Below are 102777 nucleotides of genomic sequence, written 5' to 3'. Positions count from 1 at the left end.
CCAATCTAATCACAAGTAACTGTTTTTCAACAAGTTTCTATCTGCATCACCGCCGATGGATGTGCATTATAGACCATTAATAACCCTTTGCAAGCGAAAATTAAAATTTAATGACTCGAGCGTTTATTTTTAAATCAACACCAATATTAAGCCTTTGTTTTATATCAATAATTATTTTAATTTTTTATTTTTGACTTAAATAAGCCAGTATCATGCTCGATAATTCTCGCTTAAGTTGTTGTTCTGAGATAAGAAAATTGTTTTGGCTTACATAACGCATCATCGTAAAAAGAGTACTATTAATAATTACAAAGGACTTATGCTTCACCTGTTCGAAGTCCCATTGATGAGGATTTCTACTGAATGTATATAACCCTACTTCAAAAAAATGCTTTTCTAAAATCTGAGCAGCTTGCGAATGACTATAGTCATGCCAATGTTTCAACACTTCTATAAAAAATCCATGATCGGCTTTTAATGCATTAAATCCCAACTCTATTGCTAAAGGAATGAGCAGCTCTAAAGGAATGTTTCCTTGCTGTATAACTAATTCTTTAAGTTGTTGCCCCAACAATTCGCTTTTACGGCGCAATAGTTCTTCTATGATTTGATCTTTATTCTCAAAGTATTGATAAATCGAGCCAACACTTACTCCAGATTTCTCTGCAATTTTAGGCGTCGTCGTATGTAGTAATCCATACTGGGCGATACACTGCTGTGTCGCCTCTAAAATATGGTCAACAATAATTTTTGAACGCTGTTGCTGTGGGGATTTTCTCATCGTTTTTTTATTCGTTAAATGCGAATTGAATGCGAATAATTATTCATATTAGCCTATTTATTATTCAGTTCAATAAGTAAGTAACGATATGCAAATGATTAGCCCGACTCGACTTGCTTCTTTTAATGATATGCAAGACAGTAATTTCTTTACTCATTTTTTAAATATCTGTTGTGGAAAACCTGTACAACCAAACTATAAAGAATATGTGTCTTTACAACATGCTCTTTATGAAGGGGATATTGAAATGGATAAGGTGATTGATTGGGTTATGCAAAGTCCCAAAGATCACCGAATAATTTTTGAGAAGATATTATTTCAAGGCCGTGATGAACTCTCTGAGCTTATACCTACTGAGTTAGAAAATTTCTTTAATTACATTGAACAAAAACCTGATTGGTTAGACCAACAACAAATTGATGAGGCTGTTAAATTTACCCATCGTTTAGGAATAAATAATGGTTTTATTCTTAGAGACTTATCCTTAATGGCGGGATATTTATATCCGGGATTTAATCAACCGCTAATTTTAACGGGTGCATTAAAGAAAGAAGCGGGAACACGTTTAGCAGAAACCACAAAATGGTGGGTGGATATTACTGAACCTCAAGGGCTTTCTCGTTTGAGTGCAGGTTTTACGTCAACGATTTATGTTCGCTTTATTCATGCACTCGTTCGACGGCAATTAAAAAAGTCTGACCGTTGGGATAGTGAGGTTTGGGGAGTTCCTCTTAATCAATTTGATTTAGCAATGACTAATTTGGCTTTTAGCAGTGTCGTTTTACTCGGTATTAGAGCTTTAGGTATATGGCCAACAAAACAAGAGGCAAAGAGTTTTTTACATTTCTGGCGTTATGTTGGTTGGTTAATGGGTATTGATGAAAAATGGCTTATTCAGTCTGAACCTGAGGGTTGGAGGTTACTTTACTGGATGCAGTTTGCTCATCCTCGCTCCGATCACAGCAGTATTGAATTAGGATTGAGCTTGTCGAAAGAACCTTTTGAGAGAAAATATCTGCATTTACGCTCTTTACAGCAGAAACTTGCTTATCGACAACATTTAGAACTTACCCAATTTTTTATTGGTAAGAAAAGAATGAAACTACTCGGATTGCCTCAGCAATCTGCCTCATGGTTTGCTTATTATTTAATTGTGCGTAATTTACTACTTTATAATGGCGCAAAGCTTTCACCAAAAGTTGAAAAGTTTTTATCTAAATCAGGCCGTAATATACAAAAACTTGGCTTAACACTTTATCAGAATCAAGGTAAGGCAAAAACCTTAGCAAGTATGCATCAATAATTCTGGAATCTAAAAAAGCAAAAAATGGAAGCCCGTTATCCAGACTTCCATTTTCAACTATTAAGAATCTTATTGAGCTGATGAACTATGCATTTCAGCGTGATTCATTTGCTCATGTGACTCCATCATCTGCTTCTTTTTTTGACTTGGCATGTAGTCAGGCTCATTGTTGATGGCCAAGTAAAAAATAATCATAAACAATACACTCAAGATAGAAGCCACAATAAGTAACTTCCATCCCCACCAAGACTGTTCAGGCGATAATTTATTAGTCATTTCATTTCTCTCATTAAATTAATAATTTCAGTTCTTTAATTCGCTAAAGCTTATTAAAACTTCATGCTCATACGAACCCAGTAATTTCTTCCGATATTGTTAAACTGCTCTTCGCTCGCAAATCCAAAGCCTGCACTACCCGCTTTATTTAAGTGTTCGGTATAGGTCTTATCTAATACGTTATCAATGCCAACAGAGACATCAATATCTTTACGAAGGTTGTAACTTCCGTTTAAAGAAAGTGTTGAGAAACCTTTACTTGGTTTTAGGTCATATCCCACGATATTACCTTGATGCAGACTCACACGGTTTTGCTCAGCAACAGCTCGCCATAACAGACCTAAGTTATATTTGTCAGCCACATAGCGAATATTTAAACGACCTTCTAAAGGTGAAATTTGAGGTAGAGGTTTGTCATCTGTGGTGTTTTTGCCCCACGCATACATCGCACTCAAATCTGCCTGAATACGGTCAGTGAATTGGTACCCAATACCCGCTTCTGCACCAGCGATGGTTGCATCGACATTTTTGGCTCCCGCAGTAATATCATGGCTCATATCATGTCCATCCATTCCCATACTTGGGTGATGGTGGTAACTCATTAATATGTAGTCATCTACTAAACCTGCATAGGCAGAAGCCCATGTGTTTAAAGCACCATGTTGTTGCTGAAAACCCAGGTCCAACTGTAGTGTTTTCTCAGGATTCACACCGTTAAAAGTATTGGTTGAACCCGCATTACCATGTTTAGGCGAGAAAAGTTCCCAATAATCAGGCATACGCTCTACATAACCTAAACCAATATAACTTTTTAGGTCATGCTCAGGATGTTGATTTTCCCAGCGAACAAATGCGCTTGGCAAAGTCTTTTCAAGCTTCGTGTTAAAGCCTTTTGCTTGAGAATCGGTACGTTCATCTTCAACTGTGACTCGATCTAAACGTGCACCTGTAACCAGCTTATTTTGATCGTTCCATTGATAGCCAAGTTCACCAAAAGCGCCGTATGATTGAAACCGCATATCTTGACGATATGGAACATTCATAGAAGGCATTGTTGGCGATGACATGCTGCCACCATGTTTATTAAATTGAGAGTCAACGCCTGTGATCAAACTCCATTTGTTCCATTCAGAAATCATTGCCAAACGTGAGTTTAATGTACGGCGTGTCACTTGCATGGCCATTGCATTTGGCATCAGCATGGTCATACCACCATGATTCATTTCAACTAATGGTGGTGTACGCAAGCTAAAGTTATCCATAATATGGTCGTTATAGCTATAGTTCACCTGCCCTTCAATTTTCTTGATCACATCAGTGATATTTTTCTTTTCAAAACGAAGCCCTAAACTTTCACGCGCAAATTGAGATCCGTCCATTGAACGTCCAGCATAAAGCGATTCACCATCAGATTTCCCACCTGTGATTTCGACCCACGTGTTTTCATCTGGAGTAAAGCCAAGCGCTACATCAGCATTCCACTTTTTCCATGCTGATGGAACTGTATTGCCATCACCATCTTGATAACTATTCGATTCTGAACGGTTGGCATTTAAACGGATATATTTTTTCTCATCGCCAACAGCCGCTTCAACATTATGGTCAATACGCCCATATGAACCTAGCAAGACACTCGCTTGACCGCGATAGGGTTTTTCAGAGGTAAGCTTTTCAGGCTGACGTTCAAATAGAACTGTTGCAGCTGAACCAGTATTGGCATATTGAACCGTTTGTGGTCCCTTAATCACAGAAATCCGGTCATAACTTTCTGGTGAAATATAAGAAGTTGGAGCATCCATTCGGTTTGGGCAGGCACCCAAGTTCTCTGTGCCATCCGTTAGAATTTTAATACGTGAACCAAACATACCTCGGAATGTCACATCACCATTTGTTCCACCGCTTTGAATTGAATTAAAACCCATAATACTTTGCAGATAGTCTGCGCCATCTGTGGCAGGGACTGGCTGAATAGGTTGCTTTGGATCTGCGTGTACGATCAGACCATTTGCATCATTGCCTTGCTGTGCTGTAACAACAATAGGTGCTAATGAGTGAAGTGTGTTGGTATCGGCATCATTTTTTTCTGATTCGGCAAACACTAAACCCGAATGAGAGACAGCAAGCATCGCAACCCATAAAGGTTGTAGTAAAAATTTAGAATGTGGCATTTTTTATACGCTCTAAAACATAAATAAAGTGATATCGAAGTCAGTTAAGACCCCAACAAAAATTGCTTTTATTTATGCAAATAGAGGCGGCGCACGTCCTTGCGGGAGTAGGAAAAGTCGCTGTAGCGCAAAGTAAACATGCCGGAAAGCTTGTTGATACGCGACTAAGCGAACTTGTATACGAACAAGCACCTCTTTTACGCCAAATTCAGGTGGTAAAACCAAATTGGCATAAACGGTACAATATTGACACTGATGGTTCGCATCATGGTGATCATGATGGTCAGGTACTTGCGCCTGTTCGATATGATGCTGGTGATGTGAATGGTGCATGGCATGTGACATGGCTTCCGTCTGTGCTTTTGGTTTAAGCAAAGCACGGGTAATAGTTTCACAGACCGGAGCAATTTGATATTGCTTCGGTAATAGCGGCTGTAGAAATACCGCAATCTGTAAAAATACTGCTGCACAGGCAAGCAGCAAACCACTACGAAAAACCAAAAATCACATCCACACTATATTGGTGTTTGAAAAATATTAACGTTTTACCGCAACTTTTTCACGTTCGCGTTGGCGAACAATTTTTTCGACTTTTTCACGCGCACGCTGACGCTTAAGTGGTGACAAATAATCCACAAACAATTTGCCATTTAAGTGATCCATTTCATGTTGGATACAAACAGCGAGAAGTCCGTCAGCTTCTATCTCAAATGCTTGACCTTCAAGGTTAATTGCCTCAATTTTCACGCGTGACGGGCGATCAACTTTGTCGTATATTTGTGGCACTGATAGACAGCCTTCTTCGTACGGCTGCGTCTCTTCAGTCAGCGGAGTTACTTTGGGGTTAATGAAAACCATAGGTTCATCTTTAGATTCAGACAAATCCATGACGATAAGCTGAATATGACGATCGACCTGAGAAGCTGCTAAACCGATACCTGGTGCCGCATACATGGTTTCAAACATATCTGCTGCAAGTTGACGAATTTCATCAGTAACTTCTTCAACGGGCTTAGCAATGGTACGAAGACGGGGATCAGGAAAACTTAAAATAGGTAATAAGGCCATACTGTCGTCCTCACTTATGCCATTGATTGAAAAACCAAATGAAGGAAATACTTCATCGAAAAATTGTGTGTAAGCCGCCCATTATAACGCAACTGCACACATAATTTTTAGGAATTATCATAATGAAAAAGGTTTTTGACGGCATGGTTAATTTTCATGCCTTGGGGATAAAGAAGCATTTACTTGCTTTGGCGCTCTGTACAGGTGTCGTAATCGGTACGATAGCAGAGGTTCATGCAACCAGTCCGAACCATAATCCACCCTCACTTAAAAGTAATGCACCCAATGTATATGTTGTGAAACGTGGGGATACTTTATGGGATATTTCAGGACATTTTCTAAATAAACCATGGCGTTGGCCTGAAATCTGGGCGAGCAACCAACATGTTAAAAATCCACACTGGATCTATCCGGGTGACCGATTACTATTATGTAGCCTAGATGGGCGTCGTTTAGTCGGTAAAGATGAGGGGGATGGCTGTGTCGGTATTATCCGTCGCTATACAGGTCAAACCACAAACCTACAACCACAAGTTCGCGTCGAAGCATTAAATAATAGCGTTCCGGTTATTCCACTTGAACATATTAAACAGTGGTTAGAGAACAGTACTATTTTACCAGCCGACTCAATTACCAACACACCTTATATTGTTGGTACAGCCGATCAACGTGTACTTGCAGGAAAAGGCCAGACTATTTATGCACGAGGACAAGGCTTAATTAATGGGCAGCGTTATGCAGTCTACCGAGAAGGTGAACCTTACTATTTCACAGACAATAAAGGTAAAAAGCATAGTTTAGGGATTGAGTTACTACAAGTTGCTTCAGGTGTTGCGGTATCTTCTGAAAAAGATATTACTACATTAGAACTAACAGATAGTTATAACGCTGAAGTACGTCGTGGCGATCGTGTTATGCCTGAAGAGCAAGCTACTTTGCCAACATTATTTTACCCAGTAGATGCGAAGCAAGTGACGGATGGTGGCAAGATTATTCGTGTCATGGGCTCAATTGGTAGAGCTGCAAAAAATAGTGTAGTGACTTTGGATCGCGGTACAACCCAAGGCATTCAAGTAGGTCAAGTTTTTGATATTACTCAACAAGGTGAATCAATTCGCGACCCTAAAACCAAAGAAGTGATTCAACTTCCTGGCCAACAAATTGGCAGTCTAATGGTTTTTAGAACTTTTGATCAGCTAAGTTATGCTTTTGTTTTAGAGAGCGATTTACCAATTAAGGTTGGTTCAAGCATTCAGCCACCTCAATTTAATGATTAATGCTGGATGTACCTTTTACAATGCTCACTCAACTTTCTTCACACCACTACCACACACTTAAAGTGTGGTATTTGGTGCAGCATTCTTTAGTCAGCTTTAAAAAAATTATTGATTATTTTGGAAATTGTGAAAAAGCCACTCAACCTGATGGTTTAGCAAAGTGGTCCTCTCTGGGGCTACATGCTAATCACTTAAAGCGTGTAAACGAATTTCAAACGCCCCAAGGTCAGGCGCAGTTTGAACAACTTGTACAACAAGTTCGTCAGCATACGGATTTTATTTTAACGGCAGATGACTCAGGCTACCCCTCTCAATTACTTCCTTATACAGATTATCCACCTATTATTTTTGGGAAAGGTCAAGCACAAGCTTTATTGCAACCTCAGATTGCGATTGTCGGTAGCCGAAAACCAAGCCCACATGGACGACAGGTCGCTTATGATTTTGCTTACTACTTAAGTGAAAAGGGCTTTTTCATTAGTAGTGGTCTGGCGTATGGCATTGATGAAGCCGCTCATCAAGGTGCATCTACTCATCAACGTACCATTGCAGTGACGGGTACGGGCTTAGACACTACTTATCCAGCTCAAAATAAAAAACTTGCAGAACATATTTTGGCTCAAAACGGCGCCATTATTACTGAGTTTTTACCGGGTACACCGCCATTACAACAGCATTTTCCACGTAGAAACCGAATTGTCAGCGGTTTGAGTTTAGGCGTTTTGGTGGTAGAAGCGACATTAAAAAGTGGCTCACTCATCACGGCCAATAAAGCTGCTGAACAAGGTAAAACCGTATTCGCGATTCCGGGCCATATTTATAGCGAGTTTCATCAAGGATGCCATCAACTTATCCGTGAAGGTGCAATTTTAATCGACCATCCTGAACAGATTATTGAGGATCTTGCTTTACCAACCCAATGGCAAAGTCAGCAACAAAATCAAACTGAAGAAGCTAATACGAATACTCCAGAAATTCCTGAGCATTTGATTGACCTTTATCAGTCTTTAGACTGGGTGGGACAAAATATTGACCAACTTGTAGTTCACCATAATATTCCAGTTTCTGAACTGACCTCTTCACTAATGGAACTAGAACTACTCGGTTTATGTATGCAACAATCAGGGCTGTATTTACGTTGTCGTTCTTAGTATTAGAGCGCACAATAGCGATTCTGTTTGATTGAAAGGAAAGTATTACCATGATTACGACCTCAGTGACCGAAGCAGCCGAATGTTTACAACAAGGTCAAGTTTTGGCATATCCAACTGAGGCAGTCTGGGGACTAGGCTGTGATCCATTTAATGAACAAGCTTTTCAAAAAATTCTTGAATTGAAACAGCGCCCTATTGAAAAGGGCGTCATTTTATTGGCTGGCCATATTAGTCAAGTAGAACATCTACTAACTTCCTTACCGCAAACTACTCAGCAAGAAATTATTGATTGCTGGACAAACCATCAACCATCAGAAAGAGCCACAACTTGGCTATTACCTGCTGATCAACACATCCCCTCATGGATTAAAGGCGAGCATCCTCTTGTTGCAGTACGTGTAACGACACATCCTTTATGTGTCGCTTTATGCAATGCTTTTCATGGTTTTATTGTATCGACGAGTGCCAACCCTAGTGGACAAGAACCTGCACATTCTTTACAAGATGCCTGCCAATACTTTGGTTCACAATTAAACTATCTCAATGGTGATTTAGGCCAAAGCCAACAGCCAAGCCGCATCATTAACGCCTTAACTGGTGAAGTGATACGTCCTTAATTCCAGACAAAAAAAAGCTCAGTTATATAGGGATAACTGAGCATAAAAAAGGATGGGTATATACCACATCCAGAGGGTTTGGATATCTCTGGAACGAAAGAAAAATTGCTTAAAAGAGCATCTTTCGTAGTGGTCGCTATTATGTGGCAAGAGACTTAATGTGAGAAATATATTATTTCTCTAAAAAAAGCATGAAAAGTGTAGGGAATTTGGCGTTTTTAGCAGTTGAATTAAAATTATATTAATATTTTTATTGGCCTTTTTTAATATTTATGTTACACAATCTTTTCATAAATATATTTATAAATCATATAGAAAAGCTTAGATTGATAAAAAACTGGCATATTTTCATCACTTTTTTTAAAAATATGCCATAGTTTTTTTATGATTCTTAATTTTGCTCTGGCAAAAGATCTGATTTTTTAGAATTAACCTTCTTTTGTGCCATGATAATGCCCACCAGAATCATAATTCCGCCGAAGGTGTGATATATGGTCCATTGTTCAGATAACCAGATACTTGCAATAATGGCTGTGAACACTGGCACAAGATTCATAAAGATACTGGTTCTATTTGGCCCAAGTTGTTGTACGGCTAACATCCAAACTAACGGCGCAATGAGTGAAGCAAATACTCCTGCATAAATTGCACTTGGTGCATTTTGTGAATTTAAAGCATCCAGACCAAACCAGAAAATTAAAGGAAGATGGAACAGCACGGAAAACCCAATCTGAACGTATAAGCTTGCCATAATTGGAAGTGGGAGCTGCCATTTCTTTAAGAAAACTCCATAAAATGCATAGAAGAATACGGCAATAATCATCAATGCATCGCCAAGGTGCCCGCCACCACTTAAAAGCTTATTAATATTTCCTTGGGACATAACGTATAGCAGACCAGCAAAAGACAAAATACTGCCAAAAACTGCAAAGCGATTAGGCACATCTTTTAAAATGACAAGCGAAACAAAGATCGTAAAGATGGGAATAAATGCATTCACAATCCCCATATTGGTTGCACTAGTATAATGGGCAGCCGTATAAGCCAAGCCTTGATAAAGCACCATCCCAAATGCACTTAACACAGCAAGCTTAGGTAAATAGGGTATTACTAGTCGTCTTTGTCTCCAAACAGACAAAAACATAAATGGAGTCAAAATAATAAAAGCGATTAACCACCGATAAAAGCTGATACTTACCGGAGAAATATAGTCCGAGACATAGCGGGTGACTACAATATTTAAAGACCAAATCAGTACTGCCAGAATGGGAAAAATAAATGCCCATTTGTGATATTTCATGACCTGACTCATAGTAATACACCAACTACAAAAGAGACTTTATTTTGAAGAATGTCTTAATAAATTGAAATATCGTATTTCCGACATTGATATTGAACTTAAGACATCATTTATTTTTTAAAATAATGTCCAAGCTTTCATGGCATGTTCTACCACTTTATGTAATTGTTCGGTACTTGCACCATCTCTGGCCTGAATGGTAAGCCCCTGAATAACAGTCGCATAAAAATCAGTCATTTCTTGTAGAGGGGCATTAGTAGGCAAATCGCCCTGCTCTACACCTTGTTCAAGACGTTTTAATAACTTTTCTTTGGTCTTTATTCGCTTATCTAAAAGATTTTGCTGTACCTCTTGTGTGGCATCAGAACAGTTCATAGCAGCGACTACCAACATACAGCCAGCTGGCTTATTGGGTTGAACCAATCGTTTTACATTGTCATAAAGATATAACTCAAAAGCGATTTTTGCAGTTTTTGCTTCTAAAAATATCGTTTCAATAGGACATGCTTCATGAGCGAGATAATAGTCAATACTTTTGTAAAACAAACCTGCCTTATCGCCAAAAGCACTATATAGGCTCGGCGCTGTAATTTCTAAAGCATGTGTTAAGTCACTAATAGAGGTGGCTTCATAGCCATGTTCCCAAAAAAGTAACATAGCTTTCTCTAACACTTGCTGCTCATCAAAGCATTTAGGGCGTCCACGCTTCTTTTTTAACGTGTCCTCATTAACAAGATCTGTTTCATGCCTATTTGTCATAAAGATCACATCTATTTTTATAACAATCGTTATTAAATTAATTGACGTTCAAATTTTTATCAACTATTTTATTTTCATAATGATCGTTAGTTAATTATAAATTTGCCTTTCTTCACTTCGAATTTAGCAAAGTAAGGATTTCTTTATGGACCAATCTACTACCTCTAAAGCACGACCCATGACTTCCACACAAGGGAGCTGGTTTGCTATTTTGGCTGTTGCCATCGCAGCCTTTGCCTTGGTAACGAGTGAATTTTTACCTGTTGGTGTCTTAAATAGCGTTGCAGCCGATTTACACATTTCTGTAGGTACAGCAGGTCTTATTATTACAGTACCCGGCATTATGGCAGCAATTGCGGCCCCTCTATTACCCGTTTCAGTAAAGCAACTCGACCGCCGTTATGTGCTTATTTTACTGACTGCTATTATGGTGATTGCCAATACCATTACGGCTTTTGCAGAAAACTTTCATATTCTATTGTTGAGCCGTTTGATTTTAGGGATTTCAATTGGTGGATTCTGGGCAACAGCAATTGCCTTAAGCGGTAAGCTCGCACCTGCAAATTTACCTATTGCCAAAGCAACTGCTGTAGTAATGGCTGGTGTAACTTTCGCCACTGTATTAGGTGTACCGATTGGAACATGGTTAAGTGAGTTTTATGGGTGGCGCAGTGCCTTTGGAATTACAGCTGCTATCGGTCTTGTTGTATTAGTGCTTCAGCTTATTTTCTTACCAAAACTTTTACCAGAGTCAGCAATACATATTCGTGATTTACCTGCATTATTACGCACACCTAAAGCACGTAGCGGCATGCTTATTGTTTTATTAATTGGACTTGCTCACTTCTGTGCATATAGTTATTTAGCCCCTTTCTTTAAAAATGTAGCCGGGTTTAATGGCACAACTATTAGCTCATTATTATTGCTTTATGGAATAGCCGGTATTTTTGGAAATGCATTTGCAGGGTACAGTGGTAATTTAAATGTTCGGTATACCTTAGCTTTCGTTGGAACATGTTTTGCCATTGTATTCTTTGGCTTCCCAATCTTTGCTATCCATGAGTTTGGTGCCATTGTCCTTACTGCATTATGGGGCTTCGCATTTGGCGCCTTCCCTACCTCTGCCAATATTTGGATGTTTGTACATGCACCTCATGCTGTAGAAAAAGGTATGCCACTTTTTGTTGGTATGTTCCAAGTCATGATTGCTACAGGTTCATTATTAGGTGGTTATGTAGTTGATCATTTCAATGAAAATACTTTAATTTATGGGGTATTAAGCTTCGTTGCCTTAGCTTTAATTAGTACATTTACCTTAGCCAAAGGTTTAAACAATCCCAAAGCAACATGTGAAAATTAGAATATTACTTAGAGTAGACCCATGAAAAATGAGGACCAACAATTTTCTTTATTAGAGAGTATAGAAGTTCATGAATTTCTATACGAAAAAGAAGATATTGTTCGTCCTCATGCTTCACTATGGGGAGATTTTAATTTTAGTTTAAATGGTATTTTAGAAATACAGGTAGAAGAGCAAATATACTTGTCTCCTCCAAGTTATGGGCTTTGGATTCCCCCTCAAACGGTTCATCAATCTACCCATATCGATCATGAAATTCATTATATCTGCATTCGTTTACACCCTCGGCTTTGCTCTATTTTAGGAGATATTTGCCGATGCTTTAGTATTCAGCCCTTCTTTCGGACCTTAGTTTTACAAATATTGGAACAGCAAAAACAAACGGAAAAGCCTGAATATTTAGAACATCTTTTACAGGTTTTATTCGATCAATTACAACAAGCACCCGCCTATTCTCATTATTTACCACAAACACGGCATCCTGTTTTACTGCCAATTTTAGAAAAGCTTTCAGATCCATTACTTTTTAATCTCTCTTTACAGCAGTTACTTCAGAACTTTTCTGTCAGTGATCGTCATCTATTACGCTTAAGCCAACAAGAACTACAACTTTCACTATCCGAATGGCGCAATCGAGCCAAAATTGTTTACGCCATTCATCAGATCCGTCAAGGAACACCGATTAAACGCCTAGCATACGATTTAGGATATCAACACAGCTCAAGTTTTATCGAATTTTTTAAAAGATATACAGGCCAAACACCTGTTCAAATTAGAAATAATTAGATATTAAAACTGCTTTTGTATATCTTTTTATTTTTTGAACACGAATATTATTGCACTACTCAAGAATAGCAGTTAAAACAAATGCGTTACTTGATATCAATTACAATCTTCAGGAAAGACTCATGACTCAATCTGTATATCATATTCCAGTAAAAGCTATTTCAGGCGAAACGGTTGACCTTGACCAATATAAAGGGAAAGTTTTATTAATCGTAAACACAGCGTCTAAATGTGGTTTAACTCCACAATACGAAGGTTTAGAAAAGCTGTATCAAGCAAAGAAAGATCAAGGTCTTGAAATCTTAGGCTTCCCTGCAAACAACTTTAAAGAACAAGAGCCTGGTTCGGATGAAGAAATTCAACAGTTCTGCTCATTAAACTACGATGTTCATTTCCCACTTTTCTCTAAAATCTCTGTAGCTGGCGAAGATAAACATCCACTTTATCAAGCGCTAACAACAGCTCAACCAGAACGCATTGGAGAAGGTCCTTTCCGTGAGCGCTTAGAAGGTTTAGGTATTCCTACTAACCCTGCCCCTGAAGTGTTATGGAACTTCGAGAAATTCCTAGTAAATAAAAACGGTGAAGTTGTTGCGCGTTTTGCACCTAACTTAACAGCAGACGATGAACAAATTGTAAAGGCAGTTGAAGCAGAATTAGCTAAATAATTTTTGCATCAAACTAATAAAGGAGTGCTATAGCACTCCTTTTTTATTGTCTACTCAAAATGTTGTTCATTTGCAACAATACCTTATTTCTACATATTTTATGCATATAGTACCTACTTGCTTCAGTTAGTATTGTTTGTAGTTATGAAAAAAGTTTTACAAGGTGCATTTTTCCCATTTGTGATTTTTGCTTCAGGTATGTTGTTACTTGGATGTGATCAGGCACAAGACCATGCAAAGGAACAAGAATCCGTTCAGACTAACGATCAAATATCAGAACAAGCTGATGACTCTCAACAAGAAATCACAGCTACACAAAATAAAACTGAATTAAAAAATGGTAATGTTTTTTATATCGTTCGTGATGCCGCTAACTTACAGTTAAAGGCTGGCGACTATATCGAAAAGCTCAAGGACACTCAACTTGACGTTGAACAAGCCATTCAAGATAAAGATCAGCATGAGCTAAAAACAACTGTGACGACTTTGAAAGCACAGTTAGAAGGTTTAAACCAAGCTTTGCTTGGTTTAGATATCAGAAGTCAGGAAGTTGAAAATATCCGTCAAAGCCTACTACAGGCAAACCAGCAAGCTTTAAGCATGCCTTTATTAAATGGGAAATTAGAGCAAATTAATTTCGACCAAATTGAAAAGCAACTTAATACCATCCAAATGGATATGGTCAAACTCGCTGCTATGATTATGGCAGGAGATGAAAAATCAGATTCAAAAACTGATTCTTAATTTTCTTTTTAGCAATAAAAAAAGCCACCGAAAGGTGGCTTTTTCAATCTCGAACCGCGTCTTATTGAGCGCGGTTTTTGATTTTACGGATAGTTTCAAGCTGTGCAGCGGTTTCTGCCAAGGCAGCCAACGCAGCAGCTGAGTCCAAATCGCTCTTTTGGTTTGCAAGCAATTGTTCAGCATTTTTACGTGCTTCTAAAATTGCAGCTTCATCCAAATTGTCAGCGCGGATTGCAGTATCTGCAAGAACCGTCACAACATGAGGTTGAACTTCTAAAACACCGCCAGATACATAGACGATTTCTTCTGTACCATTTTCCAACAGAACACGAATCGGGCCCGGTTGAAGCAAGGTTACAAATGGAGCATGCCCTGGCAAAATACCAAGTTCACCACCTGCACCTTTCGCGATTAACATCGTCACTGCGCCAGAGTAAATTGACTCTTTAACACTTACGACATCACATTGCATAGTCGCCATGAGATGATCTCCTTAAATTAGAGTTTCTCAGCTTTAGCAATCACTTCGTCAATACCACCAACCATATAGAACGCTTGTTCTGGGATGTGATCGTATTCACCAGCTAATAGACCTTTAAAGCCACGAATCGTTTCTTTAAGTGGTACTAATTTACCAGGAGCACCAGTAAATACTTCAGCTACGTGGAATGGTTGAGAGAAGAAACGTTGGATTTTACGCGCACGGTAAACAACCAATTTATCTTCTTCTGCCAATTCATCCATACCCAAGATTGCGATGATGTCTTTAAGCTCTTTATAGCGTTGCAATACGTTTTGTACTGCGCGCGCAATTTCATAGTGCTCTTGACCAACAACTAATGGGTCTAACTGACGTGAAGTTGAGTCAAGTGGATCGATCGCTGGATAGATACCAGAAGATGCGATGTCACGGCTCAATACTACTGTTGCGTCTAAGTGAGCAAATGTAGTTGCAGGCGATGGGTCTGTTAAGTCATCGGCAGGTACATATACTGCTTGGATCGAAGTGATCGAACCAGACTTAGTAGATGTAATACGCTCTTGAAGAACACCCATTTCTTCTGCAAGTGTAGGTTGGTAACCTACCGCAGATGGCATACGACCTAACAATGCTGATACTTCAGTACCTGCAAGTGTATAACGGTAGATGTTGTCGACGAATAATAATACGTCACGACCTTTACCGTTTTCGTCTTTTTCATCACGGAAGTATTCAGCCATAGTCAAACCAGTTAACGCTACGCGTAAACGGTTACCTGGTGGCTCGTTCATCTGACCGTAGACCATTGCTACTTTGTCAAGAACGTTAGAATCTTTCATTTCGTGATAGAAGTCGTTACCTTCACGAGTACGCTCACCAACACCAGCAAACACAGATAAACCTGAGTGTGCTTTCGCGATGTTGTTGATCAATTCCATCATGTTAACGGTTTTACCAACACCAGCACCACCGAATAAACCAACTTTACCACCTTTCGCAAACGGGCAAAGTAAGTCAATTACTTTAATACCAGTTTCTAAAAGGTCAGTAGAAGCTGCTTGTTCAGCATAAGAAGGTGCTTGACGGTGAATCGGCAAACGTTCTTCAGTCGCAACAGGACCTGCTTCATCGATAGGACGACCTAAAACGTCCATGATACGGCCAAGAGTGGCTGTACCAACTGGAACAGAGATCGGTGCATTTGTGCTAGTTACAGTAAGACCACGTTTAAGACCTTCTGTAGAACCCATTGCGATGGTACGAACAACACCATCACCAAGTTGTTGCTGAACTTCTAAAGTAGTTTCAGTACCGTCAACTTGGAGAGCGTCATAGATCTTTGGAACGCTTGTGCGCTCAAACTCGACGTCGATAACCGCGCCGATGATCTGAATGATACGACCGCTACTCATTGCTGTCTCCTCAATTCAAACTTAATAATGTTAAACGGCAGCGGCACCACCAACGATCTCAGAGATTTCCTGAGTAATCGCGGCTTGACGCAGCTTGTTATAGATGAGTTGTAAGTCTTTGATAAGCTGACCTGCGTTATCTGTCGCTGCTTTCATTGCGACCATACGTGCAGATTGCTCACATGCGACGTTTTCAATCACACCTTGATAAACCATAGACTCGATATAGCGAACTAATAAACCATTTAGCAATTCTTCTGCTTCTGGTTCATAGATGTAATCCCAACCATAAGTACGGTTGAGGTCATCGCTTTCTTCTGCTGGTGCTAAAGGAACAAGTTGCTCAACTTTAGGCTTTTGTGTCATTGCATTGACGAAACCATTCGATACGAGATAGATACGATCTAATTCGCCTTTATCAAATGCATCAAGCATAACTTGCACTGAGCCAGTTAACTGTTCCAAACTAGGGGCATCACCAATTTGAGTGGTTGCACCCAGCACTTTACCGCCGTAATTCTTAAAAAACGAAACCGCTTTTTGACCAATCAAAGCAAATTGAACTTCAATTGACTGCTCTTGTTGTGCTTTGACATGCTGCACAACTTTCTTGAACAAGTTAATGTTCAAACCACCTGCCAAACCGCGATCTGAAGATACAATGATGTAACCAACACGCTTAACTGGGCGGTCCACCATATAACGGTGTTTGTATTCAGGGTTTGCTTGTACCAAGTGAGCAATTACACGGCGCATATTATCGGCATACGGACGGCCCTGAGCCATGCGCTCTTGCGCACGACGCATTTTTGAAGCAGCTACCATTTGCATCGCGCGAGTAATCTTTTGCGTGCTCTTGATACTAGCTACTTTGGCGCGAATTTCTTTTAAATTTGCCATACGCTTAACCTAGTATTCGAAAGCCCTTTCGAGCTTCCGAAGGTTGATCCGTGAACCAAACTTAACTAAAACTGAACTTAGTAAGTTTGAGTCGCTTTAAAGCTTTCAATACCAGCTTTGATTGCTGCTTCGATGTCTTTGTTGTAGTCACCAGTTTCATCGATTTGTTTCATCAACGGAGCATATTCTGAACGGAAGTAAGCAATTAACGCAGCATCAAAGTCTACGATTTTCTTAACTTCTACGTCAGCCATATAGCCTTCGTTAGATGCATAAACAGAAACAGCTTGGTCAGCAATTGAGTAAGGAGCATATTGTTTTTGCTTCATTAACTCAGTTACACGTTGACCATGTTCAAGTTGTTTACGAGTTGCTTCATCAAGGTCAGAAGCAAACTGAGCAAACGCAGCCAATTCACGGTATTGCGCTAAAGCGGTACGAATACCACCAGACAATTTTTTGATGATCTTAGTTTGAGCAGAACCACCAACACGAGATACAGAGATACCCGCGTTCACAGCAGGACGGATACCTGCGTTGAATAATGATGTTTCTAAGAAGATCTGACCGTCAGTAATCGAAATTACGTTTGTTGGTACGAATGCAGATACGTCACCTGCTTGAGTTTCAATAATTGGCAATGCAGTTAAAGAACCAGTTTTACCAGTTACTGCGCCATTAGTGAATTTCTCAACGTATTCAGCAGATACACGTGAAGCACGTTCAAGAAGACGTGAGTGAAGATAGAATACGTCACCTGGATACGCTTCACGACCTGGTGGACGACGTAAAAGCAATGAAATTTGACGGTAAGCAACAGCTTGCTTAGACAAATCATCATAAATGATAAGAGCATCTTCACCGCGGTCACGGAAGTATTCACCCATTGTACAGCCAGAGTACGGAGCTAAATACTGCATTGCAGCAGGATCAGCAGCCGCAGCAGCGACAACAGTTGTATACGCCATAGCGCCAGTTTCTTCTAGCTTACGTACAACGTTTGCAATTGTTGATTGTTTTTGACCAATCGCAACGTATACACATTTAATGCCAGAGTTTTTCTGAGCGATAATCGCATCGAGCGCCATTGCTGTTTTACCAGTTTGACGGTCACCAATAATCAACTCACGCTGACCACGACCCACAGGAATCATGGTATCAACTGATTTATAACCAGTTTGAACAGGTTGGTCTACAGATTGACGCCAAATTACACCTGGTGCTACTTTTTCAACAGCATCAGTTAATTTTGCATCAATTGGGCCTTTACCATCAATTGGGTTACCCAAAGCATCTACGACACGGCCGAGAAGTTCAGGACCAACTGGAACTTCTAAAACACGACCTGTACAACGAGCTTTTTGACCTTCTTGAAGGCTTAGGTAGTTACCTAAAACAACGGCACCCACTGAATCCTGTTCTAGGTTCAGTGCCATACCAAATAAGCCGCCGTCGAATTCGATCATTTCACCGTACATTGCATCAGCAAGACCGTGAATACGCACGATACCGTCGGATACCATAACAATGGTACCTTCGTTTTTAGCGGTCGCGCTGGTGTCCAGATCTCCGATACGCTGTTTAATGAGCGCACTGATCTCGGATGGATTCAGTTGTTGCATTGCGCTATTCCTCAATCTTTTATTAGTTCAGTCTTCATCATTTGCATTATGCAAGAAGACGAGTACGCATTTTTTCAAGCTTGTTAAGCGCAGAATCATCTATCACTTGATCGCCTGCACGAATTACAACACCTGCAATAAGCTCAGGTTTAACTTCAACTGAAACAGTTACTGTGCTGTTAAAACGCTTTTCTAAAGCAGATTTCAACAGTTGCTCTTGTTCAGCAGTTAACGGGAAAGCCGATTCAATCACGACATCCACATTGTTGTTATTCTGTGATTTAAGCTGTTCATATTCTGCTGCAATTTCAGGTAACAACACTAATCGATCATTATCTGCAAGAAGTGTCAAAAAGTTAGACACTGCTTGAGACTGATCTTCACCTAAAACTTTAGCAAAAAGCTTCACTTGCTCCGCAGGAGTAAGTTCAGGGCGATTTAAATAAGCGGAAAATGCTTCGTCTTGCACCGCAGCACTGAGCACTTGTAACGCATTCGACCAATTGTCTGTTGCACCTTGCTCAGAAGCATAAGCAAATGCTGCTTTGGCATACGGACGTGCCAACGTCAAGAGTTCAGCCATAATTCGCCTCGCTTAAAGTTTAGCAGCCAGCTGAGACAGCATGGCGTTATGAGCTTCTGCATCAACTTGTTGGTTCAGGATCTTTTCTGCACCAGTTACTGCCAAGGCAGCTACTTGTTGACGTAATTCTTCGCGAGCAGAATTGATTTCTTGATCAACAGCTTCTTTAGCCTGTTGACGAATACGCTCACCTTCAGCCGCAGCTTGAGTACGAGCTTCTTCGATCAATTGCGCTGCACGACGGTTCGCTTGTTCGATCAATTGAGCCGCTTGTGCTTTAGCCGCATCAAGCTCTTGCTTTACTTGCGCTTGTGCATCGGCAAGGTCAGCTTTCGCTTTTTCTGCTGCATTTAAGCCATCAGCGATTTTGCGCTGACGCTCACTAATCGCATTGATTAGTGGTGGCCAAACAAACTTCATGCAGAATGCGACAAAAAACGCAAACGCAATCGCTTGACCAATCAATGTGAGGTTGATATTCATTGCAATTCCTCAAATAGTGGATTTAGGAATTAAGCTGATTAACCTACAAATGGATTAGCGAAGATGAAGAACAAGCCAATACCAACACCGATCATAGGCACAGCATCAAGAAGACCCGCGATTAAGAACATACGAGTTTGAAGTTGTGGAGCTAATTCTGGTTGACGAGCAACAGCTTCTAAAAAGCGACCACCCAAAAGACCAAAACCAATCGCAGTACCCAAAGCACCGAAAGCGATCAAGATAGCAGATGCAATTGCAACTAGACCTAAAGTGAGTTCCATGAAAAATTCCTCAGAGGTTAGGTTATTACCAAATTAAATTAAAAAAATTCAGCCCAACCATCGTTTGACAGTTAGGCAATACCATTAATGTTTTTCGCTTGCCATGCTCAAGTAAACGATGGTAAGCATCATAAAGATGAATGCCTGCAACGTGATTACAAGAATGTGGAAGATCGCCCAAGGCACAGATAACGCCCATTGAATCCAGAACGGCAATAATGCGATCAGGATAAAGATCAACTCACCGGCATACATGTTACCGAATAGTCGGAGAGCCAATGAAATAGGACGAGCAAGGAATGTTACCAATTCCAAAATCAAGTTCACTGGAATAAGCAACGCTTTTGCAACTGGATTACTTGGGTTAAATGGGTTAAGTGCCAACTCGCCTACGAAACCGCCAACACCCTTTTCGCGGATGCTGTAGAACAAGATAAGTACAAACACAGATAAAGACATACCAAGGGTAATGTTTGGATCTGTAGATGGAACGATCTTGAAGTAAACGTGGTGAGGGTCCATACCAAATACGTTAGCACCCACAAATGCAGCAACTTGAGGAATCCAGTCAACTGGGATCAAGTCCATTAAGTTCATGAGGAAAATCCACACGAAAATAGTGAGTGCAAGTGGAGCGATTAAACGTGATTTGCCATGAAAAGTATCACGGACACTTGAGTCAACAAACTCAATGATCATTTCAATTGCAGATTGGAATTTTGTTGGAACGCCAGCATTTGCAGCTCTCGCAACTATCCAAAATAACAAACAGAAAATCACACCAAGGCCAATTGACCAACCCATTGAATCCAAGTGAATTGCAGTGAACCCCATCGAATGAGCTTCTTCAGCAGTCTCAGCCAATTTCCATGTACCATCTGGCATTTTGCCATAGGTCATATTGGTCAAGTGATGCTTGATATACTCTGTCGAAGTGAGGGCATGTTCTTCAGCAGCCATAAATCACACCTGGTCAATGTCAATTACTAAAAAGAAGGGAAACGAACATCGGCGTACTGTCGATATCTCGCCACCCTCCAAAAAATCTTCAATTCTTCTTGTTTCTATACCCGTTTTTGTAGACGTGACACCCAAAAAGGAGCAACCCACGACATCGCTTGAACGAGAATAAAACCAAACAGCAATGCTAACGGTGATAAAGGTTTAACATTGCTCAAAATCAAAATAAATCCAACGATCATGATTGCAAATTTGCCTAACATGCCCCTATACATGTTAGACAGCACTTGTTTAGATGCTCTCGCACCTGCCGTTCTGAAGGATTGCCACGCAAAATAGCTCGTAGCAAGCCAGCAGACCAATGCACCAAGTGCCGCACTTAATGCTGCTGTCATGTCTTTTATGCTCCACGCCACAAGTGCGGAAACAGGGATCATGCATGCTTGTAAGAAGACCAAAGCTTTTGCTAATCGTCGGTCAATCAAGCGACTAGTTTGGCTCATTTTTATCCACTCACAGCATAAATGCTTGACAAGTTTAGCTGATGATCGCTTTTAATCGCAGGCATTATAGAGTTACACCCCTGAACATGCAATCTTTTCCCGACTTTAGTCGGGGTTTTTCGTGACAGGTGGTGCTGACGCTACAGTCAGCCTTTGTTTACTTTTTATCTCACTTTTGCGTATTTAATACACATTTATCAGTTTTTATCGCCAGTTTCTTCCATGCTGTTACAAAATTATCTTCATTATTCATACTTTCATCAACGGGTTGGAAGGTAATACTACCCAGTTTTTGATATTGCCCTTTTGTTGTAAAACTTTCTGCAAGTAAACACATCTGAGCTTTTGGTCGACTATCATTAAGGTACTTTATTTGTGCCGCTGTAGGAGCTACATGCGGATCATCCGTTAAAGCACCCGCAAACTTTAAGTTTAGCGAACGCTCCAAATATTGATAAGCATCATGATAAGACCAATACGGTTTACCGTTGCTTGAGCTATCGTAAGCTTGAGCCGCCTGCAACATATTTCGTGCAAATGTATTTGCATTATTCCAATACTTCGCTTTGTTTTCAGGATGCTGTTGTGAACGTAAAGCTGCAATAAAAAAGCCAATACGTACTGCATTGTTTGGTTCTAGCCAGACATGCGTATCCACAGTATTTGGTAACGCAGCCCCACGTGTATTGCGCTGCGGCAAAATAGAAAGAATACCGCTATCTAACAAAGCAATTGCTTTCTTATTGTTACTTAGCAATTTGTTGAGCGGAGCTTCATGAGCTTTTCCTAACCAGATCACTAAAGAAGCATCGTTAATTGCTTTACGATGTGCCGGTGTTAACTGTACATCATGCCCACTTTGCCCTTGAAGCAATAACTGGGGTTCTTCAACTCCTTTGGTAATTTCTTTTGCAATCAAATAGATTGGGTGCGTAGAGACAACCAAACCCTGACTCCAACCTAACGTACTCATAAGAGAGAACATACTGAAAACAAAAACGCGGAACATGACAGACCATCAATTAGTAATAGCTCGAAGCATGTTATAATATAACAAAGTTACAAAAATACCTAAGATTAATCGAATGAAGCACCGCTTCATGCTAATATTCCATTAAAAATTTGAGGTTATGTCTATGAGTTCTTGCATGCATGAACATCATGATTCTTTGCATGGTGTACATGATCACCATAATGTCGCAAGTCGTTTAGCTGAAGCAGAAACTTTATGTACTGCGGTCGGTGCACGCCTTACGCCTTTGCGTAAAGAAGTTCTTGAACTCATTTTAAATGCTTCAGGTCCTATGGGTGCCTATGACTTATTAGCACGTATTAAAAGTCAAACAGATCGCCCTGCCGCCCCTCCTACTGTTTATAGAACTTTAGACTTTTTATTAGAAAAGGGTCTTATTCATCGCTTAACATCTATTAATGCTTATATACCATGCTGTCACCCACGTGAAGGTCATCAGGCTGCATTCCTGATTTGTACCGAATGTCACACGGTTAAAGAAGCATCTTCACAAGGTCTAACCCAACAACTTGACCAACTTGCAGCTTTAGATGATTTCGCAGCACAACACAGCATTATAGAAATTTCGGGGAAATGCCAGCAGTGCCGCACAGCTCGCTAAATCCTGTTTTGATTCAACTTGAACAGGTCTCTGTTCATCGTGATCAGCGGGATATATTAAAAAAAGTTGATTTTGCTCTGCATGAAAATGAAATTGTGACCTTAATTGGTCCTAATGGCGCAGGTAAATCAACTTTAATTAAAGTTCTACTTGGTATTTTAAAGCCAAGTAGTGGACGCGTCATAAGCAATAAAAAACTAAAAATGGCTTATGTGCCTCAGAAATTTAATCCATCTCATAGTCTTCCTTTACGGGTACAAGATTTATTAGATCTGGAAAAGTGTAGCCCTGCCCTTCGTCAGGAAATTATTCAAGACACCGGTATTGCCAAACTACAACAATCAAAAGTTCAGCAACTTTCTGGTGGAGAGCGCCAACGTGTACTGCTCGCACGTGCTTTACTTAGAAAGCCAGATATCCTCGTTCTTGATGAGCCCATGCAAGGCTTAGATATTCAATCAGAAGCTGAGCTTTATGAATATGTACGTAGTCTGCCAGAGCGTTATGGTTGTGCCATTTTAATTGTTTCCCATGATTTACAGTGGGTCATGCAGGGAACTCAACGCGTTGTCTGTTTAAACAAGCATATATGCTGTAGCGGCTTACCAGAAAGTATTCAGCAACATCCTGAATACCAAGCAATATTCGGTACTCAGCGAGTTTTCTATCAACATCATCATGATCACTGTGCGCATGGTGACGCTGCACACCCCTGCCCTCACAATAGCAGACCTCACATTCACCCGGAACCGGAAGCTTAAGCCATGATGGAATGGTTACAATTATTGTTACCCGCATGGATTATGGGAACCTTATTAGTCTTTTTGACTGCACCACTTGGTTGTCTCATGCTATGGAGACGTATGTCTTTTTTTGCAGACACCATGGCACATGGAACCTTACTTGGGGTAGCAATTGCTGGTGCTTTAAGCCTTCCCCTCTGGCTTGGCGTGGCAGGTACAGCTATTTTATTAGTCGCTATTTTGTGGGCCTTACATGACAATCGTTTACCAAACGATGCTTTGCTTGCCCTATGCTCAGCAACATTACTATGTAGTGGCCTCCTGTTTATTCAACATGTTCCAAGTTTAAGACCGGAGCTTTTAAGTTATTTGTTTGGTGACTTACTAAGTATTGATTGGCCAGACCTACCTGTTTTCACATTAATTATTGCAGTATCACTGGCAATTCTTTATCGCTTTTGGCAGCCTCAAATTCAAATTGCCATTGATCCGGATATTGCAATTAGTGAAGGTGTGAATGCGAAATGGCAACGTCTCATTTTTATGTTATTGCTAGCCTTATTTACAGTACTAGCTTTACGTGCAGTAGGTTCACTTTTAATGGGGGCACTACTGGTTATTCCAGCATTGAGCGCTCGATTACTCGCTCACTCACCAAAGCAGATGGTTATTTGGGCCTTTGTTTTAGCTCAACTCGGTGTCAGTGTTGGCCTATGGTCAAGCGCAGCACTTAATATCTCGACTGGCCTCAGTATTGTTTTATGTATGGCGTTGAGTTTTGCACTTATCTTTATGGTTCAAAAAATCAAAAATCAAACTCAAGCGGCCTAAATCAGGCTGCTTGATGGACCGTACTTAGCAATAACGCTGCACAACTAAACATGACAGCAAAACCACGGTTCAAATATTTTTGTTGCTTAGGAGAACGTAGCAATCTTAAAACTTTTGAAGCTAGCCCTGTATAACCAGCCATTACAATCAAATCAATCGTAACCATAGTAGCTGCCATAATCAGGTATTGTATCCATTGAGGTTTGCTTAAATCTAAGAACTGAGGCAAAACTGCCAATAGAAATACGATGGCTTTAGGATTACTGATATTGACCACAAATCCATTTAACAGCAGAGCAGAAACAGATTTATCCTTTTTTTCGTGTTGAATTTCTATGTCTTTTACAGGTGCTGTCCACTGTAAATAAGCTAAATACAATAAATAGGCTACACCGAACCACTTAACGGCTTGAAAAGCCAACGGGGTCGTTGCGAATAGAACACCTACACCCGCAGCTACAATCATGATTTGAATTAACAAGGCGATTTGCAAACCGATCGCATTCCAATAGCCATGTCTAAAGCCATAATTTAAGCCGCTCGACATAGAAGCAATTGCCCCTGCTCCCGGAGAAATACTAATGACCCAACAGGCCAACATATAAGCAAACCAAACTTGCAAAGACATAGCGAAATAGATAATAAAAGTGGAATTATACCGTTTTATAAAACTATCGTGGCGATAATTCAAACAATAAAATCAATAAATAGACTACTAACGGCTCTTCGCATCAGGCACAATAATTGAAGCTTATACTAAATTATAATTGAGGAGAGATCTTCTAATGACTGCTCAATCTGTCATTTTGCCATTACCATCTGATCATGCCCGTTTTATTGTTCTTCGTTTAAAAGATTTAACAATTGCTGAATTAAAAAAACAACTCGAAGCTTTATTCGAAACACGTGACCGTCTCATTACTCAACATTCAGACGCACAAATTAAGACAGCAGTCGCTTTTGGTCCAGAACTTTGGAAGCAACTTTACAGTCAATCTCCTGCTGGTTTTAAACAACTTGAACCAGAAAATGGCGCATTCAATATGCCAGTCGTACCAGCTGATGTGCTTATTCACATTGCCAGTATGCGTTCTGATATCTGTTTTGCATTAAGCCAAGCATTTTTTGAAGGGATTAAAGATAAAGTTGAGGTTCTGGATGAGCGTGTTTGCTTCCGTTATTTCGATGGTCGCGATATTACTGGCTTTATAGATGGTACTGAAAACCCTCAATTTCCAGATGATCGCGCAGAAACCGCTCTCCTCCCAGAAAGTGCTGGAGTATTTGCAGATGGTAGTTTCATATTTGCGCAGCGCTATGCACACGACTTGGAAAAATGGAAAAAACTTAAAGTCGATGCACAAGAAAATGTCATGGGCCGTACCAAGCTTGAATCTATTGAATTAGATGATGATGTTAAACCGGAAAATGCCCATGTCGCTCGTACTGTCGTTGAAGATGAGGAAGGCGAAGAAATGGAAATCCTACGTCACAGCTTACCTTATGGTGACGGTCGAGGTGATCAAGGTTTATTCTTCATTGCTTACACTAAAGACCTGAGCATTATTGATGCGATGTTAAAGCGCATGTTTGGTACAAGTGGGGATGGCATCCATGACCGCTTATTGCACTTCGTGACACCACTTGACGGGGCATATTACTTTGCACCAAGTGAAGAACTATTAGAAGAAATTTTAGTGGCTTAAAAGAAAAAAAGAGGAGCTTAAGCTCCTCTTTTCACATTCTCATTCTTAGAAAGGAATACGTTTATATTTACGGTATTCTGGTTTCCAGAACGATTGATCAATCTTCTGCTTAAGCAAATCATCACTAATAGTTACAGCCACACCATCTGCCATTGCAGCTTTTGCCACTTCAAATGCAATTACTTTAGACACTTGTTGAATTTCGCCTAAAGGTGGCAATAAGTCAGCTTGTGGATCTTTCAGCAACGGTGAACAGTCTGCCAAAGCACTACTTGATGCCATAAGCATGTTTTCTGTAACGCGTTTAGCGCCTGATGCTACTACACCTAAACCAATACCAGGGAAGATGTATGAGTTGTTGCACTGAGAAATATTATAAAGCTTGCCGTGATGATTTACAGGTGCAAATGGGCTACCCGTTGCAATTAATGCTTTACCTTCAGTCCATTCCACAATATCCGCCGGTACTGCTTCTACACGCGAAGTCGGGTTAGATAACGGCATCACAATTGGTCGTTCACAATTGGCAGCCATTGTTTTAATAATTTCTTCGGTGAATAGGCCCGGCTGACCAGAAACACCGATTAATACTGTAGGCTTGGCATTTTTAACAACATCAAGCAGTGAAATCACTTCTTCAATATTGCCCCATTGGTCTACTACTTCAGCTTTTTGAGCTAACTTACGTTGGAAGTCTAATAAGTTCGGCTGATTTTCAGTGATCAAACCAAAGCGATCTACCATGTAAACACGAGCACGTGCCTCAGCATCGGTTAGACCTTCTGAAACCATTTGTGCAACGATTTGCTCTGCAATACCACACCCTGCCGAACCTGCACCTAAGAAAGTAATTGTTTGGTCTTTTAATTGTTTACCTGCTGCACGGCTTGCAGCAATTAAACTACCAACAGAAACCGCTGCTGTTCCTTGAATATCATCATTGAAACAACAAATTTTATCGCGATATTTTTCTAAAAGTGGCATCGCATTTTTTTGTGCGAAATCTTCAAACTGGATGAGTGCTTTTGGCCAACGACGTTTTACAGCTTCAATCACCATATCTACAAAGTCATAATACTCATCACCACTAATACGTGGTTGACGCCATCCCATGTAGATCGGGTCATTTAATAATTGAGGGTTATTCGTCCCTACATCGATTGTGATTGGCAATGTGTAAGCAGGGCTAATACCACCACATGCGGTATACAGCGAAAGTTTCCCAATTGGAATACCCATGCCGCCAATGCCTTGGTCACCAAGACCTAAAATACGTTCACCATCCGTAATCACGATGACTTTGACATTATTTTTATTAACGTTTTGCAAAATATCATCAATCACATCACGATCTGGATATGAAATGAAAACACCACGATGACGGCGATAGATATCAGAGAAACGTTGACATGCCTCACCCACAGTTGGCGTGTAAATAATTGGCATCATCTCTTCAAGATGATTTTCAATTAAGTGGTAGAACAGAGTTTCGTTGGTATCTTGGATATTACGTAAATAGATGTGCTTATTAATATCATCATTGAAAGCACAATATTGCTGATAAGAGCGTTGGCTTTGCTCTTCGATAGTTTCAATAATATGTGGAAGTAACCCGTGTAAGTTAAAGTTACTTCTTTCCTCTTGAGTGAAAGCGGATCCTTTATTCAAAAGGGGTAACTCTAAAAGTGTATAGCCTGCATAAGGGATATAAAGGGGATGTTTACTTGGGTGACCTGATATCATTGCCTATCTCATTTTCCAGCTTAGAACTCAGAAAAGTACAGTTTCAGCACTCTCTAAAGCTCGTTGTATGCGTAAGCTTAAGACTATTTAATACAAAATAGGTATTTTAAACTGTGATATTGAAATTGAATACTATTTAGAAAAAACATATAACAAAATTAATATTAAAAATTAATTATTTACATTTTTCATCTTTTTAAAACTATTCTTTCTTAACTCCATATATGACTTAAAATCTTATATTTTTGCCCTATACTACATTTCCATAAAAAATACCAAGTGTTTTACTATCTTATAATTTCAAAAATATTACCTAAAAAGCCTGTATTTACGTATTTTTAGAATTTTACTAATTTTATTTTTTAATATTTACGAAAGAAATAGTTCTCGGAAACTTCATGAAAGAAATTAAATGAAAGCGTTAAATGCACTCCCCTAACTCATAGGAAATTTGCTATATTTGACGTTTTTCTGCGACATCTATTTTCGATTGATATGAATACGGCAATACAAGCAGCTCTCGACCATGCAGTGCAAACCCTTCAGCAAGAAGGTGTGCTTCCTTCGGATTGGAATAATTCAAGCAATTTAACGCGCACCAAAGACCGAAGCCATGGCGACTTTGCTTCTAATATTGCCATGATCGGCTCTAAAGCCGCTGGTATGAAACCACGCGATTTAGCTGAGAAAATTCTCGCAGCGCTACCAGAAGTTGCAGACATCAGCAAAGCTGAAATCGCAGGTCCTGGTTTTATCAATTTCTTTTTAAATGCAGATCAACGTTTTGCAATTCTTGACCAGATTCAGGCTCAAAAAGAAAGCTTTGGTCGTAGCCAATCAAATGCAGCTAAAAAGATTCAAGTTGAATTTGTTTCTGCAAACCCTACGTCTAGCCTACACGTAGGTCATGGCCGCGGGGCTGCTTATGGTATGACTGTTGCAAACTTGCTTGAAGCAACAGGTGCTAAAGTTGATCGCGAATATTATGTAAATGATGCTGGCCGTCAAATGGATATTTTGGCGACTTCTACTTATTTACGTTATTTGGAATTACTTGGACAAAACCTTGTATTCCCTAAAAATGCGTATCAAGGCGATTACGTTAAAGAAATCGCACAAGGCATCATTGATAAAGATGGCGATGCTTACGTTCGTGAAGTTGCGAATGTTTATAAAGATGTACCAGAAGACGTGCAATATGCTGAAGAGCTAGATAGCGAAGGCAACAAAGTCGTATTATCTGGCGACAAAGAAAAGCATATTGATGGCCTAATTGCCAATTCACAACAATTATTAGGTGAAGGCTACCGCGTATTCCATCAAGCCGCACTCCATGCCATTTTAGATGATATTAAAGATGACCTTGCTGACTTCGGCGTAACCTTTAACCAATGGTTTAGTGAAGCATCTCTTAGCGCAAAAATTGACGAAGCGTTAGAAACACTGAATCAACGCGGCTTCTTATATGAAAAAGATGGCAACATCTGGTTTAAATCGACTGAATTTGGTGATGAAAAAGACCGTGTTGTGAAGCGCCGTAATGGTCAAACAACTTACTTTGCATCTGACATTGCATATCACTTAAACAAACTACAACGTGGTTATACTGACCTTGTTGATATTTGGGGTTCTGACCACCACGGTTATATCTCTCGCGTAAAAGCTGCGATTGATGCAATGGGTTATGACTCGAAAAAATTAACTGTTCTTTTAGTTCAGTTCGTAAGCTTATGGCGTGGTGGTGAGATGGTTCAAATGTCATCTCGTTCAGGTCAGTTCGTGACTTTACGTGACTTGCGTAAAGAAGTCGGCAATGATGCAGCTCGTTTCTACTACGTGATGCGTAAAAGTGAACAACACATTGACTTTGACCTTGACCTTGCTGTTTCACAAAGTAAAGACAATGCGGTGTATTATATTCAATACGCTCATGCACGTATTTGCCGTATGCTAGAAAAAGCAGCAAGCACTGGCTTACAATTTGAAGTAAGTGCTGCTCGTTCACATGCTGCACGTTTATCACTTGATGCAGAAACTGAAATTCTTGCTAAACTGGCTGCATATCCAGACGTTGTGTTACGTGCTGCTAATGCATATGAACCACACCAAGTAGGTAACTACTTAAAAGAATTAGCTGCGCTATTCCACGGTTGGTACAATGAACACAAAGTTTTAAGTGATGATGCTGAACTTACACAAGCACGCTTATTACTTTCAATCAATGTACAGCAAGTATTGCGCAATGGCTTAGAATTACTCGGTGTTTCTGCACCTGAAGCCATGTAAGTTAGTGTTGGGGTGTTTGGTCAAAGCCATATACCCCTTCATGTTGTAAGAAATAACGCTTTGCAAGGAAATCTATCTATGCGAAGCGATGTTTTAAAGTAAACGAGAACTAAACTCGAAATAAAACAATCAAAATACAGAGGAATAATCCACGTGTTTGGCAAAACGCAACGCGGTGTATCTGAAAGACCTAACAAGCCTAAAAAGCCTTTAATTCCTAAATGGTTAGGGACACTTGTCGCTATTTTAGCGGTCTTATGTATCGCAGTAATGCTCATGCTTTGGAAACCGTGGCAACCTGTTTCTTCAAAAAACCAGATTACTTCTGAGCACTATAAAGAAGAAGAAACCAATAAAGATTACCGCTTTTATGATCTATTGCCTCAACAGCAGGTCACTCCTATTCCGGAACAGGCAATTCCGGAAAGTAAAAATCAGGGTACTGCCATGATTGTAGAAGCTCCTAGTACAGCTCAACCTGCCGCTTCTGAACCTGCAAGTGTAAGCACTGACGACACTACTGACTCAACAGCTGCTATACCTCAACAACCAAATTATATTTTACAAGTTCGAAGCTATACTGACCCCGATCAAGCAGATGCTCGACGTGCAGAAATCATTTTAAATGGCTTATCGGCTGATGTAATTAAAAGCTCTGAGAATGGAAAAACTTGGTATCGTGTTATTTCTGGTCCATATGACACTCAAGAAGCTGCTCTCGCTGCTCAACAAACATTGCAGCATAGCGGTATTGACTCTATTGTGATTAAACGCAGATAAAGATTAAGCAATAAAAAAGGAACAAATATTTGTTCCTTTTCTTTTATATATCAGCACAATTTCTTTCGTTTGACCCTAAACCTTTCTGTCTCGCTTTTTGAAAAGCTGGTCTTTGCTGAATCCGATGTAAGAATGCTTGAATGTGCGGATATTTACCTTGAAGACGTGACTGTAGAGCCTCTAGTGGAAAACTCATTTGAATATCTGCAAATGAAAAATCCCCCGCAAAATATTCATGCTCAGCCAAATAATTTTCTAAAAAACTAATATGGTCTTTCATACGTGGACGAACAAAATTTGCTTTAACCCCTTCTGTAATTTTCTTTGCCACAGGCTGAATTAGCCAAGGTACATGTTTATTGACGTTGTTCATGACCAAAGTCATCACTAATAACGGCATAAGTGAGCCTTCGGCATAGTGCATCCAGTAAATATACTGCTGTAAATCCTGAGCTTGCTTAGGTTTAAACTGCTGCTTTTGATCATATCGCTGCTGCAAATACTCTAAAATAACAGCCGATTCCGCGATAACTTGCTCATCATCTGTCAAAATAGGTGCCTTGCCAAGCGGATGAATACATTTCAATGTTTCTGGTGCTGAATAGTTCGGAAGACGTTGATAAAAATGAATATCATAATCCAAGCCTAACTCTTCTAAAGCCCATAAAATCCGAAACGATCGCGAACATTCCAGGTGGTGTACACTAATCATGGTATTGCCTACTTTTATTTTTCTTTTTTACATAAAAAACAGCATGTGAACATGCTGTTTTATTCCATTTGTGGGATGGATATAAATCATCCACCGCAACAAAATAGCATTTTTATGCTGTAACAAGCACAGTATGAATGTCTAAACTACGTAACAAAGTTTTAGTGACTGGAGTTTTACTGCATATGGTTAAGATTTTTTGCTGAAGTTCTTCGTTTGGAAGTTCTTTAAAAACAATACGACGCTCGATATGTTCTTCATGCTCTCGGTTGGTATGAAAATCAATTTCAACCGAGTACTCACCAAAATCATAACCCTTATGTTTTGCATACATTCTTAAAGTAATAAGTGTACATGCTGCTAGACTTCCGGTAAGCAAATCATAAGGTGCAGGCCCTTGGTCATGCCCTTCTAGCTTTTCAGGCTCATCACAAAAGTATTGATGACGGCCGCTGGTAATTTCACCTTTCCATTGTTCTGCAAGAGGCTTTGCTTTACTGCTCGCAATTACTGCTGTCATTTTGATGCTCTCATTTGATCTGGAAGAACTGGTGCTTCTAAGCGGGCACCCACATAATCTGGAATTTCACCAAAACGCACGTCATGATTAACCCATTGCTCACGTGCTTCTTTTAAATCGTCCATCGTACGTGCAACGAAATTCCACCATAATAAGATCGGAGTTTCAAAAGGTTCACCACCGATTAATAGCACACGGTTCCCTTTCTTTACTTCAATCTCAATTTCGTTCAAACCTGTATCTAATACAACCATATTGTCAGCAGTAAGTTCATGGCCATTCACATGAGCTACGCCATCTAATGCCATAAAACCATATTCAAATTCAGGATTTAGTGGAATACGTGTCTTAGTATCTTGGGTAGCAATGAGATCAACCCCTACTAACGGTGTATGAACCACAACTGGAGAAGTCGTCTCTAAATATTCACCCACCAGTACAGTAAATTCCAGACCGTCTTTTTCAACAACAGGAAGATCGGGATAATGTTCAAATTTCGGATCCATGTTGCGCTTATGGTCCGGTAATGCGATCCAGAGCTGCGCAGCATGCATTTGAGTTTCAGTATCAGGTGCAACCTCGGTATGAGAAATACCATGTCCTGCTGTCATCAAATTTACCTGTTTAGGGCGAATTAATTGCTTTGACCCTAAACTATCGGTATGCATCATGGTCCCTTCAATCATCCAAGTGAAGGTTTGCAAACCAATATGTGGATGAGGTCCTACATCTAAACCATTGCCGGCAGGAAATGTTACTGGTCCTGCATGATCTAAAAAGCACCATGCCCCAATCATTCTTTTTTGTCGACTAGGTAAAGCCCGCTTAATCACCGTCCCCTGTCCAATTTCGGCAGAGCGAATTGGAAATTCCTGAATAAATTGATTGGCAAATTTTTCGCAATCCTTTGAATCCGAAATATCGTAATCGTTATTATTGCTCATGATATTACTCTCTTTTACCTATGCTTGTGCAATGAGTCGTTATACTGATCTTAACAATACACTCATTATTCAATATAGTCTTTTAGTAATACACAGGGTGCTATGAATGAGACAATCAATTTTTAACAATCGAAAATTTAAAGGTATCTGACCAACTTAAGGTGATTGAGTCTTAACTTGTTGTTTTAAATTCTTCATAAATTGCCCAAACTGTGGCAAGAATTCTTGAAACAATGGATGGTCTCGATTCTCTAACATGACTTCACTAAATAACTTTAGACCGACTGCAAAAGACTTTGTGGTTTGATCATCAAAAAATTCTGCGTTCTTTAACTTTTCAACAATCTCAAAAATATCGTCATGATTACCAGTATAGAACTCGAGCCTTTCCGTATAGGTAGAAACTTCCCCTTTGGCATCTTTTAAATGTTGTACCGTAACGTGATATTGATGCTGTTTCATACATAAACTCTCTATTAAAGTTGATAGTTTTTAGATAATTTCAACCTGTTTAAGGCCCACTTATAGGCGCCCAATCGCAACAGCAGCCTGATCAATTTTTTCAGCAATTTGATAGATCTGCTCTTGCTTCAAGTCAGTGGTATTCAATTTCAAACGTAAAGCCGTCTTTAAGTTTTCCATGGCACGGTGAATTTCGATTAATTGATCATTACTGTGAATTTCACGTCTCAAACGCAATTTCTCTAACAACCCACTTAGCTTGTCTTGGTGTTCATTTAAATAAGCTTCCCCAAATTCCGTAATTTGATATTGTTTACGCTCTACATCTAGCAAGTTAATGAGGTTCATTTCTTCCAGGCTGGTTAAAGTCGGATAGATTGTTCCTGCACTTGGCGTATAGCCATCGCCTACCAAATCACTTATTTCTTTAATAATTTCATAACCATGCTTAGGACTTTGCTGAATAAGATGAAGGACTAAAAGTTTCATACGTCCAGCTTCAAAAAGTCTCCCACGACGCCCCGAACGGTAATGGCCGTGATGATGGTCATTATGTTCAGCATGATGATGTTCTGATTGTTGTCTCATCTTTGGAGGTTCTCTAATACGCATAATTTATAACTATTAAGATATATCTTAATATATCTTTTATCAAGTATAAGCAATAATAATAGATTTATCATTTTGATATTTATTAAAATTATTTTTAAGCTTTAAAAATTAAGTAATAAAAAAGAGTGCTTAAGCACTCTTATATAGTCGTATGTTTAGTAAAATCGGTAAAAAAGCCAGAATCTAAAAAATTATTATGTGATTAAATTTCTTTTCTGCTCAAACTGCTCTTCAATTTTTGAACTCAGAAAATTAACAATAGGCTGCAAAGCATAATGTTCCTCTTGCCAATTTTGCTTGCCGATTTCCCCTCTATATTCCTGTATAAGCCGCTGCAATACGAATTTCTGCTCAGGAGGAAGCTGAGGCATAACCCATCGAGCTGCATTGTCTTTTGAAGCAATATCCTTCATGACTAAACTAAAATAGATCCGGCATAAAGCTAAAATCTGGTTTCTTTCATCTGCATCCTCATCCCAATGAGCTACAATTTCGGGATAAGTATCAGACATTGCTTGCCATAGTTCTTGATCAGAAATTTCAGGTGCCCATTGGTCCAAAGCTGGACCAAATAAAACTGTATGATGAAATCTCGCTTTTCTAAGCAATATACTAATATCTGGGTCTTTCTGCGAACTTAATGTTCCACCTTCTTTAAGTTCTTCACGTAGCCATTCACCAAACTGCATTTCATAACTTAAAGGATAATTTCCAGCCTGAATCTCATCTTTTAATAAAATAGTAACTTCTAATGGTCTTTGTAATTCCCCAACAGGCTGTGAAATTTTTAGTAATTCTTGTGCAAGCTGCTCGCGTAAAGCAGATGTTAATGGATGAGTAACCACGACCAGAACATCAAGGTCACTTTCTGGCCCTAAGCCACCATCAACAGCTGAACCATAAAGATAGATTGCAAATAATGATTCCGCTAAAAGTTGCTGTAATTTTTCTTGTAGATATTCTAACTGAATGAAATCAGACATCTCTCACCTCCTTCGGAAGAAACAGATATAAAAAAGGCAGGATTTAATCCTGCCTTTTCATTTGATTATTCCCACTCAATCGTTGCTGGTGGTTTAGATGACACGTCGTATACCACACGTGATACATCTTTAATTTCGTTCATAATGCGTGTTGAGATTTTATCAACCAATTCGTATGGTAAATGTGCAAAACGAGCTGTCATAAAGTCAACTGTTTCAACTGCACGAAGCGCAATCACCCATGCATAGCGACGGCCATCACCGACTACACCTACTGATTTAACAGGTTGGAATACAGCAAATGCTTGAGCTGTTTTGTCATACCAGCCGCTGTCACGAAGCTCTTGCATAAAGATATCATCAGCAAGACGAAGAATATCTGCATATTCTTTTTTCACTTCACCCAAAATACGAACGCCTAAACCTGGGCCCGGGAATGGATGACGGTAGATCATGCTATGTGGCAAGCCAAGTGTAGTACCTAATTTACGTACTTCATCTTTAAACAAATCACGTAAAGGCTCAACCAATTCAAATGCTAAATCTTCTGGTAAACCACCCACATTGTGGTGAGATTTAATAACGTGTGCTTTACCTTGTTTGCTTGCAGCAGATTCAATTACGTCTGGGTAAATTGTACCTTGCGCCAAGAATTTCACGCCATCAAGTTTACGTGCTTCTTCAGCAAATACTTCAATGAACTCACGACCAATAATTTTACGCTTCGCTTCAGGATCGGTAACGCCAGCTAGAGCATTTAAAAAACGCGCTTCTGCATCTGCACGAATAACACGAATACCCATATTTTCAGCAAACATTTGCATCACTTGGTCACCTTCGTTTAAACGAAGCAAACCATTATCAACAAATACACATGTTAATTGATCACCAATCGCTTTGTGTAAAAGTGCAGCAACAACAGATGAATCAACACCACCAGAAAGGCCTAAAAGTACTTTCTCGTTACCAATTTGCTCACGTAACTGCTCTACACGCAAATCGATGATGTGTTCAGGTGTCCAAAGGCCACCACATCCACAAATTTTGTGAACGAAATTAGAAAGTAGCTCTTCACCTTTTGCCGTGTGTGTTACTTCTGGGTGGAACTGAACACCGTAAAAACGGCGTGTTTCATCACTTACAGCAGCAACTGGACAGCTTGGTGTGCTTGCAGTAATCGTAAAACCTTCTGGAATCTGGCTCACTTTGTCGCCGTGGCTCATCCAAACGTGTAGTTGGTTTTCGCGGTCTTGTAAGTTGCCAATGAGTTGGTCACGTTTAACGATATCAACTTCGGCATAACCAAACTCATGTACAGTACCCGGCTCAACTTTACCGCCTAACTGTTCAGACATGGTTTGTAAACCATAGCAAATACCCAATACTGGAACGCCTAATTCAAACACCACTTGCGGTGCGCGAGGGCTGCCCTCTTCATGCACACTCTCAGGTCCACCTGATAAAATGATACCGTTTGGCTTAAAAGCACGGATGTCTTCTTCAGACATATCAAAGGCATACATTTCAGAGTAAACACCAGCTTCACGTACACGACGTGCAATGAGCTGACTATATTGAGAGCCGAAATCCAGGATCAGGATACGATCTTCAGTAATTTGAGTATTGGTAGTCATGACAAACCACTAAATGGCAAAAGAATTAAGCGCGCCATTTTAACATTTTTCACGCTTCGACGCACCGCAAATCATCATATATCTTATTTTTTTCATATTAGAATCATTTTAATAGTTAGAATAATCGATATAAAATATTATTTATTTATATTTATCAACACGCTAAAAGTTACTTTAGAACTTCATGCACATTGATAAATTCATCACATTCTATGCAACATCATAATGAATTTGATGTTAAGATGACCCGATAAAACAGGCATTACCATGGAAAGGTAAATACCATTAAGCGATATTTGTCTGACCTTAAACAGTTATCCGTTTTTTATGGCTTGTTGCCCCATATCAAAATCAATAGAAATCTAAGGAACAACAATGCTTCAAACTATGATTGCAGATTTCCAGCAACATTTTTGGTTGTATGTCTCTATTCCTTTCATGAGTGGTTTAATTGGCTATGTCACTAAAGTGATTGCCATTCAAATGATGTTTTCACCACTTGAATTTAAAGGTATTAAACCGTTTTTTGGCTGGCAAGGTATTGTGCCTCGTAAAGCCGAAAAAATGGCAACGACTGCTGTAGAGCTTATGACGGCTAAGCTCATTAAGCCCGAAGAAATTTTTGCTCGCCTTGACCCAAAGCGTATTGCTAAAGAAATTGAAAAACCATTAATGGCAGCAGCAGAAGATATTACCCGTGAGGTTGCTCAAGAATATCAACCAGGCTTATGGGAAGGCATGCCTGAGTTTGCCCGCCAAAGACTGATCCGCAGAGTGCAATCAAAAGCCCCGGAAATTGTCGAGCACATCATGAGTGAAGTGCAACGTGACGTAAATCGATATTTTGATATTAAACATTTGGTCATTAGTAATTTACTTAAAGACAAACGCCTACTGAACAATATTTTTAAACGTGTAGGCAAACAAGAGTTTAAGTTTTTCAGTAACGTTGGTTTTGTATTTGGTTTTGGTATTGGTGTAATCCAGATGCTCTGCTGGATTGTCACACAAGGAAAATATCCTTGGATGCTACCTCTGTTTGGCGGATTTGTAGGTTTTTTTAGTGACTGGATTGCCCTACAAATGATGTTTAGACCCCTCTATCCGAAAAAAATATTGGGCTATACATGGCAAGGTCTATTTATTAAACGTCAAAATGAAGTGGCAGCTGACTATGCAGCTTTAATTTCCAAACAACTTTTGACTTCACGCCATATGATGGAAGAGTTGTTTTCAGGGACTCACTCTGCACGTGTTATTGAGCTGGTTAACCGTCATGTCAAACAGGAAATTGACATGCAAGCAGGTGTAATCCGCCCACTCGTTGTTTATGCAATTGGTGGAGAAAAATACCAGAATATGAAAACTCAGGTTGCGGAACGTATCATGCAGCAACTTCCAGAGACCATGAAATATGTTGAGTCTTATGCAGAAGACGCCATGAATATTCGCAATACCCTGATTGAGCGTATGCAGAAATTAACGCCTTCGGAATTTGAAGGTATGCTACGTCCAGCCTTTAAAGAAGATGAGTGGGCACTCATTGCAGTAGGCGCAGTACTTGGTTTTGTTGTTGGTGAGCTACAAATCCAGTTTATGCTTTAATTTTTAAATATAAAAAAACCGGATGAATGAATCATCCGGTTTTTATTTTGCTTTAGATATTATTTTTCAATTGCATGGTCGAGGCTAATACGTCCAGCACCGTGAAGCATCAAGAAGAATAAACCACCTGCCATTGCAAGATTTTTCATAAAGTGGATGCCATTGTTATATTGTGCTGCTGCATCAGCCCCACCTTGGTGAAATAAGAACGCAGTTAAGATGCTAAAGATCCCAAGACCAAAAGCTGCGAAACGTGCTTGGAAACCAAATAACAACGCTAAACCACCACCGAACTCAACCAGAATAACTAATGGTAGAAGTCCACCTGGAACACCCATTGCTTCCATATATCCTGCAGTTGCTGTATAACCGGTAATTTTCCCCCAACCAGCAGCAAGAAAGATATAAGCGATAAGAAGACGAGCAACAAGGCTAATAAAACTGTCTGCGCCTGGTTGCGTCACGATATTTTTGACCACCACATTTGGATTAAACATATTGCCACCTTTATTTAATGCTTATTTGTTGATGAACTCATTCTAGGTTTGGGACATTGATAATTAAATACTCAAAATCCATATATATCGTTGCACAAATAGGATGATCAATTTGTATATTTTTGATGTTTTATACTGACTTTCTATAGGCTCGCTGCTAGGATTTGAGCACGGTTTACCACTTAATCATCTCATGGAACTTCTTGATTTTATTCTACACGTTGATCAACATCTCGCCGAATTTATCACAAATTACGGGACGTGGATTTATGGCATTTTATTTTTAATTATTTTTGTCGAAACCGGTTTAGTGGTTATGCCGTTCTTACCGGGTGACAGCTTACTGTTCGCAGCAGGTGCTTTAGCGGCTTCTACAGGCACAATAGACCCTTGGTTACTGGGCATTCTACTCTTCATTGCCGCGGTTTTAGGCGATACAGTGAACTATCATATTGGGCGTTTTATCGGTCCACGCGTATTTGAGATGAATTCACGCTTTATTAATAAGCAACATTTAATTAAGACTCATGAATTCTTCGCCCGTCATGGTGGCAAGACTATTATTTTTGCACGTTTCATTCCATTTGCTCGTACCTTTGCACCTTTCGTTGCTGGCGCTGGCAGCATGAATTATAAGTTTTTCTTAACTTATAACATAATTGGCGCATTCTGTTGGGTAGCTTCTTTTGTCACTTTAGGCTATCTCTTCGGTGGACATCCACTTGTAAAAGATAACTTTACCCACCTTATTTTTGGCATCATTATTATTAGTATTTTACCGGGTGTGATCGGCTTCATACGTCAAAAGCTAAAAAACCGAAAAGCTAACGTTTAAAGAGCAATTAGAAAAAACGGAATACCACTGGAAGCATACATAAAATAAGTAACATGGCCGATCCTTTATATAGATGATCGGCCTTTATTTTTTTCATTGATCCTGTCAATAAAGCACGTCCGAAAAACATCCAGAAACTTGCTGCTGGAATAAGAATCAAAGTAAAAGCAGCCAGAACCATGAGAAAATTTTCAGGCGAATTCCATGTTTCAGCGGGGAAAATACCTGCGGCGAAAAGTAAAGACTTAGGATTTTTTAAAGTTGAGAAGAATAATTGACGTGGGCGAATATTACGATGATTTTGGCTAAATTGTTGTAAATGCGTGGTTTTCCATAAGCGGAATGCCATCCAGAATACATATAATACGCTAGTGATGTGCAAAATAAGCAGTAGTGCAGGCCAAACCGGATCTGCCAAATGAATGAACACTGCCCAAAAACTAATGCCATAAGCGTAGCCCAACCATTCCATTGGGATAAGCCAGAATGTTTTAGATAAACCTTGTGAGTGAGCGGCGGTTGCAAGTAATGCGTTTGTCGGGCCCGGAATAAGTAAAACAGCCAACATAGCTAATACAAAAAACCAGCTCTCAATCATATAATTTCCACATTAGTAAAGATGCGGCAACATTAAACGAAATGGGCAAAATATAGCAAGTTTAGAGCGTATTCTGATTAGAAAGAATACAAGTTATTCTAAGGCTTATCTTTAAAAAATTATTGATTTATAATAATTTTATTATGAAACATTTTGCTAAACTTTATTCATCACAATATGCAATTAGTTAGCATATTATGATGCAAAACCGATGATTAATTCGTCTTTTTCCGAACAATAATTGGACAATTCTTAAACTGAGCAGCCTGAACAATGGCTTCTTGTTGACCTAATACACGTGAAAGTTCGGTGTTTTTGGTTGAAGAAGATTGTCCCATATTGACAGAGATGGATGGGCCGAATCCCCAACCGCCTCGTCCCCAGCCACCGCCAAGCCCAAGTCCAACACCCATACCTGTACTTTTTGGTGTCTGTACACCATTGTCGATATATTGTTGAATACGGTTATATTCACTTTGTAGCTGCTGGCAACTCAAAGATTGATACTGCGTCGGAGACACATAAGTCGGTTTTACCGTTGTAGCACAAGCGCTCAATAGTAAAGTGGCCGCTGCCAAAGGCACAATATATAAGCCTTTCATCATTTTTCTCTTATCGTTTTGGTTCAATTTCGCTGAACAATGCCTCATAAGACTGAGTCAATTTGTGTTCTGGCGCTAAGTGAGCCAAAGGTAAATTTTTCTGATGTGATTCTTTCATCAAAATCGAAGGCGGTAACATGCTATTGAGCACTGGTAACCCTTCATCTTTTAACTGTTGAACCACTTCCCGAGGTAGTTTTGCTTGGGACTGGAACTGATTCACCACAATTCCTTCAATTTCCAAGCGATCATTATGATCATCTTGCGTTTCGAGAACATTTTCAATCAATGTTTGTAAAGCACGCTTTGAAAAGACATCACAGTCGAAAGGAATCAGGACCTTATCTGCTGCAATTAATGCAGACAATGTGAAAAAGTTAAAGGCTGGAGGTGTGTCAATATAAATGCGGTCATAGCGCCCAACTAAGCTTTGAATAGAGTCACGCAATTTATAAATTTTATGTTTGCTTTCAAGTGCATGTTCAAGAGCACCAAGCGTAGGGCTAGCGGGAAGCACATCTAATTTTGCAAAGGATGTAGAGTGTACAAAACTGTCGAGATCTTTGTTGCGTGGAGCTTTTAGAATTGAGCCCAGTGCGTTCCCAATTAAACCTTTTTGTTGATTATTTCCCAACACATCTTCAAAGAAGTTTTCAATATTTGGTTCTAAAATTGCTTTATCAGCAGCGTATGTTGCTTCTTCGCCTAAAAGGTATTGGCTTGAGTTGGCTTGAGGATCAAGATCGATAACCAAGGTCCTTAAGCCATGTTTGGCACTAATGGCAGCCAAATTTACAGTAATACTTGATTTCCCTACACCGCCTTTTTGGTTAAACACCACACGAGTTAGCATGTTTCCCTCTACATATTTTTTTACTGTATGCAGTTTAACCTAGAGCTTACGCAAAAAGGCAAAGAATGTAGAACAATTAAGCAAAAACAGGTTTCACTATCACCAGAATAATAATGGCAACAAATGCGATTGCACTAATGACCAAACCCGCACGGCGCTGAGCTAGCAAAATAGTGTCATCCTTTTTAAAGGCTTTCATTAAAGATGATAAGAGCACTAAAAATAAGATAATTTTAGCGTAGAACCATGGCTGTACCTGAAAGTTCTTCATCACCAGTAAAATTGCTCCGGTAATGAAAACCACGGTAAATGTCAAATGCTGTAAAGCAACTAAAACTTTACGCCCTGCTGGGTTAGGTTGTTCACCTTGTACACCAATAAATAGTGTAGAAGCGCGTAATACAAAAACCATAAGTGCGGCTGCTACCGCAGTCATATGGATAATTTTAGTGAGTAAATGTGCATCCATAAACTAAGCCCTTAGTTTTTAGGTGCATGTGCACATTCTGGACTTGCTGGCGCTTGACCTTGCCACTCACTTGGTAAATAAGCGTGGATTGCTAAAGCATGAATTTGTCCTGGATTCATTAAATCAGAAGCCAAGGCATAAACTTTTTGATGACGCTGAACCAAACGCAAGCCGTTAAATTCTTCACTCACCACAATCACTTTAAAGTGGGATTCTTTACCAGGAAAATAACCACCATGGCCAGCAGACTCATTAATGACTTCTAAATGGCTAGGTGCAAGGGTCTGTAACCGTTCAATCAACTGTTGTTCAAGGCTCATAGCTTTTCCTTTTACGATTATTCGTATATTTAGACCTAGTATACCCTGTCTACACACAAACAAAAGTTGCTCTTGTATGCTTTGACTTCAAACAAAATGTCTATTTATTCGGCAACTTATCAATAAAAATAACTCTAAATGCTCATTTCTGTTTTTATTTTATGCAATCAGCATAATTATTTGCATAAAGTTGTTGACCCTTGTTTTGCTTAATGTATTATAAGCGGCACGCGGGAATAGCTCAGTTGGTAGAGCATAACCTTGCCAAGGTTGGGGTCGCGAGTTCGAGTCTCGTTTCCCGCTCCAGATTGGTTTTTTTGAGAAAGTTTTAGTAAAAACTGCTCATACATGCGGGAATAGCTCAGTTGGTAGAGCATAACCTTGCCAAGGTTGGGGTCGCGAGTTCGAGTCTCGTTTCCCGCTCCAAATTCAAAAGGCACTTATCGGAAGGTAAGTGCCTTTTTCTTTTGATCTGTTTATATATTTAGAATTTCAAAATCACTCATTGCCTTGATTTAAGTTAGTTATGTTCGCAAGGTTCTAGAGTTATTCGATGTGTAGATATATAAGGTAATAATTGAAAACAATCTATATTAAAGCTTTCTAGGCAATGACTCTGCTGTAAACATAGGGAGAAGATAAAACTATAATTATAGATATAACTTTTAAAATGATACTGCTCGGTTCTTTGAACATCATTATTGGTTAAATCGCAAAATTGTATATGTTCAGGAGATACATGAAAGTTGAGCTTCTTTAAATGACGGCTCATTCCTTCACCAGTACATTTAATATAGGATTCTTTTAAGGTCCATATTTGAAAAAAACGTTGATATACACTAGTTGGATTAGTCCATTCATTTTGCTGAATCCATTCAATTTCACTTGGCGCTAACACGCTATCGACACGCCTCCATTCGAACTCATGGTCCATTCTTTCAACATCGGCCCCTATTTCTCCTTTTTCTGTCACAGCAAAAACAATAAGTTCCGCGGAGTGACTAAGATTAAAATAAATAGCCTTATTGCCTCGTACAAAAGGTTTGCCGTTAGGTTGTAATTGAATGATGACCTCATGGGGCAAGATACCCAACTTATCTGATAAAACGGACTTCATTAACACACGAGAAATTAAGAAAAGTCGCGCTGCATGAGAATGATATTGATCATATCTCAGCTTTTCTGCCGCATTGAGAAAGCTGAGATAATGACTCAATATGAGATGGTTGTCTGGTACCCGTAAAATTGGGCAAACATAAACCTGTACGTTCGCTACATCAGACATCACTAAGCTGTGCTGTAGTGCTGATGTACTTTGTCAGAACCGGTGTAAGGTAATCATAAACCGCTTCTACATGGGTAACGTGTGGATTATGACCTGCGCCAGCGATGATATGTACCGGGATATCTGGACTGATTGGGGTAACAATTGGATCTTTCTCTCCCACAATAATCTCGATTTTAGATCGAAGCTCAGAAAGCAAAGCTGTCTGTGCTGCGCGCTGCTGCGGCAAATTAATGTGGTGCATATACTCACTAATATGCTTAGATACTGACAAACGTCGTAATGAATCCATCGCATATCTCACTGACAGATTTTGTTGCCCCTCTGGATGTAAATCTTTAGCAATCACATCTTTCGGCACAAAACGGAAAATGAGTTTAGATATCGCTTGTATCTGAAACATTCTTGCAGCCTGTGCCTGAATAAAATAAGGCGATATAAGGATAAGGCGTGCAACTTTATCTGGATATTTCTTTGCAAGATTTAATGCAAAAAGACATCCTAATGAGTGGGCAATCACCACACTATTTGGTGCCAAAAGCTCTGCCGCAGTATCAATAAATTGATGGTTATTATCTTCCATCATTTCATAACTACCTGAACGCCCAAGTCCCGGTAAGTCCATCATAGCGACCTGATCATAAGTAATTTTATTGATGATTGGAGACCAACATGCACTATCAAATGGAATGCCGTGTAAAAATAATGCAGAAACTTTTTCTGAACCAACTGGCTGTTTAGTATAAATTTCTATCCAATAGCGGTTCTGATAGCTAAAAGAATTAGGTGTTGGTACTTGCATACGACCAAAACGTGTAAACACCAAGCGATCAATCCAGCGAGAAAAATAAGGCATGATACTGATCAGGTCTGCGATGCCCATCTTCGCCGCCATCGCCTCTGCCCCAGCAACATGGTAGTGCTCGGTAGAAATGAAAGAAAGTTGCTCTTTAGAACCGTCAAGTAATACCTCTGGTAATTTCTCGAGCAAAACTTTAGGTATTTGTAAGTGTGGTGAGCTAACTCCCAAATGCTCAGCAGCTAGGTGAACTAGGCGATGAAATTTGGGTGTCGCAGGATCAAGCAGCATATACTCCTGAGCAATGGTCTCAGGATAAGATATCGTTCGGATCAGAAAGCTCACGATATACTGCATATTGCATAGAGGTAGGAATGTGTCACGACCACCAGGTAATGCCAGTAAACGTCCCTGATAGAGCTTATCAATCATGTCAGCAATACCGATATATTGCATATCGCCATAATTATAAAAACCATCAATGACTGTCGCCGGATTTATTGCAGTCCATGGCACATTTAAACGCTTACAGGCCTCAATGAAAGCTTGATGCCCTAGAATTTTTGAAGCCTCATAACCACCATGTTTGCAATACAATTCATCAGCCGATTCTTGCGGCGGCGCAGCCACACGATACCCGCCAATCCAGATAAATCGCTCAAGCTGCTTCAATGTTGCAGCCCATTCAATCAACGCCAGCCCTGACTTAATATTGGTACGCTCAGCTTCAGCTTTGCTAATGCCCCAATTAAATGATGCTGCGAGATGATAAATTACATGGATTTTTGTCTGGGCGTCCGATAATAGAGAGTCCAGCTTAAAATCGCGGCTTAAATCATATTCGACAAACGAAATAGACGGATCGACCAGTCCTTCTGTTGCAATGAAACCTAATAGCTTATCTTTCTTGGTTGCGGCATTACGCAGCGCAGCAATCACCTGATGACCTTCACGCAGAAGTTCAACGATCAATCTGCTGCCAATAAAACCTGCTGCACCTGTTACTAATATGGTCTTCCGTGAAAAATTATCTTTTTTTGCGTTATTTAAATTATCCATAAATCACCTTATTAGGTGCTGGGCACTCCAGCATTGTTTTGAAGCGAGTTATCTTAAAAGTTATATCGAACCTGGGCATACACCAGACTGTTATCTCTAAATTGTCCTAGTACCGTATCATTTCTGCCCCAGAAGCGATCTCCACCTGCATTTAACTGCCAGTGATCATTGAGGTTGTAGTTAATACGTACTCTCAACAATTCATTAGGCTCTGGCGCAAAATAGAATCCTGTAAACTCTAACTTTAAATTGTCATTCAATAGGTTAAGCGCATAACGCAGCATAGCTCCATACTGATCTTGCTCATATTGATCACTAATCGTTTGCTGATAACGGTAGACTTCTCTCACTAATGGATTTGTTAGGCTATCGGCAGATTTAAAGTCTTCTGTATGCTTGTACACGCCTACTAAACTCAGCGTAGAATTTTTTAATGACCATTCCGGTCCCATAACTACAGTTAAATTATTTTTCTTATGGATAAGATCTTCGCTGCCATTTGAGTCAGTCTTTGTATATGCAGCTTCACCGCGCCACACAAGATCGTTATGGTTATAACTAAAATCTACTCCATAGACGGACATAGGGTTATTTTTCAGTTGCAATGTGGCCTCCCCTGTTGGAGACGCTGAAAGAACTGACAGATCAGGCATATGATCTAAACCTGAGAAATACGATGCCCCTACATCTAGACCATCTACGGAATAATCCCAACGCATTGCAAATGCAGGACGGCTCTTACGGTCTATGTCATACTGAACACCAGCAATCTGACGCAATGGAATCACATCTGAACGACTACGCGGATACCACAATGCCGTCCATTTATTGGTTCCAGATTCAGGAATATACGTCAATTTGATTGCATCATTTCCTAGACGTTGATCTGTCTCGTCTGGTACTAGACGCGTATAGTCACGGGGCGATAGGTTATCCGTTGGGTTAATTCCATCCGCTCTCCCCCAGACGACAATCTGACGACCAACATCGACATAGACGGTCTGGTCCCAATTATATGACGCATACAACTCACGTAAGTTACGATTTACCTTACTCACCTGATCTGGGTTTACAGTGTGGTCCGTTTCGTCTGAAACCACTATGTCGTAATGCAGCTTAAATGCAGGGTTAAATTTGAGTGTACCATTGGACCAGAAACTTGCTTGCCCAATGTTTTTTAACGAACTTAAATCACGATCTGATGACCAAACGTCGAGTCTGGCTGAGTTCTGGCTCACAAAACTAATTTCGCTGTCATCTGCATAAGCATGCTGCAGTAGCATAAAGCTACTGCAGCATGCAAATACCCAATAGGCACCTTGCGTCATTTTTCAAGACTCTGTGGTGAAAAAAGCTTATCGGATAAGGTTTTTTCTGCCGCAAAATCATTGACGATTACTTGTGTCATATGTTGAGTTTGCAGATTTTTCGCCATAGATTTCATGGCTTGCCATCTTGGTTTCACTTTACCGTAAGGACGGATATCCGTGAACTCAATGTGTTTTAATGGCTTGCCTGCTGTATCCCAAATGTCGATGGTTGCTGTAACAAAGTTGTCTTTGAGTATGCACATACGACGTTTGCTATAACCAAAGTCACTCTTCACCGTATTATTGATTGGTGTTGCTTCAATCATGTAGCAATCTTTGCCATTAAATTTGCCATCTGCAAGTTTCGTGTATTTCCAGTCACTGAGCTTATAGCCAAGGACATCACCATAACTAAAGTCCGTACCAATAAAAGCATCACCTTTATTCGCTGAGGCAAGACGGCGTACTTTTTTCAATGCAGGTAAATAGACGAACATGCTATCGCTGCCTTTTGCATTTTCAATTAACAGTGTCGTGGTTCCTTGGACATCTGCTGGCGAGATAAACTCAGTCAAACGCATGTTGTTCTGCGTATTTCCAGCAAGCTTAGTCATATTTTTAGTTAAACGTACACGTTGCTCGCCATTTTTAGAGGTCAAAATAAATTTGGCACTAGCCGTTGAAGACAAGAACTTAGAGGCATCATCACTACGATTAACAATATCTTGAACTTCATCTGCATGAGATGTTTTAGGCATCGACATTGTGAGCGCTGTACCCAACAAAAGGCTTGTCACCACAGTTTGTGCAACAGGTATGCTCTTCTTCTTTGAAGAAAAGATAAAACGAGGTTTTAATATTAGAATCATTGTAGGTACCATAATTAAGGTTGCAAATACACTGAAAAGCATCGCAATCACAATAAACATCGCGAGCCATTGATGGACGTGAAAGCCTTGTGATAAGGACAATACGCCATACCCACCAGCAACCGCAGTCGCGACAAAAAGAGATGCCTTACCAGCAGTACTTAAAGTTTTACGAATAGCGTCTTTGATATCGCCGCCTTCTTCGCGCAAGATTTCACGCAAGCGGTAGAGGAAGTAAATGGCATAATCCGCACCAATACCTACAGCCATGGCCGAGATGAGAGAGTTCGGAATATTGAGCGGAATATCGAGCCAGCCCATCACGCCAAAGATGGCAAGAATTGAGAACAGAAGTGGAGTCAGAACAATCAGTCCAGCTGAAATCGAACGGAAAACCAATGCTGAAATAAAGAATACGGCAAATGAAATTTGTAGAATGTTCATGAGCTTGCCGTGAACCATCGTTTCAGTCAAAGCAATGGTTTGCGTCACATCACCACCAAAACTCACTACAGCCTTGTCGCCCAATTGACCCGCCATATACGTTTTTAGCGACTCAAGGATTTCTTTAATGCGATGATTACTGCCAGTTTTCAGAAGAATCGTGATCTTGGCATAGCGCTGAGTGGTATCAATGTATGAATCAAAATCAGTCGGCTCACCAGACATTGAATACAACAGCAGATACTGAGCAACGACATCTTTGGTTGCCGGAACCTGAAATGCCTGTGGTTGATCGGCATTCATTGCCTGATTCATTCGTTTGATATAGTCCACGATAGAGATGGTTTTACCGACCTCTGGAATTGAGTTCGCGAACTTTTCAGTATTATCAATCGCTTTTAAGATTTCAGGATTTTCAATACCATCACGAACCTTCGTATCAACCATAATATAAAGGCTGTTTGTGCCACCGAGAGACTGATTCAAGAATCTGTCATCTTGTTGCATTGGTAAGTCGCGAGAGAAGAAATTACGGCTATCGTTATCCACCACAATACGGCTCGTGCCAATAGCAAGGAAGATGCCCATTGCCGCAATCGCAGTCATTAACATCATTCGCGGACGAACTGACAAAATGACATCACCAATACGGTTTGGAATCCAATCCCAAATTGGCAAGCCTTTGCGTTTGACCTTCACAACCGAAGGTGGTGGCAACATTGAGCGGAGTGCCGGAATAAAAGTCATCTCGATCACCAGCGTACTGATGATCCCAATTCCTGTAAAAATACCGAATGAACGAATCGTTGGAATGTTGAAAGTCAACAGAGAGAAGAATCCAGCTGCTGCAATACCACCAGCCAACACCATAACCGGACCAACACGAACCAAAGACTGCACTACAGCTTCGCTATTGGCAGCTTTAGGCTCCATCCCTTGAGCAATCAGGCGATCAAAATCTTCATAGTAGCGCTTGAGCAACTGCACGGCATGTCCTGCCGCGATGGCCAGAATCAGAATTGGCGTAGGCGAGTTAAAGATATCCATTGGCTGTTTGAACAAGCCCATCATGCCCATACCCCATGCCACAGCCAACAAAGCTGTAACGAGTGGCAGAATCAAACCTTGCTTGCTGCGGAATGCTTCAAAGTGCAATAAACCAATCACCAATACGGCAATCGGGAACAAGATATTGATACGCTTAGAGTAGTCTTCAGCTTTATCCAGATACACAGGATTACCACCGACACTGATGGTCATATCTTTAGATTGTTCGCTTTCTACGATTTTATTAATCGGGCCCATCATTTTCTGGAAGCCCTCTGGACTTTCCTCAAGCTCAAGCAAAATCGCAGCAGTTCGTTGATCTTTAGATACCACTGAATTCATATAGGTTGGATTCAGTGCCAGTAGTTTTTTCAGGTGATCAATATCCTCCTGAGTGACTGAACTACTCGGCAATAGTTTCTTGGCATCGAACCCTTCTGCATTCGCCTCGATACCTTTCGCCTGACGTGCAGCCAGACTCATCATAGTGGAACGGACTACGCCCGGTGCATTATCAACTTCTTCGGTAATGCGTTTGACTTTCTCCAACACCTGCGGCTGATAAATATCCCCCTGCTTCGGTGTAATACCGATCACGACCATATATTTGGAGCCGAATTTCTTTTCAATCAGCTTGGTCGAGGTGATATAAGGATGCCCTTTAGGCGCAAGTGCATCTGGGTCAATAATAATTTTTACACCAGATGCCAGATACGCTAGAGCAAGTGTTAAGAGCATCACCACAGTCAAGACAATACGACGATGGCTAAGAATCCAACGCGCGTATTTCTCCATCATTTGTTGAGTCTTACGAGGTGGTTTGTTGGTTTCGAGAGTTGGTTTATTTTCATTGTCAACCGACTCATAGGCTTCACCCTTCTGAGCCAATGCTTGAAGATTATCAACATCTTTCTTGAACTGAGCGAGCACCATCTTTTTTAGCAGCGCTGGCGGCAATACACCAAAAAAGCTACCTGGTTCTGCCTCAAACACCCATTCAATCCACGTACCTTCCGGATGTGGCTTGAAACGGTAAGTACCGGTGTAGTGAAAGGGTCCTTCCACTACTTTAAACGCATATAATTCGTTCGGTACCAGATGTGTAATTTCACCTTTAAAGGACATTTCACGCCCAATAAAGCTAAAACCAATTTCGTAATTACTACCCACACGCGGAGTACTGTCTAGCAGCTCAGAATGCTTACACGACAATTGCCAACCTGCATCATTGGCCGGGTTTGCAAGGTAGTTGAAAACCTTGTCAATCTTGGCCGGTATGAGGAAAGCATGTTCTATGGTCACCATAGTGGTTCTACCTTCTTATATTTCTTATGCAGGAATTGGGTACATCTGATCAATTGTCTGGGCTACAGCCACGACATTCTCAGCGTACATAATTGATGAGTGGTCACCAGGCAAATCCACCTGTGTAAATGTGTCTTTGACTAGTTGATCCCAACCTAGACTTTCTCCAAAGTCTTCCTGCTCATCTTTGGCCTTGACCAAAAGGATTGGAAAATCTTCAGGTTCTGGGAAATAGGTCTGGAGTGCGATGCCATTCGCCAAATAGGTATCAAAGTAAAGTCGGAAATCTGATGGATCTGCATCGAGAGGCAGAACATTAATGGCTTTAGCTTCTTTAAGTACATGATCAAACATTTGATCTGGACTCAAATCACGCAAATATTGCGCTGGGATCGTCAACTTTTTGCCATAAGGTGCAGCCAAATCACGGGCGAACCAAGACAAAAGCATGGCATCGTCGGCATCTTCAGGCACATTCTCTGGAATTGGAGCACGGGTATCGATCATGACAATACCTGTGACCTGTTGCCCCATTTGACACAACTGACGACTGATCTCATATGCAATCGCACCACCGAAACACCAGCCACCAAGGAAATAAGGTCCTTGAGGCTGCATCTTTTGCATTTCAGCAATATAGAGCGTCGCCATTTCTTCAATCGCCACTTCCGCAGCATCTGCTTCAATCAGTCCGGGAGACTGAATAGCACGTAGGGTACGGTTCGGATTAAGATGACGCGAAAGCTCCATATAACAGAAGGTACTGCCACCAATCGGATGGAACAGCCACAGCGGTTGTTCATAGGTTCCACGGCGCAGCTCAATTACGATGGATGGTTTAATTTCTTTATTTTCACGAATGATCTCACCCAGACGCTCCACAGTGGAGTACTGTGCCAACAAAGCAACTGACAGTTCAGTACCAAAAGCCTTTTTGAGATGGTTGACAAGCTTCACAGCTAATAGTGAATGCCCACCTAATTCAAAGAAATCATCATGTATACCAACTCGCTTGACCGACAAGATCTGCTCAAAGGTAGTACACAGTTCGATTTCAATCGGATCACGCGGTGCAACATAATCATTGCTCTGCTCAAAGATCGGCTCAGGAAATGCCTTACGATCCAACTTATTGTTGGCCGTCATTGGAAACTCATCCAATCGGATAAACGCACTTGGCACCATATAAGCTGGGAGGTGGATTTGTAGGGTCTTTTTTAAACCAGCAATATCAAGCTCTTGTCCAGTTACATATGCCACCAGTTTCTGGTCGTTGTCAGCTGTGGTCTTAACCAACACTACTGCATCTGTGATACCGTCGATCTGTTTGAGGACATTCTCGATTTCACCTAATTCGATACGGAATCCGCGGATCTTGACCTGAAAGTCCAAACGTCCATGATGAGTCAAACGTCCATCTGTACGCAGGCAGACTTTATCCCCTGTACGGTAGAGTCGACCGGCATTTGGTAGAGATGGCAATGTTCTAAATTGGGCATCTGTCAGTTCAGGGCGATGCCAGTAATCAACTGCCAGACCATCACCACCAATCCAAAGCTCACCCATAACGCCTGGTGGGACTAAACGCTGCTGTTCATCAAGGACATAAAGCTGAGTGTTCGCCAGTGGTTCACCTAAATCAATATACTTTGCATCAGTGATACGAGCCGCACTAGACCACACTGTAGTTTCGGTCGGACCATAGACATTCCATAGACAACCGACTTTACCGAGCAGTTTTTCTGCCAGAATAGTATCTAACGCTTCGCCTCCACAGAGTGCTGTCAATCCCGCATTGCCGCTCCACTCGCTGTCTAAGAGCATTTTCCAAGTAGCCGGTGTTGCCTGCAGGACATTGATAGACTTAGCATTTAGATAATCCACCAATTGATTGCCATCTTGTGATACTTCACGTGGGCAAACATGGACCACACCGCCGTACATCAGCGGAATGAGTAATTCAAGAATTGAAATATCAAAGGCATACGTGGTAATTGCTAATAGCTGAGTTTCAGTCGTTACTTGCAATCTATCATTCATAGATAGCAAGAAATTGATAATTGAAGGATGCCCAATACGGACACCTTTAGGCTTACCTGTCGAGCCTGATGTGTACATCACATAAGCTATGTCATCAAAGGCAAGCGTCTCGCGCACTTGTTCAAGTGCCACAACACCAGCTTGATTGATATCTAAGCGAGGCACAGAAACGTTAAGACCATCCATTAACTCGGTTTGAGTCAAGATGACTTTAGGTTCAGCGTCTTCAATAATGTTCTGTAGACGTTCAGTTGGGAAATTAGGATCTAGCGGTACATAAGCTGCACCTGCCGCCCAGATTCCAAGGATTGCTGCTGGCAATAACGCTGTGCGGTCTAACATTAGACCTACACGATCGCCCTGAGTAATACCGTGTATACGTAAATATTCAGCAATACCAGCAATATGTTGACCTAACTCACGATAGCTAACCGTATGATCGTTTGAGGTTAAAGCATGATTTTCACCACGCTCCTCTATCTGCTTGAGAATCATTGCGAATAGATCATGCTGAGTATAATCAGTCGCCTTTCCACGGAGGGCCTCGAACTGGATACCATCTTTATAATCAGGTGCGATATCTAACTCAACGATCTTACGTTCAGGGTGAGCCACCATCTCTGATAGTACAGCTTGCAGCAGTTGCACCATATTCTCGGCAGACTGCGCAGAAAATAGATCAGTGTTGTATTTCAATACACCAACGAGTTCACCTTGATATTCACCGCCCATTTCCAGCGTAATATCCAACTGTCCTTCTTGCTGGCGAACCGGAAAACTTCCTAACGTCAAATCTTGTCCAACCAAAGTGGCCGGAGTCTGGATTGGTAGGAGTAGTTCTTTAAACTCATCCATACCACCCAGACGTTCCCAGAACATTCCTATCTGAGCCAATGGATTAATACTGCCATCACGCTTTGGTGAGACAGCTTCAACTACTCTAGAAAAGGCAATTTTTTGATGTTTAAGGCTTTGTCTTAATTGTTCCTGAACCTGCTGGGTAAATTGACGTAAAGTCTGGTCAGCATCGATGTCCATGTGAATAGCAATCGTGTTGACAAACTGACCCAATGCATTACGTAAAGAACGTTCAAGTCGACCTGCCACGGGCGTAGCAATGACTAGATTATTTTCATTAGATAGTTTGTGTAGCAGAACATAAAAGCCAGAGAGCACAAGTCCGAATAATGTGATCTCATAATCTTTTGCCAAGTTTACAAGGCCAGATGACACTGACTCAGGCACACGGAAAACCAGTGAACTGCCTTTATGTTGCTGTACGGCTGGACGAGGATAGTCAAGCGGAATGCTATGCACATGTGGTGCATGCTTCAGTGCATTTTTCCAGAAAATTAAGCTCTCATCAGTATCATCAATCACGCTGCTCTGCTGCTTATCGGCATACTGTGCAAACTCGATTCCGTTCACTGCATCCGACTCTGCAACGAGTCCAAAACGTTTGCTAACGTCTCGCAGCAATAGACCAATTGACCAAAAATCCATGAGCGCATGATGAATCACAAATGCGATCACATAATGATTTTGACCGCGTTCATAACAATGAATACGCCATAACGGTGGCTGAGTCAGGTCAAACGGCTGCTTGGTGTCTTGCTCAACCAATTGCGTCAAATCAGAAGCTTCAATATGACGAGCATCAGAAAAGATGATATTCGGATACACGCGATCCCAGATCAGTTGCTCAATTCCCTGATCATTGGCTGGCATACTTACACGTAGTAGCGGATAATCATGCATTACCGCTTCTAGTATCTCTATTGGCTTGTTACCCAACGACTGGTTGACCTTCACATCAAAGGCCACCACCATATTGTAAGCACTGCAAGTTGGCTCAAGACGCTGGATATACCAAATACCAAGCTGCTCCGCAGAAATCGCATGACGAGACAGAACTTCCGGTTCTAGTCGTGCAAAGTTGTTCATGAAGCAACTCCCTGCTGCAACTCAGAAACAAGATATTCAGCCAACGCATTGATTGTTGGGTAATCCCATAATAGTGTTGGCTCAAGTTCTAATTTCGTCAGATCTTCTAAATCCCCAGACACAGACAAAGCAACAATCGAATCAAGACCATAACTGGTAAATTTTTGATCTGGATCAATCGTCTCAGGCTCTACGCGCATCTCTTTAGCGACTAGCGTACGAATGATTGCGCTCCAGTAAGCTTTATCTTTATTCATGGGGTAATCTCCTTTTTAACCGGTTTGGCATCACGCGGTGCCAGTGCAAAATCGATGACAGATAACATGTGATTGGTTGAAATTCGGTCCAGCAGATCTGCCAATGTGCTTTCACGTAGTGACGTCATAGGAGGAGCTGTCCGCCCTTCAGCAGCATTTAAGAAAATGATCAGCCATGCACCATCCTGTAAAGCAGGCCTTAAACCATGGCGGTTAAAAACCCAGAAACCCAACACAGCAATACGAGCGAATAACTCGGCGTAGTCACGGGCGAGACTGAAGCGCATCGTTTCAAACTCCTTGCTTTGCTCAGAATTTGAAAAGTAGTCCTGAATTTTTTGATCCAATGAACGCTGTTCAACAAGAAGCTGGTTTGCTCGCTCATGTAGCGTAGCTAGCGTCTCAGCAGACAACCCAACTGTGACATTAGAGTCGTTGAGCATTTCGATGATTGTTTCGAGTGACTCCATCACCAAGTCACCATCTCGGTTGAAAATCTCAAGCTCACGGAAATCAATAGCACCTGTCTCTACCTGTAAGTCATATAACTGGCGATAGCGTGCTTTCGCTTCAGCTTGATTGAGATGGTCGGCTTTTTTACTGCGCCCTTTATTGGCAGATTTGAGCTGAAAACTCAGACTGTCTAGACAGACGGTGCTACTACCGTCAAACACACTGACAATCAGATGGTCCCTGAATGCTTTCTGGAACATTCCATCTGCATATGCATTTCTTAAGAAAAAACGTGACCCAAGCACTGAGGATGTGATTTTGGCAAGCGACTCTACATATTCAGGCACCAGTACCTTGACGATTGGTGACCATGTACTGAATTGATTGATACAAACGTGTAACCCTCGCGCACCAACAAGTGATAACACCTCAGCCGCTAAAAGGTAGGCATAAGCTGTAGCGAGTTGCTCACGTACCAACGGTATGCTTATTACTTTTTTGTTATATAACTCGCGTTCAATCGCAAACTCGGTTGCGATGCGTAGCATCGTATCGCCGGCACCTAGAGAGAAACTACTGCAATATGCACGTGTTACCTGTAGCGTCTTAAGTCCAAGTTCTAATCCTTGGCCTTCTTCACCGATTAGGGCATCTTTATGAATTTCAGCGTTATTAAAACCAATACCGCTGATATCTAAACCACGCATGCCCACTGTTGGCAGGCGGTTCAGGCTATACGTACCTTTAGAAGCCATATGACGCTTATCGAGCCAGAATGCACTCAGGCTACGGGGTCCACGATCATTTGACGTTTTAGCGATTAGACTTAAAGAGTCACCTAGAGTGGCGCGATTGATCGACCATTTCTCGCCATTTAAGACGTACTTACTGTCGGAAGGTTGCGCAGTCACTTCACTAGATAACAGGTCAGCACCATGCGCTTTCTCGCTATAAGCCAGCGCTGGAGCAGCACCACTTAAAATTCGGTTAGCGATGTTTTGGCATTGATTCGCATTACCACCGATCCATACGATCACAGACCAAGCATTCGTGCTATAGGTCGAATTGATGGTCAGATCGCGTCGTGCCAACACGCGATGCAGATATAACAACTCTTCACCAATTTCCATACGGCCTCCAAGCTCTGAAGGCACATAGAAACGGTTCATACCCACCGCATTCAGAAAATCAACAGCTCGCTGTGGATATTGCTCTTTCTCATCACGCTCGATAGCTGCGGACCAAGAAAAATCATTATTGGTATCATGTACGGAGCCTAAAATTTGCTCCAGACGAGCGGCAGATTGAAACTGCCGCAAATTGGACGTAAGTGACATGGATTTTCACTCAAGGATTTAAAAGATAAGGGTTAAAACAAAGCACTTTTCAGACGACTAAAAATCAGCGTGCGTACTTCACGTTCCTTGATCATTGAGTTGAGTAGATTGGAGCTATAACGAATCAGCTGCCCCCGCTGCTCACGATCACGGATGACGTCTAAGCCGTTCTTGACATAGTTTCGAGCAATCACCGTTCTACGGTTTGGATGGGTTAAACAGACCAGTTGACCGCGTTCGATCTGCTCTTTAATTTTTCTTCTTCTAATTTTGCCGCTAGTGGTCTTATTTATTCGGCCTTGGTGCAGTAAATAGACACCGTCTACAGGCAAGCCAATATCAGCCGCCACTTGTTCTTTAACTTGAGTTCTGATGGTTTCAAAATTAAGTGTCTTATCTAAGGACTTTTTCTTAATCTCAAGTACAACCGTAACCCCTTCAGAATCAGCAAAGTTCACTGCCGCAACACAACCTTTACGAACAGCAGGATGTGCCATTTCAACAGAGCATTCGATATCTTGCGGATAATAGTTTTTGCCACGAATGATAATCACATCCTTAAGGCGGCCGGTTATATAAAGGTCTCCGTTTTTGATAAAGCCCATATCACCCGTTCTTAAGTAGTGTACTTGGCTAGGTTGTCCCGCCTCATCAAGGATCGTTGCTTCAAAAGTTTCCTGATTAACTTCCGGCTTTTGCCAGTAACCTGCAGTGACACTCTCACCTGCTAACCAGATTTCACCGACTTCATGAGCCGCCACCTCTTTACGGGTATAAGGGTTAACGATACGACAATCAATATGTTTCGAGATCTTGCCACAACTCACTACTTGCACGGCTGTCTGATCTTGGCTGGTCTGTACCAAATGGGCATTTAACTTGTCACGATCAAGTGAAATTGCATTGAGAGGGCCAGTTACGCCACTGACTAAGAGCGTCACTTCTGCCAAACCATAACATGGCAAGAAAGTATCGAGCCGGAGCTTCGATTGTGTATTGAACTTCTCCATGAAGCGTTGCATGACATGGGCCTTGATCGGCTCGGCACCATTAAACAGCACACGCACACGGCTTAGATCAAGCGCTGCAGCCTGCTCATCAGTGATGCGATGTAGGCACAATTCATAGGCAAAGTTTGGTCCACCACTAATCGTGACGCCTTTTTCACTAATAAATTGTAGCCATTTAAGAGGTTTTCGAATGAAGTCCAGCGGCGACATGACATAACAAGTCAGTCCCACATATACGGTTTGCAAAACCGAGCCGATCAACCCCATATCGTGGTAAACAGGCAGCCATGTCAGGCCAACATCTTCTGGTTGTGTACCAAAAGCTTCAGCAATCATGACCTCATTGGCCATAATATTTTTATGAGTAACAATTACGCCTTTAGGCCAGCCTGTTGAGCCTGAGGTATATTGAAGGAAGCAGATATCTTTTTCAGTAATAAGCGGAAAATCTTTTTCCACCAAGTCACGCTGCAATTCGGCATCAACAGCATGTAATATCAAATTTTCATTTTGAGCTTTTAGTGTGATAAGACCTGCGAGCTCAAGAATCTTTTTTGTCGTGAGTACAATCTTAGGCTCACAGTCATTCATAATATTCAAAATATTAGAAAAACCATTACGGTTAAAGGGTAAGCTGACTGGTACTGCAATAATTTTAGCTTTCAGACAGGCGAAGAACGATACGATAAAGTCCAACCCAGGTTCGAACAGCAATACGGCACGGTCACCACTGTCTACAATACTCATTAATATTTGGGCTTGATGTTGAACTCGCTCATTCAAATCTGCATATGTCAGAGATTGAATACCACCAGACTGGCGTCCCAAATACTCAAAAGCGATCTTATTTCCATTTAATTTTGCGTGGGATTCCAAAGTTGCAATGATATTATCCGTACACATTACAGCCATAACTTACTCCGATTAATTATAATTAACCTTTAAAATCTGCTAATTCAGAAACGACATTTCTTGCTAGGTTTCTTAATAAAGAATAAATATACTTTTTATTTAAAATATAAATTCACATTATATTTTATGTGTGAGTGTTATTTATTACACCTGTAAGTGTTTACAGGTTAGTGGTCTCTTATCGAAAATTAAGAAGCTAAATCCTTTATATGAATCATTTTTTGTTCAGTTATATATTTTTAATTTCTTATCATTATTTTAAATTAATGCCTCATCTATTCCTAATTTAGATACGCATAAGCCAAGATTTTGAAGGTTTTTTACTCGTAAACAGTTTCTTTCTTATTATTTTTAACTCTAGATTAAATAATTTCAAAAACTTTATAAAAATAATATAAATTAAAAATCAAATTATTATATTTATATAGGCATATATAAAATATAAATATTTAAGAATATAGCTTAGAAATAAGTAGATAGATATTTTATTTTAATATTGAAAATTAATTTATTATATTTCCTTAAATTTAAAATATTTAATTAATGTAAATCAAACATATAAATCTTAAAATTATTTATTTCTTTTAATTTTAATATTAAATTCCTATATTATTTATAATCTCTACAAAAGCCCTAGCATTACAGCTCGAATAGCTGCTGAAATTTTATTATTTACATTTAACTTTTGCATGGAATTACTGAGATGGAAATTTACGGTTCTTTCAGTTACTCCAAGAATCTGAGCTATTTCTGCTGACGTTTTGCCTTCGGCAGTCCAACGTAGCGCCTCTTTTTCTCTGTTCGTTAAATAAAGATTGAATTTAGCAAACTCTACATCATTTACTATTTTAGCAATGCTGGAATGCACTGTTTGAGTCAACCAGTACATATTCGTATATTGTGCTTTTTGCTCTTTTTCTGATAACTGGTCATTGGATCTTGCCAGTGTTAGCATTCCTCGGGTCCCAATAAAATCACGGCTTGACTGAGCCCAACCGACATTTAAACCATAAGAACGCGCTTCCTCCCAAAAATCTTTTTCTGCCTGTGTCTTTGCAGATTGACTCGACCAAACAAGAGGTTGAAGTGATACCATACAATGCTGCACAGTTGGATCTATCTTCACATATTGCCGTTCCACATAACGTTTCTGCCATGCTTCTGGATAATTATTCAACATAATTGTTTTTGGTTCAGCAATAGATAAGGGTGATTGCATACCATAAGCGCAATAGTCAAATCCGAGCCTTGATGCGGTAGATTTAACGATCTCAAACAACTGGTATTCATTTTTTACCACCAAAAATGCTGATAATAAATCCTCTTGCCAACTTTCCATTTGCTCTCATTAGACTCCATTCACAGACTATTTTTTATTCGGTTGCATATTGTGAATCCAAGCAATCAAATTGAAGTTTAGGTCTAATCTTTTACCGTAATTTCCATAAAGTCCTTCAAAAATCTAAAAGATTCTGAAGTTGCTAAATATATTTTCGGCGCCTAGTCTTCTATTAGAGCTCTCAATTAAAGATTTTGAATTCATCATCCAATTAACAACACTTTTAAGCCCGGAATGGTTGCAAATTATTCAGATAAACTAGAGGTCTGAAAGCTTTCAAGGTTGTTATATTTCATGCGCAGATTATGCTTTAAAAATTAAAATTTACACGATGCATTTTATTCCAAAATATATATTTTTTTAATTTATAAAGAGGTCGACTACTTAATCTTTATAGTATGCTTTTATTAATTTAATTAAATAATATTGTCTATCAATTATTCGATATCTCTAATTTTTTTAGTTTTTATATATAAAAACTAAAAATAATTATAATATTTTAAAAACCAATCAATTACTGTAGAAGTCCCTATACTTGTAATTATTATTTGAGTAGTAGCAATATTGACTATCTAATAAGCTCCATCGAAGGAGTCTCTTTAAAAAAAATAACTTTTTACCCGAAAATCTCTCTAATAAGAAGAGCTTAAAGATGTGCTAACAAATTACAGTTAACCTGTTAAATATAACAGTATTTTATTGGCAAAAATTTATGTTATTTATTCATTAAATCTTAATTTAGGGTACTTAAGCAGGTAGCATGGTTAGCATACCCCCTCGTTTCTCTATCTCAACAGATGGTTTTATTCGAATGAATGAAAACCAACTCATGAGTTATCCTCTCCAACACATCATCTCTACCGTTGAATCTAGACATACTGAAGCGTCTCAAATTTTCTATTATGGTTTTACTGAATGGGCAACTTCACAAACTCCAGCTTTAAGTACCGGATGGGATTGGGAACTCATTGAGAATAATGGCATCACTACCGTAAAACGAGTGGGGTTACCTCGAAGCAATATCATGATTGTTGATGTATCTGGTATGGATATCGGATTTGATATTAATGAAACATTACTCGAGAAAAAAATAGATACTTTGTTCTGGGAACCGTTTATTTATGCCCAAATCAATACGTCATTAACCAAGTCTTCATTAAGTCAAACCTTCTCTTAGAAACCTGTAAATTCTTACAGTTACCGCCTTTCCAGCTGTTCAGTAAAGTCACTTGAAAAATAAGTGGAAGCACTTGTAATGAATATTATTGCTGGATTTCAAAACAATTTTTCAGAAGGCTTATATACCAAATTTAAAAGTTACCGCTACAGGGTATTTGTTGAATATTTGGGTTGGGAGTTGAACTGTCCAAACAATGAAGAACTAGATCAATTTGATAAAATCGATACAGCGTATGTCGTGGCTCAAGACAGAGAATCCAATATCATTGGTTGTGCCAGACTACTACCCACCACACAACCCTATTTACTCGGGGAAATATTTCCCCAACTTCTCAATGGAATGCCTATTCCCTGCTCACCAGAAATTTGGGAATTATCAAGGTTTTCAGCCGTAGATTTTTCAAATCCGCCTTCCTCTAGCAGTCAGGCTGTGTCATCACCGGTCTCAATTGCAATTCTGCAAGAAGCAATCAACTTTGCAAGAGAACAAGGCGCAAAACAACTCATTACGACTTCTCCTCTTGGAGTAGAACGTTTATTACGTGCTGCGGGTTTTCGTGCCCATCGTGCAGGTCCACCAATGACGATTGATGGATATTCGATGTTTGCATGCTTGATTGATATCTAATTTCTTATATAGGACTCATGCCTATCCGTGGGGTATGAGTCCTAATTTTTACATATCAATCAATCTTGGTTTTTAGATTTAGGTTTGCTTTCTTATAATAAGTCTCATCCTTTTTATAGCTCCAATCACGCGGCATAAATGATGTCGATATAATCGCAACTACAGCCATACTTCCGATATAAAACATAATTAAATATGGATTGCCTTGCCCAATACTGAGCAGTTTAGTGGCAATCATAGGGGCTAAACCACCACCCAAAACACCTGCCAACTGTACCGAAATCGAAATACCGCTATAACGAATTTCAGCAGGAAATTGACGCGCAAAAAGCTGAGCTTGTGGCGCATACATAATCGGAAACACCACACCAATTGCCAAAACAATTGCCGTCCAGACCAGTACCGGATCTTTGGTATTGAGCATGCTAAAAAATGGATAAGAATAAAGTGCCAATACGCATAGACCAAACATAAACATATTGCGTTGACCGACTTTATCGGACAAATGTCCGCATAACGGCGTCATAAATAAAATCACGGCTGCACCGCAAATGGTAGCAAACAAAATGTCTTGTCGTGGAATACCTAATTGTGTGGTGGTGTAAGCTAGCGTAAAAGTTGAAGCAATATAGAACCATGCATTTTCAGCAGCTCTCGCCAAAATAATGGTGATGAGTTGCTTTGGATGATTTTTAAAAACCTGAAAAGCCGGAACTTTGACTTCTTCGGACTGTTGTTTTACTTTTTCAAAGTCTGGTGACTCAGGCACTTTTACACGAATATACCAACCCACTGCCAGTAAAATAATGCTGGCAAGAAATGGTAAACGCCAGCCCCAGCTAAACAATGCTTGCTCAGGTAATAACGACACCAGTCCTAGTGCGATTGAGGCGAGCATTAAGCCCCCACCGGTACTGGCTTGAGGCAAACTTCCCCAAAACCCTTTACCACCTTCGGGTGCATGTTCTACTGCCATAAGCACGGCACCGCCCCACTCACCGCCCATGGCCATACCTTGAATAAATCGCAAGATCACCAAGCCAATTGCCGCCCAATATCCAATTGATTCGTAAGTCGGTAAGAGGCCAATCAGTACGGTTGGAATCCCCATGAGCATCAGCGTTAGCAACAACATTGACTTACGGCCAATCTTGTCACCGAAATGGCCAAAGACTAAACCACCTAAAGGCCGCCCAATAAACCCAACAGCATAGGTTGCAAATGCTGCAAGCACACCTGTAAGTGGGTCCAGATTTGGGAAAAATAACTTGTTAAAAATGAGGGCTGCTGCTGCACCATAAACAAAAAAGTCATACCACTCAATCGTGGTGCCGACCATGCTAGAGATGCCTGCTAATCGATGTGACGACTTTTTAGGATGTGAACCGTTTCCATGTATTGTTTGCATCGTAATGTCCTTTTTAGATTTTCTTGTTTTGTCTTTTTATGCTTATGATCTGTCCTGACCATAAGCATGTTCAGGTCTCGCTTGATCTCCTTAAGCTTTTTATGTGTTTGAAAAATGGTTTAGCTTAGTTTTTCTAAAATTTGTTCCAGCTCAGGATTACGTTCTTGCCACCGTGGTTGTTTATCTTTATCAACAATGAGCGCACGAACGCCCTCAATAAAGTCACCATGCTCAAACCAGATATCCTGTAAGTCACGCTCAAGCTGCATACACTGCTGTAGTGAAAGTCCACGGCCTAAATGTTGCAGTTTCAAGCTGGTTTGTTTGGCAATAAATGAACGCTGCTGCAAAATACTAAGCATCTTACTCGCCCAAGTCTTTAAGCTCTCATCCTTTTCATTTTCAAGGCTTTGTTCGATCTCATCTAAATGCTGATATCCGAAGTGTTTACGGATACCTTCTGCCAACTGTTTGAGCTCACTTTCGGCAGGACGAGTAATAAATCGGGTAATGATGCGTTCAATTCCCTCTTTGCTTAAGCTTGGCGCTTCGACGAGAGCGTCTTGTAAAGCTTGTAACTGATCGCTTGGCACATGGTAGTCAATTAAGTCGAGATAGAGCGCATCGCTACTGCTGATCTGCTCACCCGTAATTGCCATATAAACGCCAATATCATCAAGGCGAGACAGGAAATGAGTTGCGCCAACGTCCGGGAAAAAACCAATCGCTGTTTCAGGCATGGCAAATCTGGACTTTTCACTGCTTACCACAATGTGACACGCCTGAGCCAAGCCAAAACCACCGCCTAATACATAGCCATCAAGCACAACGATGATTGGCTTTTCATATTCGCGCAGTGTATTGAGCATTTTATATTCGGCACTAAAGTAGCCTTTGTAATCGGCTGTGCCATTTTTATAACTGTCGTAGAGATAGCGAATATCGCCACCTGCACAGAAGGCTTTTGGGCTATTTGATTTGATTAAGATCGCCTGAACAGCAGCATCATTTCGCCACAACTCCAATTGGGCGCCAATTCCTTCAATCATATCTAGCGACAATGCATTGAGATGAGTCACACGATCTAAGGTGATCACGCCAAGCTTACCTTGTCGCTCAATCATTAAGTGATTTTCTGTATTCATTTTATTGATCTCTTACTGATTTTTAAAATTTGCCTGCCGTTTTTCAACAAATGCCTGCATGCCTTCTTTTTGGTCCGCAGTTGCAAAAATGGAGTGGAACATGCGACGTTCAAAACGTAAACCTTCGGTAAGGTTCACCTCAAAAGCTCGGTTAATGGTTTCTTTGAGCATCATATTTGCAGTTAAAGACCGTGCTGCGATTTTTTCAGCGGCTTGCAAGGTTTGTTCAAGTAATTCTTCTTTACTAAACACACGTGCAACCAAACCACTTTGTTCTGCCTCTACTGCACCCATTTGACGAGCGGTAAGGCACATTTCCATTGCTTTAGCTTTACCAATGGCATGGGTTAAACGCTGTGTCCCACCAATACCCGGAATTACCCCTAAAGTGACTTCGGGTAAACCAAACTTGGCGTTATCAGCACAATAAATAAAGTCACACATGAGTGCTAATTCACAGCCACCACCCAATGCATAGCCACTCACCGCTGCAATTAGAGGTTTACGGCGCTGCGCAATACGGTCTGCAAGATGAAAAAAGTCATCTAAATAAATATCGGGAAATGCCAAATCGGCCATTTCTTTAATGTCGGCCCCTGCGGCAAAAGCTTTTTCAGAGCCTGCCAATACGATACAGCCAATTTCGCGATCTTTTTCGAGTTGATCTAATGCCTGATTAATTTCGCTAATTAATTCACTATTTAAGGCATTGAGCGCTTGAGGGCGATTTAATGTAATCAATCCAACCCCATTACGCTTTTCTAATAAAATACTTTGCCACTGCATTATTTATTCCTTGTTCTGATTTTATAGACTACGTGCAATCACTAAACGTTGGATATCACTTGTGCCTTCGTAAATTTGACAAATACGCGCATCACGGTAAATACGTTCAATTGGGAAGTCTCTGAGATAACCATAGCCACCAAACACTTGTAAGGCACTTGAGCACACACGTTCCGTCATTTCTGAAGCAAATAGTTTGGCCATTGAAGCTTCATTGAGACATGGTTGGCCTGCTTCTTTGAGACGTGCAGCGTAGTGAACCAGTTGTCTCGCTGCTTCAATTTCAGTTGCCATGCTAGCAAGGCGAAACGCGATGGTTTGATGCTCAAAAATTGGTTTTCCAAAAGTAATACGCTCTTTGGCATAACGAGTTGCTTCTTCGAGCGCCGCACGTGCTAGACCGACTGCTTGTGCAGCAATACCAATACGTCCACCTTCTAAATTGGCGAGAGCAATTTTCAGGCCTTCACCTTCTTTACCCAGCATGAGACTTTTATGGATGCGTACATCTGTCAGAGCAATCTGACACGTATCTGAAGCATGCAGACCCAGTTTTTCTTCAACGCGAATCACTTCATAACCCGGTGTCTCGCGTGGGACTAAAAATGCACTAATCCCCTTTTTACCTGCGCTCGGATCGGTCACAGCAAATACGATAATGACACCGGCATTATTACCCGAGGTAATAAATTGCTTGGCACCATTTAAAATGTAATAGTCGCCATCTTTTACCGCACGGGTCTTGATGGCTGCTGCATCTGAGCCAGTATGCGGTTCGGTTAAGGCAAAAGCTCCTATCATTTCACCTTGTGCCAAAGGTTTTAAAAAGCGCTCTTTTTGCTCGTCAGTCCCAAATTTTAAAATAGGCACACAACCAACCGAGTTATGTACACTCATAATGGTCGAGGTTGCACCATCCGCTGCTGCAACTTCCTCGAGTGCCAGTACATAGGCTAAGTTACCCGTGTCTGAACCACCCCATTCCTCTGAAACAAGCATTCCCATAAAACCGAGTTGTCCCATTTGAGTCAGAGTTTCTTTTGGAAAAGTTCCATCTCGATCCCAATCACTGGCATTAGGCTTGATTTGTTCTTGGGCGAAACTTTTCGCCATATCACGAATGAGTAATTGTTCTTCGGTAAATTGCATTATTATTTCCTTTACCCTGCTTTAGCTTGTTGTTTAGCAATTTCTTGATTACGCAATAAAAAGCGCTGAATTTTGCCACTTGGAGTTTTAGGTAATTCACTCACAAATTCAACTAAACGTGGGTAAGCATGTGCAGAAAGTCGTCTTTTAACAAATTGGCTGAGTTCTTCAGCAAGTGTATCGGAAGGTTGAGCATCCGCAGCTAAAATTACAAAAGCCTTAACCACTTCAGTGCGATCCGGATCAGGCACGCCTATTACTGCGGCTTCAATCACAGCGTCGTGTTCAAGTAGTGCGCTTTCCACATCGAAAGGTCCAATACGATAGCCTGATGTGGTGATCACATCATCGCTACGGCCGACAAAGCTCATACTGCCATCGGCATGTAGCTCGGCAGTATCACCCGTTAAGTAGTAATGACCGATGAAAGGTGATTTACGACTTTCTTTATAGCCACCAAACCACATCATTGGAGACTGGCTAATGTCGACTGCTAAAATTCCCGGTGTGTCTGGCGGAAGTTCTTCACCTTGTTCATTAACAATCGCAACACGATAGCCCGGACTTGGAAAACCTGCTGAACCAGCATGAATTTCATGTTTTAAACCATGATGATTACACACCACCATGCCTACTTCAGTTTGCCCGTAGTGGTCATAAATTGGAGCATCAAGGACTTGTTTAAACCAACGAATTACTTCCGGATTTAGCGGCTCTCCTGCACTACTCACCACACGCAATTGTCCTTTTAACGGCGCCATTTGTGCCGGATCAGCCGCCATCATCATGCGGTAAGCGGTTGGTGCACCTGCCAAGTTGTTAACCTTATAATCTTTCACAATTTGGCATAGACTATCGGTGCTAAAACCGCCTTCATAGAACAAAGTGGCATGGCCTAAAAATAACGGCCCAGTAATCGCATAATACAAACCATACGCCCAACCCGGATCGGCAATATTCCAGAATGAATCCTCTTCAGTTAAACCAATCGCATCTTGCATATATCGACCAAAAGCAATCAATGCTTTTAGTGGCACTTCTAATGGTTTCGCTGGTCCTGTAGTGCCAGACGTAAACATAAGCAAGAAAGGATCTTGGATGTTACGCATCACCAGATCACATTGATCGGACTGCTGCTTCACTTCATTCCAGAAATTAAAATCACCTGCTTTAAGCGGAGTACCTTGTGCGTCGGCCACTGTCATAATTGCAGGGCACTTTTCAATTTCGTCGAGCTTGCTACGGTTGCCCATATCGGTCACCACCAGCTTACTTTGAGCAAGTTGAATACGGTGCTCAATCGCTTTGGGACCAAAGGCAGTAAATAGGGGTTGGTACACTGCACCAATTCGCCAAGCTGCCAAAATGGTCACGATCAGTTCAGGTGTTCTTGGCAATAAGCCTGAAATACGGTCTCCCGCTTTCACACCTTGTGATTTTAAAAAGTTAGCAAACTGACTCGACCATTCTTTTAGTTCACGGAAGGTATATTGTTCTTTGCGACCGTCTTTTCCTTGCCAGTACAGCGCGATCTTGTCGCCATCTGCATGTCTATCACAACACTCATAACATGCGTTCAGTGCATCAAGTGAACCTGACAACATCTGTTTAGCAGTGCTTTCCAAATCGAAAGCCTGTACAGCATTTTGATAATCCATCATATCTTTTCCCTCAGTCCGGATTTGTTGTTATTCACGACAGGGTTTGATTTATTCGTTTAAAGCCATCCTTTGGCTTTATCGTTATGCCTCTTGTGGCAGGTATTGCTGAATAATGCTCGAGAAATCGAGATGAGCATTACCACGCATACACATTTGTTGATAAAGCTGTTGCACCATACCACCTAACAAAATCGGCTGTTTCACTTGGCCTGCAGCTTCAACAGCGAGCCCTAAATCTTTTAGCATCAGCTGAGTGGCAAAGCCATCTTGATAGCCTCGAGATGCGGGCGCATTTTCATTAATATGTGGCCATGGGTTACACACATCCGAACTCCAGCAACGGCCACTTGAAGTATTAATTACACCTGCCAATGCTTGTGGGTCGATGCCTAGCTTCACACCGAGTGCCATGCCTTCGGCCACCGCAGCCATTGAAATTCCTAAAATCAGGTTATTGCAAATTTTGGCAATTTGACCTGCACCGACATCACCACAATGAACAATATTTTTGCCCATATGGCTGAGCACAAGTTTCACCTCATTAAAGGTTTGTTCATCAGCACCGACCATGAAGGTTAAGGTTCCTGCTTGAGCACCAATGGTTCCACCAGAAACTGGTGCATCACAAATTTTAATATTTTTACTCTGTGCAACAGCAGCAATGTCTTTAATGGTTTGTGGGTCAATGGTGCTGCTATCAATGCATAAGCTACCTGCTTTTAGCACTTCCAAGACACCATTTTCACCCAAGTAAACCTCTTTAACATGCTTCGCCGCAGGCAACATGGTAATGACCACATCTGCTTGTTTAGCTGCATTCTGTGGGCTGTCGCAGACCACACCACCTGCCTCGGCGAAGTGCTGAATCGCGACTTCACTGAGGTCGTAACCATAAACTTTGAGTCCGGCTTTTAGTAGGTTTTGGGCCATTCTGCCGCCCATATTACCTAGACCGATAAAGGCGATATTCATCCGTGATCCCCTTAACGTAAACTAATGGTTGTATTTACACCGCCAACTTCATGGCTATCTTCGAACCAGCGACTGGTAATCGTTTTGGTTTGGGTATAGAACTGCACAGCCTGTTTACCGTATGGCCCCAAATCACCTAGTTTTGAGCCTCTTGAACCGGTAAAACTAAAGAAAGGCACTGGTACAGGAATTGGAATGTTGATACCGACTTGACCAATATCAATGAGGTTTTGGAAAGTACGTGCAATGGCACCGCTTTGTGTGAATAGGCCTACACCATTACCAAATGGGTTGGCATTGATCAAAGCAATCGCTTCATCGAGTGTATCTACACAAATAATTGAAAGTACCGGGCCAAAGATTTCTTCTTTATAAATACGCATGTCGGTATTTACACCACTAAAAATCGTGGCGCCCACAAAGTTACCTGACTCATAATCTTGTACTTGAACATTGCGACCATCGAGTAGTAACTCTGCGCCTTGCTCAACACCGCTATTAATCAAGTCAATTACACGCGCTTTGGCACGTTTTGAAATCACTGGACCAATGTCAGTATTTGGTTCATGGCCTGCATTTACTTTTAGAGTTTTGGCTTTTTCAACTAACTCTTGAATCCACTGTTTACTGTCACCAACCATCACTGCAACCGACAATGCCATACAACGTTGTCCCGCTGCACCGAATGCTGCACCTACTAAAGCGTTTAAGGTTTGTTCCTTATTGGCATCCGGCATCACAACTACATGGTTTTTTGCACCCATCATGGCTTGCACACGTTTGCCATGCTGCCCTGCAAGGTTATAAACATGTGTTCCAACCGCTGTTGAACCTACAAATGAAATTGCTTTAATGTCTTTATGGGTACACAAACGGTCAACCACTTCTTTACCGCCATGCACAACGTTCAGCACACCTGCCGGAATACCTGCTTGAATCGCAAGCTCAACCAACATCATGGTCGATAATGGATCTTGTTCTGAAGGTTTTAAAACAAAAGTATTGCCGCACACGATTGCCATTGGGAACATCCAAAGCGGGATCATGGCTGGGAAATTAAACGGCGTAATACCTGCACAAACGCCCAAAGGTTGCTGCAAGGTATACGTATCTACACCACGTGCTACACCTTCAACATATTCACCCATTTGTAAAGTACCAACTGAGCAGGCATGTTCAACCACTTCTAGACCACGTTGAATATCACCTTCGGCATCTGCCAAAGTTTTACCTTGTTCAGCCGTCAATACTTGTGCAATGTCTTTCATGTTGGCACGGATCAAGTCTTGTAACTTGAGCATGATGCGCATACGTGCCTGAATTGGGGTTTGGCGCCAAGAAGCAAAAGCATCTTGTGCAGCTTGAATAGCAGCGTCGACTTCTTCAACCGTTGCAAAAGGCACGCGGCCAATCACTTCCTGAGTTGCAGGGTTAACAATGTCTTGCCATTCTTGTGTTTTAGATTCGATAAACTGTCCGTTAATAAGTAATTTAGCGGTGTCCAATTCGATTTTCTGGATTGTGTTCATAACCTCTCCGTAGGTCATATTTTTATTGTGTTCAGTTATTAGAAAATACTTTTCTATGTATTTTCTTTATTCAGGTTTTATTTGAGACTAACAAAGAAATCTTTGACCACCAACGCAAATTCATGCACGATTGTTGTGCAAATATGCACAGGGACAATAACAAAAATGAAAGTGGATTGGGATCATCTACAGTTTTTTCTGGTTTTAGCACGCACTAAAACTCTAACCAATGCTGCACGTATTATCGGTGTCGAGCACAGTACGGTGGCTAGACGGATTCAGGCACTAGAACTTGCTTTAGGTACCACGCTATTTAAACGTGAAGCAACAGGCTATGAGTTAACTCTCGAAGGGATGGCACTTGTCCCTCGAGTTGAACAAATGGAACAAGCTTTCTTACAAATTGAAAAACCGCACCAACCTTTGCAAGGTCGTGTGCGAATTGGCACACCTGAGGGCTTTGGAACCGCATTTTTAGCCCGCTTACTGGCTGAGTTCTCCATACAGTATCCTCTGCTTACCATCGACCTGATACCCGTACCAAAAATGATTAAGCTCTCGCACCGTGAAGCAGATATTGTGGTGTCGATTGAACGCCCAACCTCAGGACCTTATATCATTACGCGCTTGTCTGATTACTGTTTAAAAATTTACGGTAGCCAAAACTATCTAGCGCAAAACCCACCAATTCGCCGTCTGGAAGATTTAACCCAGCACCGCTTTGTGAACTATATTGATGATCTGGTATATAGCCCCGAGCTGTATTGTCTAGAACGCTTACCTTTAAAGCTTAACGCGAACTTTCGTAGTAGCAGCATTTTGGCGCAACAAATTGCGGTCAGCGCAGGCGCAGGTCTTGCAATTTTGCCCAAGTTTTTGGCAGATGATAAGCCTGAGCTTGAAGAGGTGTTAGAACAACAAGTTCGTTTTACCCATACTTTCTGGATGCTGACCTTCGTTGATTTACAGCATGAACCGCGCATTAAACTAGTCTGGGATTACTTGCGTAAACAGGCCGATAAATATCAACATTTACTGGTTGATTAAATAATAAATAAAAAGCCAATCATATGATTGGCTTTCTGGTAAATCGAGACAGGTTAATTAAAAGATTTCTTGACCTAATTTTCTCATACGCGGCTTATAGAACGCATAATAGGTCACGCTTAAAACCACTAACCATACTGGGCTAACGTATAACGCTTTTAAGGTATCTGGCTCTAATGCCAAAATCACCAAGGTAAACAAGAAGAATGCAATAACGGCATAAGCCATCAACACACCGCCCGGCATTTTGAAGGTAGATGCTGCATGTAACTCTGGGCGAATTTTACGATAACGTAAATAACACGCCATGATTAAAATCCACACGCTAATGAATAAAATCACACAGAGCGAACTTGCCAAAGTAAATGCTTCCATTGTGTTTGGAACAAAGTACTGAAGCACCGCTCCGCCCATAATGAAAATACATGAGAAGATTAAGCCATTTGACGGTACAGCACGTTTTGATAAACGTCCCAAGACACTCGGTGCCTGACCATCTTTTGATAAACCAAACAACATACGGCTCGTTGAAAACACGCCACTGTTCATCGAAGACATGACCGAAGACAGCACAACCAAGTTCATGATAATTGCTGAAATCGGAATACCTGCATTTAAGAACAATTCAACAAACGGGCTTTTATCTGCACGGATATGATTCCAAGGCGTCACTGACATCACGACAAAAAGTGCCAGCACATAAAACAGAATAATACGTACCGGAATCGCGTTAATTGCTTTTGGTAAGTTAGTTTGCGGATCTTTCGTTTCAGCCGCTGTGGTACCAATCAACTCAACACCAATAAAGGCAAACACGGCAATCTGGAATCCGGCTAAAAATCCACTTACACCTTTTGGAAACAGACCACCATGCGACCAGACATTACTGATGCTGACAACGTCACCATGAGGAGCTTGGAAATGAGTGAGAATCATGTAGCCACCCACACCAATTAAGCCAATAATTGCCAAAATCTTAATGAGTGCGAACCAGAATTCTACTTCACCAAACAACTTGACCGTAAGCAAATTAAGTCCTAACACGAATAGTACACAGCCCGCACTAATCATGGCCTGTTGCATTGGTGAGAAACTGGCACCCTCGGGCAACCAGAAACTTAAATAATTAATAACTGCTGATAGATCGGCAATACCGACCAATACCCAGCCTAGCCAATAGGTCCAGCCAATATAATAGCCAGCCCATGGGCCGATTAAGTCATATGCCATATCAACAAATGACTTGTAATGTAAATTAGCAAGCAGTAATTCACCTAATGCACGCATAAGGAAAAAGAACATACCGCCAATTAACATGTAAATAACGAGAATCGAAGGACCTGCGAGGGAGATGGTTTTGCCCGAGCCCATAAATAGACCGGTACCGATTGCACCGCCAATTGCAATGAGCTGTAAGTGGCGATTACTTAATTTCCGTTGTAAATGATCAGGAGAACTTGCCTCATCTGAATGATGAACCATTGTCATATTAGAAGTCCTTTTTATATTTGCTTAATTTCAATCAGCAACATATAGGGAGAAAACGAACCGTATATCGTGGGTTGCTGAGTCTATACATCGGGACAAGATGTTCAAGTATATTTTTTCCTTAATTGATCTATCTTTTATCCCTATTTTTTTAAATTGCATTATTTATGTACTGCCTTCACGGCAATTTTAATTATCCAATCTCAATTCACCAGATGAGCCGAAGTGTAGCATGCGATATTGTTCAATGTCGCTTTCCCACCCCCTTCAAAACTGCACTGATGACTCAAAAATAAACAATATTATTCCGATAAAAAACCTAAAGAAAATAAAAAAAGCCAATCATGTTAGATTGGCTTTTTAATAAAACTTAATGGTCGTTGACGAGTTCACGTCCTAGTCTTTTCATACGCGGTTTATACAGCACATGATAAGTCACACCTAAAATGATCAACCATACTGGACTGACATATAGCGCTTTTAAGGTATCAGGCTCTAATGCCAAGATTACCAAAGTGAAAAGCATGAATGCCAAAACAACATAACTCATCCAAATGCCGCCCGGCATTTTGAACGTAGATTTTTCATGTAATTCAGGACGTAATTTACGATAGCGTAAATAGCACACCATAATGAGACTCCAGACACTAATGAATAGAATCACACAGAGTGAACTTGCTAATGTAAATGCCTCCATTGTGTTTGGAACAAAGTACTGAAGCACTGCCCCGCCCATAATGAAAGTACAAGAGAAAATCAAACCATTTGATGGGACTGCGCGTTTTGATAAACGTCCAAATGCTCCCGGTGCCTGACCATCTTTTGATAAACCAAACAGCATACGACTGGTTGAAAACACACCGCTGTTCATTGAAGACATGACCGAAGATAGCACCACCAAATTCATAATGATCGCAGAAACCGGAATACCTGCATTTAAGAATAACTCAACAAACGGGCTTTTATCTGCACGAATGTGATCCCACGGTGTTACCGACATCACAATAAATAACGCCAATACATAGAACAAAATAATACGTACAGGAATAGCGTTAATTGCTTTCGGTAAGTTCTTCTGCGGGTCTTTCGTTTCAGCAGCTGTTGTACCAACCAGCTCAACCCCGACAAACGCAAAAACGGCAATCTGGAATCCTGCCAAGAAGCCTTCTGTACCTTTCGGGAATAAACCGCCATGTGACCAGACATTACTAATGCTGGCAACAGCGCCTTGCGGAGCTTGGAAATGGCTGAAAATCATATAGCCACCCACACCGATCAGGCCAATAATTGCCAGAATCTTAATAAGGGCAAACCAGAATTCAATTTCACCAAATAGACGTACTGTAAGGAGGTTAAGACCCATCACAAACAACACACAGCCTGCACTAATCATGGCCTGCTGTATTGGTGAGAAGCTTGCACCATCGGGTAGCCAGAAGCTCAAATAGTTAATGACTGCTGAAAGGTCCGCAATACCGACCAGCACCCAACCTAACCAATAGGTCCAACCCAAATAGTAACCAGCCCAAGGACCAATCAGGTCATGAGCCATATCAACAAAAGATTTGTAATGCAGATTTGCAAGGAGTAACTCACCCATTGCACGCATTAAGAAAAAGAACATGCCTCCAATAATCATATAAATAAAGAGAATTGAAGGACCTGCGAGGGAGATGGTTTTACCTGAGCCCATAAATAGGCCAGTTCCAATTGCACCGCCAATAGCAATCAGTTGTAAATGACGGTTAGACAGTTTTCGTTGCAGATGATCGGGAGAATTTTCCGTATCTGAATGACGAGCCGTTGTCATATTAAAATTCCTTTTTGAATTCCTTTGTTAAGATCAGCAACCTATGGCGAAAATTGAACCGTATGCCATAGGTCACTGAATCTGTTCACCAAAAAACAACTGGTTAAACCGTATCTATCTTCCTTCTGTTAGATACATCATCGTTTTTGGAGTAAAGCCGAATTACTTTTGTGCTGCCGTCACGGCAATTTCAATTAACCAATCTGGATTGACCAAATCGGCCTGAATTGTGGCACGCGATGGAGCAACACACCCTTTTAACCAGTCAACCCAAATTGCATTTACGGTTGAAAAGTCAGAAAGATTTTTCAAATAGAGCTGCGCAGAGAGCAAGCGAGATTTATCGGTATTGGCTAATGCCAAAAGTTCATCAATTGTTGCAAGAATTTCACGGGTTTGGCCTGCCACATCTTGCTCGGTATTTTTAGGCACCTGACCTGACAAATAAACCACTTTGTTAAAAACAGTCACGGCGCTCATGACTTCGTTAGTGTTAATCTTTTGTATATCTGAATTAGACATTCGGATTTCCTTATACCTGATTAATAAATTGAACACGGGCGGTGACAGCACACATCAGTTCATAACCCACCGTACCGGATGAAACTGCAACATCGTCAATAGATAGAACGACGCCTGTACTTGACTGACCCCAGAGCACCACTTCACTACCAACTTTGGCACTCTCAATACCCGTTAAATCGACTGCCAACATATCCATACTGACGCGGCCAACTGTACGCGTGCGTACTGAGTCCACTAAAACTGGAGTACCTGTTGGCGAAATACGTTGATAACCATCGGCATAGCCACAAGCCACAATCCCAATCGTCATGGGTTGCTCTGCGACAAAGTTTGAGCCATAACCTACGCTTTCATTCGGCTCCAAATGCTGAACGGAAATAATTTCACTACGTAAGCTCATGGTCGGCTGCAAGCCCCAATCCGCAATACTATGGGTTGGGTAATCTGGCGAGCTGCCATAAAGCATGATGCCGCTACGGACATAATCTGATTTGAGCTGGTCTTGATAACGCAGAATTGCCGCACTATTACTTACCGATCTTTCACCCGGTAAATCCTTCACAATTTCTTCAAAGGCAGTAATTTGATAATCAATACCTTGCTGACCGAAACGATCACCATCTGCATCCGAAAAATGCATCATGTGGGTAATCTTGGCGACATTTGCCAAATTATTTAAACGTTCCCAAGCCTGCACATAATGCTGTGGTTTAAAACCAAGACGGTTCATTCCACTGTTCATTTTCAAGAAAACATCAAATTGAGCCGGATAAGGATGCTGTTCTACCCACTCAATTTGCGCTTCACTATGAATGGTGAAACTGAGTTGATATTGCACACAATCAAATAAATCTTGAGGAGAAAAAATCCCTTCGAGCAACAAAATCGGACCCGTCCAACCTAGAGCACGAATTCGTTTTGCTTCATCAAGATCAAGTAAGGCTAAGCCATCTGCTGCTTTAAACGCTTCATAAACACGTTCAATTCCATGTCCATAAGCATTGGCTTTTACAACGGCAAAGACCTTACTGTTTGGCATAGCCTTGCGCACCACCGCCAAGTTATTTAGTAAGGCTTGACGGTGGATCACTGCGGTAATAGGACGAGGCATGATTACTTTCCTAACGTCCGTTAAGCCGCATGTGCGTGTGAATAACGCTGAATTGAAAGACCATCGGTACTGATATCAGTCTTATGATTCAATACGATGTCACTGATTAATTTTCCTGAACCGCACGCCATGGTCCAACCTAAAGTGCCATGACCTGTATTCAAAAACAGATTTTTAAAGCGAGTCGCACCAATAATTGGAGTACTGTCTGGTGTCATTGGACGTAAACCTGTCCAGAAAGATGCTTGTTCCATATCACCACCCGGGAACAAGTCTTGAGTCACCATTTGCAAGGTTGCACGGCGGTCTTCGTTTAGACCTAAATTGAAACCACTTAGCTCAGCCATACCACCTACGCGAATACGTTGGTCAAAACGAGTAATCGCGATTTTGTAAGTTTCATCCAGCACTGTAGATTGCGGAGCAAAAGCTGGGTCAACAATAGGAATCGTCAACGAGTAACCTTTTACAGGATATACAGGTAACTGTAGATCAAGCGGTTTTAAGAAATCACGTGAATAGCTACCAAACGCTAGAACATAACGATCTGCAGTTAAAACTTTACCATTGACCTGAACGCCTTTAATTTGATCGCCTTCGACAATCAATTTTTCTACGTTCTGATTAAACTGGAAGTTAACGCCTAGCTCTTTAGCAATTTGAGCTAAAGCATTGGTAAATAAATAGCAGTCGCCTGTTTCATCATTTGGTAAGTGTAAACCACCCACGAGTTTATCTTGTGCATTTGCCAAAGCAGGCTCTACACGACCGAGTTCATTAGCATTTAATAATTCGTAGCTTACGCCGCACTCTTCAAGCACGCTAATGTCGCGTTGAACCGCTTCCATTTGTGCTTCTTTACGGAATAGCTGCAAAGTACCTTTGGCGCGGTTTTCGTAGTGAATACCTGTGTCTTTTCTGAGTTCGCGTAAGCAGTCACGGCTGTATTCAGCCACACGCATCATACGTTCTTTGTTCACAGCATAACTTTGCGGATTACAGTTTTTCAGCATTTGCGCCATCCACTGTAATTGCCACATGCTGCCATCTAAATTAATCGCAAGCGGTGCATGGTGTTGGAACATCCATTTCACAGCTTTAAAAGGAATTCCTGGTGCTGCCCAAGGGGTCGAATACCCAGGCGAAATTTGACCTGCATTACCAAAACTTGTTTCTTCAGCAGGACCTGACTGGCGATCGAGAACAGTAACCTCGGCTCCTTGTCGAGCCAAATAATAGGCACTTGCCACTCCAATAACGCCGCTACCTAGTACAATTACGCGCATTTCCATTCCCTCACGCACACCAGTTTATTTCACTAGTATATTTCTGCTTCAATAGTTTATTTCACTATTTTTCAGGCTATAATCTAGGTAAATTTATGTTTTTCTCGCGAGAATTTTAAAAAAAGAGGAAATATCTATGCGCCCCTTAGATCGTATAGATCGCATGATTCTGGATATTTTGCAGCGTGAAGGACGAATTGCGATTAGTGAATTGGCATCAAGAGTCAACCTCTCTACCACCCCTTGTTCAGAGCGTGTAAAGCGCCTTGAGCGCGATGGTATTATCATGGGTTATTACGCACGGCTAAACCCAGCCTACGTTGACCGTAACCTGCTTGTCTTTTTAGAAATTAAGTTATCTGCCAAATCTGGCGATGTATTTGATCAGGTGGCTAGAGACTTAGTTGAGATTCCTGAAGTACTCGAATGTCACCTTATTTCAGGTGAATTTGACTACCTTGTAAAAGCGCGTTTAAAAGAAATGAGTGCATATCGCCGCTTGTTAGGAGATCTATTAAAGAAACTCCCAGCTTCGGCATCTTCACACAGTTATGTGGTCATGGAAGAAGTGAAAGAAACTCTGTATTTAGATGTAAGCAAGTAAAGCGAGCATTATTGAACTCGCTTTACTCACGTTTTAAAAATTAGAAATATTTTAAAATCGAAATATGCTTGTTTTGATGTTTAAATTTCGAGAACCATTTCACCGCTGGATAGAGTACAAAAGACAACACAATCGTGATTAACCACAGCATCCACACATGATTGACCGACAAATAGTTTCCGTAGTTAGCTCCCCACACACTGAGTGCCAACACATACATCAGTTTCAACACATATAAGTGCAGTAAATAAAAGAACATCGGCACCGAACCAAACACGACCAATGGTTTTAGAAATGAATATTGCTGCATACGTTCAAAAGCAACGAGCACAAGCAAGCCAATTCCAACATTTAGCAAAATAAACAATAAAGACGGTGGATACTTGGTGAGGTTAAAAAAGCTCATAAGACTCAGTTGTAATGACTCAAAATATTGCCACGGCTGGTCGCCATAGACATTGATAAAACGCAGTAAAACAAATAACCCGATACTTACTAAACCAAGGCTGAGTAAAGCGCGGCTTCTTCGCTTTGCTGAATATTTTGAACTAAAGAACTGACCTAAAACGTAGCCTAATAAAATCACACCAATCCAAGGTAAAACCGGATAACTTGTACGAAGCTTGATGCCTGCAATCTCAATCCAACCACGTTCGTGTAAAACGAACCATATATTCTGTAGGATGCCTTGTGAGAAATGCACAGAATCTAATAAGTTGTGCCCCAAAACAATAACCAAACCTGCGCCCGCAATGACTGGTAACGGTAAACTCACACAGCACGCTAGCACTACCATGCTAATACCAATCGCCCAGATCACCTGTAAATAAATGACTTCAGGTGGAAAAGTTGCTGTCCATGCAAAGTTCACCAGCGTGAGCTCTAGTGCAATCAAAAATAAGCCTCGCTTTAATAAAAAAGCACGTGTTTGTTGTAAGTCCTGTTTTTTTGATTGAAATAAAAATGCAGAAATACCCGTTAAAAGTACAAAAACTGGAGCGCAAATATGTGCCAATAATCGACTGCCAAATAAAGCCGGTTCTGTTACTGTTACGTCCATTGGATCGGTAACCTGTTTATGTAAATAGAAAGTTTCTCTTACATGGTCGAGCAACATAATAATGATGACCAGACCGCGTAAAGCATCAATCGACTGTAAACGTTCAATATTTTTTTCTATAGACATAGCGGTAATCAATAAAATAATGTAACGTTATACTATTACATTTAATTCCTTTTGTCTTTTTATGGCTGATTATTTATGCGACACAAATTAGGATTGTTGTCTTCGTTAGGTCTATCATTTATATCGACACTCACTTGGGGAGAGGAAACGTCAACGGTACTTGAGACCATACGTGTTCAGGCTGAAAGTACCCGAGAAGATGTGAGCCAAAATAGCTCGGCAACTAAATTTACTCACGATGTTTTAGATGTCCCTTTTAACCGTGCTTATCTTTCTAAACAAATAATGGAACAGCAAGACGTGCAACGGATTGATGACGCATTAACTTTAGTCAGTGGGGTTTTTCATCAAAATAGCTTTGGTGGTGGTTTTTGGGATAACTACTCATTTCGTGGCTTTAGTACCGACCCCAATTTAGGTGCGGCTATGATCCGTAACGGTTTGAGTGTTAACCGAGGAATTAGCGCTCCAAAAGATGTAGTGAATATTGAATCTTTAGAGTTTTTAAAAGGACCAATGGCGGCGCTATATGGTCGCGGCGAAACAGGAGGTTTGCTGAACCTCAACAGTAAAAAACCACAGTGGGAAAGCGAAAGTGAAGTTAACTTACGTGCCAATACCCAAGAACAATATCGCATAAGTCTGGAGCATACTGCCCCTATTAACGATGAACTGGCCTATCGTTTAGCAGTGGCTCACGAAGATAATCAAAGCTTCCGTGATCATGTCAGCAGTGAACGCTGGTTCTTTTCACCGCAGCTCACATGGAAAATTTCAGACCAAACGCAACTCGACTTTGACAGTGAATTTACAGAACATAAAGGAACCTTTGACCGCGGTGTCAGCACAGTCAATCATCAGTTTGTGATGGACCCGAAAACCTTTACAGGTGAACCTGACGATGGTGACCTGAAGATAAAAGATTACTTTTACCAATTACGTTTGAGCCACGAGTTTAACCCTGACTGGAAGCTAAATAGTGCAGTCAGTTATAAAGATGCACAAATGGTCGGCTTTGCAACCGAACCTCGTCGTATGCAAGCCGATGACCGCACTCTAGAGCGCCAACGCCGCTATCGTGATTATACAAGTGAAGATGTGCTGGCTCAGACCGAGTTACTTGGCAAGATTGATACTTCGTGGGCTCGCCATGAAATTTTACTTTCAACTGAGCTTGGTCAACTCGACTATAAGCAAAACCAGCTTCGTCGCAATCACAGCACAAGCTCAACAAACACAATTGATATCTACCAACCTGAATACGGCAAATATTTACCGAATCTCACTCCGTTTACCGACACCAAAGAGCGCCAGCGTTACTTCGCACTTAATGTACAAGATCAGATCTTTTTCAATGACCAGTGGAGCGTGTTACTTGGTAATCGTTTTGATCAGGTCGAACAAGACTTTAAAAATCATATAAAACAGACCGAGGACAACCAGACACTTCACCAGAATAGTCCACGTTTCGGAGTAAATTTTAAAGCCTCTGAGCAATGGGCGTTTTATAGCAACTATGGCCGCTCATTTGCCATGAATAGTGGTATGAACCGAAATGGACAAACCTTCGCTCCTGAAAAAGGTGAAAGCTATGAAGTCGGCACCAAATATAAAATAAACGACCAAAGTGTGCTGAGTCTCGCTCTGTTTAAAATGAAAAAACAGAACGTGCTAACGACAGACCCAATCGACAAAGACTTTCAAACCGCAGCAGGCGAAGTGAGCAGTAAAGGAGTTGAATTTGACTTAAATAGCCAGATCAATGACCGCTGGTTCGTCAATGCCAACTATAGTTATACCGATGCTCAAATTGAAAAAGACCAAGACTTGGCAAAAGGCGCTCGTCTAAGCAATGTTCCAAAACACCAAGGCTCCGTAAGCACCAATTATGAGTTTCTACAAGACGGTGCAAGAAAAGCAGGCGTAGGTGCCAATCTCACTTATGTCGGTGAACGCAGCGGACATAATCTTGATAATGGCTTTAACTTACCAAGTTATACGCTGGTCAATTTAAATGGCTACTATGCACCATCTGACCGTTTACGCTATCAGCTGAATGTAAATAACCTATTTGATAAGACCTACTATGTCTCAAGCTATAGCGATTTATGGGTTCAACCGGGTGAACCATTGAACGCCTCAATTTCGGCACAGTGGAAGTTTTAATTTATCTATAAAATAAAAAAGCCCGAATGGTTTCGGGCTTTTCACTAAAACATACCATTTTCATTAACAAGTGGATCAGGCTGTATTTGCCCAATATCCCAAAACTCCGCAATTTTTTCATTTTCAAAACGGCATATATGAACCACAGCCAAAATTGTTAGCTTGTTATTCATTTGCATTTCCAGTTTCGAATGTACTGCAACTAAAGCGCCATCTTCAATGACATGCTGAACTTCAAAAACCTTGTTTGGAGTTTCAATTGCACTTTCACGCATCCCTTCCTTTAAAGAAGTCTTATCACCAGCATAATAAGGATTGTGATGCTTAAAGTTTGGAGCGGTATAATTGCCGTAGGCTTCATCGACCTCGCCAGCAGCAGCAAGCTCTAAAAAACGTACCACAATTTCTTTTTGAGATAAGCTCATTGTAGAACCTCCCGGCTATATTTAGGCTTTACTGTAAAATGTCATCTTCTTCTTCGTCGAAGACATAAGCCATGCATCCCCACCCATCATATTCGCCGTTAAATTGCTCAGCGATTGTCGAAAACCACTGCTCCAGATCAACAATATCTGAATACTCTGGTTCCATCGTAACAAAGATGGTAATGATCCATTCATTCGGTTCAACGGAATCATCTTGGAAAAGAGAAATTTTTTGCTCTTGATAGAGTAAATGCATCGCGCATTGCTCTGCATTTTGTTGATCTTGAAATGCAATTGAAAATTCAATTTCATGAAGCTCGGTTAAATCATCCCCGTCTTCAACCATTTGCCAAAGTACATTACCGTTATCATCATCTGGAAATTGTTCGTAATCGCGGTTCATTAGATTGTCCTTGTTGTTGCTCTATTTGTATTATTCGGCATTAAGAATAACCGACTTTTATTGCAGTTTGGATATGTATTCAGTTGCGAATTGCATCAAATTTTAATTTTTTAAAAAGGCACTTGTGACTCAATCACCACATCTGTTCCCTTTAAAGGATGTTGAAAAGCGAGATATGCAGCGTGTAAAGCCATACGATTCAAATGAAACCGTCTAGGTTCAGGATGATATAACTTGTCCCCCATAATCGGATGCCCAATATGCATCATATGTACACGTAACTGGTGCGAACGTCCTGTCACAGGCTCAAGTAACACTCGACTTTGATCTGTTGTTTCATCATAACCGAGCGGTTGAAACAAGGTTTTAGCATGTTTACCTAATTCAAAATGTACAATTTGTCTTGGGCGATTTTCCCAGTCAGTAATGAGTGGAACTTCAACACTGCCCTCTTGTTTTACTTGGCCTTGCACCAAAGCAATATAATGTTTTTTGACTGTTCTGGCCTGAAACATTTTACTTACCGCAACTTCTGCATCGCGATGCTTGGCAAACATAAGTAAACCTGAGGTTGCCATATCTAAACGGTGCGTAACCTTTGCTAAAGGGAACTTTTCCAATACCCTTAAATACGCACTGTCATGATGTTCAGGTAATCGGCCCATGACCGACAACAAACCCGCAGGTTTATCAACCACAATTAAATCGTCATCTTCAAATAAAATTGAAAGCGGATCTTGTGGTGGAGCGTAAACAAAGTTGTCGTTTAAAGGCATGGTCGTGAAACAGCAATGGAGCATGGCGGCAAATCATAAAGAAATTTCCGACCTACCGCAAAATAATCTATAGCGCCCTACCTATGTTCCACGTGAAACTCGGAAAATCTTTATCGTTTTTTATTCATTTCAGCTAAAAGATCGAGCTGAATTTCTTGAATATGTGCAAGCCTTTCCCACTGATGCGATAAAAGATGGTCCATTTTTTCATGTAAATGACGAATCTCAAGCTCGGCTTTTAAATTAATTTGATAGTCATGTTGCGAACGCAAACGGTCTTTTGCTTCTTGACGGTTTTGACTCATCATAATAATAGGTGCTTGAATTGCAGCTAAACATGACAACACTAAATTCAGCAAAATAAAAGGATAAGGGTCGACGGGACGGACCACCATCACAACCGTATTTAAAACAATCCACCCCGTTAAAAATAAAGCAAAACAAATAAGAAAAGCCCAGCTACCACCAAATGATGCGATTTTATCTGCCAGTTTTTCTCCAAACGTCCAGTTTTGATCAAAATCTGACTCTGTGTTTCGGCTAATTAATTCATGCCGTTGCATACTGCCAATTACTTCATTTTCTAGGTTAGATAACTCACCCTTTTCCGAACGTAATAGCGACTGCACATATTTAATTCGATAATCTGCCAGATCGGCCCGACAAATAAAGCTTGAGTAACTCCAATCTGGATGGTCTTTTAAAATTTCATCACTAATCACGTTACGGATGACTTCACCAGATACTAAATCTTTTAAAGGAAAGCTCTTTCCACATACGGCGCATTGGCGACACTGATTTTTATTCTCCATATTATCCAGCTCGCAATTGATCATAAGATTAGTATATAAACGATTTTGGTTGATCACATCGTAAATAAAAATAGCGCTCTAACCTAAAATCTGTAAAGTCGCTGAAACTATTTTTCGGTGGGCAGAAATCACAGGCTTCATATAATGAGATTTAAATGTCAGGAGTAGCGCAGAAAGATTAGGCTTATTCATAAATTATATTCTTGTAAAATATCATTTTTATTATTGAGAATTTTTTAGGGTGTCAAGGGAAAACATCTATGGTTTACTTCAACAATCATAACTTTGTAAGTTATAACCTTGTGCCTATAAACTTTTGATCTATAGCGTCCTAAGCCGAATCGAGACCTTTTGGGTGAGTACACACTAACGTTATACGTTTCGGTGCATGCTACTCTTTTCGATCCCTATCACACCCTTGAGATATAGTTTAGCCAGCACTCTGCGGGATTGTTTTTCTAAGAAAAGCGAATTTTTATTATTTTTGGGAATTTTTACGCCATTAGGCAAATTTAAAAGAATATATTCCCATTTACCTATAATTAGTTAAATTTAAATTCCACTTTATTTGTGTTTTTCGGTTTATTTTACCAGTCAAAAAATTTGTAGACCAAATTGGGAACTCTTCCATTAATCTATGTTTAGCCGAATAAATCATGTAAAGCCGACTTCTTAATCCCGCTTTTAAGTATTTTTATTCTTTGCGTACTACTCTTAGAGATAACTTTTGCGCTTGAATACATTATAAAAACATATTATAAATTATTTCTAACCAAATGATTGGTTTTTTGGAACTTTATAATGAACAACAATATTATAATTTTTGGTTATGGAACAGGTATTTCCAAAGCCGTAGCACATAAGTTTGGTAAAGAAGGCTATAAAATCGGGTTAGTGGCACGAAACGCCCAAAAACTTGAAAAGGCTATTCTAGAACTTAAGGCACAAGGTATTGAAGCTTACGCTTTTGCATGTGATTTAGCTGTTCTTGAAGATATACCAAATCTTATTAAACGTATTAAAGATCAATTAGGAGAGATTAAAAATATTCATTGGAATGCTTTCCATGATATTGAAGGCAATATTTTAGAAACCCCTCCACTAGAGCTTACCAAAAGCTTTCATATTCGCGTGTCGAGCTATATTGCGACGGTACAGGCTTGTCTAGGCGATTTAGAGAAGAACCACGGTAGCATTTTATCGACAAACGGAATTTTTGCTTTCGATGCAGTGGGCATCGACTTGGTTGCCAAAGAGTACTCATCGTTAGCAACTACCGCTGCCGCTCAGTATAAAACTACCAACTTACTTGCTCACAGTCTTGCTGATACAAATGTTTATGTGAGCCAAGTGATTGTAAATGGTTTCGTAGATGGCAGACCTGAAGCCAAAGATAAAACCTACGCGGTACATCCAGAAACGGTTGCGGAGCAGTTCTGGTACTTACACCAACATAAACAAGAAACAGTTTCTCTTTGTGGTGAAGCCATTCAAGCTGCTTAAACTATTTCTGATGATTGAATAGAAATGACTACTTTACATCTGGCTATTAACAAGAATTTTAATAGTTGATGAAAAGCAAATTAGGCATAGGAGAAGCGTATAAAATACGCTTCTTTATTTTTTACTGCATATAAGGTCAAATGCTTGGGTTTATAAAGTTTTCATCTATGTAAAAACCCTATTTTTTCAGCCGTTTTATCTAATTTTTTACTACGAGCAACTTTAGTTTGAAATACTTGTATTAGCTGTTCTGGATTCATTTTATCTGAACAATAAATAGTATCTCAGTCCGCATAATTAAAGGTGTCAAAACTTAATGTTTATCCTGCTCTAATAACTTACCTATTTCTTCACCGTATACCCATTTATTTAAAATACCTTCTGAACTTTCTAGACCTACAATATCAAGAAAACTTTCAAATGTTGTTGCCACTTGTTCTCGATCTTCTGTATCAAGCGTATCAGGATCGATTTGACTGATTCCATGAGCAAGGACATGTAAAAGTTCTGCTTTAGTTGGTTCATTCTTTTGTTGATAGAGAGCAATAAAAGCTTGTGCAGTATCAGCCACTTTGCGATTTAAACTTATAGCTAATGCAGGCTCTTGAACACCCGTATATAGCTGTCCATCTCCAGCAAAATGATCTTGAGCTTTAAACTTTTCTAATTGTTGAATAACAATAGAGTTAGAATTTTGAATACTCATTTCTGTTTTATTCTCAGTTTTTTGGGCACAACCAACTTGTGAACTTAAGACAGCCATGACTAGAACCAAAAGCTTTTTCATAGTTTTATTACTTTTATATTTATCTGCTTCAAATATAAACCAAATTAATTATAATTTTCTATATCTATGAAGTTTTATTTTTATTTTTTATTTTTTCTAATTAAATATAAACATTAATTCTATTATTTTAAAAACATATTTAGTTTTATTATTAAATCAAAAATATTTTAAATATTAAATTGACGTACTTAAAATCACCGATTATTATTCCGTTGCTGGCCTACATTGCCAGACGGTTTTGACAGACCGTAACTCGTAGCGAATTGTAGTTCTACTATAATTTGTTAGACCCTTGCGTCCCCTTTCTTTGCGGTAGGACGGGAGGGGGACGCCCCGCGCGTGCTGGTTCTACGAGTCCAGTCTGTCAACCCCCTTTCGTTCTACCACCCTAATTAATTCGCGGTAATCTGGTGGTAGAACTCCATTTTTTAAGGAGTTGACTATGCCATTTTTCAAACTCATTTTCTCTCTTATTTAACTATTTTATTGATTTAAAATTTAGGTTTTTACGCCTTATTTTTTTAAATTTATAAACTATTTTTATTTTAAAATTTTAATTATTTTATTTTCCTGTGTTTTTAGGAGGATTAATTATTACCTGAAAAATTATTTTAATTTTCAAACAGATTATATTTTTATTCTACGCATAGATACAAATCATTATGAGAATAATATGACAATTTATAAACCTTTTTTGGCTTTAAGTTTTGTTCTAGTTAGCTTGGGTATTTCAGGCTGTAACCTCCACACTCAGCAAGAGTTTGAAAAAATTTGCCTGTCGAGTGGGCATAGCAAGACCAGTTGCGAATGTATTTACCAGCGACTCGAACAAACCTATTCCCCGAAGCTTATGCAGCACCTAGAACATGTCAGTTTGCAAAGTCCTGTTCTCCCACGGGACTTTGCCCCTACTTTTTTAAGCACCATGCAGCGGTGTGACAAAAGTAGTCTGGGCTAAGCGTTGGCTTAGCTCTTTATCTCTGTGTTGCAATGGTGTTGTACTTTAAATCAGCGCAAAAAATTAAAGTCTGTTGTGACACAGAGGCCTAAGCCTAATTCAAGATAAGATATATACAAGGCAATCTTGTACGTTTTATCCTACAAACTTTTAAGGATTTTGCGGATTGGCGACATTGTTCTTTTTTCCTAATATGAACTCATACAGGAACAGGATGTTCCGGAACACAAAACAACAATAATACGTTCAAGCACCAGGAGCGTGAGATACGACAGGAGTCATATCTAATCACCAAATACGAAAAAGCCCGACAGGATGTCGGGCTTTTTTTATTTACGTTAAAAATAATCTAAAAGAAAATTCTTATAGAGTTTTATACACCACATATCTTTGAACCACTTGATCGAGAGTAATTTCAGAATGAAGGTGGCCATTGTTTGCTTGAATGGTTTTTGCAGAAGCTAAATTAGATTTATAGCAATGTATATGCAACTCTGTTAAGCCTAATTTCCATGCTTCCTGAATTGTAAGTTCCAACAATTTCGAGCCAAAATTCTGCCCGCGTTTAGAGGGACGAATACCTAAACCAATATGCCCACCACAATATTCAATCTGTTCATTGAGTTTAAGGCGCAAGTTAGACGCACCAATAATTTCATTACCTTCTACTAACCAATATGTAATATTAGGAACATGCCCTTCTTCTAGGGACTCCCCTTTTTCATAATCTCTTAGTTTATTCAAAAAACTTTCAAAATCTGTATGGTCAAACTCTGTTGACAAAGGGTGGCGATCTTCATCTGCTAATTCATTGATATAGTCGTTATAGCTGTCTTTAAATCTCAAATGAGGTTTTACCAAAATAACGGTCATTTATTTCTCCCAAAAAGTTGTTCTTTTTATAAGCAGAATTTAAAAATAACATAATGTTATCAATAACAACTCTTTTTCTTCTCACAGCCCTAAAGGATTACTCATAAAAGAGGCCCTACCTATCCGCTTGCATGTCTCTAGTACAACCGATTTCCGAAGTCATTCACTCATGTAAGATTTTTCTTACAAGCTTTTAAGGCTTTTGCGGATTGGCGACACTCTGCTTTTTTCCTAATATGAACTCATACAGGAACAGGATGTTCCGGAACATAAAACAACAATAATACGTTCAAGCACCAGGAGCGTGAGATACGACAGGAGTCATATCTAATCACCAAATACAAGAAAGCCCGACAGGATGTCGGGCTTTTTTTATACTTATTAAAAAATGATATTTACACTCACCTATAGCGGGGTATGCGCCTGTTCTTGCTTTTTATGGCGAATCCAACGCACCACCCAAATAACCGCAATCATTACCACTATTGCAACAAGCGCAGGCACCAGCATAGCTGAAACTGAAAGTAAGATTGCTCCAATCCACTCCCCTGTCGCAACGATAAAATTACCCAAACCACCCGTGGTCGCAGTTGAAACACCACGTGCAGCAACGGTACTCATTTGCACCACACCTGCCGTACCACCACCGACAATAATGGCTGCTGCCCAACTGGCAAACTGAGACATTTCTCCACTACTGACCGCCATTGTCGCTAATGTACCCGCAATCATGGCCGCAGGGGTTGCGACTGTATCTAAAGCATTATCGACCCACGGGATATAGTAAGCCGCGACTTCACACACCGTTGCTACACCTAAAGCCAAACACACCGATGGCAGAGCTAACCACTCAAAGCCTTTTGATGGCTCAAACCAACCCATCATGGTGGCAATGCTCATAACCAGTAGCGGCACAAACACGCGAAAACCGCAGGCAGCGCTCAGGCCCACACCAATACATAAACCCAATATTGTTTCCATAACGGTTTCCTTCTTTATGCCCATCACGGGTCTTGTTATGTAAGTCTTATTTTTAAATTAACAAAAAGCCCCATCGGGTGACAGGGCTTTTTGTTAAATGCGAACGCAAATATTATTTCATTCTTAACGTTTAAATTGCGTGCAGTAGCATTTTGTGCAAGGTGGTAAAGGGTCGGTATTAATTTCTAAAAACACTCTATGTCCGCACTGAGCACAGAAATAGAAGCCTGTTCCGGGTTTTTCGCCAGCTGTTACCATGATTACATTCCTATAATCGTATATATATTAAACAGGAATATAACCCACTTAAAGTGAATGTCAATTGTCCATTTCGCCCGATGATGATGGCATAAATGCAAAAAATGTTATTTGTACGATTTATCTTACACAAATTTAGGGATTTAGCGGATTGGCTGTCCCCTGCTTTTTTTCTAATATGAACTCATACAGGAACAGGATGTTCCGGAACACAAAACAACAATAATAGGTTCATGCATCAGGATCGTGAGATACGACAGGAGTCATATCTAGCAACCAAATACGAAAAAGCCCGACAGGATGTCGGGCTTTTTTTATACGATAAATCACTTTAAAGAAAATACATACGAATCAAATTTGCCGCAATAAGCATAAGAATAATAGCTGTTAAACCTGTCAACAAATTGAGTAGTACTTTAGCGATATTTGATAAGTTTGATTTATAGATCTTAATATTTATACCATAAGCACTTGCTCCAAGAGCTCCGCCAATAGCACCTCCAACCAACATAAGTACGAGTGGCCAGCCACATAATAGATGCGCTTTAACTGGTAACTTCCTCTCAGCTTGATTATCTAATTTATTTGTTGTTTCCAATTTTTGATCCTTTTTTATATGGATATTTATCTAAAAAATCTATTTTAAATGCAATTTTTTATGAGGCTATCAACTCTTTTTACACAATGTATAGTAAAAAACCCCATCATCAAGATAGGGCTTTTTTTGAACAATATCAATAATATTTAACTAAAGTATCAAGCCACTTGGCCTTCTAAAAAGTCTTGCGCAAAACGCTGTAATACACCACCCGCTTCATATACAGAAACTTCTTCTTCTGTATCTAAACGGCAAGTCACAGGCACTTCAAGAATCTCTTCTTTACCATCCGCTGTGGCACGTTCAATCACTAAAGTTAAAGTCGAACGCGGCGCAATATTACCAATCACGCTATAAAGCTCTGTACCATCTAGCTTTAAAGTCTTGCGGTTTACACCCGGTTTAAACTCAAGCGGTAACACGCCCATACCCACCAAGTTAGTACGGTGAATACGCTCAAAGCCTTCTGCCACAATCGCTTCAACACCTGCAAGGCGTACACCTTTTGCAGCCCAGTCACGGCTTGAACCCTGGCCGTAGTCAGCACCCGCAATAATAATTAACGGCTGTTTACGGTTCATGTAGGTTTCAATTGCTTCCCACATACGCATCACTTCGCCTTCTGGCTCTACACGCGCTTTTGAACCTTGCTTAATGGTACCGTCTGAACGGCGAACCATTTCGTTATAGAGTTTCGGGTTTGCAAATGTTGCACGTTGTGCAGTCAAGTGGTCACCACGGTGCGTTGCGTATGAGTTGAAGTCTTCTTCTGGTACGCCCATTTTGTGAAGGTATTCACCCGCAGCCGAGTCCATCAAAATCGCATTTGAAGGCGACAAGTGGTCGGTGGTGATGTTGTCACCCAAAATCGCAAGCGGACGCATGTTCGCCAAAGTACGTGGTGCAGCCAACGCCCCTTCCCAATATGGTGGACGGCGGATGTAAGTACTTTGCGGACGCCAGTCGTAAAGTGGGCTTTTCGCTTGCTCCACTTCGCCCAAGTCAAACATTGGAATGTAGACTTTACGGAACTGTTCAGGCTTCACGGCTTGCTTAACTAAGGCATCAATTTCAGCATCAGATGGCCAGATGTCTTTGAGGTAAATCGGGTTACCTTCTTTGTCATGACCTAACGCATCTTTTTCGATGTCAAAACGAATCGTACCTGCAATTGCATATGCCACAACAAGCGGTGGAGATGCCAAGAATGCTTGTTTTGCATAAGGATGGATACGGCCATCAAAGTTACGGTTACCAGAGAGTACTGCGGTTGCGTACAAGTCACGGTCAATAATTTCTTGCTGAATGGCTGGATCTAATGCACCCGACATACCGTTACACGTCGTACAAGCGTAAGCCACAATACCAAAACCAAGTTTCTCTAAGTCTTTTAGAACACCTGCTTCTTCAAGGTAAAGTGCAGCCGCTTTTGAACCCGGTGCAAATGATGATTTCACCCAAGGTTTACGAACCAAACCTAGCTCATTTGCCTTACGTGCCAGCAAACCTGCCGCCACGGTGTTACGTGGGTTAGAAGTGTTGGTACATGAAGTAATTGCAGCAATAATGATTGCGCCATCTGGCATTAAGCCATCAGAACGGTTTTCAACTACACCCGCAATGCCTTTTTCTTTTAGGTCGCTGGTTGAAACACGTGCATGCGGGTTTGATGGACCAGCAATGTTACGTGTGACTGTCGAGAGGTCAAAACGTAGTACACGTGGGTACTCTGCTTTGGTCATTTCAGATGCCCAAAGGCCAATTTCTTTTGCGTACTGTTCAACCAATGCCACTTGAGCATCTTCACGGCCTGTTAGGCGTAAGTAGTCGATTGTGTTTTGGTCGATGTAGAACATCGCAGCCGTAGCGCCATATTCTGGTGTCATGTTCGAAATGGTTGCACGGTCACCCACAGACATGCTGTCAGCACCTTCACCAAAGAACTCAAGGTAAGCACCAACCACGCGTTCTTTACGTAAGAATTCAGTTAGAGCCAACACGATATCTGTTGCAGTAATGCCTGCCTGACGCTGACCAACCAACTCAACACCAATAATGTCTGGTAGACGCATCCAAGATGCACGGCCTAACATTACGTTTTCAGCTTCTAAACCACCTACACCCACAGAAATTACGCCCAAAGCGTCTGTATGTGGTGTATGTGAGTCTGTACCGACACATGTGTCTGGGAATGCTACGCCATCACGCGCCTGAATCACCGGAGACATTTTCTCTAGGTTAATCTGGTGCATAATGCCGTTCCCCGCAGGGATCACATCGACATTTTTAAATGCTGTTTTGGTCCACTCAATAAAGTGGAAACGGTCTTCGTTACGGCGGTCTTCAACAGCACGGTTTTTTGCAAAAGCGTCTGGGTCAGCACCACCATATTCCACTGCTAAAGAGTGGTCGACAATGAGCTGTGTTGGTACAACTGGGTTAACTTTAGATGGGTCGCCGCCCTTCTCAGCAATCGCATCACGCAAACCTGCAAGGTCAACCAATGCAGTTTGACCCAAGATGTCATGACACACCACGCGCGCTGGATACCAAGGAAAGTCCAAGTCCTGACGGCGTTCAATCAACTGCGTTAAATAAGCAGTTAAGTTCTCGGCATCGGCACGGCGTACCAATTGCTCTGCGAGTACTTTAGAGGTGTAAGGCAGTTTTTCGTATGCGCCTGGCTGAATATCTTCAACGGCTTGACGCACGTCGTAATATTCAAGCTGAGTACCTGCCAGCGGTTTACGGTATTTTGTGTTCATTAACCACGCTCCGCCAATGGTTTAAATTCGAGGTTTTCAGGGCCTGTGTAGTTCGCGCTTGGACGAATGATTTTGCCGTCTTGGCGTTGTTCAATCACGTGTGCTGACCAACCTGCTGTACGTGCAATTACGAATAACGGTGTGAACATTGCAGTTGGAACACCCATTAAGTGATAACTCACCGCACTGAACCAGTCGAGGTTCGGGAACATGTTTTTCACTTCTTTCATCACTGCTTCCAAACGCTCAGCGATGAGGTACATTTTGGTGTTCTCTTGTGCTTGCGCTAAGTCATGTGCCACTTTCTTGATCACTTCGTTACGTGGGTCAGAAACTGTATATACAGGGTGACCAAATCCGATTACGACTTCTTTGTTTTCAACACGTTTACGGATGTCAGCTTCTGCTTCGTCTGGATTGTCGTAACGTTGTTGAATCACGAATGCAACTTCGTTTGCACCACCGTGCTTAGGTCCGCGAAGTGCACCAATACCGCCTGTAATTGCCGAGTACATATCAGAACCTGTACCTGCAACCACACGTGAAGTAAATGTAGACGCGTTGAACTCATGCTCAGCATACAAAATAAGTGATGTATGCATCGCTTGAATCCACTCTTCACATGGTTTTTCGCCATGAAGTAAGTGCAAGAAATGCGCTGCAATTGAGTCGTCATCTGTTTCAACTTCAATGCGACGACCGTTATTGCTGAAGTGATACCAATAAAGCAGCATTGAACCTAAGCTTGCCATTAATTTGTCAGCAATGTCTTTTGCGCCCGCTTCATTGTGGTCTTCATGTTCTGGCGTTAAACAACCTAGTACTGATACACCTGTACGCATCACATCCATTGGGTGTGCAGATGGAGGAAGTTGTTCAAGTGCAGTTTTAAGTGCTGCTGGTAAGCCACGAAGTGCTTTTAATTTTGCTTTATATGCTTTGAGTTCAGCTTTGTTTGGTAGTTTGCCATGTACGAGCAAGTGAGCAACTTCTTCAAACTGGCTACCTGCTGCAAGGTCAAGAATGTCATAGCCACGATAGTGCAAGTCGTTACCGCTACGTCCTACGGTACATAGTGCTGTGTTGCCTGCAACTTGTCCGCTAAGTGCAACTGATTTTTTTGGTTTGAAGCCTGTTGTTGTTTCATTTGAGCTCATAAGATTGTCCTTTCCTATCTGAATTTATTTATTAAGCACGACGGAGTCGCACCGTTTTCACTTCTTATTTCGGGATTAACCTTCGGTTCGACCTACTTTTCTTTCGGGAAAAGTAGGCAAAACCATTGTCATCTGCAAAACTCGTCCACAACCATCGAATATCCTATCTATCGCAGAACCAATTTTAAAAAATGTAGTCCTGTCTCAAACAGTTGCAGATGACGCCTCCGAGTATCAGATTCCAATTAATCAACTTTTTAATTTATTACTTCTTTTTAGCAAATGCGTTGTCTAAGTAGTCTTCAAACGCGTAGTAGTTAATGCGTTCATATAACTCTTTACGCGTTTGCATAATATCAACCACGTTCTTTTGCGTGCCTTCTTTGCGTAAGGTTTCATACACAGTTTCGGCTGCCTTGTTCATGGCACGGAAAGCAGAAAGCGGATAAAGCGCAAGGCTTACATCGGCAGATGCCAACTCTTCAGTAGTAAACAATGGTGTAGAACCAAACTCGGTAATGTTTGCCAAAATTGGTACGCCTGTCTTCTGAGCAAATTGCTTGTACATATCAAGCTCGGTAATTGCTTCAGGGAACAACATGTCTGCACCTGCCTCAATGTAGGCACCCGCACGGTCAATGGCAGCTTGTAAGCCTTCAACCGCTAACGCATCGGTACGCGCCATAATCACGAAGCTGTCATCACCACGCGCATCGACCGCAGCTTTAATACGGTCAACCATTTCTTCTTGAGTCACAATGGCTTTATTCGGACGGTGACCACAACGTTTTGCACCCACTTGGTCTTCAATATGCATTGCCGCAGCACCAAACTTGATCAGTGATTTTGTAGTACGGGCAATATTAAATGCAGAAGCACCAAAGCCTGTGTCAGCATCGACTAATAATGGAAGATCACATACATCAGTAATACGGCGTACGTCGGTCAACACATCATCAAGGTTACTGATTCCCAAATCAGGTAAGCCTAAAGAACCAGCTGCTACACCACCACCTGATAAGTAAATCGCTTTATAACCTGCACGTTTTGCCAAAAGGGCATGATTGGCGTTGATGGTTCCAACCACTTGTAATGGCTTTTCTTGGGCTACTGCATCGCGAAATAGCTGACCTGCGGATTGTTTAGCCATTGTTATGTTCTCCTTGTGCTTGTAGCAGTGTTTGCTCAATAATTTTGTAAGAAGCATTGATATGTCGATGCATGAGCAGCTCGGCAAGTTCACCATCGCCTTCTGCAATTGCATCTAAAATACGGATGTGTTCGTCCCAAGCTTTGCTCGGTCGATCAGGTGTGTTTGAAAACTGAATTCGGTACATGCGGATGAGATGATAGAGCTCATCACATAGCATTTTTTCTAGGGTTTTATTGCCACTACTTTTGATAATGCAGTAGTGAAAATCGTCCTGCCCTTCTTGCAAGTAATATCCTTTACCTGCTTTAAAGTTTTCATCTTCAGCATGCATACGCAAAACATCACGTAGCGCCAAAATTTGCTTTTTATCAATATGCTGTGCCGCAAGTTTACAAGCTAAACCTTCTAATGACGCACGAATCTGGTAAAGCTCTTTAAACTGTTGCAGTGAGAGCGAAACCACGCGCGCGCCCACATGTGCGGTACGCTCAACCAGTCGTTGACCTTCAAGGCGATGAATCGCTTCACGTAAAGGCCCACGGCTAATGCCATAAGTGCGCGCCAGTTCAGGCTCGGAAATCTTGCTACCTGCCGGAATTTGACCCAAAACAATCGCCGTCTGTATTTGTTTAAATACATTCTCGGTCAGTGTTCTTCCCTGACTCTGTAATGGCTCTGGTGCGAAGGTCAAATCTTGCATATTGTCGACAATTTTTAATCAATTATGAGTTTTATAGCGGTATGAATGAAAAAAATCAAGGTGATTGTTGACACTTTTCAGAACGCATCAGGTCAATTTTTATCGTTCGGCCTGTTACCTCACCTTATATTTAAACCATTAAACTACTTACAAATTAGTCTTTATAAAACAGATATTTAATATTATTTTACCTATAAATTTATGATACTTTTTTAGTTGCTTTTCGACCTCTAATCTTTTGTTTCAAACTTTAGTCTACAACCAATGTATTACAGCAAGATTGTAGACAATCTGCTTGAATGAAAGCATGTGTTAGAAATTAGTTTCTATTTACCGTAATTTCTTTTAAATCTTTTTATCATTTTCATCCAGAAAATATCGATATTAGTGAAATTATCAGGTGCTTCACGGTAGCTTTATTGATACATTATTGAGCATCGACATAGTTGTGGCGTATTTTTCGAGACAGAAAAAACCCTGCACTATGCATATTGTTGAATGAAAGGACTTTTTTGATGTTTCAACATATCCCCCCATACGCAGGCGATCCAATTCTCTCTTTAATGGAACAGTTCAATGCTGATACTCGTTCTGAAAAAGTAAACTTGAGTATTGGTCTTTATTATAACGAAGACAGCATTGTTCCTCAGTTAGAGACCATTATCGAGGCGCAAAAGCGTATTGAGCCTAAGAACGGTAAAACCAAACTTTATTTGCCAATGGAAGGCTTCAAACCTTACCGTGAAGCAATTCAAGCACTTTTATTTGGTGCAAACAGCCCAGCAGTTAAAGCTGGCCGTGCTGTAACCATCCAAACGCTTGGTGGTTCAGGTGCATTGAAAGTTGGTGCAGATTTCTTAAAAACTTATTTCCCAAATTCAGACGTTTGGGTAAGCCAACCAACTTGGGACAACCACGTTGCCATTTTCAATGGCGCTGGCATCAAGACTCATTTCTACCCATATTTCGATGCAGAAACGCGTGGTGTAGATTTTGACGGTATGCTTTCTACACTTAAAACTTTGCCTGAGCAAAGCATTGTGTTGTTGCACCCATGCTGCCATAACCCAACTGGTGCTGACTTAAACCCAGCGCAATGGGACCAAGTAATTGCAGTATTAAAAGACCGTAATCTTATTCCATTCCTAGACATCGCTTACCAAGGTTTTGGTGACGGTATGGAAGAAGATGCGTATGCAATCCGTGCTTTAGACCAAGCAGGTCTAAACTTCATTGTGAGCAACTCGTTCTCTAAAATCTTCTCTTTATATGGCGAGCGCGTTGGCGGCTTAACTTTCGTATGTGACGATGCAGAAGCAGCTCAGTGCACATTCGGTCAGTTGAAAGCGACTGTACGCCGTATTTACTCTAGCCCTCCTACAACAGGTGCTTGGTTAGTTGATGAAGTGTTAAATGACGCTGAACTTAACCAACAATGGCAAGGCGAAGTGAAAGAGATGCGTGAGCGTATTATCAAAATGCGTAGCATCTTGAAAGATGAACTCACTAAAGCGCTACCAGACCGTGACTTTAGCTACCTTGTAAACCAAAAAGGTATGTTTAGCTACACAGGTCTAACTGCTGAGCAGGTTGATATCTTGCGTGAAGAATATGCAATCTACTTAGTACGTAGTGGCCGTATTTGTGTAGCAGGTTTAAACATGAACAATGTTTACACTGTTGCTAAAGCAATGGCTGAAGTGCTTGCTAAATCAGTCGAAGCAGCATAAGACATCTATAAAAAAGGCGCTTCGGCGCCTTTTTTTATGTCTCGATATTAAGATTTAGCCTTCCCCCAATATTTCAGTTTTGAGGTATGGCCAATACCCACATTAAAGCTATTGGTTGGGTCGAGTTTTTGATAAAAGTTGGCTAATGCAGGTTTGGCAATGTAAAGATGCCCAACATTATGCTCTGCCGGATATTCAGCACGGCGCGCATCGAGTAATTTCCACATTTGATGTTCTATTTCTAACGGGTCATGGCCCTTTTTAAGAATATAGTCCTGATGGAACACATGACAAAAGAAATGCCCATAATAGAGTTTATAGAGAATTTTGTTTTCCATCTCGGCTGGCAGTTGCTCTACCCATTCGCGGTCATTACGACGTAGCGCAATATCAAGCGCTACAATATCTTCAACTTCACTACGGTGTGTATCGCGATAACGAATTGCAGCTCCTGCAATCGCAAAACGGTGTAAGAATGCCTTTCGACCTTCCTCTTCACTACATACGAAATAGTTACCTGACTGATGCACAGTAAAATATTCTTTTAAAAACTGCTCTGTCTGTGCTTTCGAATTATTTTCGACACGTAAAACCAAATGGTGCTCATAACGGTCTCGATATTCGGTCATACGCTTCGGCAAATGACTCGGTAAAAAGAAGGTAATCGCCTGTAAAATCTGGTCTGTTAAACCTTTAATTTTAAATTTTTCTAAAAAGCCATCGACTTTATCTTTCATCGCAAAGGCTTTTGGAACATTGGCTGTACCAAACTTTTCAATAAATAAAAACGTGTCTTTTCCGTACTTTTCACCAATCAAGTAAGCATCTCGATGAATATATTCACCCGCAATCGGTAGGCTTGGCAGTGAGGTCAGTAAGTAGCGACGAATAGCCGTTAAATCATCGGCATCATTACTACCAATATAAAAAACACTGCTTTCTACTTTTTCATAGGTATCAAGGCGTACAGCAAACACACAGACTTTACCTGCCGAACCTGATGCTTCAAACAATCGTGACGGGTCTGCATTAAAACGAGCAGGCGTATCTTCATCGACCTGAGTCACGTCGTGCCCATAGCGATGGTCCGATGCCTGCTTTTCGTTGTCATCTAAAATATCTACGGCTTGGTATTGCTGCTTCTCTAAACGCGTCAAAATTTCTTCAGGAGTCGAGCCTAAATTTACGCCTAAATGGTTCACCAGTTCTAATTGACCAGCAGCATTGACCTGAGCATATAACGCCAGTTCCGTATACGCGGGACCACGGCGTACCAAGGCACCACCAGAGTTATTACAGACACCACCGAGTACCGATGCACCTATACAAGATGAACCAATCACCGAATGTGGTTCACGATTATAGCCTTTTAAAATTTGCTCTAAATTATCTAAGGTCGCACCGGGTAAACAAATCACTTGCTTACCGTCATGAATGACCTGAATGCCCTTTAATCGGCGCGTGCTCATCACCAAAACAGGACGATCATAGTCATCGCCATACGGAGTTGAACCACCGGTGAGTCCTGTATTTGCTGCCTGCATAATCACAATACAGTCCGCCTCAATTGCAGCCTGCAACACTTGCCATTGCTCTAGCAATGTGCCCGGCACCACCACAGCCAGCACTTTCCCCTCACCAAAACGGCGACCTTGGCGGTACTGACGCGTACTTTGATCATCGGTCAAAACATAAGAACGCCCTACAATACTCTGTAAACGTTCGATCACTGCTTTAGGAGAAAATGTTTGCATGATGGTTTCCTTTTGGTCATCCATTTATCAAATTAGACCAACACGACGGGATCTTACCGTTTGTAATTTATAATTTAATTAGCTCATTCTCTAATGTGAATCAGCCCTATATTTACTATCGTGGTGGCGGCATGGATGCCGCCTGTTGAGCAACCGTACAAGGAAGTACGGTTTGCTCAACAAAAGGTTTTTGGTTACTTTTGACCTTTCAAAAGTGACAAATGCCTAAACGTAAAACATCAGCAAATCACCAAATTTTGAGGCTGTGCTTACTGCTTCACTTACTATGTTTTAAAGTCCTTGTTTAATCGCCTGTACTAAACAATCCGCATTAATATCTGAAATCGACTTAGCACCCGTGAGCGTCATCGCAACACGCATTTCCTTATCAATTAAATCAAGTAAGTTCGACACACCTTGTCCACCTGCTGCTGCCAAGGCATAAACAAACGCACGGCCAAGTAAAACTGTATCCGCACCAAGCGCCAACATACGCACGACATCTAAACCATTACGAATGCCTGAGTCGGCCAAAATCGCTAAGTCACCTTTCACCGCATCGGCAATTGCAGGTAATGCACGAGCAGATGACATCACACCATCTAACTGACGACCGCCATGATTTGATACCACAATCCCGTCAGCACCAAAACGCACAGCATCTTTGGCATCTTCAGGATCTAAAATGCCTTTAATCACCATTGGGCCATCCCAAAATTCACGTATCCACTCAAGGTCTTTCCATGAAATTGATGGGTCAAAGTTCGAGCCTAACCAGCCAATATAGTCTTCAAGCCCAGTCGGTTTACCTAAATATTTAGAGATATTCCCGAGGTCATGCGGACGCCCCATTAAACCGACATTCCATGACCAATGCGGATGAAATACTGATTGCATATAACGGCGCATCGCAGCATTTGGCCCACTCATACCCGAATGGGCATCACGATAACGTGCACCCGGTACAGGCATATCTACGGTAAATACCAGTGTTGAACAACCCGCCGCTTTTGCACGTTCCAAAGCATTACGCATAAAACCACGGTCACGTAATACATAAAGCTGAAACCACATCGGGCGATTAATTGCAGGTGCAACTTCCTCAATCGGACAAACTGAAACCGTTGAAAGCGTAAATGGAATACCTTTTTTATCGGCTGCCATTGCGGCTTGTACTTCACCACGGCGTGCATACATACCTGTTAAACCCACAGGAGCCAAGGCAACTGGCATCGACAGCGTTTCATTAAACAGTTTTGTCTCTAAACTCAACGCGGACATGTCATTCAGCACACGCTGACGCAATGCAATTTCTGACAAATCTTGTACGTTACGCTTTAAGGTATATTCCGCATACGCTCCACCATCAATGTAGTGAAATAAAAATGGGGGTAAGCGACGTTGTGCCGCAGCACGATAATCATTGCCAGAAGAAATAATCATTTTGAATCAACTCTATTTAAACGGTTTGCACGTTTCTGGCGAGCTTCGTCTTCATCCAGAGAACGCACATGATTAATCACAAATTCAATATGACCGCAGACAGCTTGGCGTGCGGCCTCGGGGTCTTTACGATCAATAGCATCCATCACCTGAAAATGCTGCTCGCTGAGCAAGTCACCATTTACGGGGTCGTTATAAACTTTTTTACGCCCTAACAAGACGTTGTATTGCAGCAAATCAAATAGACTTCGCATCATTTGAATCAGCACCACATTGTGAGATGCTTCAGCAATCGCTAAGTGGAATTCAGCATCGGCCACCGCCGCCTGTGCTGAGTCACCTGCATTTTGGTGGCGACTAATTTCATTAAAATAATGATGAATTTTGGCGCGATCCTCAGGCGTTGAACGTAATGCGGCATACCATGCAGTCCCCCCTTCAAGTACCAAACGCGCCTCTTGCACATCAAAACGGTATAACGGATCTTCTTCAATCAGGTTGCTGATTGGGTTCACAATCAGTTGCTGGGGCCATTGTTCAGGTAATTGCTGAATATAAGTTCCATCGCCACGGCGACTAATCAGTACACCTTGACTATTGAGCTGTTGAATTGCTTCACGTAAGGATGGACGAGAAACTCCTAAGCTAGTTGCAAGCTGGCGCTCGGCAGGCAAACGATCACCTTTTTTCATATGACGCTCTTCAATTAATGCCTGCAATTTCATGACCACTTGATCGGAGATTCTCATCGCGTTTCCTTCACTGGAGTTATGGAATCATCCACGGAACCAGATAAGCCTGAACCGTAATAATGATGCCAACAAAGACAGTGAATATGATGCTATGTTTTACCGTGAAACGGAACAAGTCAGACTCTTTTCCAACTAAGCCTACTGCGGCACAAGCAATTGCAATCGACTGTGGCGAAATCATTTTACCTGTCACACCACCACTGGTATTCGCAGCGACTAATAACACTTCCGGAATACCAATTTGCTGAGCGGTGGTTGCCTGTAATGCCGAGAACAAAGCATTTGAAGAAGTGTCTGAACCAGTAAGGAACACACCAAGCCAACCCAAAAATGGCGAGAAGAAAGTAAACGCATGACCCGTATGCGATAGAGCCAAAGCCAAAGTTGCAGATAAACCTGAATAGTTCGCAATAAAAGCAAATGCCAACACCATACCAATCGAGTAAATCGGTGTTTTTAACTCATTGAGCGTCTCACCGAAGGTTGTTACTGCCTCACTTGCTTTCATTTTTAAGAAAATAACTGTGATGATCGCAGCAATAAAAATTGCAGTACCTGTTGCAGAGAACCAGTCAAACTTATAAATCGCTTCGTATGGTTTCATCTCGGACACAATCGGTGGCATTTTCTCGACCAATTTGTGTAAATACGGCACTTCAAGTTTAAAAATCCAGTGTTCAAGAGCACCATCTTTTGCAAATAATGCTTTAAATGGCTTAACGCTCCAAATCGTGACCATTACCGTTAAAATAGCAAATGGAGACCATGCTTTTGCAATTTTCCCAATGCTATAACGTTGAACTGTTGTAGATTGCTGAGTCAAAGTCTGACCCGCTTCAGGTTCAAAACGGAAAATATGTTTTGGTTTCCAAACACGGAATAACAACGTCAGGCTGACCAATGAAGCAATTGCTGCGGTAATGTCTGGTAACTCAGGGCCAATAAAGTTAGAGGTGAGATACTGAGCAATCGCAAAAGCACCACCACCGACCAATACCGCA

Annotated in this window: 95 protein-coding genes, 2 tRNA genes and 1 pseudogene (1 of these 98 cut by a window edge); 27 read left to right on the top strand and 71 right to left on the bottom strand. The window is 40.9% G+C overall.

The window, feature by feature from the left end:
• Nucleotides 1–210: 210 nt before the first annotated feature.
• A pseudogene (locus G9371_RS12270) lies at nucleotides 211–781 on the bottom strand (TetR/AcrR family transcriptional regulator).
• An 88-nt stretch (nucleotides 782–869) separates the two neighbouring features.
• Here G9371_RS12270 and G9371_RS12265 point away from each other — a divergent pair.
• Entirely contained in the window at nucleotides 870–2084 is a 1215-nt protein-coding gene (locus tag G9371_RS12265; protein ID WP_029424583.1) for an oxygenase MpaB family protein, read from the top strand.
• Nucleotides 2085–2153: 69 nt separating this feature from the next.
• Here G9371_RS12265 and G9371_RS12260 read toward each other — a convergent pair whose 3' ends face one another.
• From G9371_RS12260 to def, 4 genes are all read right to left on the bottom strand, one after another.
• Nucleotides 2154–2360, bottom strand: a complete 207-nt coding sequence (locus tag G9371_RS12260) for a hypothetical protein (RefSeq protein ID WP_000182542.1) — start codon at nucleotides 2358–2360, stop codon at nucleotides 2154–2156.
• 53 nt (nucleotides 2361–2413) lie between these two features.
• Entirely contained in the window at nucleotides 2414–4528 is a 2115-nt protein-coding gene (locus G9371_RS12255; RefSeq protein ID WP_029424584.1) for a TonB-dependent copper receptor, read from the bottom strand.
• A 72-nt stretch (nucleotides 4529–4600) separates the two neighbouring features.
• Nucleotides 4601–5029, bottom strand: a complete 429-nt coding sequence (locus tag G9371_RS12250) for a DUF2946 family protein (protein WP_000231981.1) — start codon at nucleotides 5027–5029, stop codon at nucleotides 4601–4603.
• Nucleotides 5030–5065: 36 nt separating this feature from the next.
• A complete protein-coding gene (def, locus tag G9371_RS12245; protein WP_001196539.1) occupies nucleotides 5066–5596 on the bottom strand; it encodes a peptide deformylase in 531 nt (176 codons plus the stop codon).
• Between the two features lie 122 nt (nucleotides 5597–5718).
• Here def and G9371_RS12240 point away from each other — a divergent pair, with 122 nt between their 5' ends.
• Genes G9371_RS12240 through G9371_RS12230 form a run of 3 tightly spaced genes read left to right on the top strand, consistent with a single transcriptional unit; the run spans nucleotide 5719 to nucleotide 8644 of the window.
• Nucleotides 5719–6873, top strand: a complete 1155-nt coding sequence (locus tag G9371_RS12240; protein WP_029424585.1) for a LysM peptidoglycan-binding domain-containing protein — start codon at nucleotides 5719–5721, stop codon at nucleotides 6871–6873.
• A 20-nt stretch (nucleotides 6874–6893) separates the two neighbouring features.
• Complete coding sequence (dprA, locus tag G9371_RS12235; protein ID WP_002013158.1) at nucleotides 6894–8024, top strand: DNA-processing protein DprA; 1131 nt, start codon at nucleotides 6894–6896, stop codon at nucleotides 8022–8024.
• A 50-nt stretch (nucleotides 8025–8074) separates the two neighbouring features.
• Nucleotides 8075–8644 carry an L-threonylcarbamoyladenylate synthase gene (locus G9371_RS12230; protein ID WP_000633612.1) on the top strand — a complete coding sequence of 190 codons (570 nt, stop codon included), beginning with the start codon at nucleotides 8075–8077 and terminating at the stop codon, nucleotides 8642–8644.
• Between the two features lie 391 nt (nucleotides 8645–9035).
• Here the strand turns inward: G9371_RS12230 and G9371_RS12225 are convergent, their stop codons facing one another.
• Together G9371_RS12225 and G9371_RS12220 are read right to left on the bottom strand one after the other, a co-directional pair.
• The gene (locus tag G9371_RS12225) at nucleotides 9036–9956 is read right to left on the bottom strand and encodes a DMT family transporter (protein ID WP_086221561.1); all 921 of its coding nucleotides are present in this window, start codon (nucleotides 9954–9956) and stop codon (nucleotides 9036–9038) included.
• Between the two features lie 105 nt (nucleotides 9957–10061).
• Nucleotides 10062–10712: a TetR/AcrR family transcriptional regulator gene (locus tag G9371_RS12220; RefSeq protein WP_001984979.1), complete on the bottom strand. Its 651-nt coding sequence runs from the start codon at nucleotides 10710–10712 to the stop codon at nucleotides 10062–10064.
• Nucleotides 10713–10848: 136 nt separating this feature from the next.
• On the opposite strand from G9371_RS12220, the gene G9371_RS12215 reads away from it, so the two are divergent.
• The 4 genes from G9371_RS12215 (at nucleotide 10849) to G9371_RS12200 (ending at nucleotide 14261) form a co-directional block, all read left to right on the top strand.
• Complete coding sequence (locus G9371_RS12215) at nucleotides 10849–12063, top strand: MFS transporter (RefSeq protein WP_029424587.1); 1215 nt, start codon at nucleotides 10849–10851, stop codon at nucleotides 12061–12063.
• A 21-nt stretch (nucleotides 12064–12084) separates the two neighbouring features.
• Nucleotides 12085–12849, top strand: coding sequence for an AraC family transcriptional regulator (locus tag G9371_RS12210; protein WP_000786954.1), 765 nt, complete (start codon nucleotides 12085–12087; stop codon nucleotides 12847–12849).
• A 122-nt stretch (nucleotides 12850–12971) separates the two neighbouring features.
• Nucleotides 12972–13517, top strand: coding sequence for a glutathione peroxidase (locus G9371_RS12205; protein ID WP_000194676.1), 546 nt, complete (start codon nucleotides 12972–12974; stop codon nucleotides 13515–13517).
• A 144-nt stretch (nucleotides 13518–13661) separates the two neighbouring features.
• Complete coding sequence (locus G9371_RS12200) at nucleotides 13662–14261, top strand: hypothetical protein (RefSeq protein ID WP_000757144.1); 600 nt, start codon at nucleotides 13662–13664, stop codon at nucleotides 14259–14261.
• A gap of 61 nt (nucleotides 14262–14322) precedes the next feature.
• Here G9371_RS12200 and G9371_RS12195 read toward each other — a convergent pair whose 3' ends face one another.
• The 10 genes from G9371_RS12195 to G9371_RS12150 form a co-directional block, all read right to left on the bottom strand.
• Nucleotides 14323–14742, bottom strand: coding sequence for a F0F1 ATP synthase subunit epsilon (locus tag G9371_RS12195; RefSeq protein ID WP_029424588.1), 420 nt, complete (start codon nucleotides 14740–14742; stop codon nucleotides 14323–14325).
• A gap of 17 nt (nucleotides 14743–14759) precedes the next feature.
• Complete coding sequence (gene atpD / locus G9371_RS12190) at nucleotides 14760–16154, bottom strand: F0F1 ATP synthase subunit beta (protein ID WP_000094481.1); 1395 nt, start codon at nucleotides 16152–16154, stop codon at nucleotides 14760–14762.
• Between the two features lie 30 nt (nucleotides 16155–16184).
• A complete protein-coding gene (gene atpG / locus G9371_RS12185; protein WP_001284972.1) occupies nucleotides 16185–17054 on the bottom strand; it encodes a F0F1 ATP synthase subunit gamma in 870 nt (289 codons plus the stop codon).
• A 77-nt stretch (nucleotides 17055–17131) separates the two neighbouring features.
• Nucleotides 17132–18676 carry a F0F1 ATP synthase subunit alpha gene (gene atpA / locus G9371_RS12180; RefSeq protein ID WP_029424589.1) on the bottom strand — a complete coding sequence of 515 codons (1545 nt, stop codon included), beginning with the start codon at nucleotides 18674–18676 and terminating at the stop codon, nucleotides 17132–17134.
• A gap of 46 nt (nucleotides 18677–18722) precedes the next feature.
• Complete coding sequence (locus G9371_RS12175) at nucleotides 18723–19259, bottom strand: F0F1 ATP synthase subunit delta (RefSeq protein WP_000818995.1); 537 nt, start codon at nucleotides 19257–19259, stop codon at nucleotides 18723–18725.
• Between the two features lie 12 nt (nucleotides 19260–19271).
• Complete coding sequence (locus G9371_RS12170) at nucleotides 19272–19742, bottom strand: F0F1 ATP synthase subunit B (RefSeq protein ID WP_001024691.1); 471 nt, start codon at nucleotides 19740–19742, stop codon at nucleotides 19272–19274.
• Between the two features lie 38 nt (nucleotides 19743–19780).
• Nucleotides 19781–20026: a F0F1 ATP synthase subunit C gene (gene atpE / locus G9371_RS12165; RefSeq protein ID WP_000424060.1), complete on the bottom strand. Its 246-nt coding sequence runs from the start codon at nucleotides 20024–20026 to the stop codon at nucleotides 19781–19783.
• Nucleotides 20027–20110: 84 nt separating this feature from the next.
• Nucleotides 20111–20986 carry a F0F1 ATP synthase subunit A gene (gene atpB / locus G9371_RS12160; RefSeq protein ID WP_000718586.1) on the bottom strand — a complete coding sequence of 292 codons (876 nt, stop codon included), beginning with the start codon at nucleotides 20984–20986 and terminating at the stop codon, nucleotides 20111–20113.
• A gap of 104 nt (nucleotides 20987–21090) precedes the next feature.
• Nucleotides 21091–21489: an ATP synthase subunit I gene (locus G9371_RS12155; protein WP_000084237.1), complete on the bottom strand. Its 399-nt coding sequence runs from the start codon at nucleotides 21487–21489 to the stop codon at nucleotides 21091–21093.
• 169 nt (nucleotides 21490–21658) lie between these two features.
• The gene (locus tag G9371_RS12150; RefSeq protein ID WP_000490209.1) at nucleotides 21659–22498 is read right to left on the bottom strand and encodes a metal ABC transporter solute-binding protein, Zn/Mn family; all 840 of its coding nucleotides are present in this window, start codon (nucleotides 22496–22498) and stop codon (nucleotides 21659–21661) included.
• 127 nt (nucleotides 22499–22625) lie between these two features.
• Here G9371_RS12150 and G9371_RS12145 point away from each other — a divergent pair, with 127 nt between their 5' ends.
• Genes G9371_RS12145 through znuB form a run of 3 tightly spaced genes read left to right on the top strand, consistent with a single transcriptional unit; the run spans nucleotide 22626 to nucleotide 24697 of the window.
• The gene (locus G9371_RS12145) at nucleotides 22626–23123 is read left to right on the top strand and encodes a transcriptional repressor (protein ID WP_000093118.1); all 498 of its coding nucleotides are present in this window, start codon (nucleotides 22626–22628) and stop codon (nucleotides 23121–23123) included.
• The gene (znuC, locus tag G9371_RS12140) at nucleotides 23096–23884 is read left to right on the top strand and encodes a zinc ABC transporter ATP-binding protein ZnuC (protein ID WP_001112013.1); all 789 of its coding nucleotides are present in this window, start codon (nucleotides 23096–23098) and stop codon (nucleotides 23882–23884) included. The genes G9371_RS12145 and znuC overlap by 28 nt, the downstream gene beginning before the upstream one ends.
• 3 nt (nucleotides 23885–23887) lie before the next feature.
• Nucleotides 23888–24697: a zinc ABC transporter permease subunit ZnuB gene (znuB, locus tag G9371_RS12135; RefSeq protein WP_000970834.1), complete on the top strand. Its 810-nt coding sequence runs from the start codon at nucleotides 23888–23890 to the stop codon at nucleotides 24695–24697.
• A gap of 1 nt (nucleotide 24698) precedes the next feature.
• Here the strand turns inward: znuB and G9371_RS12130 are convergent, their stop codons facing one another.
• Nucleotides 24699–25325 carry a LysE family transporter gene (locus G9371_RS12130; RefSeq protein ID WP_000058354.1) on the bottom strand — a complete coding sequence of 209 codons (627 nt, stop codon included), beginning with the start codon at nucleotides 25323–25325 and terminating at the stop codon, nucleotides 24699–24701.
• A gap of 157 nt (nucleotides 25326–25482) precedes the next feature.
• On the opposite strand from G9371_RS12130, the gene G9371_RS12125 reads away from it, so the two are divergent.
• Entirely contained in the window at nucleotides 25483–26403 is a 921-nt protein-coding gene (locus G9371_RS12125) for a Dyp-type peroxidase (protein WP_029424590.1), read from the top strand.
• 45 nt (nucleotides 26404–26448) lie between these two features.
• On the opposite strand, the gene G9371_RS12120 is transcribed toward G9371_RS12125, so the two are convergent.
• Entirely contained in the window at nucleotides 26449–28146 is a 1698-nt protein-coding gene (locus tag G9371_RS12120; RefSeq protein ID WP_029424591.1) for an NAD-dependent malic enzyme, read from the bottom strand.
• Nucleotides 28147–28641: 495 nt separating this feature from the next.
• On the opposite strand from G9371_RS12120, the gene argS reads away from it, so the two are divergent.
• Both argS and G9371_RS12110 read left to right on the top strand, forming a co-directional pair.
• Nucleotides 28642–30432, top strand: a complete 1791-nt coding sequence (argS, locus tag G9371_RS12115; protein ID WP_001090285.1) for an arginine--tRNA ligase — start codon at nucleotides 28642–28644, stop codon at nucleotides 30430–30432.
• A 153-nt stretch (nucleotides 30433–30585) separates the two neighbouring features.
• Complete coding sequence (locus tag G9371_RS12110; RefSeq protein WP_000467262.1) at nucleotides 30586–31212, top strand: SPOR domain-containing protein; 627 nt, start codon at nucleotides 30586–30588, stop codon at nucleotides 31210–31212.
• Nucleotides 31213–31255: 43 nt separating this feature from the next.
• Here G9371_RS12110 and G9371_RS12105 read toward each other — a convergent pair whose 3' ends face one another.
• From G9371_RS12105 to guaA, 7 genes are all read right to left on the bottom strand, one after another.
• Complete coding sequence (locus tag G9371_RS12105) at nucleotides 31256–31924, bottom strand: glutathione S-transferase (RefSeq protein WP_000626445.1); 669 nt, start codon at nucleotides 31922–31924, stop codon at nucleotides 31256–31258.
• Between the two features lie 112 nt (nucleotides 31925–32036).
• Entirely contained in the window at nucleotides 32037–32444 is a 408-nt protein-coding gene (locus G9371_RS12100) for an OsmC family protein (RefSeq protein ID WP_000127662.1), read from the bottom strand.
• The gene (locus tag G9371_RS12095; RefSeq protein WP_000069626.1) at nucleotides 32441–33388 is read right to left on the bottom strand and encodes a pirin family protein; all 948 of its coding nucleotides are present in this window, start codon (nucleotides 33386–33388) and stop codon (nucleotides 32441–32443) included. The genes G9371_RS12100 and G9371_RS12095 overlap by 4 nt, the downstream gene beginning before the upstream one ends.
• A gap of 156 nt (nucleotides 33389–33544) precedes the next feature.
• Nucleotides 33545–33850, bottom strand: a complete 306-nt coding sequence (locus tag G9371_RS12090; RefSeq protein ID WP_000809284.1) for a DUF3861 domain-containing protein — start codon at nucleotides 33848–33850, stop codon at nucleotides 33545–33547.
• Nucleotides 33851–33910: 60 nt separating this feature from the next.
• Nucleotides 33911–34438, bottom strand: coding sequence for a PadR family transcriptional regulator (locus G9371_RS12085; RefSeq protein WP_029424592.1), 528 nt, complete (start codon nucleotides 34436–34438; stop codon nucleotides 33911–33913).
• A 218-nt stretch (nucleotides 34439–34656) separates the two neighbouring features.
• On the bottom strand, nucleotides 34657–35445 hold the full coding sequence (locus tag G9371_RS12080; protein WP_005112514.1) for an ANT(3'')-II family aminoglycoside nucleotidyltransferase: 789 nt from the start codon (nucleotides 35443–35445) through the stop codon (nucleotides 34657–34659).
• A gap of 65 nt (nucleotides 35446–35510) precedes the next feature.
• Nucleotides 35511–37079 carry a glutamine-hydrolyzing GMP synthase gene (gene guaA, locus G9371_RS12075; RefSeq protein WP_000210751.1) on the bottom strand — a complete coding sequence of 523 codons (1569 nt, stop codon included), beginning with the start codon at nucleotides 37077–37079 and terminating at the stop codon, nucleotides 35511–35513.
• A gap of 387 nt (nucleotides 37080–37466) precedes the next feature.
• On the opposite strand from guaA, the gene G9371_RS12070 reads away from it, so the two are divergent.
• Nucleotides 37467–38684, top strand: coding sequence for a DUF445 domain-containing protein (locus G9371_RS12070; RefSeq protein WP_169518027.1), 1218 nt, complete (start codon nucleotides 37467–37469; stop codon nucleotides 38682–38684).
• Between the two features lie 59 nt (nucleotides 38685–38743).
• Here G9371_RS12070 and G9371_RS12065 read toward each other — a convergent pair whose 3' ends face one another.
• On the bottom strand, nucleotides 38744–39181 hold the full coding sequence (locus G9371_RS12065; protein WP_002163351.1) for a DoxX family protein: 438 nt from the start codon (nucleotides 39179–39181) through the stop codon (nucleotides 38744–38746).
• Nucleotides 39182–39374: 193 nt separating this feature from the next.
• On the opposite strand from G9371_RS12065, the gene G9371_RS12060 reads away from it, so the two are divergent.
• The gene (locus G9371_RS12060) at nucleotides 39375–40016 is read left to right on the top strand and encodes a DedA family protein (RefSeq protein ID WP_002163348.1); all 642 of its coding nucleotides are present in this window, start codon (nucleotides 39375–39377) and stop codon (nucleotides 40014–40016) included.
• 7 nt (nucleotides 40017–40023) lie between these two features.
• Here G9371_RS12060 and G9371_RS12055 read toward each other — a convergent pair whose 3' ends face one another.
• The 5 genes from G9371_RS12055 to G9371_RS12035 all read right to left on the bottom strand — a co-directional run bounded on the left by G9371_RS12055 (nucleotide 40024) and on the right by G9371_RS12035 (nucleotide 42858).
• Nucleotides 40024–40614, bottom strand: a complete 591-nt coding sequence (locus G9371_RS12055) for a LysE family translocator (RefSeq protein WP_000573143.1) — start codon at nucleotides 40612–40614, stop codon at nucleotides 40024–40026.
• 215 nt (nucleotides 40615–40829) lie between these two features.
• Nucleotides 40830–41216: a hypothetical protein gene (locus G9371_RS12050; RefSeq protein WP_000677531.1), complete on the bottom strand. Its 387-nt coding sequence runs from the start codon at nucleotides 41214–41216 to the stop codon at nucleotides 40830–40832.
• Nucleotides 41217–41226: 10 nt separating this feature from the next.
• On the bottom strand, nucleotides 41227–42069 hold the full coding sequence (locus tag G9371_RS12045; RefSeq protein ID WP_029424593.1) for a ParA family protein: 843 nt from the start codon (nucleotides 42067–42069) through the stop codon (nucleotides 41227–41229).
• A 76-nt stretch (nucleotides 42070–42145) separates the two neighbouring features.
• Nucleotides 42146–42538 carry a SirB2 family protein gene (locus G9371_RS12040; RefSeq protein WP_002163353.1) on the bottom strand — a complete coding sequence of 131 codons (393 nt, stop codon included), beginning with the start codon at nucleotides 42536–42538 and terminating at the stop codon, nucleotides 42146–42148.
• A gap of 11 nt (nucleotides 42539–42549) precedes the next feature.
• Nucleotides 42550–42858 carry a BolA family protein gene (locus G9371_RS12035; RefSeq protein ID WP_000051227.1) on the bottom strand — a complete coding sequence of 103 codons (309 nt, stop codon included), beginning with the start codon at nucleotides 42856–42858 and terminating at the stop codon, nucleotides 42550–42552.
• Nucleotides 42859–43088: 230 nt separating this feature from the next.
• Between G9371_RS12035 and G9371_RS12030 the strand changes: the two genes are divergently transcribed.
• Together G9371_RS12030 and G9371_RS12025 are read left to right on the top strand one after the other, a co-directional pair.
• Nucleotides 43089–43164, top strand: a tRNA-Gly gene (locus G9371_RS12030).
• Nucleotides 43165–43208: 44 nt separating this feature from the next.
• Nucleotides 43209–43284, top strand: a tRNA-Gly gene (locus G9371_RS12025).
• A 94-nt stretch (nucleotides 43285–43378) separates the two neighbouring features.
• Here G9371_RS12025 and G9371_RS12020 read toward each other — a convergent pair.
• The 9 genes from G9371_RS12020 to abaR all read right to left on the bottom strand — a co-directional run bounded on the left by G9371_RS12020 (nucleotide 43379) and on the right by abaR (nucleotide 60268).
• Nucleotides 43379–44143 carry a 4'-phosphopantetheinyl transferase family protein gene (locus tag G9371_RS12020; RefSeq protein WP_029424594.1) on the bottom strand — a complete coding sequence of 255 codons (765 nt, stop codon included), beginning with the start codon at nucleotides 44141–44143 and terminating at the stop codon, nucleotides 43379–43381.
• A complete protein-coding gene (locus G9371_RS12015) occupies nucleotides 44136–46001 on the bottom strand; it encodes an alpha/beta fold hydrolase (RefSeq protein ID WP_029424595.1) in 1866 nt (621 codons plus the stop codon). The genes G9371_RS12020 and G9371_RS12015 overlap by 8 nt, the downstream gene beginning before the upstream one ends.
• 53 nt (nucleotides 46002–46054) lie before the next feature.
• Nucleotides 46055–47329 (bottom strand): DUF1302 family protein, encoded by a 1275-nt coding sequence (locus G9371_RS12010; protein WP_000191707.1) that lies wholly within the window; start codon nucleotides 47327–47329, stop codon nucleotides 46055–46057.
• The gene (locus G9371_RS12005) at nucleotides 47326–50976 is read right to left on the bottom strand and encodes an outer membrane lipoprotein-sorting protein (RefSeq protein ID WP_029424596.1); all 3651 of its coding nucleotides are present in this window, start codon (nucleotides 50974–50976) and stop codon (nucleotides 47326–47328) included. Before G9371_RS12005 ends, G9371_RS12010 begins: the two co-directional genes overlap by 4 nt.
• 24 nt (nucleotides 50977–51000) lie before the next feature.
• Nucleotides 51001–54960 carry a non-ribosomal peptide synthetase gene (locus G9371_RS12000; RefSeq protein ID WP_029424597.1) on the bottom strand — a complete coding sequence of 1320 codons (3960 nt, stop codon included), beginning with the start codon at nucleotides 54958–54960 and terminating at the stop codon, nucleotides 51001–51003.
• The gene (locus tag G9371_RS11995) at nucleotides 54957–55217 is read right to left on the bottom strand and encodes an acyl carrier protein (protein WP_001030690.1); all 261 of its coding nucleotides are present in this window, start codon (nucleotides 55215–55217) and stop codon (nucleotides 54957–54959) included. The genes G9371_RS12000 and G9371_RS11995 overlap by 4 nt, the downstream gene beginning before the upstream one ends.
• A complete protein-coding gene (locus G9371_RS11990) occupies nucleotides 55214–56989 on the bottom strand; it encodes an acyl-CoA dehydrogenase (RefSeq protein WP_086221564.1) in 1776 nt (591 codons plus the stop codon). Before G9371_RS11990 ends, G9371_RS11995 begins: the two co-directional genes overlap by 4 nt.
• Nucleotides 56990–57039: 50 nt before the next feature.
• A complete protein-coding gene (locus G9371_RS11985) occupies nucleotides 57040–58929 on the bottom strand; it encodes a fatty acyl-AMP ligase (protein ID WP_029424599.1) in 1890 nt (629 codons plus the stop codon).
• 622 nt (nucleotides 58930–59551) lie between these two features.
• Entirely contained in the window at nucleotides 59552–60268 is a 717-nt protein-coding gene (gene abaR, locus G9371_RS11980; RefSeq protein ID WP_000446790.1) for a LuxR family transcriptional regulator AbaR, read from the bottom strand.
• Between the two features lie 760 nt (nucleotides 60269–61028).
• Between abaR and G9371_RS11975 the strand changes: the two genes are divergently transcribed.
• Both G9371_RS11975 and abaI read left to right on the top strand, forming a co-directional pair.
• Nucleotides 61029–61445: a DUF4902 domain-containing protein gene (locus G9371_RS11975; RefSeq protein ID WP_064987440.1), complete on the top strand. Its 417-nt coding sequence runs from the start codon at nucleotides 61029–61031 to the stop codon at nucleotides 61443–61445.
• A gap of 63 nt (nucleotides 61446–61508) precedes the next feature.
• On the top strand, nucleotides 61509–62075 hold the full coding sequence (abaI, locus tag G9371_RS11970; RefSeq protein ID WP_086221560.1) for an acyl-homoserine-lactone synthase AbaI: 567 nt from the start codon (nucleotides 61509–61511) through the stop codon (nucleotides 62073–62075).
• A 55-nt stretch (nucleotides 62076–62130) separates the two neighbouring features.
• Here abaI and G9371_RS11965 read toward each other — a convergent pair whose 3' ends face one another.
• The 7 genes from G9371_RS11965 to G9371_RS11935 all read right to left on the bottom strand — a co-directional run bounded on the left by G9371_RS11965 (nucleotide 62131) and on the right by G9371_RS11935 (nucleotide 70725).
• Nucleotides 62131–63483: an MFS transporter gene (locus G9371_RS11965; RefSeq protein WP_001193289.1), complete on the bottom strand. Its 1353-nt coding sequence runs from the start codon at nucleotides 63481–63483 to the stop codon at nucleotides 62131–62133.
• Nucleotides 63484–63602: 119 nt separating this feature from the next.
• Nucleotides 63603–64628 carry an enoyl-CoA hydratase/isomerase family protein gene (locus G9371_RS11960; RefSeq protein ID WP_029424601.1) on the bottom strand — a complete coding sequence of 342 codons (1026 nt, stop codon included), beginning with the start codon at nucleotides 64626–64628 and terminating at the stop codon, nucleotides 63603–63605.
• Between the two features lie 12 nt (nucleotides 64629–64640).
• Complete coding sequence (locus tag G9371_RS11955; protein ID WP_001198683.1) at nucleotides 64641–65414, bottom strand: enoyl-CoA hydratase; 774 nt, start codon at nucleotides 65412–65414, stop codon at nucleotides 64641–64643.
• Between the two features lie 21 nt (nucleotides 65415–65435).
• On the bottom strand, nucleotides 65436–66563 hold the full coding sequence (locus G9371_RS11950; RefSeq protein ID WP_001160772.1) for an acyl-CoA dehydrogenase family protein: 1128 nt from the start codon (nucleotides 66561–66563) through the stop codon (nucleotides 65436–65438).
• 11 nt (nucleotides 66564–66574) lie between these two features.
• On the bottom strand, nucleotides 66575–68224 hold the full coding sequence (locus G9371_RS11945) for an AMP-binding protein (protein WP_029424602.1): 1650 nt from the start codon (nucleotides 68222–68224) through the stop codon (nucleotides 66575–66577).
• Between the two features lie 81 nt (nucleotides 68225–68305).
• Nucleotides 68306–69196, bottom strand: coding sequence for a 3-hydroxyisobutyrate dehydrogenase (mmsB, locus tag G9371_RS11940; RefSeq protein WP_029424603.1), 891 nt, complete (start codon nucleotides 69194–69196; stop codon nucleotides 68306–68308).
• An 11-nt stretch (nucleotides 69197–69207) separates the two neighbouring features.
• On the bottom strand, nucleotides 69208–70725 hold the full coding sequence (locus G9371_RS11935) for a CoA-acylating methylmalonate-semialdehyde dehydrogenase (protein WP_001092380.1): 1518 nt from the start codon (nucleotides 70723–70725) through the stop codon (nucleotides 69208–69210).
• Between the two features lie 165 nt (nucleotides 70726–70890).
• Between G9371_RS11935 and G9371_RS11930 the strand changes: the two genes are divergently transcribed.
• On the top strand, nucleotides 70891–71772 hold the full coding sequence (locus tag G9371_RS11930; protein ID WP_000861801.1) for a LysR family transcriptional regulator: 882 nt from the start codon (nucleotides 70891–70893) through the stop codon (nucleotides 71770–71772).
• Between the two features lie 57 nt (nucleotides 71773–71829).
• Here G9371_RS11930 and G9371_RS11925 read toward each other — a convergent pair whose 3' ends face one another.
• The 5 genes from G9371_RS11925 to G9371_RS11905 form a co-directional block, all read right to left on the bottom strand.
• Complete coding sequence (locus tag G9371_RS11925; RefSeq protein WP_000178999.1) at nucleotides 71830–73260, bottom strand: amino acid permease; 1431 nt, start codon at nucleotides 73258–73260, stop codon at nucleotides 71830–71832.
• Between the two features lie 370 nt (nucleotides 73261–73630).
• Nucleotides 73631–75070, bottom strand: a complete 1440-nt coding sequence (locus tag G9371_RS11920) for an amino acid permease (RefSeq protein WP_000205436.1) — start codon at nucleotides 75068–75070, stop codon at nucleotides 73631–73633.
• A gap of 162 nt (nucleotides 75071–75232) precedes the next feature.
• A complete protein-coding gene (locus G9371_RS11915) occupies nucleotides 75233–75592 on the bottom strand; it encodes a RidA family protein (protein WP_000071347.1) in 360 nt (119 codons plus the stop codon).
• 10 nt (nucleotides 75593–75602) lie between these two features.
• Nucleotides 75603–76706 (bottom strand): alanine racemase, encoded by a 1104-nt coding sequence (alr, locus tag G9371_RS11910; protein ID WP_165471273.1) that lies wholly within the window; start codon nucleotides 76704–76706, stop codon nucleotides 75603–75605.
• A gap of 20 nt (nucleotides 76707–76726) precedes the next feature.
• Nucleotides 76727–77992 (bottom strand): D-amino acid dehydrogenase, encoded by a 1266-nt coding sequence (locus tag G9371_RS11905; protein WP_001263977.1) that lies wholly within the window; start codon nucleotides 77990–77992, stop codon nucleotides 76727–76729.
• Between the two features lie 136 nt (nucleotides 77993–78128).
• On the opposite strand from G9371_RS11905, the gene G9371_RS11900 reads away from it, so the two are divergent.
• Nucleotides 78129–78596, top strand: coding sequence for an Lrp/AsnC ligand binding domain-containing protein (locus tag G9371_RS11900; RefSeq protein WP_001247568.1), 468 nt, complete (start codon nucleotides 78129–78131; stop codon nucleotides 78594–78596).
• A 40-nt stretch (nucleotides 78597–78636) separates the two neighbouring features.
• Here the strand turns inward: G9371_RS11900 and G9371_RS11895 are convergent, their stop codons facing one another.
• The gene (locus G9371_RS11895) at nucleotides 78637–79782 is read right to left on the bottom strand and encodes a DUF1624 domain-containing protein (protein ID WP_000021197.1); all 1146 of its coding nucleotides are present in this window, start codon (nucleotides 79780–79782) and stop codon (nucleotides 78637–78639) included.
• A 75-nt stretch (nucleotides 79783–79857) separates the two neighbouring features.
• Here G9371_RS11895 and G9371_RS11890 point away from each other — a divergent pair, with 75 nt between their 5' ends.
• Nucleotides 79858–81948, top strand: a complete 2091-nt coding sequence (locus tag G9371_RS11890) for a TonB-dependent siderophore receptor (RefSeq protein ID WP_029424605.1) — start codon at nucleotides 79858–79860, stop codon at nucleotides 81946–81948.
• A 44-nt stretch (nucleotides 81949–81992) separates the two neighbouring features.
• Here the strand turns inward: G9371_RS11890 and G9371_RS11885 are convergent, their stop codons facing one another.
• The 4 genes from G9371_RS11885 to G9371_RS11870 form a co-directional block, all read right to left on the bottom strand.
• Nucleotides 81993–82373: a nuclear transport factor 2 family protein gene (locus G9371_RS11885; RefSeq protein ID WP_029424606.1), complete on the bottom strand. Its 381-nt coding sequence runs from the start codon at nucleotides 82371–82373 to the stop codon at nucleotides 81993–81995.
• A gap of 28 nt (nucleotides 82374–82401) precedes the next feature.
• Nucleotides 82402–82776, bottom strand: coding sequence for a ribonuclease E inhibitor RraB (locus G9371_RS11880; RefSeq protein WP_001078193.1), 375 nt, complete (start codon nucleotides 82774–82776; stop codon nucleotides 82402–82404).
• A gap of 110 nt (nucleotides 82777–82886) precedes the next feature.
• Nucleotides 82887–83552 (bottom strand): RluA family pseudouridine synthase, encoded by a 666-nt coding sequence (locus tag G9371_RS11875; protein WP_029424607.1) that lies wholly within the window; start codon nucleotides 83550–83552, stop codon nucleotides 82887–82889.
• Between the two features lie 110 nt (nucleotides 83553–83662).
• Nucleotides 83663–84364: a DUF1003 domain-containing protein gene (locus G9371_RS11870; protein ID WP_000428563.1), complete on the bottom strand. Its 702-nt coding sequence runs from the start codon at nucleotides 84362–84364 to the stop codon at nucleotides 83663–83665.
• Between the two features lie 801 nt (nucleotides 84365–85165).
• Here G9371_RS11870 and G9371_RS11865 point away from each other — a divergent pair.
• Complete coding sequence (locus G9371_RS11865) at nucleotides 85166–85867, top strand: SDR family NAD(P)-dependent oxidoreductase (RefSeq protein WP_001063521.1); 702 nt, start codon at nucleotides 85166–85168, stop codon at nucleotides 85865–85867.
• A gap of 313 nt (nucleotides 85868–86180) precedes the next feature.
• On the opposite strand, the gene G9371_RS11860 is transcribed toward G9371_RS11865, so the two are convergent.
• On the bottom strand, nucleotides 86181–86654 hold the full coding sequence (locus G9371_RS11860; RefSeq protein ID WP_029424608.1) for a DUF4844 domain-containing protein: 474 nt from the start codon (nucleotides 86652–86654) through the stop codon (nucleotides 86181–86183).
• A 673-nt stretch (nucleotides 86655–87327) separates the two neighbouring features.
• Between G9371_RS11860 and G9371_RS11855 the strand changes: the two genes are divergently transcribed.
• The gene (locus tag G9371_RS11855) at nucleotides 87328–87612 is read left to right on the top strand and encodes a hypothetical protein (protein WP_001985004.1); all 285 of its coding nucleotides are present in this window, start codon (nucleotides 87328–87330) and stop codon (nucleotides 87610–87612) included.
• 363 nt (nucleotides 87613–87975) lie between these two features.
• Here G9371_RS11855 and G9371_RS11850 read toward each other — a convergent pair whose 3' ends face one another.
• From G9371_RS11850 to G9371_RS11815, 8 genes are all read right to left on the bottom strand, one after another.
• Nucleotides 87976–88485, bottom strand: coding sequence for a GNAT family N-acetyltransferase (locus G9371_RS11850; RefSeq protein ID WP_029424609.1), 510 nt, complete (start codon nucleotides 88483–88485; stop codon nucleotides 87976–87978).
• A gap of 405 nt (nucleotides 88486–88890) precedes the next feature.
• The gene (locus G9371_RS11845) at nucleotides 88891–89466 is read right to left on the bottom strand and encodes a DUF4126 domain-containing protein (RefSeq protein WP_029424610.1); all 576 of its coding nucleotides are present in this window, start codon (nucleotides 89464–89466) and stop codon (nucleotides 88891–88893) included.
• Nucleotides 89467–89589: 123 nt separating this feature from the next.
• Nucleotides 89590–89724, bottom strand: coding sequence for a zinc ribbon-containing protein (locus G9371_RS19100; protein WP_001983336.1), 135 nt, complete (start codon nucleotides 89722–89724; stop codon nucleotides 89590–89592).
• Between the two features lie 331 nt (nucleotides 89725–90055).
• On the bottom strand, nucleotides 90056–90322 hold the full coding sequence (locus tag G9371_RS11835) for a hypothetical protein (protein WP_000450433.1): 267 nt from the start codon (nucleotides 90320–90322) through the stop codon (nucleotides 90056–90058).
• A 158-nt stretch (nucleotides 90323–90480) separates the two neighbouring features.
• Nucleotides 90481–93087: a Fe/S-dependent 2-methylisocitrate dehydratase AcnD gene (gene acnD, locus G9371_RS11830; protein ID WP_001093598.1), complete on the bottom strand. Its 2607-nt coding sequence runs from the start codon at nucleotides 93085–93087 to the stop codon at nucleotides 90481–90483.
• Nucleotides 93087–94244, bottom strand: a complete 1158-nt coding sequence (gene prpC / locus G9371_RS11825) for a 2-methylcitrate synthase (RefSeq protein ID WP_000097522.1) — start codon at nucleotides 94242–94244, stop codon at nucleotides 93087–93089. The genes acnD and prpC overlap by 1 nt, the downstream gene beginning before the upstream one ends.
• Nucleotides 94245–94509: 265 nt before the next feature.
• Nucleotides 94510–95394 (bottom strand): methylisocitrate lyase, encoded by an 885-nt coding sequence (gene prpB, locus G9371_RS11820; protein ID WP_001118924.1) that lies wholly within the window; start codon nucleotides 95392–95394, stop codon nucleotides 94510–94512.
• On the bottom strand, nucleotides 95387–96097 hold the full coding sequence (locus G9371_RS11815; RefSeq protein WP_001153627.1) for a GntR family transcriptional regulator: 711 nt from the start codon (nucleotides 96095–96097) through the stop codon (nucleotides 95387–95389). The genes prpB and G9371_RS11815 overlap by 8 nt, the downstream gene beginning before the upstream one ends.
• Nucleotides 96098–96142: 45 nt before the next feature.
• Between G9371_RS11815 and G9371_RS11810 the strand changes: the two genes are divergently transcribed.
• Both G9371_RS11810 and G9371_RS11805 read left to right on the top strand, forming a co-directional pair.
• On the top strand, nucleotides 96143–96277 hold the full coding sequence (locus G9371_RS11810; RefSeq protein ID WP_020752494.1) for a hypothetical protein: 135 nt from the start codon (nucleotides 96143–96145) through the stop codon (nucleotides 96275–96277).
• Nucleotides 96278–96612: 335 nt separating this feature from the next.
• Nucleotides 96613–97827 (top strand): aromatic amino acid transaminase, encoded by a 1215-nt coding sequence (locus G9371_RS11805; protein WP_000486246.1) that lies wholly within the window; start codon nucleotides 96613–96615, stop codon nucleotides 97825–97827.
• Nucleotides 97828–97874: 47 nt separating this feature from the next.
• Here the strand turns inward: G9371_RS11805 and dld are convergent, their stop codons facing one another.
• The 4 genes from dld to lldP form a co-directional block, all read right to left on the bottom strand.
• Complete coding sequence (dld, locus tag G9371_RS11800) at nucleotides 97875–99581, bottom strand: D-lactate dehydrogenase (protein ID WP_029424611.1); 1707 nt, start codon at nucleotides 99579–99581, stop codon at nucleotides 97875–97877.
• Nucleotides 99582–99872: 291 nt separating this feature from the next.
• Nucleotides 99873–101024, bottom strand: coding sequence for an FMN-dependent L-lactate dehydrogenase LldD (gene lldD / locus G9371_RS11795; RefSeq protein WP_000587282.1), 1152 nt, complete (start codon nucleotides 101022–101024; stop codon nucleotides 99873–99875).
• On the bottom strand, nucleotides 101021–101773 hold the full coding sequence (gene lldR / locus G9371_RS11790; protein WP_001222772.1) for a transcriptional regulator LldR: 753 nt from the start codon (nucleotides 101771–101773) through the stop codon (nucleotides 101021–101023). Before lldR ends, lldD begins: the two co-directional genes overlap by 4 nt.
• A gap of 19 nt (nucleotides 101774–101792) precedes the next feature.
• Nucleotides 101793–102777 carry the 3' portion of an L-lactate permease gene (lldP, locus tag G9371_RS11785; RefSeq protein WP_171059188.1) on the bottom strand. The gene runs 683 nt beyond the window's last position, so the window shows 985 of its 1668 coding nt (coding positions 684–1668); its start codon lies off the right edge, out of view; the stop codon is at nucleotides 101793–101795.

This window comes from Acinetobacter sp. EKM10A (assembly GCF_011075215.1).
Lineage (GTDB): Bacteria > Pseudomonadota > Gammaproteobacteria > Pseudomonadales > Moraxellaceae > Acinetobacter > Acinetobacter baumannii.
This window is presented reverse-complemented; position numbering and strand designations above follow the sequence as displayed.

Coding starts and splice junctions, on each gene's coding strand:
- G9371_RS12265 (WP_029424583.1), top strand. CDS start 870: ATGCAAATGATTAGCCCGACTCGACTTGCTTCTTTTAATGATATGCAA.
- G9371_RS12260 (WP_000182542.1), bottom strand. CDS start 2,360: ATGACTAATAAATTATCGCCTGAACAGTCTTGGTGGGGATGGAAGTTA.
- G9371_RS12255 (WP_029424584.1), bottom strand. CDS start 4,528: ATGCCACATTCTAAATTTTTACTACAACCTTTATGGGTTGCGATGCTT.
- def (WP_001196539.1), bottom strand. CDS start 5,596: ATGGCCTTATTACCTATTTTAAGTTTTCCTGATCCCCGTCTTCGTACC.
- G9371_RS12240 (WP_029424585.1), top strand. CDS start 5,719: ATGAAAAAGGTTTTTGACGGCATGGTTAATTTTCATGCCTTGGGGATA.
- dprA (WP_002013158.1), top strand. CDS start 6,894: ATGCTCACTCAACTTTCTTCACACCACTACCACACACTTAAAGTGTGG.
- G9371_RS12230 (WP_000633612.1), top strand. CDS start 8,075: ATGATTACGACCTCAGTGACCGAAGCAGCCGAATGTTTACAACAAGGT.
- G9371_RS12225 (WP_086221561.1), bottom strand. CDS start 9,956: ATGAGTCAGGTCATGAAATATCACAAATGGGCATTTATTTTTCCCATT.
- G9371_RS12215 (WP_029424587.1), top strand. CDS start 10,849: ATGGACCAATCTACTACCTCTAAAGCACGACCCATGACTTCCACACAA.
- G9371_RS12210 (WP_000786954.1), top strand. CDS start 12,085: ATGAAAAATGAGGACCAACAATTTTCTTTATTAGAGAGTATAGAAGTT.
- G9371_RS12205 (WP_000194676.1), top strand. CDS start 12,972: ATGACTCAATCTGTATATCATATTCCAGTAAAAGCTATTTCAGGCGAA.
- G9371_RS12200 (WP_000757144.1), top strand. CDS start 13,662: ATGAAAAAAGTTTTACAAGGTGCATTTTTCCCATTTGTGATTTTTGCT.
- G9371_RS12195 (WP_029424588.1), bottom strand. CDS start 14,742: ATGGCGACTATGCAATGTGATGTCGTAAGTGTTAAAGAGTCAATTTAC.
- atpD (WP_000094481.1), bottom strand. CDS start 16,154: ATGAGTAGCGGTCGTATCATTCAGATCATCGGCGCGGTTATCGACGTC.
- atpG (WP_001284972.1), bottom strand. CDS start 17,054: ATGGCAAATTTAAAAGAAATTCGCGCCAAAGTAGCTAGTATCAAGAGC.
- atpA (WP_029424589.1), bottom strand. CDS start 18,676: ATGCAACAACTGAATCCATCCGAGATCAGTGCGCTCATTAAACAGCGT.
- G9371_RS12175 (WP_000818995.1), bottom strand. CDS start 19,259: ATGGCTGAACTCTTGACGTTGGCACGTCCGTATGCCAAAGCAGCATTT.
- G9371_RS12170 (WP_001024691.1), bottom strand. CDS start 19,742: ATGAATATCAACCTCACATTGATTGGTCAAGCGATTGCGTTTGCGTTT.
- atpE (WP_000424060.1), bottom strand. CDS start 20,026: ATGGAACTCACTTTAGGTCTAGTTGCAATTGCATCTGCTATCTTGATC.
- atpB (WP_000718586.1), bottom strand. CDS start 20,986: ATGGCTGCTGAAGAACATGCCCTCACTTCGACAGAGTATATCAAGCAT.
- G9371_RS12155 (WP_000084237.1), bottom strand. CDS start 21,489: ATGAGCCAAACTAGTCGCTTGATTGACCGACGATTAGCAAAAGCTTTG.
- G9371_RS12150 (WP_000490209.1), bottom strand. CDS start 22,498: ATGTTCCGCGTTTTTGTTTTCAGTATGTTCTCTCTTATGAGTACGTTA.
- G9371_RS12145 (WP_000093118.1), top strand. CDS start 22,626: ATGAGTTCTTGCATGCATGAACATCATGATTCTTTGCATGGTGTACAT.
- znuC (WP_001112013.1), top strand. CDS start 23,096: ATGCCAGCAGTGCCGCACAGCTCGCTAAATCCTGTTTTGATTCAACTT.
- znuB (WP_000970834.1), top strand. CDS start 23,888: ATGATGGAATGGTTACAATTATTGTTACCCGCATGGATTATGGGAACC.
- G9371_RS12130 (WP_000058354.1), bottom strand. CDS start 25,325: ATGTCTTTGCAAGTTTGGTTTGCTTATATGTTGGCCTGTTGGGTCATT.
- G9371_RS12125 (WP_029424590.1), top strand. CDS start 25,483: ATGACTGCTCAATCTGTCATTTTGCCATTACCATCTGATCATGCCCGT.
- G9371_RS12120 (WP_029424591.1), bottom strand. CDS start 28,146: ATGATATCAGGTCACCCAAGTAAACATCCCCTTTATATCCCTTATGCA.
- argS (WP_001090285.1), top strand. CDS start 28,642: ATGAATACGGCAATACAAGCAGCTCTCGACCATGCAGTGCAAACCCTT.
- G9371_RS12105 (WP_000626445.1), bottom strand. CDS start 31,924: ATGATTAGTGTACACCACCTGGAATGTTCGCGATCGTTTCGGATTTTA.
- G9371_RS12100 (WP_000127662.1), bottom strand. CDS start 32,444: ATGACAGCAGTAATTGCGAGCAGTAAAGCAAAGCCTCTTGCAGAACAA.
- G9371_RS12095 (WP_000069626.1), bottom strand. CDS start 33,388: ATGAGCAATAATAACGATTACGATATTTCGGATTCAAAGGATTGCGAA.
- G9371_RS12090 (WP_000809284.1), bottom strand. CDS start 33,850: ATGAAACAGCATCAATATCACGTTACGGTACAACATTTAAAAGATGCC.
- G9371_RS12085 (WP_029424592.1), bottom strand. CDS start 34,438: ATGAGACAACAATCAGAACATCATCATGCTGAACATAATGACCATCAT.
- G9371_RS12080 (WP_005112514.1), bottom strand. CDS start 35,445: ATGTCTGATTTCATTCAGTTAGAATATCTACAAGAAAAATTACAGCAA.
- guaA (WP_000210751.1), bottom strand. CDS start 37,079: ATGACTACCAATACTCAAATTACTGAAGATCGTATCCTGATCCTGGAT.
- G9371_RS12070 (WP_169518027.1), top strand. CDS start 37,467: ATGATTGCAGATTTCCAGCAACATTTTTGGTTGTATGTCTCTATTCCT.
- G9371_RS12065 (WP_002163351.1), bottom strand. CDS start 39,181: ATGTTTAATCCAAATGTGGTGGTCAAAAATATCGTGACGCAACCAGGC.
- G9371_RS12060 (WP_002163348.1), top strand. CDS start 39,375: ATGGAACTTCTTGATTTTATTCTACACGTTGATCAACATCTCGCCGAA.
- G9371_RS12055 (WP_000573143.1), bottom strand. CDS start 40,614: ATGATTGAGAGCTGGTTTTTTGTATTAGCTATGTTGGCTGTTTTACTT.
- G9371_RS12050 (WP_000677531.1), bottom strand. CDS start 41,216: ATGAAAGGCTTATATATTGTGCCTTTGGCAGCGGCCACTTTACTATTG.
- G9371_RS12045 (WP_029424593.1), bottom strand. CDS start 42,069: ATGCTAACTCGTGTGGTGTTTAACCAAAAAGGCGGTGTAGGGAAATCA.
- G9371_RS12040 (WP_002163353.1), bottom strand. CDS start 42,538: ATGGATGCACATTTACTCACTAAAATTATCCATATGACTGCGGTAGCA.
- G9371_RS12035 (WP_000051227.1), bottom strand. CDS start 42,858: ATGAGCCTTGAACAACAGTTGATTGAACGGTTACAGACCCTTGCACCT.
- G9371_RS12020 (WP_029424594.1), bottom strand. CDS start 44,143: ATGTCTGATGTAGCGAACGTACAGGTTTATGTTTGCCCAATTTTACGG.
- G9371_RS12015 (WP_029424595.1), bottom strand. CDS start 46,001: ATGGATAATTTAAATAACGCAAAAAAAGATAATTTTTCACGGAAGACC.
- G9371_RS12010 (WP_000191707.1), bottom strand. CDS start 47,329: ATGACGCAAGGTGCCTATTGGGTATTTGCATGCTGCAGTAGCTTTATG.
- G9371_RS12005 (WP_029424596.1), bottom strand. CDS start 50,976: ATGGTGACCATAGAACATGCTTTCCTCATACCGGCCAAGATTGACAAG.
- G9371_RS12000 (WP_029424597.1), bottom strand. CDS start 54,960: ATGAACAACTTTGCACGACTAGAACCGGAAGTTCTGTCTCGTCATGCG.
- G9371_RS11995 (WP_001030690.1), bottom strand. CDS start 55,217: ATGAATAAAGATAAAGCTTACTGGAGCGCAATCATTCGTACGCTAGTC.
- G9371_RS11985 (WP_029424599.1), bottom strand. CDS start 58,929: ATGGCTGTAATGTGTACGGATAATATCATTGCAACTTTGGAATCCCAC.
- abaR (WP_000446790.1), bottom strand. CDS start 60,268: ATGGAAAGTTGGCAAGAGGATTTATTATCAGCATTTTTGGTGGTAAAA.
- G9371_RS11975 (WP_064987440.1), top strand. CDS start 61,029: ATGGTTAGCATACCCCCTCGTTTCTCTATCTCAACAGATGGTTTTATT.
- G9371_RS11965 (WP_001193289.1), bottom strand. CDS start 63,483: ATGCAAACAATACATGGAAACGGTTCACATCCTAAAAAGTCGTCACAT.
- G9371_RS11960 (WP_029424601.1), bottom strand. CDS start 64,628: ATGAATACAGAAAATCACTTAATGATTGAGCGACAAGGTAAGCTTGGC.
- G9371_RS11955 (WP_001198683.1), bottom strand. CDS start 65,414: ATGCAGTGGCAAAGTATTTTATTAGAAAAGCGTAATGGGGTTGGATTG.
- G9371_RS11950 (WP_001160772.1), bottom strand. CDS start 66,563: ATGCAATTTACCGAAGAACAATTACTCATTCGTGATATGGCGAAAAGT.
- G9371_RS11945 (WP_029424602.1), bottom strand. CDS start 68,224: ATGATGGATTATCAAAATGCTGTACAGGCTTTCGATTTGGAAAGCACT.
- mmsB (WP_029424603.1), bottom strand. CDS start 69,196: ATGAATATCGCCTTTATCGGTCTAGGTAATATGGGCGGCAGAATGGCC.
- G9371_RS11935 (WP_001092380.1), bottom strand. CDS start 70,725: ATGAACACAATCCAGAAAATCGAATTGGACACCGCTAAATTACTTATT.
- G9371_RS11930 (WP_000861801.1), top strand. CDS start 70,891: ATGAAAGTGGATTGGGATCATCTACAGTTTTTTCTGGTTTTAGCACGC.
- G9371_RS11925 (WP_000178999.1), bottom strand. CDS start 73,260: ATGACAATGGTTCATCATTCAGATGAGGCAAGTTCTCCTGATCATTTA.
- G9371_RS11920 (WP_000205436.1), bottom strand. CDS start 75,070: ATGACAACGGCTCGTCATTCAGATACGGAAAATTCTCCCGATCATCTG.
- G9371_RS11915 (WP_000071347.1), bottom strand. CDS start 75,592: ATGTCTAATTCAGATATACAAAAGATTAACACTAACGAAGTCATGAGC.
- alr (WP_165471273.1), bottom strand. CDS start 76,706: ATGCCTCGTCCTATTACCGCAGTGATCCACCGTCAAGCCTTACTAAAT.
- G9371_RS11905 (WP_001263977.1), bottom strand. CDS start 77,992: ATGCGCGTAATTGTACTAGGTAGCGGCGTTATTGGAGTGGCAAGTGCC.
- G9371_RS11900 (WP_001247568.1), top strand. CDS start 78,129: ATGCGCCCCTTAGATCGTATAGATCGCATGATTCTGGATATTTTGCAG.
- G9371_RS11895 (WP_000021197.1), bottom strand. CDS start 79,782: ATGTCTATAGAAAAAAATATTGAACGTTTACAGTCGATTGATGCTTTA.
- G9371_RS11890 (WP_029424605.1), top strand. CDS start 79,858: ATGCGACACAAATTAGGATTGTTGTCTTCGTTAGGTCTATCATTTATA.
- G9371_RS11885 (WP_029424606.1), bottom strand. CDS start 82,373: ATGAGCTTATCTCAAAAAGAAATTGTGGTACGTTTTTTAGAGCTTGCT.
- G9371_RS11880 (WP_001078193.1), bottom strand. CDS start 82,776: ATGAACCGCGATTACGAACAATTTCCAGATGATGATAACGGTAATGTA.
- G9371_RS11875 (WP_029424607.1), bottom strand. CDS start 83,552: ATGCCTTTAAACGACAACTTTGTTTACGCTCCACCACAAGATCCGCTT.
- G9371_RS11870 (WP_000428563.1), bottom strand. CDS start 84,364: ATGGAGAATAAAAATCAGTGTCGCCAATGCGCCGTATGTGGAAAGAGC.
- G9371_RS11865 (WP_001063521.1), top strand. CDS start 85,166: ATGAACAACAATATTATAATTTTTGGTTATGGAACAGGTATTTCCAAA.
- G9371_RS11860 (WP_029424608.1), bottom strand. CDS start 86,654: ATGAAAAAGCTTTTGGTTCTAGTCATGGCTGTCTTAAGTTCACAAGTT.
- G9371_RS11855 (WP_001985004.1), top strand. CDS start 87,328: ATGACAATTTATAAACCTTTTTTGGCTTTAAGTTTTGTTCTAGTTAGC.
- G9371_RS11850 (WP_029424609.1), bottom strand. CDS start 88,485: ATGACCGTTATTTTGGTAAAACCTCATTTGAGATTTAAAGACAGCTAT.
- G9371_RS11845 (WP_029424610.1), bottom strand. CDS start 89,466: ATGGAAACAATATTGGGTTTATGTATTGGTGTGGGCCTGAGCGCTGCC.
- G9371_RS19100 (WP_001983336.1), bottom strand. CDS start 89,724: ATGGTAACAGCTGGCGAAAAACCCGGAACAGGCTTCTATTTCTGTGCT.
- acnD (WP_001093598.1), bottom strand. CDS start 93,087: ATGAACACAAAATACCGTAAACCGCTGGCAGGTACTCAGCTTGAATAT.
- prpC (WP_000097522.1), bottom strand. CDS start 94,244: ATGAGCTCAAATGAAACAACAACAGGCTTCAAACCAAAAAAATCAGTT.
- prpB (WP_001118924.1), bottom strand. CDS start 95,394: ATGGCTAAACAATCCGCAGGTCAGCTATTTCGCGATGCAGTAGCCCAA.
- G9371_RS11815 (WP_001153627.1), bottom strand. CDS start 96,097: ATGCAAGATTTGACCTTCGCACCAGAGCCATTACAGAGTCAGGGAAGA.
- G9371_RS11810 (WP_020752494.1), top strand. CDS start 96,143: ATGAAAAAAATCAAGGTGATTGTTGACACTTTTCAGAACGCATCAGGT.
- G9371_RS11805 (WP_000486246.1), top strand. CDS start 96,613: ATGTTTCAACATATCCCCCCATACGCAGGCGATCCAATTCTCTCTTTA.
- dld (WP_029424611.1), bottom strand. CDS start 99,581: ATGCAAACATTTTCTCCTAAAGCAGTGATCGAACGTTTACAGAGTATT.
- lldD (WP_000587282.1), bottom strand. CDS start 101,024: ATGATTATTTCTTCTGGCAATGATTATCGTGCTGCGGCACAACGTCGC.
- lldR (WP_001222772.1), bottom strand. CDS start 101,773: ATGAGAATCTCCGATCAAGTGGTCATGAAATTGCAGGCATTAATTGAA.